Here is a 114,569-nt window from a genome sequence, read left to right as displayed (position 1 = left end):
TTCGCAATGAGGGCTGATGCGATGCCTAGGCGCTGGCGCATGCCCAGCGAGAAGCTACCGATCCTCTGATTTGAAGCGCTGACCAGATCCACCCTCTTCAACACTGATTCAATATCCGCCCGCACTCCCGAAGTGTCCGTGAGCAGGAACAGAAATTGCCGCGCCGTCATGAATGGATAGAAGGTCGGGGAATCGATCAGCGCTCCGAGCTTCTTTCGAGAATGCGGATTGGCGGGTTTACCGAAAAGCCTGATTTCTCCCTTATCCGGCTGAATGAGCCCGCAAATCATACGCAACAGCGTGCTCTTGCCGGCCCCATTGGGTCCCAGCAGGCCATAGACGCCTGCATCCGGCACTTCAAAACTCACCGCATCCAAAGCCTGAAGCCGTCGAGCGCCCCAGCCAAAACCCTTGGAGAGCTGGGATAAGGATATTGCGCTCATCAAGATTCCTCTACTGAAACTCGAAAATCTGGCGGAACACGCCCGGCGCAATAAGAGAGAGCGGATTGACGGTGAGCTGCGGCTTGTCGATCGAACCGGTTACCTTGAATGTAATCCCCAGCAGGCCGCGATCCCGACCATTGCCGAGAAGAGTGCCGATCACGGGAAGTTCTGCGAAGAGACGGTTAAGCCCATAGGCGGGCATGAACGTGCCCGTCATATCGAGATTGCCGACCGCATCGCGGATCATGCCCTGGAATGTTGCGCCAATCTGCTCGCCGCGCACAATGCCGTTTTCTGCCGAGAGCGTCCCATCCCGATAGACGATACGGGCGAAGGCCCGTTGAAACTTTGCGGAGCTGACGTCGATGTCACGCTTGACTGCCGAATTCAGGCTGCGTCCATCCTGACCCGGGGTGGAGACGATGGATTGCAGTCGGTTTTCTTCGACCAGGGCGAAGCTGCGGATATCGATGTTTCCGCTCCAGTTCGAACCGCTTTCATTGTTCAAACGCACGTTGAGCAGGCCGCCGCGCATATGGCCGTAGAGGTTGGCAAACCGCGCCAGCGAGCCTGCGTCGCCACTGGTCAGCGTCAACACGCTTCCCTGCCCGCTGCCAGCAGTCTGCGCCACGACGGCCTGTCGGCTCTCAGTGACACCGGAAAATGCAATGGACTGCAGATCGCCGCCACTGACCGCAATATCTCCTGTCGTATTGAACAGAACCTCATCATTGAAACCAATGATCTTGTCGAGCTTCAGACGTACCCGCGCAGCATCGCTCGCCTTGGCGGCTGCACCAGATCGAGGCTCAGACGCGCCCTGACCTTTCAGTTTGGAGAGAACAGGCCGGATGTCGGCGGCATCACCCGATGCGGAAACCTCAAGCCCGCCTTTTGCACGGCGAATGGAAATCGCAAAACTGTCTGCGGGCGAAAGCTTGACCCTTGAAAACTCCGCGCTGGAGAGAGCACCGTTTTTCAGACTGAGGTCACCGGCAACGCCGAAGCCGTCTCCGGAAATCGCAAGATTGCGGACATTGATATTTCCGTCCTTCGAGGCAACCTCAAGCGAGGCCTTGGCTGGAATTCCACTGCCCTTGGTCCAGCCCAGCCACGGTACTGAGAGCTTCGCCTTGGACAGATCCAGAGTGACCCCCTGTCGATCTGAATCAATGCGTGACAGTTCCAGTTCCACAGGACCGTTGACGATATCGCCAAGCCCCGGCAATAGCTTGTCGCGCTGGTCGTTGTTGAGTGTTGCATTCACCGTCAGCTCGCGCTGGATCTTGGACTGTCCGTTGAACGGTTCAACCATCGAGATTTCGGCCGGAACGCCATCGATCTCCGCCTTGGCATCCAGCCGCGCAGCGTCAGAATCCACCTGCAAATCACCATTGATGGCAGAGACGCTCCGATCGGCAATCTTCTTGGATATCTTCACATCCTGAAGTGCAATCTTGCCCTTGAACTGTGGCGGCGGCGGATGTTGATCGTTGACCAGCCCGAAACGTGCACTGACTGAAGCAACCGCCTTGCCCGAGAAATCCGCAGGCGCAAATTCGGTATTCTTCAACCCGTTGATCGGCTTGAAGGAGGCAACTTCCGCGATCGCGTCCGCATTCCCCGCGATCTGAAGGTCAAGCTCCGCCATGAGCGGTTTCGCATAGGTGGATTGTATCCTGAACGAACCGCCCTGAATATCGACTGACCGGTCGGATCCGAAGTAGGAGGCAGCCTGCCGTACATCAAACTTCAAACGCTCGCCTACGAGGTCAAAGTGTCCGGCTACGTTTCGAACCGGGGGAAGCTCGCCGGGAAGATTCAACCGGTTGTCTGCAATATCGAAGGCGATCCGCAATTCGTTGGCGGCAAGTTCCAATGGTACGTTGGGCCCCTTCATCCGGCCTGCCGGGATGAAGACGGCTATGGAACCGTTGGTTACGGTGCCTCCGAACATGTTGGCCACCACCCAGTCGCGCGCCTTGTGGGCCATCCAGAACGGCCATAGCTGCTTGACGCCCGCGACATCCATACGTGGCAGCTGCGCGCCAAAACTGATCTCCGGCGATTGCGCTCCGAGAAAGCGCATTTGCAGCGAACCCGCCATTTGCCCAAGAGGACTGGATACCTGCATATCGTTGAATTCGAGGCGTCGCTCAGCCGTCAGGAACCGGCCGGCTGCCCGAAGATCGAAGAGAACCGGCGCTTCACCGCCCACCGCACCTTGCGCGCGGCCGCCGCTCACCAGCAGATCCAGACCGAAGCCCGGACGGGTGTCTTGCGCGTTCAACCGGTTCAGATCGACAATCGCGCCTGTGAGTGGAACCACTGTTGGCCCAAATCGCATTTCGGAGGGCAAGATCTCGATCGAATTGCGTGCGAAATTATAGGCAACCCGGACTTCGGCTCCTGTCAGATCCTGCGGCACGCCATCGAAGTAGATCTTGCCGGGAGCATGGTGGATATCGGCTCGAATGGAAGGTTTCGTTTCTGCCGTATCGCGCGATGCGTTCAGCGTGATGTTGATCGACCCCTCCAGACCTTCACGCGGCAGGCCGCCTTCCATGCGTTGCAGGAGAAAGGGCGTCAGGTCCAACCCGGAGATCTGGGCCATCAGCGCCTTGGTGACGCCGTTTTGCGCAGTCGCATTCACCTGCAGATCCGCGCGCCGTCCATCCAGATGCATCAGACCTTTGAGCTGCACCTGCCCCTGGTCATCCAGCGTCAATGTCAGGTCATCGATCAGGAGCGTGGATACGCGACCCTCCCGATCCGGCGGAAACTGAATGTTGATACCGGATATATTGACCGAGCCGGTTCGAGTCCTCTCGATCAGCCCTCGCGCCTCATCAAGACGCTGGAACGCCTGCTCCATGGTGGAAGGCCAACGATCCACGCGCGCCTTGGACAGATCCATCGGGTCGCCAGCCGGTAGCAAGGCTGTATCGAGGTTGATCTTTTCGGCTTCGAGATGCCGGATGGAGACGCGACCACTGACCAGCGCCAGCGGATCTATGGTGAGGCGAATGGCACCCGTATTCGTCAAATGGGCCTTCGTCGCCACCTCGATAATGTCCACTTCGCGTGCTTCGAGTGCCAGGCGGAAATCCGAATCGAAACGGATGACGGTAGAGCCTACGGTCGCCTGATAGCGAGGACCAATCGCTGCATTGAGAGAGGCCTGCGCGCGCGCATTCAAAGCGCTGTCGATGAAGCCACCTTCGATTGCGAAAAAGCCGCTTCCGATTGCCGCAACCACGAGAAGGATGAAGATCACGCAGAGCCTGAAGATCCCCCGCCAGCGCGATACCGGCGGCGGGCAATGCACGATCATTGGATCATGCGCCTGCGCCGAAGGAAGATCATGCAACGGAATCAGATCCTTACGGCGGAAACTGACTTTTTCACCTCGAATTTCCGCCATGTCTCTCCGCGCAGTGAAGGCTCATCAGAATCATGTGATCTGGACCAGACGCGCGCCAGTATATACCGATTGCGGCAAGATTGCTGTGCTCGTTCTCCAAAGAAAGGAATATCATGTCCGAACTTCAACCCGGCAACCCCGCACCGGATTTCAGCCTGCCGCGCGATGGCGGCGGTACCGTCTCGCTTTCCAGCCTGAAGGGCAAGCCCGTTGTCGTGTATTTCTACCCCAAGGACGACACCAGCGGCTGCACGACGGAAGCACTTGATTTCACGGCGCTGATTCCAGATTTCGAAAAGGCTGGTGCAACCGTTATCGGCATCTCCCCGGACTCCGTCACCAAGCACGACAAGTTTATCAAGAAGCATGGCCTGGGCATCATCCTTGCAGCGGACGAGGAGCAGGTGGCCGCCAATTCCTATGGCGTCTGGAAAGAAAAAAGCATGTACGGCAAGACCTACATGGGCATCGAGCGCTCCACCTTCCTGATTGACGCTGACGGCAATCTCGCCCGCATCTGGCCTAAGGTAAAAGTCACAGGCCATGCACAGGAAGTGCTTGAAGCAGTGAAAACCTTGTGACAGAGGTCGGAGCCATGACAAAGGCTCCGGATCTCGAACTTCCTCCTGTGACGACGCTGCGCGGCGGCGCAATTGCCGCCGTCTCCTCGGACGACCTCGACATCAAGACACGCCTCGCGCAGCAGGTGGCGACCCGCTGGTTCGAGCGAAAACTGTCGCTGCGCTCACCGCTTGATCCGCCGGTTCCAGACAGGCCGGGGAGACCTGAAAAGCCGGAGCTCGTGCCGCCGAAAGCGGTCGAAAAGCGTTCGCTGCATACGATGAACGGCCGAATTGCAACGCTGCACGCCATCGCGCATATCGAACTTAATGCGGTTGATCTGGCGTTGGACATCGTTGCCCGCTACGTGAGTGAGCCCGTTCCGCACTCGTTTTTCGATGGCTGGATGCAGGTCGCATTCGAAGAAGCCAAGCACTTCAACTTGGTTCGCGACCGCCTGCGCCAACTGGGTGCTGACTATGGCGACATGCCAGCCCATGACGGTTTGTGGAAAGCCGCCCACTCCACGCGCAATGACCTGACCGCCCGCCTCGCCGTCGTACCGCTCATTCTGGAGGCGCGAGGTCTGGATGTGACACCTTCGCTCCAGGCCAAGATGCGGGAAACGGGCGACCACGAAACGGCGGATATTCTCGACGTCATCTACAATGACGAGAAGGGTCATGTCGCGATTGGCGCGAAATGGTTCCGCTTTCTCTGTGCCCGCGAACGCAAGGATCCGGCTGAAACCTTCAAACGTCTGGTGCGGGAAAATTTCCGCGGACCTCTGAAACCGCCGTTCAATGATCTGGCCAGGGCAGAGGCTGGCCTGACCCCATCGTTCTACCGCTCTCTCAGCCCCATAAGTTCCGCGTAAGCGTGAATAGTTAACTGCCCGTTAACCCTAACAGGATGTAATCGCGACAGTTAGGGGCGAGCGATTCACGGCAGGAGAACGACGTGGCGAAGGGTGACGGACACCGCATCTTTGGCAAGCAGCCGACTGAACACGTTCTCATCCTGGCCTCCGGCGATCGCGTCCGGCATATGACAATCCGTCCCTGGATGACTGCATTCTGTGTTGCTTTCGCAGCCCTGCTCACCACCGCCTATCTGGGCGCCACGACATATCTCGTACTGCGCGATGACCTGATCGGCGCGGCAATGGCGCGTCAGGCACGCATCCAATATGATTACGAAGATCGCATTTCAGCGCTTCGTGCCCAGCTCGATCGCATTACCTCCCGCCAGCTTCTCGATCAGCAGGTTGTCGAACAGAAGGTAGAGCAACTGCTCGAGCAACAGAATGCTCTGTTTTCCCGCCACGGCAAACTCGGCAGCCTGCTCCAGCGCGCGGAGGAATCAGGCATTGCTGTGCCTGAAGCACCAGCTTCCGCTCTCCAGCCAGAACTGAAGGAAAAGCAAACGAGCGTAACGGGCGGTCTGAAGGCAATCGATCGCCTGCTGGCACAGGATGGGAAAGCAGCCTCCGGGGCAAAGCCCGGCGGAGTGGCTCCTCAGTCGGGCAGCATTGCGGATCGCGCAGATCGCGTATTTTCCAAAGTCACGCTCTCGCTGAAGAACATCGAGCAAGAACAGCTTCGCCGGATACGCGGCCTTGCAGACGATGCCTATCGCACCGCAGATGCCATGGCGACAATCATGCGCCGGACTGGCGTGGATGTGCCTGATGCGGCCTCCGGCAAGCAGGCCGGCATGGGCGGCCCCTTCGTCGAACCCCTCGGAATCAACCGGTTCGAAACGTCACTGACCGATCTGGATACCGCCCTCAATCGTCTGGACGCGGTGCGGGAGGCGGCGCAGAAGCTGCCCTTCGGCAATCCGGCACCCGGGCGGGAGATCACGAGCGGCTTCGGTAACCGCATCGATCCGTTTCTCGGAAGACTGGCCCTGCACGCAGGCGTGGATTTTCAGGCCGATACGGGTGCGAGCGTGAAGTCGACCGGCGCAGGCGAAGTCATTGCGGCTGGGATGAGCGGTGGCTATGGCAATATGGTCGAGATCGACCACGGTCAGGGTATCACGACACGCTACGGTCACATGTCCAGCATTCTCGTGTCCGTGGGCGATAAGGTCGAGGCAGGTTCGGTGATCGGACGGGCAGGAAGCACTGGCCGCTCCACGGGCCCGCATGTCCACTATGAAGTTCGCCGAGACGGAGACGCCGTCGATCCAATGCGCTTTCTGAATGCAGGCCTCAAGCTCACCACTTACATGAACTGAGCTTGGATTTTGTCAAAATCGCTCAAAAACACTTGTTAATTTACCATTTACGCTTGGTATCCGGGCAGTTTTCTTGACTTTGTCACACTTTGCGCTTATCTCGCGGCCATCATCGGACGCAAAGCGGTTCCGATTCACCTGAGTTCCTTGCGAACCTGAACGGAAATTGTTTTCTCATTGACCACATTTGCTGATCTCGGCCTGAGCCAGAAAGTCCTCTCTGCTGTAACCGACGCGGGTTACACGATCCCGACGCCTATTCAGGCGGGCGCCATCCCGCATGCTTTGCAGCGCCGTGATATCTGCGGAATTGCGCAGACCGGGACCGGAAAGACAGCCTCCTTCGTGCTGCCGATGTTGACCCTTCTGGAAAAGGGACGCGCCCGTGCCCGCATGCCGCGTACGCTCATTCTGGAGCCGACGCGCGAATTGGCAGCCCAGGTCGCAGAGAATTTCGAGAAATATGGCAAGAACCACAAGCTCAACGTGGCTCTTCTGATTGGTGGCGTCTCGTTCGAAGAGCAGGATCGCAAGCTCGAGCGTGGCGCTGACGTTCTCATCTGTACGCCAGGCCGGTTGCTCGATCATTGCGAGCGCGGCAAACTGCTGATGACCGGCGTCGAAGTCTTCGTCATCGACGAAGCCGACCGCATGCTGGACATGGGCTTCATTCCGGATATCGAGCGGATCGCCAAGATGATCCCGTTCACGCGTCAGACACTGTTCTTCTCGGCCACAATGCCGCCGGAAATCCAGAAACTGGCTGATCGTTTCCTCCAGAATCCGGAACGTATCGAGGTGGCCCCGCCATCCTCTACGGCGAAAACGGTTACCCAGCGTCTGGTTGCATCCCACAACAAGGATTACGAGAAGCGCGCGAAGCTGCGCGACCTCATCCGTGCGCAGGATGATCTGAAGAACGCCATCATCTTCTGCAACCGCAAGAAAGATGTGGCCGATCTCTTCCGTTCGCTGGATCGTCACGGCTTTTCAGTCGGCGCCCTTCACGGGGATATGGACCAGCGGTCCCGCACGACGATGCTCGCGAACTTCAAGGACAACAATATCACGCTGCTGGTCGCTTCGGATGTTGCTGCGCGCGGCCTCGACATTCCTGATGTCGGTCACGTGTTCAACTTCGACGTACCAATCCACGCCGAAGACTATGTCCACCGCATTGGTCGTACGGGCCGCGCCGGTCGCTCAGGCCGCGCCTTTACGCTTGTGACCAAAGCGGACGCAAAATATGTAGACGCCATCGAAAAACTGATCGGTCAGGAAATCGAATGGCACGAAGGTGATCTGTCCGCCCTGCCGGCTCCGATGGAAAGCCATGACAATGATCGCGGCAAAAAGGGCCGTGATCGTGACAAGGACCGGGGTCGCGGAAAACGCGGTTCGGGCTCCAAGACAGAGGCTCGCACTCAGGAAGAGTCTCCGAAGAGCAACGTGGCAGCAACACCTGAAGCAAGGACAGAAAGCGTGAACGCAGAACAGGCCAAGATCGACAATCGCCGCAGCAACCAGGGCCGCAACAGCCGTCCTTACCCGGCGAACGACGATAATCAGAGCCGCCGCCGCAGCCACCACCGTGACCATGACGATGGTCCGACACCGGTTGGCTTTGGCGATGATATCCCGGCATTCATGCTGATCGTCGCAAACGCCAAGGGCTGATCCAGCCCATGACATTACGTCCTGGTGTGGATTTTCCGGGCGTCGGTACAGGACTGGTCATCCGCAATGCGGATGGCCATATTCTTTTGTACAAGCGTCTTCGTGCCCCTGAAGCCGGTTTCTGGAATATTGTCGGCGGCAAGGTCGATCACCTTGAGCATTCGGCTGACGCTGCCCGCCGCGAGGCGGAGGAGGAAACCGGACTCACGATTCATTCCGTCGATTTTCTGTGTCTGTCGGAACAGATCATTCAGGCAGATCGGCAGCATTGGGTATCGGTGATCTACCGGACGGATGATTTCACCGGTGAACCGCGACTGACAGAGCCGGACAAGCTTTCGGAATTCGGTTGGTTTCCTTTGGATGCGTTGCCCGCGCCCCTCTCCGCCTTTACGCAGGACGCAATCCGGTTCTTGAAATGAGCAACCGAACTACGTCTTGGCTGTCCTGAAACCGGCTTCGCAGGCCAGACGCGCCCACTTCGCCATCTCGTCGGGATCATCCAGCGCCTCATCCGGCACTGACCAATAGGGCATGAGAACAGGCTTGCCCTTCTTGCCTTCATAGGTCCATTGGCGCGCTCCGGCAGCGCTGAACAGCGGAGCCGTTTCCGCGTCGGCCTTCAAAAGGATCTCGTCGCGAAGTTCCAGCGCGAAGATAACGCCATCGCGGTAAATTCCCTTGCCACCGAACATCTTTCGAATGGAGATCGGCGAAACCGCCTCGAACATTTCCTCGATCGCCTCGTTATCCATCGCTCTCTATCCCCTTAGAATCCCGCCAGCCCGCTCGACAGCCTCCGGAGTGTCGACATCAAGATGGGCAGACGCACCAAGCTCCACGTCGATGATCGGCAGGCCACAAGTTTCGATGACATGCCGCGCACCCACATCTCCGTCCAGGAGTTCAAGATCGTCGAAGGTCGCTCGTGGCAATATGACCGGATTGCCGCGTTTGCCGGACGCCACAGCGCGAACAATGGCACGCCCCTCAGCCTGAACGAAGGCATCAGCCAGAGCCTTGAGATCGTGGCTCGTGATCCCCGGCATATCCGCTAGCACAACCATCAGACCATCGCACTGTTGACGGGACGCAGAGGAAAGCCCGCACTTGATCGAGCTCGCCATCCCCGTTTCGAATAATTCGTTATGAAGGATTTCGACGTCCAGTCCCTCAAGCGCAGCGCTAACATCGATAGCGCGATAGCCTGTTACTACCGTAACAGGGCCAATATCGGCCTTCACCGCCCGTTCTGCCATCCTTCTGACCAGTGGAACGCCGTCAAATTCCGCCAGCAACTTGTGCCCTGCCCTCGCCATGCGCCGCGCCTGACCGGCCGCAAGCAGCACTACGCCCAGCTGCAGCTTATGCGCATGGCCTGCAAGCTCCCTGGGTTGCGGTCGACTTGGTATTTCCATAAGCAGCCCTCCCACGCCAAGCCCCATCAGGTCGTCCGGCGTCGGCGGCTGTCCTGCCAGTATTCGATCCAGAACCCAGTCAAAGCCATTTTCCTTGGGCGAACGTGCGCATCCCGGCGCGACGATGATGGCTGTATCTGCCTTGTGTCCAAGAACCAGCAAATTACCGGGATCGACCGGTAAGCCGACGTGATCCACTATACCGCCTGCCAGCCGCAATGCGTTCGGAAGCACGTCTTCGGCATCACAGACAGCCGACGCTCCGAACAGAATGATCATGCGCGGTCCGCTGCCGTCGAACTCACGTTCGGCGTCCAAGATGGCACGCGCCACCGCATTCTCTTCATGGACTACCCGACGTTCTGAGACGATGACGCTGCCGGACGGCGCCAGACGTCGTCGCAGAACCTGCACCGTCTTGTCGAGGACCGACGGCTTTACCGACGGCAATTGCGTCTGAATGAGAGCGACGGAATGCGGTTGGAAGGCATGAACGGTGACCGCGTCGGCAAGGGTGAGAATCTCTGCTGCCTGATCCACGAGACGCTTGCTGACACCGAGCGGTATGATTTTGATCGTCGCGACCATATCGCCATCCGAGACCTGGCTGTAGTCCTTCAGGCACGCCAATGTGATTGCCGGATCAACGCGATTGAAACGGTCCACGAGCTGTTTATCAGCGCGGAACAAACCCTTACGGGTCGCGTAGACATTAACCCGTCCGGTCGCCGCTGGAGAGAGCCGCAGGTTCTCCCGTTGCAGAAGACGAGCGAGCTGTTCTGCCGCCTCGTCCTCCGTCAAATCGTCATGATCAAGACGGGCAACGATCACATGCTTCACACCGTGATCGCGAAGCGCCTCGACATCGATGGCTGACAGGCGTCGCCCTTTTTGCAGCTTGCCGGTCGCTACCATCATGCTGTGTGCGAGAATTGCTCCCTGCGCCTCTTCAACCCCAACCGGACCGAATTTCATGCGCTTTGCCCGGAGATAGGACGCCGACGAAAGGCCTGCACGATCTCCGCCATGATGGCGAGTGCAATCTCTTCCGGGCTGGAGGCACCGATATCAAGACCGATCGGCGCACGAATTGATGAAATGTCTTCGTCACTGAGTCCCACCTCCTTCAATCGCTCGATGCGCTTGGCATGGGTCTTGCGACTACCGAGCGCCCCGACATAGAAGCATCGGCTGCGCAAAGCGTCCGCGATTGGATAGTCATCAATTTTCGGATCGTGCGTCACGGCCACAAGCGCTGTATAGGCGTCAAGCCCGCGATCCTTCAGCACGTCCTCCGGCCAGTCGGCGATCAGGTCGACACCTTCGAAACGCTCCGGCGTGGCGAAAGCCGTGCGGGGATCGATGATCGACAGGTCGAAATTCATCATCGGCGCCAGACGCGCCAGAGCCTGTGTGATGTGTACGGCACCGATGGCGACGATACGCGGCGGCGGCAGGTAGACATTCAGGAAAACCTGAGCGCCATCCGCCTCTGCCAGGCCGGATTTCCCCGTTTGCAGAGCTTTACCCACCACATCGCGCAAACCGTCCGGCACCGGCTGACCTTCGGTAAAAACCGCGGTCGAACCTGCGGCAAGATCCGTTACGATGACGACGGCCTGACGGGCCTGCCGCGCAGAATTCACCTGTTTGAGAACTTCGATCTGCATCAGTTGAGCTTCTCCACATAGACGCGGATACGCCCACCACAGGATAGGCCGACGCGCCACGCGGTTTCGTCCGCCACGCCAAATTCCAGCAGCTTTGGCGTTCCCGCCTCAAGCACGTCCAGAGCCTCGGTGATCACCGCCCCCTCGACACAGCCACCGGAAACCGAGCCCTCGAAGTTCCCCTCCGCATCGATGATGAGGTGACTGCCAACGGGACGCGGCGCCGAACCCCAGGTTTCGATGACGGTCGCAATCGCCACATCGCGACCTTCCGCTTTCCAGGTTTCGGCAAGAGTGAGAGGATCAAGGGATGCGGCTGACATGCTGGTGGTTCCTTTCCAGGAAGCGGCGGGGATCATGGTCTCGGTTGAAACCTTGGCCGTTGAGTGCTTCTGCAAGTTCGCTGATCGAGCTTATATTGTGCGCCGCCCTGAATTCGTCCACATGCGGCAACATGGCACGTACGCCTTTGGCCTTTGCCTCGAAGCCGTCGAAGCGCAGCAAAGGGTTGAGCCAGATGAGCCGACGGGTGCTTCGATGCAACCTGTCTACTTGTCTAGACAACTCACCCACATCGTCCCGCTCCAATCCGTCCGTGATCAGCAAGACGACCGCGCCACCGCTCATGACACGCCGGCTCCAATCCTTGTTGAACCGGGCAAGCGCTGGCCCTATCCGCGTCCCCCCTGACCAGTCGGAGACAGAGGCAGTGCAGGCAGCCATAGCCTCATCAGGGTCACGATGCTTCAGGCTCCGGGTTACATTTGTCAGCCGCGTCCCAAACAGGAAGACATGCATCCGCCGCCGACGCTCCATCAATGCGTGACAGAAATGCAGGAAGATGCGGGTATACTGGCTCATGGAGCCGGAAATATCCGCCAGAACGACCAAGGGCGGCTCACGCCACCGCACCGTCTTGAACTTCGGCAGCAGCAGGTCGCCCCCGCTTCGCATGGCATGGCGCAGGGTGGCGCGTGCATCGATCCTGCACGGTTGCCGACTGGGCTGGAACCTTCGTGTCCGCACCGTCTGTAACGGCATGACGAGCCCGGATATGACCTGACGCGCCTGCTTCAACTCGGCGGCATTCATCTGCGCGAAATCCATCTTCCGCAGCACTTCGGAAAACGAAGCGGTGAAACGCGCATCCGTCTCGATCTCTTCGCGGACCTCCTGCTTTGCCGGTCTCTGTCTGTTGGCGGTCAGGGCATCGCTCACTCTCGCGGCGGCGGGCTTCGGTTTTTCATTCTCGCGATGATCCGCAATCTTCGGCGACATCATCTGGATCATTTTTTCCACGAGATCGCGACGGCGCCAGAAGATGCCAAAGGCTTCGTCGAAAACCGGAATATCCTCGCGACGCTTGACGAAGATGGCCGCAAGAATTGCCTTGAACTCCTGCCTTGATCCAAGACCGATTGCCTGCACCGCTTCCACCGCATCCATCGTGGATTGAGGCGAGGTCTTAAGCCCTGCCCGTCGTAAAACGCGAGCAAAATGGGCAATGTTTTCGGCGAGCTTTCCGTCCCCCATCGGTAGCGGAGGCAAGATCGCACCATCGCTGGCATTCGGGCCATTCATTGCTCAACCCGCAGCCAGCAGTTCGGCCTTCACTTCAGACAGAAGCTTTGCTCCTTCACCCTCTTTCATACGCGCGATATCATCCTGGTACTTGAGCAGCGTTCCAAGCGTATCGGCAATCGTTTCGGGATCGAGAGCAATCCGATCGAGTTCCGTCAGGGCTGTCGCCCAGTCGATCGTCTCCGCGATACCTGGGTTTTTGAAGAGATCGATCGTCCTGAGCTTCTGAACATAAGCAACAACCTCACGTGACAACGCCTCCGCCGCATGGGGCAGCTTGCGACGCAGAATGGCAAGTTCCTGCTCAGCGTCCGGATAGTCGACCCAGTGATAGAGGCAGCGCCGCTTCAGGGCGTCATGGATCTCGCGGGTGCGGTTGGTGGTGATGATGACGATTGGCGGCTCGCTAGCCTTGATCGTCCCGAGTTCGGGAATGGTCACCTGAAAATCGGAAAGAACCTCCAGCAAAAACGCTTCGAAGGCTTCGTCGGTTCGGTCGAGTTCGTCGATCAGGAAGACGGGGGCAATCTCGCCCGCCTGCGCCAAAGCCTGCAGCACGGGTCGACGGATCAGATGGCGCTCGGAATAGAGGCTCGATTCGATCCTGTCGCGATCGTCCAGACCCGCCGCTTCCGACAGGCGGATATCGAGCATCTGCGCCGGATAATTCCACTCATAGACCGCAGACGAAACATCGAGACCTTCGTAGCACTGCATACGGATCAGCGGCCGGTTCAACCCTTTCGCCAACGCCTTGGCAATCTCGGTCTTGCCAACACCCGCCTCACCCTCGAGAAAAAGCGGACGCTTCATCCGTAGAGCCAGAAACACGACTGTCCCGAGGCTTCGTCCAGCCAGATAATCCTGCTGCGCCAGAAGGCTGATGGTCTCCTCGATTGAAAAAGGCGTGGCAGTCGCGGTCATATCCGGCATGGTTCCTCCCCATGTTTCAGATGATGCTACAGCGAGTGGAACGCACGGTCCAGATAGATCAACGGAGGGTTGGCAGGTCCAAGATGCAAGCCGACGACGGTGCCGATCATGACGAAATGGGTCGCGATACGGCGCACCTCCACCAGACGGCAATCGAAAGCCGCAAGCGCGTCCGAAAGGACCGGTGCACCTGTGGTAAGCTCCATCCAGTCACCCAGCGCAAATCTCTGGTCGTTCGGCAGGTTCTCGAAACCGGCAAGCGCCCGCGCCAGCGGTTGATGGTGAACGGCAAGCGCATTCAGAACGAAACGCCCGCTCTTCTCGAAAATCTCGTTCTTGGCATTGTCTGCATTAAGACAAGCCAACACTGTTGCGGGACTATCAGAAATCGAGCACGCAGCGGTCGCAGTCACACCACGCCGCACGCCTTCCCACTCAGTCGTGACGGCCTGAACATGACCGGCATATCGCGCCATGCCATCCCGATAGCGTGCAGGATCGATCGCTTCAGCGGCCAGTCTTTCGGAAATATCCACACATCTTCTCCCCGGCCGGTGGCCGTGTGATCTCTCGCATATGGATAACCTGCTTGCAGTTTTCCACGCAATGCCGACACGTGAGTTGAAGTTAATACGCAAAAGTCTTTGACGCGCCTTGGTGAACGGATAAATGTCATTCATGCGCCACTCTTCCTTTATCCGTTCCAGTGCTATCCTGTCTGCGGCTCTTTGCGCGCTTCTTGCGCAACCGGCCTCGGCGGCGGTTATCGGCGTCGTAGCTCCGACGTCTGGACCCTATGCCCGGCTCGGCGAGCAGATCCAGCATGGTGCAAGCGCGGCGGTCGGTGATGGCAACCAGATCGTCGTCGTTCCGGAAACATGCGAGCCCGGCAGCGGCAAACAGGTGGCGGAGCAGCTGAAGACACAGGGCGTCAGCATCGCCATCGGCTTTCTCTGCGTCGAAACACTGACGGATGCGCTGCCTTTGCTGAAAGGAACCGGGATCCCTGCTATCACGGTCTCCGTTCGCTCGCGTATTCTATCGGAAGACGCGCAACGTCAAGGCTGGTCGTTCTTTCGCCTTGCACCTGCGGAAGGCCAGGAAGCCGCAGCCCTGTCGGACGTTATCCTCGGACGGTGGCAGAACCAGCCGATAGCGCTCATCGACGATGGCACGATCTACGCACGTGACCTGATCGCCGCGGTTCGTAGCCGGATCGAAGCTGGAGGCATAAAGCCGGTTTTCGTCGATACCTTCCGGCCCGGTCAGGAACAACAGCTGTCTCTCGTTCGAAGATTGGCCAAGGCCGGTGCAACGCGGGTCATCGTCGGAGGAGATCGCACAGACATTGCCGTGATGGCGAGAGACGCGGAAAAGGACGGCGCGAAACTGACCTTCGTTGGTGGGGATGTGATGCGCGCGGCCAACCGGCCCGTCAGCCTCCCGGAAGGCGTCATGGCCGTAGCACTTCCCGATTTCAGCAAGGAAGTCGATGCGGATGGTGCCGTTTCAATCCTGCGCGTCGCAGGCGTCGATCCCGATGGCTACACCCTGCCCGCCTATGCCGCAGTGCAGGTGGCCGAGCAGGCGCTCAACGCCGCTCAAACCCACGCTCTCTCGCTGACAGATGCACTGCGGCAGGAAACCGTTCAAAGCGCCATCGGCCCGGTTGCTTTCCAGAGCAATGGCGAACTGAAGCAGAACCTGTTCACACTGCAAACCTGGCGCCAGAACGGCTGGTCAATGGAGCAGACGCCGACCGAGTAGCTGCGTCCCTGCTAAATCCGGTAATTGTGCAGGTCTTGCTTGGGTGCTAGAGGCGCGGCATACATTCTTCTGGAGGATCCTGATGTCTGCCCCTGTTCTTATCGCCCCCTCGGTTCTGGCTGCCGATTTTTCCAAACTCGGGCAGGAGGTGCGTGATGTCGTGGCGGCAGGCGCCGACTGGATCCATCTCGATGTCATGGACGGTCACTTCGTACCCAATATTTCTTTCGGTCCGGATGTCATCAAATCGCTGCGCCCGCACACGGACGCCTATTTCGACTGCCATCTGATGATCGCCCCCGCCGACCCCTATCTCGAGGCCTTCGCCAAGGCTGGCTGCGACAGCATTACGGTGCACGCAGAAGCCAGCCCGCACCTGCATCGCTCGTTGCAAACCATTCGGGGCCTCGGCAAGAAGGTCGGCGTCACGCTGAACCCGGCAACTCCCCTGTCCGTGCTGGAAAACGTGCTGGACGACGTGGACCTGATCCTGATCATGAGCGTCAATCCCGGCTTTGGCGGACAGAAATTCATTCCGGCGATGAACGAGAAGATCCGTTCCGCGCGCGCGTTGATCGGCAACCGTCCGATCGACATCCAGGTCGATGGCGGCATTACAGCGGAGACAATCGGCGCAGCCACGAAGGCTGGCGCCAATGTCTTCGTGGCGGGTTCTGCGGTGTTCAAGGGCAATAGCGTCGAGAGCTATTCTGCCAATATTTCCGCCCTTCGGTCAGCTGCTGGAGCATAAGAAAAACATGACGAAGGCTGACGCAAACCGAATGCTGCGCGTCAGCCTCGTCTCATCGGCTGTAACCAATCTCGGCTTCGCGCTCTTGTGGGGCGCCTGCTGTTCTGCCCTCATAGCATGGCAGATGTTTAGCTTGGAGCGCTTTCACGGCTTCCACCTTTCAGACCTCATAGTTCTCTATGGCGTCGGCGCATCATCCGGCTGGCTTGTTGCCGCCGTTGGTCTCTTCGGCGTGCGGCGGCTGTTCTGGAGAAACTGGCTGCTCTACCTGTTGGCGGTCACGCTGCTCGCCACAGCCACTGTCGCGGTGACCTCCGGCCTCTTCGCACTCCAATATCGCAGCTTCTATGCCCAATGGCACGAGCATGCGTTCACCCGGATCTGGATACTTCAGTTCCTGTTCACATCTGCATCTGCCGTGTACCAGTTCCTCGTTATCGGTCTTCGTTACTATTTTCCGCTGGGAATGCCGCTTTTACTTGGCGCAGCAGCCATTCTTGTTCGCTCCGTGCGTTGAGATTACCTGCCGCGTTTGGTAAAGCGGGCCAACTTTGACAGCCGTAAGGAACGAGCTTCGATGATCCCGCGCTATTCCCGGCCAGAGATGGTCGCCATCTGGTCCCCTGAAACCAAGTTTCGCATCTGGTTCGAAATCGAGGCTCACGCCTGTGATGCTCTCGCAGATCTCGGCGTGATTCCGAAGGAATCCGCCCGGACCATCTGGGAAAAAGGTGGCGCTGCGGAATTCGACGTGGCTCGCATCGATGAAATTGAAGCCGTTACCAAGCACGACGTCATCGCCTTCCTGACGCATCTGGCGGAATTCATTGGCCCGGACAGCCGTTTCGTGCATCAAGGCATGACCTCGTCTGACGTTCTGGATACGACGCTGAACATCCAGCTCGTCCGCGCGGCGGATCTTCTGATTGCCGATATGGACCGCGTCCTGGCGGCCTTGAAGACACGCGCCTTCGAGCACAAGGATACTATCCGCATCGGTCGCAGCCACGGCATCCATGCCGAACCGACGACCATGGGCCTTACCTTCGCGCGCTTCTACGCCGAAATGGACCGTAACCGCGCCCGCCTCATCAATGCCCGTGCGGAAATTGCAACCGGCGCCATCTCGGGCGCGGTCGGTACCTTTGCAAACATCGATCCGCGCGTCGAAGAACATGTCTGCGCCAAGCTTGGCCTTGCGCCGGAGCCGGTTTCGACGCAGGTCATCCCGCGCGATCGTCATGCCATGTTCTTCGCCACCCTCGGCGTCATTGCATCGTCGATCGAAAACGTGGCCATCGAAATTCGCCACATGCAGCGCACAGAAGTCCTGGAAGCGGAAGAGTTCTTCTCGCCCGGCCAGAAGGGCTCCTCGGCCATGCCGCACAAGCGCAATCCGGTTCTGACGGAAAATCTCACCGGTCTCGCCCGCCTCGTGCGCATGGCCGTAACCCCTGCCATGGAAAATGTTGCACTGTGGCACGAGCGCGATATCAGCCACTCTTCCGTTGAGCGCGGCATCGGCCCCGATACGACGATCACGCTCGATTTCGCGCTGAACCGTCTTGCAGGCGTCATCGAAAAGCTGGTGATCTATCCGGACAACATGTTGAAGAACCTCAACAAGTTCCGTGGACTGGTTCACTCGCAGCGCGTTCTGCTTGCCCTTACGCAAGCCGGTGTATCGCGTGAGGACTCCTACCGTCTGGTTCAGCGCAATGCGATGAAGGTCTGGGAAAAGGGCGCCGATTTCCTGGAGGAATTGCTGGGCGATGCTGAAGTCCGTGCCGCACTTCCTGAAGAAGCAATCCGCGAGAAGTTTGATCTCGGTTACCACACCAAGCACGTCGACACGATCTTCAAGCGAGTCTTCGGCTAAGTCCGAGCGATTTTTATCGAGAGCATATCAGCCGGGGTCTTTCCCCGGCTGATTTCGTTTTTTCAGATCACTTGCAGGCATAACGCCCTTCGTCCTTGGCACCGGTCGCACCCGACGCAACTGTCACGCTGGGGTAAGGGCAATAGACATACCTGGACCCAGACAGGTGCGCCGCTTCCTTGTTTCCGGGCGTAACACCCGCAGCAATGCTCTCGGGCTTTGTGCCTTGTTCGACCCACGCCACCAGCGGCGAGAAGAAGTCGAAATCATCGTAGGATGGACCACCGGCGCCATGGGGCATGCCGGGAATCCGATAAAGGCGGGCGAAATCTGAGGCCTTGCCGCCGTTGTTCTGGTCGAGCTTCTGATACCAGTTGACCGTGTCGACTACCGAAAACACTGGGTCGGCATTGCCGTGGAAGACAATCAACTTGTGTCCGGCCTCCCTGAATGCCTTGAGGTCCGGATTGTCCGTACCCGGCGGTATCATGAACTGAACTGAGGATTCGGTGAAAGGTGGCTCAGAGGCGAAGATCTTGGGCGCATCCTTGTCGAAGTCGAACTTGAGCAGGAAGTTTTGCAGCTCATCCGGGGTGCCGCCCACCTTGACGGGTGGCGTTGTAAAAATCTGTGCCAGCGAGGACGCACCTTGAACACCGATGATCGGCTTCTTTCCCCAGGCGTCAACGGCGCTTTCCAGCTTCCACCCCCGCCAGTTGCCGGACGCCATGCCGGGATCCCAGGTCCAGGAACTATAGAGATTTTCACCTTTTCTGTTTTTCGGTCCGCCCTGAATTTTCACCAGTGCGGCAACTTGCGCAGCCGTCAGGCATTCCTTGTCGCCTTCCTTGGCGCATTGAAGCGCCTGCGGCTTGAACGTGGTCTCGCAGGCATCTGCATTGGAAACGATACCATCCTTCACGCCGTCCGTCATATCGCACGCAGCCAGAATGCCTTTGGCCAGAAGGTTCATGTCGTCACGGGAAAAGGCCTTGGCAATGTCGGGGTTCAGGCTAGCCCATGTCTGCACGTCCCAGGCATGCTGCACCGCTGCCTTCGGCAGGTTCAACCCCGGATATCCGGCGAGCAGACCGTCGAAGGCGGCAGGCATGCGGGACGCGGCCACCAATGCATGTCGTCCGCCATTGGATGACCCCATGCCGTAGGCAAAGGCCACCGGCTTTCCGTAATATGTCTCGACCGCCGCGCGGGCTAGCGGTTGCAGCTTGGCAACAGCGCCATAGCCATAATCGATGCGGGCCTGCGGATCGAAGCCAAAGGCCGCACCACCGGCAATACCTCGCTCGGCATACGCCTTGCCGTCATGTCCTGCATCGCTGGAAACCACAGCATAGCCGCGAGAGAGTGCCGTCTGTTTCTTGTCTCCGCCCATGACAGGGCCGAGGGCTGGAACCACGGTTCCATCATTGCCGCCGTTGAACTGATGAACGAAACGTCCGTTCCAGGTGTCTGGCAGTCGCAGCTCGAAACGGATCGCATAGCTCTTGCCGTCGACACCTGTTCGCTGCCCGGTCAAGCCGCGAACGATGCAATGCGCAACCGGCATCTCGTCTGTAGCGGGTGTTGCAACGGCCTCCGTTACGTTAAGCCCTGCCACAAAGCTCTCCCCCTTCGGCAGGTCCGCACAAGTCAAAGCATAGGCGGCATCAGTTGCGGCAAAAACTGTCAGGCAGGACGCACTCATGAAAATGACTGACTTCATACTTTCCTCCTCGAAGTGTGAGCTTCATTCCCGAAGTGAGGCTAACATAACAATTTCATTCGCAACAGTAATAACTGAAAACAAAAATCGTCTCTGATCCGGGCTTGACGCATTCGCTCGTCAGTCGCAATTAAGGGGCCATGAAAGCATCAGACGCAGATATTCTCATCGTTCCTGGCTACACGAATTCCGGGCCCGAACATTGGCAAACCCGATGGCAGAGCCGGTTGCAAACGGCGCGGCGTGTGGAGCAGGCCGAATGGTCGAAGCCCGTTCGCGAGGACTGGGTTGCTCGCATCGTTGAGGAAGTGAATTCAGCAACGCGTCCGGTCGTGATCGTAGCCCATTCGCTGGGCGTTCCGACGGCCATTCATGCGATCCCTCATTTCCGCAAGAAGGTCGCAGGCGCCTTTCTCGTTGCGCCGCCCGATGTCACCAATCCGGAGATTCGACCGAAGCATCTGATGACATTCGGGCCCTATCCGCGGGATCCTCTGCCGTTCCCATCGCTCACGATTGCAAGCCGTAACGATCCGTTCGGCAGCTACGATCATGCAGACGACATCAGCAATGCCTGGGGTTCGCTGCTGATTGATGCTGGCGAGTCGGGCCATATCAATGCGGAGTCGGGTCACGGTCCGTGGCCGGAAGGGACGATGGTTTTTGCCAAGTTTCTGGCAAATCTCAAGCCGTGACGAATGCCGCGCTCGGGCCTTTCGCATTCACAACCACGGATATGCGTTACGTTAAGAGATGCTTAACACGCACTTGCTAGCGTTGATAAAAGCATCAACGCTAGGGTTGGCTGCGGATGAAACCTGAGACGATGGCCGTTTCTCCTAAACAGGGGGAACTGGCTGCATATATCACCTGCATCGATACTCTTCCTCTGCCAACAGCTGTTGTTGAGCCTGGAGTCGGTCGCTTTGTTCACGCGAACCAGGCTTTCAAACAGCAGTGGGTGGCCCGCAGTGTCTCGGATCTGACATCCCTCATCCATAGCGACGATCTGGTCAGTGTTTCAGCACTTCTTTCGGAGAGACCGGCAGATACGTCACCCGAAACCACGCGCTCGACACTGATACGCGTTCCGATGATCGACGGCAGCACTCGATGGGCGAAAGCCTTCGTCAGCCCGTTTCGACTTGATCTGGCGCCGAATGCAACCCTGCTCATGGTGCAACTTGTCGACTTTACGGACGACAAGCTGATGGTGGATGATCTCGTCGCACGAGAAACGCGTTGGAACAGCGCACTGGTCAGCTCGGAATCCGGCGTCTGGGACCACGATTATCGCGCAGGCCGCAAGTATTATTCGCCAATCTGGCGGTGGATCCGCGGAATGTCGCCTGCCGATCCCCTGCCCGCCTCCAAGGAAGCCTGGCTCAATCTGGTTCACCCGGACGACCGCTCCTTCACGCTTCATGCCATGGAGCGACAGGAGGCCGGAGATCCGGCTTTCCAGGTCTTTGAATACCGCGAGCGTCACAAGGACGGCCATTGGGTATGGATCGAATGTCGTGGCGCCTGCATTGATCGTGACGAAAATGGACGCGCCATGCGCGTCGTCGGCACAGACAATGACATTACACCCCGGAAGGATGCAGAACACCGTGCCGCCAAAATCGCGCGCCGCCTCGAGATGGCGCTCGCCATCTCCGGCGTCGGCGTCTTCGAAGCGGATTTGACGGCCGGCGAGGTGGACTGGGATGTCCGCATGTACGAAATTTTCGGGGTTCCCAAAGGCGAAAAAATCCGCCTTGGTGTAACGTGGGAGAGCTTTCTCCGTCCGGACGATCGGGAACGCGTGCTGGCCAATGTCAGCGCGCATCACGGGCGCGAAGGATGCTTCTGGGATCGCTATCATGTCACTCTTGCCGGCGGCGAAGAGCGCATCATCAAAAGCTGCAGCATGACGTTTACTGACGTTGACGGTCATCTGAAGCTGGTTGGCGCGAATTGGGACGTGACGAATGACGTTTTGCTGCAACAGGAACTGGAAAGAGCAAAAAGCCTCGCCGAGGCGCGCAATGCAGAACTGGAAGCAACCCGCGATCAGATCGAGCACAATGCGCTTCACGATTACCTGACAGGCCTGCCGAACCGTCGCTATCTGGATCTGGCGCTGGATCAGTTGTCGAAAAGCTGCAGCCTGAAAAATCGCAGTCTTGGTCTGCTGCATATCGATCTTGATGGCTTCAAGCAGATCAATGACGGATTCGGCCATAGTGTGGGTGATGCCGTCCTTTCCCACGTTGCCGAACAGTTGCGGCAGATTGCTGGGGCGAGAAACTTCGTAGCGCGCGCGGGCGGCGATGAGTTCGTGGTGCTCGTGCCCTTCGCTGGAACGCCCGACAGGCTTTCCATTCTGGCAAACAGGATCGTTGTGGCGATGAGCAGGCCCTTCCGATATGGCGACACGCTTTGCCACTTCGGCGCGAGTATTGGCGTGGCCTACGCATCCGGCTCATCCATTAACGGTCATCAGATTTTGCTGGATGCGGACACGGCACTCTACGAGGCCAAGCACAGCGGCAAGGGGCGCCATGCAGTCTTCGACGCGGCGGCATGTCGCTGACACAGAATCGGGGGCCGAGGCAACGTTCCCGCTGCCTCGGAAAGGCTTGTCAGGTGCGCATCTCTTCAAGGATTTCGATCAAGAGTGCATGCATGCGCGATGTGATTTCGTCTTCATTCAAAACGACGTTGGCAGCAGTAAAGTCTTGCCGCAATCTGTCGATAAGCTGAACATCAGTGGGATGCTCGACACCCCATTCAGCAAGATTGGTTGCATAGCCCAAAGGATCCTGCGCCCCCATGGTTTCTGCCGCCCAAAGGCCGATCAGCTTGTTTCGTCGCGCTTCCGCGCGGAAAAGCCAAGTCTGTTCCTGGGTGTATTTCATTTCGAGCGCTTGCGCGCGGTCACGCATCGTAATCATCAACATCCCCTGTTTCAGCCCTTCGTTCAGAAGCGAATTATTGAAGGCCGATAGAATGATGCACACCAATATTTGCGGAAGCGTGTAACGGCACGGTGAATAAATGCTTCCAATTGACAATCAACAGACCGGTTCTCCATCCACGCGCATTGTGAAACGAGACAATTTCCGTTATGGGACCGCTCAATCCTATTCCACAGCGCAGCGCAATGCGCACGAACAACGAGACAAGATGTCATGAACCGTCGCCGCCGTATTTACGAAGGCAAGGCCAAGATCCTTTATGAAGGTCCCGAACCGGGCACGCTGATTCAGTTCTTCAAGGACGATGCCACCGCCTTCAACAAGAAGAAGCATGAGGTGATCGATGGCAAGGGTGTGCTCAACAACCGAATTTCCGAGTATATCTTCACCCATCTGAACAAGATTGGCATCCCTACTCATTTCATTCGCCGCCTCAACATGCGTGAGCAGCTGATCCGCGAAGTGGAAATCATTCCGCTGGAGATCGTTGTACGCAATGTCGCGGCCGGATCATTGTCGGAGCGTTTGGGTATCGAGGAAGGCACTGTTCTCCCCCGTTCGATTATCGAATTCTACTACAAGTCCGATGCCCTTGCCGATCCAATGGTTTCCGAAGAGCACATCACTGCTTTCGGATGGGCGAATCCTGCGGAACTCGACGACATCATGGCGCTCGCCATTCGCGTCAACGACTTCCTGTCCGGTCTCTTCCTCGGTGTTGGCATCCAGCTGATCGATTTCAAGATCGAATGCGGACGCCTGTTCGAAGGCGACATGATGCGCATCATTCTGGCCGATGAAATCTCGCCAGACAGCTGCCGCCTCTGGGATATCGAGACCAGGGAAAAAATGGACAAGGATCGCTTCCGCCGGGATCTGGGCGGCCTTCTGGAGGCCTATTCCGAAGTTGCGCGCCGTCTCGGAATCATCAACGAAAACGAGCCGATCCGCGGAACGGGTCCGGTTCTCGTACAGTAAGCCGTCAGGGAGCAAGCAGTGATCAAGGCACGTGTTACCGTCACTTTGAGGAACGGTGTTCTGGACCCACAGGGCAAGGCCATTGAAGGCGCGCTGGGCAGCCTCGGTTTCGAAGGTGTCCATCAGGTTCGGCAGGGCAAGGTTTTCGATCTCGAGGTCGAAACCGGCGATCGTGCGAAGGCCGAAGAAGAAATCAAGGCCATGTGCGAAAAGCTTTTGGCCAACACTGTGATCGAGAACTATTCGATTAGTCTTGCTTAAACCATTTTTCGGGCAGCTCATCCCTGCCCGAAGTCCCCATTGTGCGAGTCCCTGCAGGGCTCGAACATAATGCGTATTGAGTAGACTGCCTTCTTTGCAAAATTCTGTTGAGGTCAAGCCCATGAAATCCGCCGTCGTTCAATTGCCCGGTCTGAACCGCGACCGTGACATGATTGCAGCTCTCACGCGCATTTCCGGTCAGGCGCCAGTCACCGTTTGGCAGACCGAAACGGATATCCCGGATGTGGATCTGATCGTCATCCCCGGCGGCTTCTCCTACGGCGACTATCTGCGCTGCGGTGCAATCGCCGCCCGGATGCCTGTCATGGACGCTATCCGCCGCAAGGCCGAGGCTGGCGTGAAGGTGCTTGGGGTCTGCAATGGTTTTCAGATCCTGGTGGAAGCAGGCATGCTTCCCGGCGCGCTGATGCGGAATGTCTCGCTGAAGTTCGTCTGCAAGGAAATCAAGCTTGAGGTCGTGAACGCCGATACGGATTTCACCCGCGCTTACGAGACGGGCCAAATCATCCGCTGCCCGGTAGCTCACCATGATGGCAACTATTTCGTGGAAAGCGAAACGCTCAAGTCGCTCGAAGACAACAACCAGATCGTCTTCCGCTATGCCGAAGGCACCAACCCTAACGGTTCGCTGTCGGATATCGCTGGCGTGGTGAACAAGCAGGGCAATGTGCTTGGCATGATGCCGCACCCGGAAAATCTCATCGAAGCCGCCCACGGCGGTAATGATGGACGCGGCATCTTCGCCTCGGCTCTCGAAGTCGTTGCGGCTGCCTGACCAACCGCCAGAAATATCGAGAAGACATATGCACAAGTTGACGACCGGCCTCGTGACAATTCTGGCAGCAACAGCGGTCACGGCCTGTCAGTCCGATCGTCAACAGCCTCAGCCCCAGAACCGGGCTGCGCTGCCCACCATGGAAAGGGTAGCGCTCGCGGCCAATTCCTGCTGGTTCAAATCGGGTGACGCGGCGTTCAAGGATTATCGTCTCGCGCCAGAACTGAATTCCTTCTCCGGCCGTCCTCGTATTCTGGCGGTGCCGCGCCACAGTCCCGAATCAAGACCCCTTCTCGTCGTCCAGGCGGAGGGGAATCCCGCTCGGCTGGACGCATTTGGCCCGCTTGCCGATGGCCCCCAGGGCGCCCGCATCAAGCAGGATGTGGTGCGCTGGGCAAACGGCGGCAAAAACTGCTGAACCGCCCGCCCTGTTGTGGCAAAAATGTGATCTTCGAAAACAATCGCCCGAGCGGGACTCCGGTTCGTTCAAGGTTGCTTGCCGCTATAGTTAACTAACGCCTAATCTACCTCCAGAGATTCGCTGCCTTACCGAAGGCGGCCACGGGGGCGGTAGATCTATGACGCACAAGCTGGTTTCGAGCCTGATCGGAACAACTGCCATTCTGCTTGCACTGTGTTCGCCGGTGATGGCGGCAGACACCGCAATCGCCCCTGGAGCCGGCCCCATCTTCGACGAAGCCCGCTTCGGAGCCTATGGCGCAATCGATAATACATACAGCAACGATGAAAAGGGGTTCTTCGTCACCGGCATGCTGTTTTTCGATCCGTGGGATCATGACAATGCACAAGGATGGCAGAAGCTCGCCCGCCCCCGTGTCCATGTCGGTGCTGACATCAGTACCGCTGGCGAAACCAACCAGGCCTATGCCGGTTTTTCCTGGACCTTCGACCTGAACGAACGCTTCTTTCTTGAGGCCGGTTTCGGCGGGAGCGTGAATGATGGCAAGCTCCGATTTGATGGGGGACGCGGCCCCTATCTTGGCTGCCATGCGCTGTTTCACGAATACATGGCGGCAGGCGTCAACGTAAACGATAACTGGCGCGTCATCGCCCAGGTCGAGCACTCGTCCCATGCCGGGCTTTGCGGCGATTGGAACAGCGGCCTCACGCGCGCAGGCGTGCTCGTCGGCTACAAGTTCTGAAGCATGCCGTAGCTAAAAGTGCGCAGCGGTTTTGCGAAAACGACATGCGTTGAAACAAAGAGACAAAGCGCCAGGAGCGAATCTGAAAGATCGCGAAACGCTTTCGCCCGCAAACCGGTCGCTGAACCACACATCCTAAGGGCCACCCACAGCCCTGCGCATTCGAAGTGAATCATATGGGCGTGGCAGGAAATTTCCTGTCGCGCCCATGCTTCTTCTAGGATAAAGAGACGCCAGCCCGGACCGCCTGTAGGGAAGACGATGACTATTCCGAACCAGATCGCCATTACACCAGAACTTGTTGCTGCCCACGGACTGAAGCCTGATGAATATCAGCGCATTCTTGACTTGATCGGCCGCGAACCGACCTTCACCGAACTCGGCATCTTTTCTGCAATGTGGAATGAACATTGCTCATACAAGTCTTCCAAGCGCTGGCTGCGCACGCTGCCGACCAAGGGCCCGCGCGTCATTCAGGGCCCTGGCGAAAACGCTGGCGTGGTGGACATCGATGACGGTGACTGCGTTGTCTTCAAGATGGAAAGCCATAACCATCCGTCCTACATTGAGCCCTACCAGGGCGCGGCAACCGGCGTCGGTGGCATTCTCCGCGACGTCTTCACCATGGGTGCGCGTCCGGTAGCAGCCATGAACGCCTTGCGTTTCGGCGCACCGGATCATCCAAAGACACGCCATCTCGTTTCGGGTGTCGTATCCGGCGTCGGCGGTTACGGTAACTCCTTCGGCGTTCCCACTGTCGGTGGCGAAGTCGAGTTCGACCCGCGTTATAACGGCAATATTCTCGTCAATGCCTTTGCCGCTGGCCTCGCAAAGAGTGATGCCATTTTCTATTCGAAGGCTGAAGGTGTCGGCCTCCCTGTCGTCTATCTTGGCGCTAAGACGGGCCGCGATGGCGTCGGCGGTGCAACCATGGCATCGGCGGAATTCGACGAATCCATCGAGGAGAAGCGTCCCACCGTGCAGGTCGGTGATCCCTTCACCGAAAAATGCCTGCTGGAAGCCTGCCTGGAACTCATGGCAACCGGCGCCGTGATCGCGATCCAGGACATGGGCGCGGCTGGCCTCACCTGCTCTGCTGTCGAAATGGGCGCCAAGGGCGACCTCGGCATCGAACTCGATCTCGACAAGGTCCCGGTTCGCGAAGAGCGCATGACCGCCTATGAGATGATGCTGTCGGAAAGCCAGGAGCGTATGCTCATGGTTCTGCGTCCCGAGAAGGAAGAGGTGGCCAAGGCCATCTTCGTCAAGTGGGGACTGGATTTCGCGATCGTCGGCAAGACGACCGATGACCTGCGCTTCCGTATCCTTCATCAGGGCGAGGAAGTAGCAAATCTTCCCATCAAGGAACTCGGTGACGAAGCACCGGAATACGACCGCCCGTGGCAGCCTTCTGCTGCGCGGCCTGCCCTGCCCGCGGAAAACGTTGCCGCTCCAGGCGATTATAATGATGCGCTGCTCAAGCTTGTCGGTTCGCCGAACCAGTCCAGCCGACGCTGGGTCTATGAGCAGTATGACACCCTGATCCAGGGCAATTCCTTGCAGCTGCCCGGCGGCGATGCAGGTGTCGTGCGCGTGGAAGGCCATGCAAGCAAGGCGCTTGCGTTTTCGTCGGACGTCACGCCCCGCTATGTCGAGGCTGACCCGGTCGAAGGCGGCAAGCAGGCTGTTGCGGAATGCTGGCGCAACATTACCGCAACCGGTGCCGAGCCTCTGGCTGCAACAGACAACCTGAACTTCGGCAATCCGGAAAAGCCAGAGATCATGGGCCAATTGGTTGGCGCAATTCAGGGTATCGGTGAAGCCTGCCGCGCGCTGGACTTCCCGATCGTCTCCGGCAACGTCTCGCTGTATAACGAGACCAACGGCGTCGCGATCCTGCCGACACCCACCATTGCGGGCGTTGGCCTTTTGCCAGACTGGTCGAAAATGGCGCGGATCGGAACAGCCAAGGACGGCGATGTTGTGATCATGATCGGCGTCGATGGTTCCCATCTGGGATCGTCAATCTACCTCCGTGATATCCTGGGTTCGTCGGAAGGGCCAGCTCCGCAGGTCGATCTGAAGGCTGAGCGTCGCCACGGCGATTTTGTCCGCGGGCTCATCCGCAACGATCAGGTCACGGCCTGCCACGATATCTCCTCCGGCGGATTGTTGCTCGCGCTGGCAGAAATGGCGATGGCCTCCGGAAAGGGTGCGAAGCTTTCGCTTGGTGAATGCAAGGGGCTGCCTCATGCACTGCTCTTTGGCGAAGACCAGGCCCGCTATGTCATCGCTGTACCGGCCGATCTGGCGAACTTCGTCTGCGCAAGCGCAGAGTCGGCGGGCGTTCCTTTCCGTACCCTTGGAAATGTCGGTGGCAACACCCTTGAGGTTGACACCCTGGTACGGGTTGAGGTTGCGCAGCTTGTTGAGGCACACGAAGGCTGGTTCCCCACCTTTATGGCGTGACAGGCATCAAGACGCTTTGAGAATCCGCGGAAATTTGGCACTCTGGTCGAAAACAACCATACCTAACAAGGAAGGAACGACCAGATGCCGATGCGTCCCGGTGAAATTGAAGACATGATCAAGGCAGGGATTCCGGGTGCCAAAGTCACAATCCGGGATCTGGCAGGCGACGGGGACCATTACGCAGCCGAGGTTGTTGCAGAAGCATTTCGAGGCAAAAGCCGGGTCCAGCAGCATCAAATGGTCTATGAGGCCTTGAGGGGCAATATGGGCGGCGTTTTGCACGCGCTGGCCTTGCAAACATCAGCTCCAGACTGATCTTCACCCGGACTTCGTCGATAGAACCATCACACGAAATCATAGATGCAATCGCATTTACCGACTGGAATTCAGCGGATTTCGTGATAATAAGCTAACCATAATATCTGGACCTTGACTCCAGATAAGAAAAGGAAATCGATCATGAGCGGTATTCATGAGCTGATCGACAGCGAAGTGAAGAGCAACGATGTCGTGCTTTTCATGAAGGGAACACCTCAGTTCCCGCAATGTGGTTTCTCTGGCCAGGTCGTACAGATTCTCGATTACCTCGGCGTGGATTACAAAGGCGTCAACGTTCTTGCCGACGCAGAAATCCGCCAGGGTATCAAGGACTATTCAAACTGGCCGACCATTCCCCAGCTCTACATCAAGGGCGAATTCGTAGGCGGCTGCGATATTGTGCGCGAGATGTTCCAGTCTGGCGAACTGCAGACCCATTTCCAGGATCAGGGCATCGCCGTACGCGGCGCGGCCTAAACGGGCCTCAACCAGCTCTGCTGGCTAACTTCAAGTTTGAGGCGCCGCTGTTTTGCGGCGCCTTTTCATTTTCGGGATTTTTTCGTGAAACCTGCGACCAACACAGCTCCTGCACGCCTTCAGGGCATGGGCAAGGCGGAGTTCATTGGCATGATGGCAATGCTGATGGCATTGAACGCCTTGGCCATCGACATCATGCTTCCTGCTCTTCAGGAAATCGGTGCCGACCTCAAGGTCGAAGACGTGAATGAGCGGCAGTTCATCGTGTCCTCCTACCTCTTCGGCTTCGGTTTTGCCCAGTTGGTCTACGGACCAATTTCCGATCGCTTCGGACGACGTGCACCGATGATCTTCGGTCTTGCGGTCTATATTATCTGCTCGCTAATGATCGTGATCGTCCCCTCATTCGGCATGCTCCTGCTCCTGCGGTTCATTCAGGGTGCCGGAGCGGCCTCGACTCGCGTCATCACTGTCTCTATCGTCCGTGACGTGTTCGGTGGTCGTGCCATGGCCGAGGTCATGTCACTCATCATGATGGTCTTCATGATTGTACCCATCATCGCACCGGGCACGGGACAGGTCATCATGCTGGGCGGCAACTGGCATATGATCTTCCTTTTCATCGCCATCATGGCCGCCGCGATCATGGCGTGGATGATGATGCGCCTACCGGAAACACTGGCGAAAGAGGACATCCGTCCACTGACGCTCAATTCGATCCTCGGCGGATTCCGCATCGTTCTGACGAACCGCGTCGCGCTGTGCTACACGATCTCTGCGACATTCATCTTCGGGGCGCTTTTCGGGTTCATCAATTCAGCGCAGCAGATCTATGTCGGGATATACGGGTTGGGACCATGGTTTCCAGTCGCCTTCGCAGCGGTGGCAGCCTTCATGTCTCTGGCTTCATTCATCAACGCCCGGCTCGTGGGTCGTTTCGGAATGCGCAAGCTGTCACACGGCTCTCTTCTCGGGTTCATTCTGGTGACGTTCGTCTGGCTGACAGTTCAACTGCTCAGCACGGAACCGATGCCATTCCTGCTGTTCCTGGGTTTCTTCGCGCTGGCCATGTTCCAGTTCGGCTGGATCGGAGCAAACTTCAACTCACTGGCCATGGAACCACTCGGACATGTCGCCGGAACAGCATCGTCTGTCCTCGGCTTCATGAGCACGATCGGAGGTGCCGCCATCGGCGCAGTGATCGGACAAGCGTTTAACGGAACAGCCCTTCCCATGGTCGCGGGCTTCTTCAGCGTTTCGATCATTGGATTGATCTTTGTGCTGATCGCGGAGAAGGGGAAGCTCTTCCAGCAGCACAATCCACGCGTTTGATCCAAGCGACCCCGATGCGTCTGCCTCGGGGTCGATCTCGACGGCTTTGTCAGCCAATGATTTCGCGGCGCAGGATCTCCCAGCTGTCCTTGCTGGTTGCCGCAAGCAGACCGCCCGTAAATTCCGACGGTCTGTAGGGCGAGCCATCGAATTTTGCGACATGCCCTCCCGCTTCCTGCACGATCAGTGAACCGGCCACATGATCCCACGGCATCAGCTTATTGTAGATCACAAAGTCAACATGGCCGCTTGCGATCGTTCTGTACTCCTGCGCGGAGCACCGGTAACTGGCAAAGAAGCGGACCTTCGCAAGGTTGGTGAGGACGCGTAAACGCTCCTCATCAAAGAAATAGGCGCCCGATGCCATCCCATACATCTGGTCAAGCGGCTTGGCCTCTGCGACGGCAAGACGCGCTGACTGCCCATCCGGCCTGCGAGCGAAAGCACCGCCTCCCTTCTCGGCCATGACCCAGTCATCACTCATCGGATCATAAATGATCCCGGCCACGGCCTCACCTTTGTAGACAACCGACGCCATGACGCCGAACGCCGGAATGCCGCTGGCGAAATTGAAAGTGCCATCTACCGGATCGACGATGACCGCGAGTTCTGCATCCTTCAGCTTCCCCAATAGATCCGGGTCTGACGCAACAGTTTCCTCGCCAATAAAAAGCGCCTGCGGTGCCAGACGCTCGACCTCCGCCTTGATGAAGCGCTCTGCCTGTTCATCAGCCTCGGTCACCAGATCCGAAGGCTCCGATTTCCGACGCACGTCATGGGCCTCCAGGCGCCGGAAACGAGGCACGATTTCGCTTTTTGCGGCCTGTCTCAGAACATCCGCAAGTACAATAACATCAACGGGCATGAATGACCTCAACTCTTGGGGGAAGGCGTCAGACCCGCAAAGTCGAACAGGTTCGGGTCCAGCAAATGGGAAGGATTGACATGGGAAAGCGCCCGCAGCATCCGGTCCTTGCGACCGGGCATCTGCAGTTCCATGGTCGATAGCATCTGCTTCATGGCATTGCGCTGTAGCCCATCCTGGGAACCGCAGAGATCACACGGAATAATGGGAAACTGCATCAGCGCTGCAAACTTGGCCAGATCTTCTTCCGCGCAGTAGGCAAGCGGCCGTAACACGAACAGATCGCCCTCGTCATTCAACAGCTTCGCCGGCATCGCCGCCAGGCGTCCGCCGTGAAAGAGGTTCATGAAGAAGGTTTCGAGAATATCATCCCGGTGATGACCCAGAACCAGCGCGTCGCAGCTCTCCTCGCGGGCAATACGATACAGATTGCCGCGCCGCAGCCTGGAACAGAGCGAGCAATAGGTTGCGCCCTCTGGCACCTTTTCCTTCACGACGGAATAGGTATCGCGATACTCGATCCGATGCGGGACGTTGATACCCTTGAGATAATCCGGCAGGACATGCTTTGGAAAATTCGGCTGACCTTGGTCGAGGTTGCAGGCGATGAGATCGACCGGCAGCAAGCCGCGCCATTTGAGATCCATCAGCAGCGCCAGCAATGAATAGGAATCCTTGCCGCCTGAAAGGCCGATCAGCCACCGCTTCTGCGAGCCAAGCATATTGAAATCTTCAATCGCCTGACGGACCTGCCGCAGAAGCCGCTTTCTCAGCTTGTTAAACGCTGTTGTCTGTGGAGCATGCGCATAGAGATCGTTGGGAAAAGAATTCTCAACGTCAGCCGCGTCGTCCATATCTTCAATCGGCGCTGCCAGCGTCACGCTTTTCTCCATCCGAATGAACCCGGTCTCGCAAGAAAAGAAACCGGGCTCTCTTATTCGCGTCTCAGCCTGCGATCGCCGCGGCAACGGCCTCGATCGCCGCCTCGGCTTGACTTCCGTCAGGACCACCGGCCTGCGCCATGTCAGCACGACCACCGCCGCCCTTTCCGCCAAGACTTGCCGAGGCAACACGGACGAGATCGACGGCACTGAGGCGAGCCGTCAGATCTTCGGTCACACCGACAACCGCGCTCGCCTTACCATCATCACTGACAGCAATCAGCAGCACGACCCCGGAACCGAGAGAAGACTTGGCGTCGTCGACAAGACCCTTAAGGTCCTTTGCATCGACGCCGGTTACGGCCCTACCAATGTACTTGACGCCGTTGACGTCACGAGCCTCTGGTGCAGCTGCGCCTTGAGATCCACCCATGGCAAGTTTCCGGCGCGCATCCGCAAGCTCCTTCTCGAGCTTCTTGCGTTCATCCATCAAGGCTTCGACACGGGAATAGACATCGGTTGGCTGCACCTTCAGCAGCCCCGCCAGAGCCTTCACGCGCTCATCCTGCTCAGCAAGATAGGCCCGAGCGCCTTCACCAGTAACAGCCTCGACGCGACGCACGCCCGAACCGACCGCGCTTTCGCCCAGCACACGCACCAGACCGATATCGCCCGTAGCGGAAACATGGGTGCCACCGCAAAGTTCGATGGAATACGGCTTACCGGCCTTGCTACCCTCAATGCCGGTGCCCATAGACACGACACGAACCTCATCGCCGTACTTCTCGCCGAAAAGCGCCATGGCGCCTTCGGCAATGGCATCATCCACACTCATCAAGCGCGTTGTGACCGGCGCGTTCTGCAAGATGATGGCATTGGCCATGTCTTCGACCTTCTGCAGTTCCTCCGCAGACATCGGCTTTGGATGAGAGACGTCGAAGCGAAGGCGCTCCGGCGCGACCAAAGAGCCCTTCTGAGCGACGTGCGTGCCGAGAACTTCACGCAGCGCCTCATGCAGCAGGTGCGTTGCGGAATGGTTGGCACGCAGCCTCGACCGGCGAGTATGATCGACCGTCAAGACAACTGCATCTCCGACCTTCAGACCGCCTTCGGCAATGGTGGCCGAGTGAACGAACAGCCCTTCACCCTTCTTCTGCGTGTCGGAAACAATCACCTTGGCATGATCCGTCGAGATCATACCGGTATCGCCCATCTGACCACCCGATTCGCCATAGAACGGTGTCTGGTTGACAACGATCTGGATCTTGTCGCCGGCAACCGCCTTGTCGATTGCCACACCGTCACGAACGATCGCCAGAACAACGCCTTCCGCAGCCTCTGTGTCATAGCCCAGGAATTCGGTGGCGCCGAATTTCTCCTTGAGTTCAAACCAGACACCTTCCGTCGCTTTTTCGCCGGAACCCGCCCAGTTTGCGCGCGCCTCAGCCTTCTGGCGCTGCATCGCATCGTTGAAGCCCGTCAGGTCGACGCCGATCCCGCGTGCACGCAGAGCATCCTGCGTCAGATCGAGCGGGAAACCATAGGTATCGTAGAGCTTGAAGGCGGTTTCGCCATCAAGCGAGTCACCCTTGTGCAAGGTCTCGGTCGCATCCGACAGAAGCGAAAGGCCGCGGGCCAGCGTGGTGCGGAACTTCGATTCTTCCAGCTTCAGCGTCTCGGAAATCAGCGCTTCGGCCCGATTGAGTTCCGGATAGGCGCGCCCCATCTCACCGACCAGAGCCGGAAGAAGCTTGTACATCAGGGGCTCGCGCGCGCCGAGCAATTGCATGTGGCGCATGCCGCGACGCATGATGCGACGCAAAACATAACCGCGACCTTCGTTTGAAGGCAGAACACCGTCGGCAATCAGGAACGCCGAAGAGCGCAGGTGATCGGCAATGACCCGGAAGCTTGCGGCCTGATCACCCTCAGCCTTGGCGCCTACAACATCTTCCGTCGCGGAGATCAGGGTCTTGAAGAGATCGGTTTCGAACACGCTCTGCACGCCCTGCAGGATGCAGGCCATGCGCTCGAGACCGAGACCGGTATCAATCGACGGACGTGGTAGAGGTGTACGCTCACCCGGCGCCGTCTGCTCGAACTGCATGAAGACGAGGTTCCAGAATTCGAGGAAGCGGTCGCCATCTTCTTCCGGAGAACCCGGAGGGCCGCCCCAGACATGTTCACCCTGATCGATGAAGATTTCAGAGCAGGGACCGCACGGGCCGGTGTCACCCATCTGCCAGAAATTGTCGGAGGTCGGGATGCGAATAATCTTGTCATCCGAGAAACCGGCGATCTTCTTCCAAAGCGATGCTGCCTCGTCATCATCCGCATAAACGGTTACCAGCAGGCGATCCTTCGGAAGGTCGAAACCCTTAGTCACCAGGTTCCATGCAAGTTCGATTGCCCGTTCCTTGAAGTAGTCGCCGAACGAGAAATTGCCGAGCATTTCGAAGAAGGTCAGATGGCGCGCCGTATAGCCGACATTGTCGAGGTCGTTATGCTTGCCGCCGGCGCGCACGACCTTCTGGGAAGTCGAAGCTGTCGTGTACGGTCTCGTCTCAAGTCCGGTGAATACGTTCTTGAACTGCACCATGCCGGCATTGGTGAACATGAGGGTGGGGTCGTTGCGCGGCACCAGCGGGCTCGACGAAACAATTTCGTGACCGTTCTTCCGGAAATAGTCGAGGAAGGTCGACCGGATCTCATTCACGCCACTCATGCAAAACCCTTCTATACCGCCAACCGCGGTCCCCATCTTTCAAAGCTTTTGGCTTTTAACGTTCTCGCTGAATACTGTCCAGCTTAACAAGAAAATGGCCACGCGGTTTACACCACGCAGCCATTCCAATGATCATGCAATCACTGCAAACGATGCATCAGGCATCCGGATCGCCATCGTCAGCATTGCTGTCCGGCCCACCATTCTGCAGGAAGCGATCTGCTATCAGACCGGCGTTCTGGCGAAGGGCGGTTTCGATCTCGCGCGCCAGTTCCGGATTTTCGCGAAGGAACGTCTTGGCGTTCTCACGTCCCTGCCCCAGCCGCTGGCTGTTGTAAGAGAACCAGGCGCCCGACTTTTCGACGATACCCGCCTTCACACCCAGGTCAACAAGTTCACCAGTCTTGGACACGCCTTCGCCGTACATGATGTCGAACTCAACCTGCTTGAAGGGAGGCGCCATCTTGTTCTTGACAACCTTCACACGGGTCTGGTTGCCGACAACCTCTTCACGCTCCTTGACCGCGCCGATACGGCGGATATCGAGACGAACCGAAGCATAGAACTTTAGCGCATTGCCGCCTGTCGTGGTTTCGGGCGAACCGAACATGACGCCGATCTTCATGCGGATCTGGTTGATGAAGATGACCATGCAATTCGAACGGGAAATCGAAGCAGTCAGCTTGCGCAGAGCCTGGCTCATCAGGCGCGCCTGAAGGCCCGGAAGGCTATCACCCATCTCGCCTTCGATTTCTGCACGAGGCGTCAAGGCAGCAACCGAATCGACCACGAGAACATCAACCGCACCGGAGCGAACCAGCGTATCGGTGATCTCCAGCGCCTGTTCGCCCGTGTCAGGCTGCGAGATCAGGAGGTTCTGGAGATCGACACCCAGCTTACGGGCATAGACCGGATCGAGAGCGTGCTCGGCGTCAACGAAAGCACACACGCCACCCTTCTTCTGGGCTTCAGCGATCGTCTGAAGGGCGAGCGTCGTCTTACCAGAGCTTTCCGGTCCATAGATTTCGATGATACGCCCCTTCGGCAGACCACCAATACCAAGCGCGATATCGAGACTGAGCGAACCCGTCGACACAGTCTCGATTTCGACGACACTTTCGTTCGCGCCAAGCTTCATGATCGAACCCTTACCAAAGGATCGTTCGATCTGAGAAAGTGCTGCCTCCAACGCCTTACTTTTATCCACTGACTTTTCCTCTACGAGCCGCAACGAATTCTGAGCCATGATTCACCTCTGGGTTAAGCAGCAGGGCTCGCAACGAACCAGCCGATGAATCATTTGTACCTATTTTGTTCTCATTTGGCAAGCCCCAGCTAAGAGCCTGACAACAATGGAAAAACGCGATCTTGTTCACTCTGCGTTCGCCACTAATTTAGCGTACGCCGTTTGTTCCCAACCACCTTTTGTTCTCAATCGTTCCGGTCGAGCATTTCCCGCACGGCGACAGCCAGTTGCTTCAGCGAGAAGGGCTTCGGCAGGAAACCAAACTTCGCATCGGCCGGAAGGTTCTTGGCGAACGCATCTTCCGCGTAGCCGGAAACAAAGATGAACTTGAGATCGGGATAGGATTTCCGCAATTCCCGCAACAGGCTCGGCCCATCCATCTCCGGCATGACGACGTCTGAAACGACGATATCGACCTTGCCCTCAAGCTCTTCCATTATTTCAAGTGCTTCGGTTCCCGAGCCAGCTTCGTGGACCGTATACCCTCTGGTCTCGAGCATGCGCTTGCCGCCCCGCCGTACCGCCTCCTCATCCTCCACCAAAAGGACGACGGCAGAGTTACCGGTGAGATCGACGTTCTCGTTGCTGGCAGCGGATACGGCCTGTTCAGATACAGCGGCGGACGGCGGCGCTTCCGCTGCTGCCCCACTGGCAGAACCGGTCGCCCCCGGAACGACTGGCTGAACTTCTGGAATGTGGCGGGGAAGGAAGACGCGGAAAGTCGTACCGACACCGACTTCTGATTCCGGATAGATGTATCCGCCCGATTGCTTGACGATTCCATAGACCATGGAAAGGCCGAGACCGGTTCCCTTGCCGACTTCCTTGGTCGTGAAGAAGGGTTCGAAGATCTTGTCCATGATTTCCGGCGGAATGCCGGTGCCATTGTCGGACACTTCAACCAGAACGAAGTCCTCGTTCGGGAGCCTTGCATTGGCGAAGCCGCCAACTTCGTCCCACGAGACATTCCTCGTCCTGATACGAATCTGGCCGCCACTCGGCATGGCGTCGCGCGCGTTAACACACAGGTTGATCAGCACCTGTTCGAACTGCGACAGGTCAGTCCGCACCGGCCAGAGATCGCGGCCATATTGCACGTCGAGCTTCACATTGGTGCCGGAAATCAGGCGATCCACAAGCATGCGCAGGTCGCCGACCACATCGGTCAGGTTCAGAACGGCCGGACGCATGGTCTGCTTGCGCGAGAATGCCAGCAACTGGCGAACCAGCACGGCCGCACGATTTGCATTCCGCTTGATCTCCATGAGATCCGCAAAACTCGCATCGGACGGACGCGCCTGCAGCAAGAGATGATCCGACGATAGGAGAATGGCCGTCAGGACATTGTTGAAATCATGCGCAATGCCGCCGGCGAGGGTGCCGACAGCATTCATCTTCTGCGTCTGCGCCATCTGCGTCTCGAGCGCTTTCTGCTCGGTCGTTTCTACAGCATAGATGATTGCAACCTCTTCCGGTGCCTCATCGCTCTCGTCGATCACCGCGTTGACGTAGAAACGCACGTGACGCGCTTCGTCACCTGGATGGCGGCAATCAATCGGCGCGATATCGCCCTGGCGATCCTTCGCAGCCGCCAGCGCACGCATCAGGTCGGCGCGCGCGCCTTCATGGATGATGACATCAAGCGTTACGCCTCGGTCAACATCATCGCGCGAGACCACGCCCGCAAACAGCCGCAGGAATGGTGCATTGATACGCAGGATCTTGCCGTCGCCCCCGATCGACGCGATAGCCATCGGCGTATTGTTGAAGAAGCGTGTAAAACGCATCGCCGAGGCAGAGCCGTCGGCACCCTCTCCGCGTGGCCGGTCGAGAACAATGGTCCGGCTCTCGCCCGGAGCACCGTCTCGCATGGAAGATACACTGTGCACCAGCCTGACGGGCAAGCTCTGCCCGTTCGCGCGTCGAAGGTCGAGATCGAGCGTCTCTGTCCGCGTCTGGCCGGCACCCGGCTGCACAGACTGGATAAGCGCCATCCCCTCGCCCGCAACAATGTCGGTGATGTTCATCGAACCGGGTGCAAACTTGGTCAGGTCGAGAGCCAGCCATTCCGCAAGCGTCGCATTCAGGTAGAAGATCTCGCCTTTTTTGCCCGCAGAGAAGAAGCCCGCAGGGGCGTGATCCAGATAATCGATGGCATTCTGGAGTTCGCGGAAAAACCGCTCCTGATCGTCCCGTTCAGCGGTAATGTCGGAAAGCTGCCAAACGTCGAAAGGCTGCTTCTGGTTGGCGGACTTTAGAATACGGGCTTTCAGCCGATACCAGTGCGCACCCGATCCGCTGCCCGAACTGCGTCCGAGCGGTTTCAGCAGGCGAAACTCCTCATGGCTCTCCCGCCCCTCGCGTAGCGCCGCCGTCAATCTGTAAAGCGCCTCGGTCGCTTCCTTGTTCTTTGAAAGCAGCGCCTCGAGGGATTGAGCATTGGCAGCCTTGGTTGCGCCGGTCAGCCGGCCATAGGCCGCGTTGGCATAGAGAATTCGGCCTCGCTCATCGGTCACCAGAATGCCGTCGGGATGACTGGCCAGGTAGGTGCCCGCGAATTCGTCCGAACGGCTCTGCGGCATGACCTCCACAAGACCGATGATCGACGAAACGATAAAGAAGATGCCGACCATAGCGAGGATGCCAAGGACGCCAAGGACGAACTCGTTGTTCATGGCCTCCTTGAACAGGACGAACGCAATCGAAACGCCCACGAGAATCAGCGCAAGCACAAGCAGCCGCAAAACGGTTCCGCTGCGTCTGCCGCGATCCACCAGCGGCGCATCCATGCTGCCTGTCGGCTGCGATTTCGTCATCACACCTCGCACTCTCGAAGCCGAGCCCAGACCCGCGCCAAGCGCGAACGTGGAATCGATCCAACAACTTCCATAGCAATTTGGCGAGGCCGCAAAAAGCGCCGCAGCAAAGAAACCCGTTGAGAAAGCAGTCTACGGCATTGTCTCGCTTCTGATTCCGGCCATATCTCGCACTGCAGGATGGCCGAAGCGGTGCTACGCATGGCTACTTGATCCATATCTTGCCGCTTGCTCAGGCCTGCTGGTAGGGTGAGCTTCCTGCCGTACGGGTCGAGATTGCTGAAACAGTTGGAGTAGAAGACAACCATGGTGGATGAATTCATGACTGCCTACGGGAGCCGCCTGGTCATCGCCGTCCTTGGCGTCGGCATTGGCCTCATGCTTTTGATCGGCATTCTTTATCTCATCCGCCGTCGCAGCGGACCCTCTCCCTTTCTGCGTGGCGGAAAGAACCGTCAGCCACGCCTCCAGGTGTTGGACGCGGCGGCAGTCGACGCCCGTCGTCGTATCGTTTTGATCCGGCGTGACAACGTGGAACATCTCGTCATGATCGGCGGTCCAACGGATGTCGTTATCGAAAGCGGCATTGGTGCGCCGCGGGATGGCGAAACGCTTGCCTACTCAACGGCGACCGCTCTGCCATCCGCAGCAAGTTCAGATGTTCGGCTCGAAGCTCCCGCTCCACAGCCTCAAATCGCCGCCGCCAAACCTGACGTTAATGTCGCGCCCACTGCACCGACAGCTTCAATTCAGCCCAAGAGCCCACCTGCCGAGGCGCAGGCGCCTTCCACGCCATCGCAACGGGCCCAACCGGCCAAATCCTTTGAGCCGGTGGTGGAGGCGGCAAAGCGTCCGCAGGCAGGGCAGAAGAAGCCTACCGTCATCGAGCCAGTCGTGATGGAGCCAGTTCCCACCGTTCAGACAGTGACAGAGCCGGTCCGTCCGACAAATGGCGCAACCGAAGTATCAAAGGCACCGGATATTGGTGCTGCCAGCGATGCGCTGGACGCAGCGCGCCGGCGCGTCTTCCAACCGACCGTGGACCGCAGCCCCGTACCTGCGCCTGCGAAAACAGAACCGGCGGTCCTTGATCCCGCTTCAGCAGATAAGCCGGTTCAAGCCGATCCTCCGGTTTCCCCTCCTCCCCAGCCGGTTGCCAAAGAACCGGACATGGAGGCAGCAAAGCCACGTTCTCTTGGCAGCGAATTCGATCGCATCCTTGAGGAAGAAATGGCCAACAACCTGTCAGCGCAAAAGAGCGACCCGGCGAAAGATAGCTTCACGCCCATGCTGCCGCGCAGGGATCCGGCAAATCCGCGGGTTACCGGCGCCACGGCGGAGCCAATGCTTCAAAACGAGATTGCGCGGATTTTCGGTGAAATGTCCGTGACGCGCGATGGGAAGTGAGTAGATCAGAAGATCTATGGCCGAAATAAAAAAGGCACGCTTGTTGGCGTGCCTGGAAAGTTTGAAGTCGGATCGGGTCGAGCGCGATTATTCGTCGCGATAAACCTTTTCCCGTCGCTCGTGGCGCTCCTGCGCCTCGATCGAAAGCGTCGCTATCGGCCGAGCATCCAGACGCTTCAGCCCGATTGGTTCGCCGGTTTCTTCACAATAGCCGTAGGTACCGTCTTCAATGCGCTGGAGCGCTGCATCGATCTTGGAGATCAGCTTTCTCTGTCGATCGCGAGCACGCAGCTCAATGGCTCTATCGGTTTCGGAAGATGCCCGGTCGGCAAGATCGGGATGATTGGCGCTTTCTTCAGCTAGATGGTCGAGGGTTTCGCGCGCTTCCCTCAATATGTCATTTTTCCAGGCTATGAGCTTTGCTCGGAAGTATGCCCGCTGATTGGCATTCATGAACTCTTCGTCTTCCGAGAGGACGTAGCTGCTAAGGTCGATCTTCTCACTCAACGCAATTCTCCTGGAGAACAGCTCTCACGCGGCGTCCTATACTCCAACACACCAGACTTGCACAAGCCTTGTGAGCCTTATCAATACATTTTTAAATCTGTCATAAATTTCGGCTAAACGACTATATTTTATGCGCTTTTAGTCAGAGTCATGTAGACCCGCCTCCTCAACCCTGATCTGTAGCTGATATGTTATCCGCTAAAGATAGTGGTGTTGACGGCCATAACGCGATCTTGTTACTTCCCTTTGAGCCTCCTTATCTTACGAATGTTTTATGGAAAAACCGAACCCGCCCCCTTTCGAAATCTACCTGATGCGGCATGCCCATTCCGGTTGGCCGAAGCCCGGAGAGCGCGACTTCGACCGCACGTTGGATGAGCGTGGCATAGCGGAGGCAAATGCCGTTGCTCGCATGGCCGCCAGTAGCGGGTTCAGGCCGGATCTGCTTCTATGTTCGTCAGCACATCGCTGCCGCGGCACGGCCGCCTCCGTCATCGAAGCCATCGATGAGGATATGCCAGTTCAATATCTGGACGAACTCTACAATTCGCACGTCGAGACCTATCTGGCGATCATAAGGGCGCAGACGGTCACTCGATTGATGATCATCGGCCACAATCCTTCGATTGAGGTTCTGCTGGAAACGATGATTGGTTCCGACCTGACGGCATCGACTGTCCCGGCGGGTTTCCCGACCGCTGGCTTTGCTGCACTTGGTCATGATCATGGCAACGGCCCCACCCGCGGGCCCTGGCAGTTGAAGGCGTTTCTCTCCCCGTAGATCCGCTTCTTGCCCACGGTACGGGAAATAGCCGTTCAATGCGCCGTTGGCACATGATGAGAATCTGAATCCTCTCCCTTTTTCGCGTTGGCCCAATCTCTATATGGAGGGAAGCGAAATGGACGGATCTTACATTGTCTCCATCACTGACGACATTCCGGGATGATGCGCTGATTGCGCTGGACAGCCTGGGCGATAAAGTGACCAATCTGCTGAACCCGACCGTCAGGCTGGGTGTCACCGGCCTTTCACGCGCGGGCAAGACGGTTTTCATCTCATCGCTTGTGCACAATCTCCTTCACGGTGGTCGCCTGCCGCTTTTCGAGGCAGTCCGGTCAGGGCGCGTCTCATCGGTTCGCCTTGAACCTCAGCCGGATGATGCGATCCCGCGTTTTCAATATGAGGATCACGTCCAGGCGCTCGTGCGAGATCGCATTTGGCCGGACTCGACCCGCGCCATTTCCGAACTACGGCTGACGATCCAGTATGAGAGCGCAAGCGGCTGGAACCGGATGTTTTCAGCCGGAAAGCTGTCCATCGACATCGTTGATTATCCGGGCGAGTGGCTGCTCGATCTGCCGCTCCTGGGTCAGGATTATCGGACATTTAGCGAAAACACGACCAGACTGGCCAGATCCGGGGTGCGCCGAGAACTTTCCGCGGAATGGCTGGATTTGGCCGCGACGCTTGATCCGAATGGGCCGGCGGACGAAATGACAGCAAAGCGTCTCGCGGAGCGTTTTGCAGCCTACCTGCGTGCCTGCAAATCGGACGAAAGATCGCTGTCAACACTGCCACCGGGACGCTTCCTGATGCCCGGCGATCTGGATGGCTCGCCTGCCCTCACCTTTGCCCCGCTGCCCGACATTGGCGACCAGCGACTCGAAAAAGGTAGCCTTGGCGCGATGATGGAGCGGCGGTTCGAGGCCTATAAGTCGGTCGTTGTTCGACCCTTCTTTCGCGAGCATTTTGCACGGCTTGATCGTCAGATTGTGCTGATCGATGCCTTGCAGGCTCTGAACCGTGGACCGGAAGCTGTGCAGGATCTGGAACGGGCCCTGCAGGATGTTCTCGCCTGTTTCCGACCCGGCAGCAATTCCATTCTCTCCAGCCTGATGGGCAGACGGATCGACAAGGTTCTGATTGCCGCGACCAAGGCCGATCACCTGCATCACGAAAGCCATGACCGGCTGGAAGCGATCACGCGCCGTATCGTCGATCGCGCCATCGAGCGCATAGGAATGGCGGGGGCTGGCATAGAGGTCATGGCCATGGCCTCCGTAAGGGCGACGCGTGAAGCCGTCGTGCGGCAGAATGGACAGGATCTTCCGGTTATCACGGGCACCCCCATGCAAGGCGAGACGATCGGCGGCGAGACATTCGATGGAAACCGGAAAACAGCAATATTTCCCGGTGACTTACCGGAAAGATCGGATTCACTTTTTCAAGCTTCCGATTCAATATCTCAGGAAAGTCGCCTACCGCATTTGAACATCGTGCGTTTTCGCCCGCCCAACCTGGAGGAAAGCGGCTCAGGCGCAACGCTGTCCATCCCGCACATCCGCCTTGATCGGGCGCTCCAGTTTCTGATCGGAGATCGTCTGGCATGACGACGGATAAACAAACACCACCGCCCTTCTCCCCAAGAAGACCAGAGGCGTTTTCTCTGGAAACCGGGAATACCGCTGCCGCGCCGCGCAAGCCGCAAGCCTTCGATGAAGGTTTCACCGTTGTGCCGGACGAGCAGGATGTGTTTCTACAGGCGTCTGAACTGGGCGCAGCGGCAGAGCTTGAAGCGCGTCCACGCAAACGTCGCTTCTCTTTTGGAAAGCTGGCGGCGGCGGGGATAGGCGCTTTCCTGTCCATGGCCTTCTGGCTTTGGGCTGATCAGATCGTTAGAGATTTGTTCGCGCGGTCAGATTGGCTTGGCTACGCGGCCGTCTCGCTCCTCGCTTTGTCAGCACTGGCCCTGGTCGTTGTGGTCGGTCGAGAAGTACTGGGCCTGATGCGCATTGGTGCGATCCAGCACATCAAGAATGAAGCTCAGTCAATTTTACCGAAAGATTCGCCGCGTCAGGCCAGATCGCTTGTCACGCGGCTTGAAACCATTATTTCCCATCGCGCGGAAACCGCACGGGGGCGTGCCGCCATTGCAGCGACGAAGGACGACATCATTGATGCCCCGCAGCTGATTGAACTGGCCGAAAGCGAACTTCTGGCACCTTTGGATGCCCGTGCCCGGACGATGATCCTTGCGGCCTCCAAACGAACCTCGGTCGTCACCGCGGTCAGCCCCCGCGCGATTGTCGATCTCGCCTATGTCTTGTTCGAAGTCACGCGGCTCGTTCGCGCCATGGCTGAGCTCTATGGTGGCCGGCCGGGGACGCTGGGCTTGATCCGTCTTTTGCGGGATGTCGTGGCACACTTGGCCGTAACCGGTTCCATCGCCGTTGGCGACAGCCTTGCGCAGCAGGTCCTTGGACATGGCTTGGCGGCGAAGCTTTCCACGCGCCTCGGCGAGGGTGTGATAAACGGGCTCCTGACAGCCCGGATCGGCATAGCGGCCATGGATCTTTGCCGTCCACTGCCGTTCAAGGCCTTGAAAAGACCAGGTATCGGCGACTTCATGTCGGACATCCTGTCGACGACGAAATCGCCTTCCTGATCAGTCCCCTTCCTGATCAGTGCAAAGGCGGACAATGTCAAAAAAGAAACCGCTCATTAACCATCCCGACGTATGGTTAAGACAGTTCAGGACGCTGCTCGCCCAAGGAAAGTCAAATGGTCTCGCGCTTCTTTTCGCCCAAAGGCGGGCTTTTTCTCATTGCAGGCATCGCGCTCGTTGCCTCGCATTCCGTCGCAGATGCAGGGTCTCGCGATAAGGCCTTCTTCCAGACTGCATCTGGCGTCTGGTCAGGTCCGGGCGAGATCGTTGCAGGCAAGTACAAGGGTACCAAATTCACCTGCAACCTGACTGGCGAACCCAACAAGGATGGCGATGCCGGTATCAAGCTGGATGGCACCTGCCGGGTAGGCGTGTTCAAGCAGCCAATGTCCGCCGTCATCAAGCAGGCGGGCGGCTCCTACAAGGGACAGTTCCTTGATGGCGCTGCTGGCAAGGGCCTTGATATTGTGTCAGGCGCAGTGAATGGCGACAAGATCGTCGTTGGTATCAACCGTGCAAAGCTGAATGGCGCCATGATCGCCCGCATGCAGGATGACAATGCGATGAACATCACGATCTCGGTCAAGGTCGAGGACGAGATGGTTCCTGTCATTGGGCTGGCCCTGAAGCGCGATACGGACCAGATGGCCGTCGGCGCCATTGCGGCAAACGAGTAGTCACTGGTGGCTTAGCCACCAGTTGCCGTCTCGGCTTTCGATCTCGATGCCTGCTTTGTCGGCCTGGTTCAACCAGGCCGAAACCGTTTTTCCAGACACGATGTGGTGAGGCAGCAGATCTGCAAGCGGCATCAGAACAAAGGCGCGCTGCGTCATGCGCGGATGCGGGACTTCCAGCCCCTCCACATCGATGACGGCATCGCCATAGGTCAGCACATCGATATCGATGGTACGCGGACCCCACCGCTCGATGCGAACCCGCTTCATGCTTTTCTCGATTGCAAGGCAAAGATCCAACAACGCGAGCGGCTCAAGGCTCGTTCTCAGCACCGCACAGGAGTTGAAGAAATCGGCCTGATCCGTTTTTCCCCATGGTGGTGTTCGATAGAGACGGGACACACCTGTCAGGGAGCAATCCGGATGCTGGCCGAAAGCATGAAGCGCCTCTGACATGGCTTTGATTGGATCGCCGAGGTTGCCGCCAAGGCCGATGCTTGCCTGCACCATTCGGGAATCAGGGCCGGTGCTCAACGCGCACCTCGACAAAATCCAGAATTCCGGGGATCGGCACGCTCGGCTTGCGAACGGTGATGGCCGCGCGGCGTATCATCGGAAATCGCGCACAGAGTGCCAGTGCCACATCCTGCGCCAAGGCCTCGATCAAAGCGCGCCGCGTTCCTGTTACGACCTCCTCGATCACCGCAAAGGCATGGCCATAATGCATGGTGGCGTCCAGATCGTCCTCGGTCAACGCAGCGTTCGCCGGCACGTCCAGCTCGGCATCCACGAAAAAGCGCTGTCCAAGAACGGCTTCTTCCGCCATCGCACCATGCCTCGCAAAGAAAGCGCAGTTCTTGAGGGTGATCGTGTAGATGTTCAATTGTCCGTCTCCGTATCGGCGCCGCGCGCCTGCAGCACGGCATCCGCCATGCGTAGTGCATCGCGATTGACGGCAACATTATGAACCCGGAACAGGGAAGCCCCCGCCAGTCTCAGCATTGTCGTAGTCGCCGCTGTTCCAACGTCCCGCTGATCGGCCTGATCTCGGCCCGTCGTGAACCCGATGAAGCGCTTGCGGGACGTCCCAACAAGAAGCGGCATATCGAGACTGGTCAGCTCTTCGAAGCGCGCCATGAGCGAAAAATCCTCGTCCCGGTCCTTGGCAAAACCGAAACCTGGATCAAGAATGATGCGGTCTCGGTCAATACCGCCCTTGGCAGCAACATCCATTTGCCGGGAGAAGAAGAAGCGCTGATCGTCGATGACGTCGGCAAGTTTTTCGGCTTCGCGACCGCGCCCGGTATGCATCATGATGAGCCCTGCGCCGGTCTCGGCAACCACCGTTGTCATGGCAGGGTCATGGCGCAGACCATACACGTCATTCACGATATGAGCACCCGCTTCCAGCGCAAGCATTGCGGTCTCGGCCCGGTAAGTATCTACCGAGATCAGGCAATCCGTGCTGTTCGCCAGCGCTTCAATAACCGGGAGAATGCGGCGTTGCTCTTCCAGCGGCGTCACCGGCTCTGCACCTGGCCGGGTCGACTCGCCGCCGATGTCCAGAATGACCGCACCCTCCTCAACCGCCTTGAGCGCATGGGCTACGGCTACATCGACATTCATGTGGCGACCGCCATCCGAAAAGGAATCGGGCGTCACGTTGATGATCGCCATCAGATGTCCTGTCGGACCCAATGGCAGTGTCCGGTCTCTTCCCACTGTCCATAGTCTGTTGCCGGGAGATATCACGTTTGCCTCAATAGCCTTGGGTAACGAAAATTTTCGCGCTCGCGCTGTTGCGATGGCGACGGCTATGCCCCAAGCTTCCGCCAACTGCAATCTCAATAAGGCACAGAATGTTGGTCGCCCGCCGCATCAGTAGCGTTTTCGGCGCAATGCTCGTCGTTCTGCTTGTTCCACTGCTCGCTGGCGCAAGTCCGCGCATCACGAAGACCTATTCCTATTTCTCGATCAGCGGGCGAACGGCAGACGATCTGGACGATCAGCTCCAGAAGCACGGCCCACTGACCCGCTCGACGGGTTTCAGACACCCCGGCGCCACGCAGATCAAGTTTGGCGGTGAAGTGACATATCTCGAAACAGATCGGAACTGCTCGATCGGCGACGTGAACGTCACGCTGAAGACCCATATTACCCTGCCCCGCTGGGTCAATCGCAGACAAGCGACAGACACGCTTGGCCTGATCTGGGATACGCTCTCGGCCGATATCAAGCGACATGAGGAACGGCATGCCGAAATTGCGCGTGGCTATGCGAGAAAACTGGAGAACAGTTTGCAGTCTCTTGGTTCCCGCAAGACATGCAAGGAACTCGAAAGCGAAGTCGGTCGCCTGACCAAGAGCATGATCGAGGATCATGATCGCGATCAGCTCCAGTTCGACATCATCGAGTCGAAGAACTTCGATTCTCGCATGATGCGGCTGCTGAAGAACCGTTCAGCATCCGCGAATTGAAATTCAGGCATCCAATCAGCCCAATTACAACCCTGCCCTGCCAGCAACTGTATACAAACGAATCAGCATCGAAACTTGCGTCAAGCTTGCGTGACATGCCGTGATTGATCGGTGAAAACTTCCAATAGAGTTTGCGTCAGTTAACGGCTACATTAAGCCTCACTGAAAGAGACGAACACGAGACGTCTTTGGAAGTTATGGTCCCGTTGCCGCATGCGAGGCGGCGCATGCGGCAACGCCCACAACACTGAATGCCACCCGGGACATGCACCGTCTTTGGGTGATCCAGACTTCCCGGCAATGACGCGTTGGCTCGATGATGACTGCGTCAACTTTGCCCGAGGACGCTCCGATCACGGAGCCCTTGAATGAGCTTCCGGTGCGCGGAGCACATCTCCGCAGTGAGCACTAAACCTGCGCAGTTCGCTGCACCCTTGTTTTACGTGCCTGACCCCTGCGGCACATGACGTGTCATTGTTTCCCGAGTTCGCGAATGACCCTGTTCTCCCGGCGTATCCGGATACCGAAGGTGACTCCTCCCTCGCCTTATGGTGATACGCCCGCCTTGGCCTCGCCTGCAAAATCCGCGGCGAGGCATTTTTTTGCGCGCTTACACCAGACAGAAAAGCTGATCTCGATCAGCCTTGACGCTCCGGAACAGACACGACCAGCCCATCAAGCTCCGGCGTGACTTTGATCTGACAGGAAAGGCGGGAATTAGGCCGGACATCGGCCGCAAAATCCAGCATGTCTTCTTCCATTGGAGCTGGTCCGCCAACCGCGGCGGTCCAGGCATCGTCGACATAGACATGACAGGTGGCACAGGCGCAGGCACCGCCGCATTCGGCATCGATGCCCGGAACCGAATTGCGGACAGCGTTTTCCATGACAGTCGAACCTGGCTGCGCGTCCAGTTCAAAGCGAGTTCCGTCAAAGGCAACGATGGTAATTTTTGTCATGGCTGTTTCCCGAATGCAAAAAGAGGCGGCGATGTCTTCCGACAATTCTCCGCCTCAGTCAACGAGATCTGGGCTTAATCAATCGAGCCTTGATCGAAGGCTTTCAGATCAGCGCATCAATTTCAAAATGAAGTTCTCGGCCTCAACGACTGCGGCGCTGATGGAAGCAAGATGCCCTGCATCGGATGGATTGGCTTCCAGCGCCTCGGCATGCTTGACAACTCGAAACGCACCGACAGCGGACGCTGCGCTTTTCAACCGATGAGCAACATCGGAAAGTGCCTTGCCTTCGGCAACCGCCATGTCATGGAGGGCGGCGCGCGCCTGCCGCGCGAACAGGTTCAGTATTTCGTCTTCCAGCGCCTTGTCGCCCATGGTCTGTACGGCAAGATGCACCAGATCAATTGGACTTCCCGAGCTCATGCGACCGTGCTTTTCCAGCGAAGGAGCTTCGAATGCGATGCTTGCCGATGCCATGTCCCGATACCTCTTTTGCCTTGGCCTCTACGATCAGCCTACATCAAGAAGGAACAGGATGGAGTTCGGTTTAATTTCGGCACAGCAGCGACGCTATTTCTTTGCTTATGGTTAATTTGCGCTAAGCGCTACCAAATTAACGGGAATCGATCCGTGATCCGGTTTAAAAACTGTTAACAACAACCCGCTGTTGATCCACACTGGGGAGGCTGAATTGTCTAACACGCGGTAATGTGCCACTACAGTACGCTTACAGCAGGTGTGAACATGACGCTCTCAACTGCTAAATTATTGGACCAAGCCTTTCTTAAGTCCTGTTTGCAAGGAAGGTACGGAGCGAAGTGAATAGGCGGCTTTTGCACGGTTTTCTGCGCAGAGCCGTTGGCTTGATTGATGGTTTCGCGAGCGGCACAACGGCGTATACCGCAATCGGCCGGACGAGTATGTAACGAGGCGTAACCTGCATGGCAAAGAATCCGCACAGCGAGTCGATGGACGAGACCGCATTCCAGGCACTGGAAGATGCGCTGAAAATCGACTTCAACGATGAGCCGGAGCCCAAGGCAGCGCCGCGTCGAAAGTCATCATCATCTGCCCAGGAGGCGCCGGTGCCAGAAACACCGCAGCAGCGTTCATCAGCATCGCAGCAGAAGACCTCCGGAGGCGGATCGGGCCAGTTTCAGGAGAACCTCAAAGGCGGCTCCGAGCCGGTGGCACCAAAGTCGCCCGCATTCGCGCCGGCAAATGATAGTGGTCGGCGTACGACCTCTGCCATCATGCGATCGCTTGAGAGCGGCTCGATGCGTTCGGCGCTCCGCAACGCGGCAATCATTTCGGTCCTCTGGGCCGTTGGAGGTCTGGGCCTCGCACAACTCCTCTTCGGCAGCGCTCTTTGGGATGTAGGCTCCACGGCAGACGTTGTATCGCGTCCCGGCATTCTGGCCGTGATTGTCGGCATCATTGTGCCGATCATGCTGTTCTTCGCCTTCGCGATCATGATGGCGCGCGCACAGGATCTGCGAAACGCCGCCCGCTCGATGGCGGAAGTCGCACTCAGGCTTGCCGAACCCGAGACGATTGCATCCGAACGCATCATGTCGGTCGGTCAGGCCGTCCGGCGCGAAGTCTCTGCCATGAACGAAGGCATCGAGCGGACCATTGCCCGTGCCACGGAACTGGAAACGCTTGTCCACTCGGAAGTCAGCGCGCTGGAGCGTAGCTATGCCGACAACGAGCTTCGCGTACGCGGTCTCGTGCATGAACTGGGCTCGGAGCGCGACGCGATCGTCAATCACGCTGAACGCATCCGCTCGTCCATCGTCGGCGCCCATGATCAGTTGAAGGAAGACCTGTCGCTGGCAACGGAGGAAATCGCCGTTCGCCTTGCGACCTCCGGCGAAGCCTTCGCGTCGATGATCGACACCCGCGCGGCGACGCTCATGGAGCGTTCAAACGCAGCAGGAGAAGCTTTGAGCACGCTTCTGGCCGCCAAGACGGAAAGTCTCGTCAAGGCGCTGGGAGCGTCCGGCTCCAGCCTGGCGAATGAATTCGACAGCCGCCTTGAAAACCTGAATTCCACGCTTGCCTCTCGTGGCCGTGAAATCCTGCGGGATTTTGAAACCCGTGCCTCGACGCTCGACGCGAGCACGGAAAAGCTCAATGCCGCGCTTGCCGAGCGCACCCGCCTGCTCAACGAGACGCTGGTTACCCGTACCCGCGAGATCAGCGAGAGCCTGACAGGCGGCGAGCGCCAGATTACCGGCTCCCTGAATACCGTCCTCAAGTCTCTGAACCAGTCGCTGGAAGACAAGGGCGCAAGCTTCCGCCAGAGCCTCCAGACCGCGGCAGATGACGCCATCATGGATCTCGACCTGCGAACAGGTCTCTTCGAGGATCGGCTGCAGGCTTCCATTGGCCAGCTGAGCACCACGTTCGATGACGGACTGGAGCATTTCACCTCAGCCTTCGACAAGCGTTCCGGCACGCTCGCCTCAAAGCTCACCGAGAGTCTCGCCCGCATCAGCGAAACGGTAAACGGCGGATCCGACTCCATCGAGGGCATTCTTTCGACCAGTATCGAGCGCCTTGGATCAACCCTGACCGATCATTCGCTTTCGATCGCGACGACGCTGAGCACCAGCCAGGAGGTTCTGGAGAGCTCGCTCGAGCGCGGCTCCAGCCAGTTGGGCGATGTGCTCGATAACCGGACCCGCAAGCTGACTGCTGAGCTGGAAGAACGTAACCGTGTTCTGAATGAAGGAATTGAAACACGCGGTCGCGTCCTGATCGACGATCTTCAGACACGCGGTCGCGCCGTGACGGAGAGCTTTAGCCAGACCGCAGGCCAATTGTCGGACGGTCTCGAGATCAGGACCGCCATCCTGACGGAAATGCTCGATTCGCGCCGCACGGCGCTGGTGGATACCTTCGACAGCAGGGCCGCGGCTCTGACATCAGAACTTGATCAACGCCAGACAACGATTGATACCGCCCTCGCCCAGAACAACCAGCGCCTCGAACAGACACTGAACTCGCATCAGCAGGCGCTCCTCGGCGGCCTTGAAGAGAGAACGCGCGGTCTGTCGGAGACGTTGGAAAGCCGAAGCGCCGCTCTGATCGAGGACCTCGATGACCGAAACCTGCAAATGGCGAGCGCTCTTGCGGCACATAGTGCCGTCATTACGGACAATGTCGCCAATGCGCACGAGCGGATGCAGACCGTTCTGAACGAACGCGGCGAAGCGCTCACCTCCGCACTTCAGGAAAGCGAAGCGCGCTTCCAGAGCACGATCACCACTCGCACCACGGCTCTCGAAGCTGCTGTGTTGAATGCACCGGACCGCATGGCCAATGTTCTGGACGAGCGCATCAGCGGAATGTCGCGCGTCCTGAGCGAGGGTCAAAGCCGCATCGAAACCAACCTGTCCCGCAGCATGGGCGAACTGGGCGAATTGGTGACCGGCGTGAGCGACCGGATCGCAGACACGTTAGACGACAAGGCCATGGCCCTGACGACCAGCCTCTCCGTTGGCGAGGATCGCCTGACACAAGCGATTGAGATGCATACGGAATCGGCATCGCGGGTTCTGTCGCAGGCTCATCAGAAGATCGAGGGCGACCTCGGTCAGCGCGTGAATGAACTCGGCACTCTGGTCGGCGAAGTTGGTGATCGCATTGCGGATTCCATGGGCGAGCATGCGCTTGCCCTGACCACCAGCCTGTCGCTCAGCGAAGATCGCATCACCGGCGCTATTGACGAGCGCACGGATGCCGCCGAGCGCAAATTGGTGCAGGCGCAGGAAAAACTGGAAGCCGGTGTCGGTCGCCGAATCGGCGAACTCAGCGAAATGGTCGAGGGTGTCACCGGACGCATTACCGAAGCGCTTGACGATCGGGCCATGACGCTGACGACGGGTCTCGCTCTCGGCGAGGATCGGTTTGCCCAGGCACTTGAAGATCACGCCAACAATGCCGAAGGCCGCATTCTGTCTGCCCATCGGCGAATTGAAGAGAACCTTGGCAGCCGTCTTGACCAGATTGGCGGTCTTGTCGCTGGCGCGTCGGAACGGATTGCAGAAACACTGGACGACCGCACGCTCGCTCTGTCGACCGGGCTGGCACTCGGCGAAGATCGGCTCACCCAGGCGCTCGAAGATCACGCCAACAATGCCGAAGGCCGGATTCTGTCTGCGCATCGGCGAATTGAAGAGAATCTCGGCAGCCGTCTTGACCAGATCGGCGGGCTTGTCGCTGGCGCGTCGGAACGTATCGCAGAAACACTGGACGACCGCACGCTCGCTCTGTCGACCGGGCTGACACTCGGCGAAGATCGGCTCGCACAGGTTCTGGATGAGCATGTGGAGACTGCGGAGCGCAGACTGGCAACAGCGCGGGATCGGATTGAAACAGGCCTGGGGCAACAGGTCGAGCAGCTGGCAAACACGGTTTCTGGTGCAAGCGAGCGTATCGCAGATGTCCTGGACGATCGTACTCTGGCGCTCGGCACCTCCCTTTCGCTGGCCGAGGATCGTCTGGGCTCGGTCCTGGATACCCAGTCTGAGCGCATGGCTCGCACCCTGTCGGACGGTCATCGCCAGCTGGATTCGGATCTGGAACGCCGTGTCGATCAGCTGTCCGGCACTCTCGGAAACGCCAGCGAGCAGATCACCTCTGTTCTGGACGACCGCGCCACGGCCTTCGCGACTGCACTTTCGACGGGTGAGGAGCGGCTTGGCAACCTTCTCCACAGCGGAACCGAGCGCGTATCCCGCACCTTGACCGAAGGCCACCAGCAGATTGAGAGCGAACTCGGTCGCCGCGTCGAGGAACTCGGTTCCATCGTCAGTGGCGCTGGCGAGCGGATCGGCGAATCGCTTGATGACCGCGCACTCTCTCTGAGCACCACGTTTGCGCTGAATGAAGATCGTCTTTCGATGCTGTTCGAGGAAAAGGCAGCATCGCTGATGTCGACGGCCGAGCAGGCCGATGCGCGTATCGAACAGAGCTTCTCCTCGCGGGCGGAAGCCATCCGTTCTGCCTACGAAGACAACCAGCAGCGGCTTGACCAAACGCTTGCCAGCCGCCATGACCAGATTGCCCGGACGCTTTATACCGGCGCGGAAGCCATTGATCGGACCGTCGGCACAGCTGCCGAGCGGATCGACAACGCGCTGGCCTCCAGCACCTCAAGCATCGAACGTAGCCTGGATACCGGCATTGCACGTGTCACCGACGTGATCGGCAGTGGCCAGGCGCAGATCTCGACGGTTGTCGATTCCGCCGCGGAGAACTTCGCCAAGGCATTCGATACCGGCCATGATCGTTTGCGCGACACGCTGCAGAACAGCGAAAGCGCGATACACTCTACGCTGGACAATGCGCAAACGCGCCTCAGCGATCTGATGACCGATCAGTCGATGTCGATCGGCGCTACGGTCGCCACAAGCGTTGGCATGCTCGAAATGTCGTTCGAGAACCAGGCTGACCAGCTTCGAAGCCAGATCGAGGCCGCAGGTTCCAGCCTTGATGAGCGGCTCCGCAATACGGCTGGCACCATCACGCAACGTCTCAGTTCTGCGGCGACCGAGATTGAGAGTTCAGCAGAGACCCTGTCGGCGCGGGTCCAGCAGACGGTGACTGGCGTTGAATCGTCCCTCGCCCAGACAGGCGACCGCATAGAAACCACCTTCGGCGGTGTTGAGCAGCGTATCCGTGGCCATATCGATGATGTGACCGGACTGGTCGAGCTGGCAGGACAGGATCTGTCGCAGCGTCTGGCCGAACGCACGAGCGAGATCGAGCGCGTCAGCACCGAGAGCGTCAACCGTCTGAGTGAAACCGTCACGAAGGGCGTTTCCGATTTCGAGCGAATTGCAGGCGATGCGTCGAACCGTCTCGACAGCACCTTCGCGACAGGCACGTCCCGTGTCGACGAGCGTCTTTCGACGATGGACCGCGCTATCGGCATCGGTCTCGAGAATGTCAGCAAGACGATCGAAGGCCGCGCCGCATCGCTGGCGACAAGCCTGCGCGATGCAATTGGAACGGCTGCGCGCGAATTCGATGCAGAAGCGCTCCAGGCTTCCGAGGCCTTGACCAAGGCTGGCGCTCAGTTTTCCGAACAGCTTGGCTCGAAGAACGAGGAATTCGCGCGTGCGCTGGAAGAGCGCTCGAATGAAATCGCCGGTCGCATCGGTGAAACGCAAAACCGCCTTGCGGGTCAAGCTGCTGCCGTCGCACAGGCGTTCTCTGAAGCTGGCAACTCGATCATGCATAAGGTTGCCGAAGCCGGATCTCTCGTTGAAAAGCAGGTCGGCACCATCAATGAATCGCTTGATGCGGCCCAGCAGCAGTTGGATCAACGGGGCGAAACCATTCGCGGCAAGCTTAGCCAGACGGTTGCTTCCATCGAGGGCACATTGCAGTCTGTCGATCAGACGATGGTCAACCGTGGGGCCGAACTGCGTGCCACACTCAACCAGACCGCGGATGACATCAACACTGCGATCGAGGCCGTCGACAAGGCTCTGGAAGCGCGTGGCGAAGCGATCCGGGCGAACCTTGATAACCGCACCCGCGACCTGAACTCCATGCTGGCGTCTCGCTCGGCAGAGCTCTCGCGTCTCATCGAGGAGCAGGCTCGTCCGCTTGTGAACCAGTATGCGGAAACCGGCCGTTCGGCCGCGGAACGTCTTGTTGCCGCCGCGGAAGAAGGCGCAAGCCGCGTCTCCGCAGCTGCGGAAGGCAGCAGCGTTCGGGTCCGTCAGGAAAGCGCGTCGATCGTCGAAGCCATCACGGCACGCACGAATGAAACGCTGGCCGCGATCACCGAACGCACACAGATGGCGGCAGGCACCGTCCGCAACCTCGAAAGCGGTTTGCTGCGGAATGTCGAAGATCTCGTCAGCCGTCTGGAAGCCAGCAATACTGGCATTTCCTCGCTGATCGATCAGGCCGCTCGCGAGATCGGCGTTACGGTCGATCAGGCCTCGGCACGCCTGGCGGCTGCCGATCAGAAACTCGACGCTGCGGCAGCCCGCTTCACCGAAAGCTCATCCAACGCTGCCGATATGGTCGCAAGCTCCAGCCGTCTGCTCGACAACAACGTCGATCGGCTCACCCACATCTCTGGCCACACACTTGGTCAGGTTGGCAGCATCGTCGGTCGTTTCGACGAATACACGCGCGTGCTCGATCAGGCTTCGGAGCTTCTGTCTGCCGCCCAGTCGAACCTGTCCAGCACCCTGACCGAACGTCAGGATGCATTGCGCGCCCTCTCCTCCGGCCTTGTTCAGCGCTCGGAAGAGATCGAAACGAACATGCGCAACATTTCCACTATCGTGGAAGGTGCCCTGCAGCGTGTCGAAGAACGTTCCGCAGAGGTTGGCGGCACCATCCGCCAGAACCTCCAGTCGTCGTTCACCGATATCAGCCGCAACCTCGATGCAGCCCAGCGAGAAGCCGCCCAGACGGCAGAGGGCATGCGCAACGTCCTGATGAGTGCCAGCGAACAGGCAACCCAGGCCATCGAAGGAACCCTGTCGGAAGCCGAGAAGCGTTCGCGCCTGCTGGCAGATCGTATGCGCGGTGGAATCGCCGGTTCGCTGGCGGATGTCGAGAAGGTGTTGGCAGACGCGGCGGACAAGTCCGATGCGACCGCGGAGCATATGCGCGACAGCCTGCGCCGGTCCGTGGAAGAGGCCGTACAGCGTTTTGCCGGTGCGACCGATGAAATCCGCCGTGCCTCGTCGGATATTCGCCGCGAGCTCGATGATACGCGCAGCGAACTGAAGCGCGGCGCGTTCGATCTTCCTGAAGAAGCAAAGGAAAGCGCTGCTGCCATGCGCCGTGCGGTCTCCGAGCAGATCAAGGCGTTGCAGGATATTTCGGCGCTGGTTGGGCGCTCCAGCCAGTCGCTTGAAGTCTCGCGGCCAACGACCCCGTCTGCCCGTGTCACGACGACGGCACCTGCCCCTGCTCTTGCCCCGGCGCCTGCACCCATGCCCGCCCCACCGCGCGCTCAGGTAGCTCGTCCGGAAGCGCAGCCGCAGCAACGTATCGAAGCACAACCGCAACCTCAGCCCCAGCCAGAGCGGATGACACAACGTGCGCCGGCTGCACCTCAACAGCCCACACCGCGTTATGACGACTTCGGCGGCGGGCTGCGCGGGAGCCTGCCCATGGATCGTCCGGCACCGCCACAGGCCCCGGTTCAACCTCAGTCCCCATCGGCTTCGGCTCCGCGGCGTCCTGAATCTGCTGCGCAGGCAACGCAGACCGGTGGCTGGATCAGCGACCTCCTGCGCGGCGCGTCGCGTGACGATGATGGTCACGAGGAACGCCCGGTCCAACGTACCCATGCGCGCCCGGCAGAGCAGCCGGTACGCAATGGCGATAGCCGCAATCCCCGTCATATGGTTGAATCGCTGAATTCACTGTCCGTCGATATCGCCCGCGCTATCGACCATGATGCATCCGTCGACCTGTGGCGTCGTTACCAGCGTGGCGAACGCGATGTCTTCACCCGTCGGCTTTACACACTGAAGGGGCAGCAGACGTTCGATGAGATCCAGCGCAAGTATCAGCGGGAACCGGAATTCCGTGTCGCAGTAGACCGCTATATCGCCGACTTCGAAAAGCTTCTTTCCGATGTTGCCCGCACCGACCGTGATCGTACCGTGACGCAGAGCTACCTGACCTCCGATACCGGCAAGGTCTATACAATGCTTGCTCACGCGGCAGGACGCTTCAACAGCTGATCGCGAAAGAGACCGGACCGTAAATGCACAACAGCCGCCCCATGAGGCGGCTGTTGTCGTTTCAGGATTGGTTGGTAAGGCCAAACCCAGTGGTCCGGGTTTCCCGCTACCTGCCTTCAGTGCAGGGAAGCACTCGCCGCAAGCCGTTCGTCCTTGTCGTGCAGGGCAAAGCGGTCGATCATGTCGGCACTGGCTTCATTGAACCCAAGAACCTGCACGTCGTGACCGGCCTGGCGAAACTTCAACACCACCTTGTCCAGCGCGCCAATGGCAGTGATATCCCACAGATGGGCCTTCGTGAGATCGATCGTAATCCGCTTGGTGGCGTCGGAAAAATCGAAGGAATGGATAAAGGCTTCCGCCGAGGCAAAGAAGACCTGCCCTTCGACCGAATAGGTCACGCTATCATCGTCAGCCTTCATTTGGCGCGTGACCTTGAAAAGCCGTGCTACCTTGCCGGCAAAGAAGATGCCCGACAGCAGCACGCCGACGATCACGCCCTTTGCCAGATCATGGGTTGCGACAACAGTGATGACCGTCGCCAGCATGACCACGGAGGACGGCAGCGGATGGCGTCGCAGATCAAGGATTGATCTCCAGGAAAAAGTGCCAATCGAAACCATGATCATGACGGAGACAAGCGCTGCCATGGGAATGATCTTGACCAGATCGTTGAGCACCACGATCAGGAACAGCAGAAAGGCGCCCGCGACGAATGTCGAGAGGCGCCCCCGGCCCCCGGAAGTCACGTTGATGACGGACTGGCCGATCATGGCGCAGCAACCCATGCCGCCAATAAGCGCCGAGGCAATGTTCCCGGCGCCCTGTCCGACGCATTCCTGGCTCTTGTTGCTGGGTGTGTCTGTCATGTCGTCGACGATCTGTGCCGTCAGTAGGGATTCAAGAAGACCGACCGCAGCGAGCGTCACCGAATAGGGAAAGATGATCTGGAGCGTCTCAAAGGTTAGCGGAACCTGCGGGAGGGTTAGAAACGGGATCGTCGATGGGAGTTCGCCGAGGTCCCCGACGGTGCGCAAATCCATGCCGAACCACCACGCGACGCCAGTCAGGACAGCGATCGCCACAAGCGGCGATGGTATGGCTTTTGTGACGTAAGGAAAGAGATAGATGATGGCGAGACCGGCTGCGATCATTGCATAGGTGAGGTTGGGAACGCCAACAAGCTCCGGCAACTGCGCCATGAAGATCAGGATGGCCAGTGCATTGACGAAGCCGGTGATGACGGACCGGGAGACAAACCGCATCACGCGGCCGAGCCGCAGCCAGCCGGCTGCAATCTGAAGGATGCCCATCAGGATGGTGGCGGCGAAGAGATATTGCAGCCCGTGCTCCTTGACGAGCGAAATCATCACGACGGCAGTTGCTGCGGTCGCAGCGGAAATCATGCCCGGTCGACCTCCAACAAAAGCTGCAACGCAGGCAATTGCAAAGGAGGCATACAAGCCGACCTTGGGATCGACACCCGCGATGACTGAAAAGCCGATCGCTTCAGGAATAAGCGCAAGGGCGACGACGATGCCGGAGAGGATGTCGCCACGAATGTTGGAGAACCACTCCTGACGGTAGTTTGAAAGTGTTTGCATAGAGATTTTTTCACAGTTGATGCAACGGGCCGAGAGACGCTCGGTCCTTGAAAACGAAAATAGGTTGCGTTGCTGTGTTGTCTGGCGGATCGGCGGCCAGAAGAGCCACCCGGGTTTTCACCGGGTCCTTGTGGATAAAGCTAGATAGCCCACACAATCAGATTTTGCAAACGCGCAGCGTACGCGGCCCCTGCCGGATATGGCGCATCAAAAAAAGGGAGGCGCTGCCGGCACCTCCCTGAAAAATCCTTGATCTTTGAAAACTCAGATCGAGCGAAGCGTCCAGTCCACGATATCGGCTCCCACCTTTGCGAAGGCTCGATTGATAGCGCCAATGAACTTTGCATTGTCTTCGCCGGAAACCGGTACAGAAGCCCGGAAGACATTCTGTGCTCGCACCGATCCGTTGCGATCGTTGAGAATCTTGACGGAGATCTCAACCTTCGCAGTCCGTGGGCCGGACGTATCGATCTCAAACGAGCGAATATCCGCGACCACCTGATAATCGATGGCAAGGCCCTGCCCCGGTTTGCCGACACCCGCCAGCTTGCCCGAATTTTCAAATGCCTGGACGAGCTTGGACTGCACCATCTTCGGCAGCCTGTCACCCCACTGTGAATTCGCCAGATACTGGATTTCAGAAGGCGAAACGCGCACCACCACCTGCTCGCTATCCAGCGATTTCAGTGCGGTCGGCTCTGGAACCAGGATCTGCTTGCTCTTGGCAGAAGGTCCTTGCGCCATCGGCGTGATCGACAGATCGAACGTGTCATTGTTCGCCTTGCTACCGCAGCCAACAAGTAGCAGGGCCATGACCGGAAGGGCAAAGAGCGCCTTGGGAATAGAAATTGCCGGAACCATCTGCACCTCGGTTTTATCAAATCTTCGCATCAGCGCCGCGTCCTGCCATCATATTCCTTCACCGTTTCCCCGCCAAAGATCAGGCGCTGCGGGTTCTGGTCGAAGTTGGTGATCGTCTCGTTGAGATTCTGAACAGCCTTGCGGGTATCGCCAATCAAGGTTTGAACATCGCGCAGGCCGGTATTGGAGAAGCGGGCAAGGTTGTCCGCAATCGGCCCGATCCGGGAATTCAGATTGTCGGCGGTGGCCCGAATGGATTGCAGGGTTTTCTGCGCTTCGGCGAACAGACCCTTGGATTCATCGCCGCTGACCATCGTATCCACCTTGGCCAGAATGCCGTCGACACGCGTGGACGCCTGGTTCAGCTTCTGCGCCAACTGCGTGAAATCTTCGATCGCCTTGTTGATCTCATCGCGGCGGTCAGCCACTCCATCCACAACCTCGCGTGCGGAAGATAGTGCGCTGCGCGCATCCGCTGTCGCAGAGGTAATGTTGTCGACTGCGGTATTGACCTTTTTCGGATCGACCGCCGCCAGCAATTGATCGGCTCGCTTCAGCACCGACTGCGCCTCTTCGCTTGCCTTGTTGAACCCGGCAGCCGCATCACGCACTTCCAGCATGATACCGTCGATCTTGTCGGACGATTTGGCAATGTTGCCCGTCACGGTTTCAGCGTTTGTCAGGATATTGTTGATCTTGTCCGGATTAACGGCCTTTACCAGACCTTCAGCCGCTGCCAGCGTCGAATCCAGACGTTCCGAAACACGGTTGAACGTGCCGGAAAGCGCGGAAAGGCTACGCAGGAAGTCGTCAATTGCATCCGAATTCGCGCTTAGGGCGCCGGTAAAGGCTTCAGCGTGCTGGATCGTCCGGGTCAGCGGACCGCGCGCATCCGTTACGAAACCTTGAATCTGGCCAATTGCATCATCCGCACGCTGCAGAATCTTGTCTGCGGTCGCCAGAAGGTTGGTCACGCTCGATTGATCCGCGATCAGCACCGCTGGCCGGCCCGTATCCTGCGCCTTCTGCAACAGGTTGTCCTCGCCGGTCTTGCCGCCTGACAATTCGATATAGGCAGCACCTGTCAGGCCCTGCACTTCCAGAACCGCCTTCGTCGAAGGGTATACCGGAGCACTGGTCTGGACCTCTGTGAACGCGATCGAATAGCGCGGATCATCCGGGTCGATATTCAGGCTGCGAACGGAACCAACGGGAATGCCGTTGAAGCGTACCGCAGAGCCGACCGACAGACCGTTTGCGGAACCGGGAATGCGAATGGCAAGCTCGGCCATGGGCCCGCTGCGGCCATACTGCGCCATCCAGTAGACGAAGCCGAATGCGGCAGCGACCACCAGCAGCGTGAAGAAGCCGACAAGGGCGTAGTTTGCTTTAGTTTCCATGGGCGTTACTTTCCTGGCACCGCATTCGCATCGCCGTAATCCGTTGTAACGGACCGGGCGCGCTTTCCGCGGAAATAAGACTGAACCCACGCATCGTCGCAGGCCAGCATGTCGTCCAACGTCCCTTCCACAAGCACTCGCTTCTGGCCCAGAACCGCAATGCGGTCGCAGACAGAAAACAGGCTGTCTAGGTCGTGGGTCACCATATAAACCGTCAGCCCCAGCGTATCACGCAATCGGGCAATCAGCATGTCGAACTCGGCGGCACCGATGGGGTCAAGACCAGAGGTTGGCTCATCGAGGAAGACGAGGTCCGGATCGAGCGCAAGAGCGCGAGCAAGCGCCGCACGCTTGATCATGCCGCCCGAAAGCTCTGAAGGATATTTGTCAGCCGCATCCGCCGCGAGGCCCACCATGTCGATCTTGAGATAGGCCAGCTCATCCATGAGCGATTGCGGCAGATCGAGATATTCCCGCATCGGCAGTTGGATGTTCTCCTTCACGGTGAGCGAGGAGAAAAGAGCGCCATGCTGGAACAGCACGCCCATGCGCATATCCAGCGCCATGCGGGTCTTCACATCGGCCTTTTCGTAATCGACACCGAGGATATGGATCGATCCCGAACTGTGCGGAACCAACCGCAAAACCGTGCGCATGAGAACGGATTTGCCCGTACCGGACGCGCCGACAAAGCCCAGGATTTCCCCGCGATAAACGTCGAGATCAAGGTGATCCAGCACGGTCTTGGTGCCGAAGCTGACGGTCAGATCCCGCACGGACAGGATCACCCGGTCATCATCCGGGTGTTTCTCTTCAGCCGTGGTATCGTCCTGAACTGCCATGCTCATCCTAGAAGTCGATTGCGGAATAGAAGATTGCAAAAAGGGCATCCATAAGGATGACCACGAAGATGGATTTCACCACCGAGGCCGTAACATGTGTGCCGAGCGATTCGGCACTGCCACCTACCTTCATCCCTTCGACAGCCGAAACGATGCCAATGGCAAGCGCCATGAACGGCGCCTTGATCATGCCAGATGCGACGGACGAATAATCCACCGCCTCATGCAGCCGTGACAGGAAGGTCTGGAAGGTGATCCCGGAGTAAATGAAGGTCACGATGGCCGCACCGTACAGGGCCGCGAAATTGGCGATGATCGTCAACAAAGGCAGCGCAATCGTCAGCGCAACGAGACGCGGAAAGACCAGAACCCCGACAGGATTGAGACCGATTACCGTCAGGGCGTCGATCTCCTCGCGCATCTTCATGGAGCCGATTTCGGCGGTGATGGCGCTGCCAGACCGGCCCGCAATCATGATGGCGGTCAACAGAACGCCGATTTCGCGCAACTGCAGAATGCCGACCAGATCCACGACGAAGAGTTCAGCGCCAAAATAGCGGAGCTGGAAGGCGCCTTGCTGGGCAATGATGGCGCCGATCAGAAAGGACATCAGGACGATGATAGGTACAGCCCGCACACCCATACGGTCGATGTGCGTCACCACAGATGCCGGGGAAACGCCAGCGCCGCGACCACCCTTGAGCTGCGCGCCGCCGACGGCTGAGCCGAGGATGTGCAGCCCCGCCAGCGCGTCCTGCCCCAAGCTCCAGACGGCCTTGCCTGCTGGCTCAAATATGCGCTGGAACAATGTGCGTTGATCTTTATCGGAAGACGGTCTTTTCAGCCCGTCCTCCGGCAGGACGTCAACCAGATCGGACAGCGTCTTGCTTGCGCCGATCAGTTCCACATCGCGTCCTTCGGCCTGCTTGCCGTTGATCAGACGACGAATCAGCCAGGCGCCGGACGTATCGACAGCGTCGATACCGGATGCATCGATTTCGAGTTTCCCCTGGCCTTGCTTCTGCTCGGCGGCCATGAGGTCGTTCAGGACCTGGCTGATGCCACGGTTGCGCCAGTCTCCAGCCAGAACGAAGCGCTCAACACTCTCAGCCGTAGAGGTCATCTCAAGGGTTGCGGCCTGTTCATCGGCCGACTTCGGCTTTGCCTGCATGTAGGGGTGCTCGATACGCTTTCGAAAATTGAATAGAACCTGTCGGCAATATATCCGCCAGCCTGTGAAATGCCATGGCATCCGATCCCGAAATCACCCTTCAGTAACCCTAAAGCCACAGAACAATTTCAGGTTAGGCCATCAATAGTCTGCAACTTCGACCATCATCCATCTAATGTCGCCACCCTTGACGTGAAACGGTCCATGTAATCAACAAGCCGAAAGCTGCCACCGCAGACATGACGTAGTAGGAATTCTGCCCGAGCGAATGATAGATCAAGCCTGACAGGAAGGTAGATGCAGCCAGGAAGGCGCCATTGTAGAAGAAGAACGTGCCTTGAATGGAGGATTCCTGACTTTCGTGCACTACCTCGACGATCTTCTGCTGCATTCCGAAATGAAGAAACGCGAAACTCAGCGCATGGCTGCACTGTAGCAGGACAGAGGCTTCAAAGCTCAAGGGGGTTGCAAACAGCGACCAGCGAATCACGGCGGCCACTGACCCGATCAGGATGAGACTGACCGCTGAAACATGCCGGACAATCCGTCCCGCGCAGAAAAAGAACAGAATCTCGGCAATGACGCCGGATGCCCAAAGAATGCCGATCTCCTGACCGCTGAAGCCTATGCCCTGCCAGTAAATTCCAGAGAAGGCGTAATACATTCCATGTGTGGACTGCACGATCGTACAGCCTATCATGAGCAGGTTGAGACTTGAACGAAACGGCAAGCGGGCCACCTGCCGCATACCGGTCGGATCAGCCGTCGGCGCTCTCATCGCTCTTCCCAGGCGCGGCGCCATCAGGGCAGCACACAGTGTCAGGAGATAGGTCAGCGCTGTCGCTTCCGGAACAATCCGGCTGGAGAGATGCGAGATCGCCCAACCGGCGATCAGGGTCGAAACCACAAAACCGATCGATCCCCAGACACGAATGGTACCGTAACGATATCCCCAGCGGCGAACGCCCATAACGGTAATCGATTCGAGAACCGGCATGAACGGAGCAAAAGCTGCGCCCTGCAGGCTGAAGATGATGAGAACCGTCCAGAAGCCACCGGCCCAGATCAGAAGCACGGCGGTCACCAGGGAAAACACCGCAGAAACGATGAGGACCAGAACACGCTCCGACATACGGTCTGCGAGGGCGCCCGCAAGGGGCGCGGAGACAAGCCGAAGGATGATCGGAACTGTCAAAATGACGCCGATCTCGAATTCGTTCAGGGATAGCGACTTCAGCCACGCCGGAAAGAAAGGTAGCAGGATACCGTTCACGCTCATCGCTGCCGCATAGGCAAAGGCGCAACGCATGGCAAAGCCCGAAGGTGCGGAAGGAACGGCAGTCTCGGCCACAGCGGGCTCCGGCGATTCTCGAATTCAGAGATCGCCTCTCTTAAAGAAATTTCGGATGTTTGACAGCCCCGGCTGCAGTGGTTTGGGCAGCCAGACCGGCAATTCTGATAAAGCCTCGGCAATGTTGCGCAACGGCAATAGAAGCTGCGCAGGCACGGGCAGCATGCAGGCCTGTTTATGGGTCCTGCCCTATGCTGCCTGCATGTCCTCACGCTGGTCCTTAGGCATGGGCAGCGCCTTGATATCGGCGGTCACGGCAATCTTTTGCCAGGAGATCAGCTCGAGTGTGCCATCCATATGCTCCGCAATGGCCGTGCAGCTCTCCACCCAATCGCCCGTATTGATGTAGCGAATGTCGCCGATATCCTCCATCGTGGCGTGATGAATGTGACCGCAGATGACGCCGTCCACGTTGTTGCGGCGCGCCTCCTCGGCAACGACGTTCTGGAACTCGCCGATGAAATTGACGGCCTGCTTTACCTGCAGCTTGGCCCAGGCGGAAAACGACCAATAAGGCAGATGCAGCTTGCGGCGAATGGCCGCCAGAACCACGTTGATTGCGATAGCCGCATCATAGGCCCAATCGCCCAGATAGGCGAGCAGTCGGATGTTGCGCACCACGACATCGAACTCGTCGCCATGAAGAACCAGATACTTCTTGCCGTCCGCCGCTTCGTGGATCATGCGCTCGGCCACCTCGATGCCGCCGAAGTGAACGCCGGGGAAGGAGCGGAGAAACTCATCGTGATTGCCGGGAATGTAGACAATACGCGTTCCCTTGCGCGCTTTGCGCAAGAGCTTCTGGACGACATCGTTGCAGCCCTGCGGCCAGTACCAGTTACGCTTCAGGCGCCAGCCATCAACAATATCGCCGACAAGAACCAGCGTTTCCGCTTCATGGTACCGCAGGAAGTCGAGAAGAAAGTCGGTCCGCGCCGCCTTCGATCCCAGGTGGATATCCGAGATGAAAAGCGTTCTGAAGTGTCTGGTTTCCGTCGTCACAGTCACGAGATCTTCCTTTCGTCGCACCGCCCCCATGACATTCAGAAATCAGAGTCATTTATCAGGAAGATGACAGGTGACCGGGATAACGGATTTTGCAGTCTCTCAACTGCCGTGAGATGTGCCCTTGAGTAAGTGATACCCAAGAATTCAGTACTGTTCCCAGGCACGGATTGTTGTAAGAGACCACGAAGCACATGATGAAACGGAAGGAGCTGGCGATGGAGCAGCAGGGCAAGGATCAATCGGCGAAAGCAGCCCCACAGGCGGATCTTGATGAACAGGCATTGTTCTTCCACCGCTATCCGCGCCCCGGAAAGCTTGAAATCCAGCCGACAAAGCCTCTGGGCAACCAGCGCGATCTGGCTCTCGCCTATTCGCCGGGCGTTGCCGCTCCGTGCCTTGCGATTCGCGACAATCCGGAAGCCGCTGCCGACTACACTGCCCGCGCCAATCTGGTAGCGGTCGTTTCCAACGGGACCGCTGTTCTTGGCCTCGGCAATATTGGTCCCCTCGCCTCCAAGCCAGTGATGGAAGGCAAGGCCGTCCTCTTCAAGAAATTTGCTGCCATCGATGTTTTCGATATCGAGATCGCTGCCGAAACGGTCGACAGCATGGTCTCCACGATTGCCGCTCTGGAGCCCACCTTCGGCGGCATCAACCTTGAAGACATCAAGGCGCCGGAATGTTTCGAGGTGGAGCGCCAGCTTCGCGAAAAGATGAATATTCCGGTGTTCCATGATGACCAGCATGGTACGGCCATCATCGTCGCCGCAGCTATCCTCAACGGTCTGGAACTGGCCGGAAAGAACATCGAGAACGTCAAGATCGTCACTTCGGGCGCTGGCGCCGCTGCCCTGGCCTGCCTGAACTTGCTGGTATCGCTGGGCGCGAAACGCGAAAACATATGGGTCCATGACATCGAAGGTCTGGTCTATGATGGCCGCAACGTTCTGATGGACCCGTGGAAGGAAATCTACGCCCAGAAGAGCGACAAGCGTCTGCTGGCCGAAAGCATCGGCGGTGCGGACGTTTTCCTCGGCCTCTCCGCCGCGGGTGTCCTGAAGCCGGAACTGCTGGAGCAGATGGCCGAAAAGCCGCTCATCATGGCTCTGGCAAACCCGACCCCGGAAATCATGCCGGAACTTGCGCGCGCTGCCCGTCCGGACGCGATGATCTGTACTGGTCGTTCCGATTTCCCGAACCAGGTCAACAACGTCCTCTGCTTCCCCTACATCTTCCGCGGTGCGCTGGATTGCGGTGCAACGACCATCAACGAAGAAATGAAGATGGCGGCGGTCAAGGCGATTGCCGGTCTGGCACGCGAAGAAATTTCCGATGTCGCCGCACGCGCCTATGCTGATGAGACGCCGGTATTCGGACCAAACTACCTTATCCCCTCGCCCTTCGACCCGCGCCTGATCCTGCGCATTGCGCCGGCAGTGGCAAAGGCTGCGGCAGAGAGCGGCGTCGCGGCCCGCCCGATCGCTGACTTCGATCACTACCTGGATCAGTTGAGCCGTTTTGTCTGGCGCTCCGGCTTCGTCATGAAGCCGATCTTCACCAGTGCGCGCGCTGCAGAAAAGAAGCGCGTGATCTTCTCCGAAGGCGAGGACGAGCGCGTGCTGCGTGCGGCGCAGGTGCTGCTTGAAGAAAAGACCGGCGTACCGGTTCTCATCGGTCGCCCATCGGTCATCGAGGCACGTCTGCAGCGTTTCGGCATTCGCATCAGGCCAAACGTAGACTTCGAGGTGGTCAACCCCGAGGATGATCCGCGCTACCGCGACTATGTCGATGAATATCTCTCGCTTGTCGGTCGTGCTGGCATCAACCCGGAAACGGCCCGCACCATTGTGCGTACGAACAACACCGTAATCGGCGCGCTTGCCGTCAAGCGTAGCGATGCGGATGCCCTGATCTGCGGCGTCGAAGGCGGCTTTGACCGTCACCTGCGTGATGTCAGCCAGATCATCGGCAAGCGGAAGGGCGTCTGCGCCTTCTCCAGCTTGAGCCTTCTGATCACGCAGAAGGGCCCGGTCTTCTTCACGGATACCTTCGTGAACGACAACCCGACGCATGAGGAGATTGCCGAGATCACCATTCTGGCGGCTCAGGAAATCCGCCGCTTCGGCATCGTGCCAAAGGCAGCCCTGCTGTCGCATTCCAACTTCGGCAGCCGTGATTCAGAAAGCGCACGCAAGATGCGCGCAGCACTGGAGATCATCCGCCAGCGTGCTCCCGACCTCGAAGTCGATGGTGAGATGCAGGCAGGTTCTGCCCTGTCGGAAAGTTTGCGCAAGCGCGCCATGCCCAACAGCGACCTTTCGGGCGAAGCGAATCTTCTCGTGTTTCCGAACCTCGATTCGTCGAACATCTCGCTGGGCCTTGTTCGCACCATGATGGACGCCCTGCATGTGGGGCCAATCCTTCTGGGTGCGGCCCAGCCGGCGCATATCCTGTCCACCTCGGTCACGTCCCGCGGTGTCGTCAACATGGCGGCGCTGGCAGTCGTGGAGGCATCCCATACGGATTTCGCCGCGATCTCTTAAGCCTCACACAGGCCGTTTATGATAATTTAAACCCGGAGGCCGGAAACTGCCTCCGGGTTTTCGTTTGTGTCGAAGCAGGGAAGCATCGTTCATGCCTCATCGCCAGCTATTCGCGGCTATTGTCCTGTGTCTGCCAGCAGTCGCATCTGCAGCGGATAATGCGGCACGTTGCGTGGCTCTCGGCAAGGAACTGTCAGGTGCGACGACTGTCATTGGCAGCACGCAGACGGCCAATTCCCACGCAAAGGCTTTGAGCGACATCACCGCAGCATCCCGCGAAATTCGCGGCGAAATGCAGCGACTTCGTTGCGGCACCGGCAGCATCGTCACCTTCGGGCGAAACGACCCCTGTCGGGATCTGGAGCAGCAACTTGCCGATACGGAGCGAGACAGGCAGGCCGTCCTTGCCTCTCGTACGGCACAGGGAAAGCTGGTGAATTCTCTCGGCAGGGATCCAGAGGTCATCCGCAAGGAAATGCTGCAGCTCAAATGCGGCGAGATCGACTATGCCAACGTGCCGGCCTCGATCAATCCCGATGCTCCGGGCGCAGCCTCATCGTCCATTCAGCGGACGGATACGCAGAAACCGGGTTCCTCGGTCATCACGCTTGGCAAAATGCGCCCCTCCACGCCAAAGGATCTCTCTCCGGTCCCGCCGGTCAGGGAATGGAAACCGGATCAGCCGGTTCGCACGGTTGGCCCGCAATTCTATCCGGACAGTCAGGACGCGGAGTTGAACCGGCCCGGCATAGAGCCGACTCAGTAATAAGCGGCCTAGACGTTACGACCTCTCTCGCCAGCGCTCCTCGCAAATGAGCTGGTCGAGATCGAGCCTTTGCCGCCAGCCTTTCACCGCCAGTTCTGGCTCCTGATAGAGTTCGCGCACGTAACCCAGGCAAAGCCATGCCACGATCTGGATCCGCTCAGGAATTCCGAGCAGCGCGCGAACATCGTCATCCTGGAAAATGCTGACCCAGCCAACACCTACCCCTTCGGCTCGTGCGGCAAGCCAGAGGTTCTGAACGGCGCAGACGGTGGAATAGACGTCCATGCGCGGATTATGGGTACGCCCCAGCACCACCGGCCCGGCGCGGTCCGGGTCGCAGGTCACGATAATGGACAGCGGCGCCTTGCGTATGCCCTCAAGCTTGAGGCTCCGATAGAGATCTCGCTTCTCGTCGGCGAACATCGCCTCTGCTTCTGCATTCGCCTTGCTGAAGGCCTTCCAGGCTGCTTGCTTCGTTTCCTCTGACCGCACCAGGATGAAGCTCCAGGGCTGCATGAAACCGACGGAGGGCGCGGCATGGGCAGCTTTCAGCAAGCGACGGACCAGATCATCCGGCAGAGGATCACTCAAGAATTGGTCGCGCACGTCCCGGCGCGTGTGAATGGCTCGGTATACGGCCTCCCGGGCGTCGGCTGCAAAGGCTTCACCATCGACCATACAGTCTCGCACGCCGACATACCTCTCAATTTCACATCGATGGCCGGAACAAACGGGAAGCCTTTCAGCCTGAAGACGCAGCCAGCGTCGACGGACAGAGAGAAAGACGAGATCAAGCTCCGCCCTACCTCACCGATCGCGAAAACGGTTGGTGATGGGATAGCGGCGATCCCGGCCAAAATTCTTCTTCGTGATCTTTACGCCGGGCGCAGACTGACGACGCTTGTATTCCGCCAGATAGAGAAGATGTTCCACGCGATGTACGGTTGCAATGTCATGGCCGCGTGCCACGATCTGGTCGACCCCCATTTCGCCCTCGACAAGGCATTCGAGAATGTCGTCGAGCACGGGGTAAGGCGGCAGCGAATCCTGGTCCGTCTGGTTGGGGCGCAGCTCTGCCGAGGGTGCCTTGGACAGAATATTGGCGGGAATGACTTCGCCACCCGGACCGAGCGCCCCTTGCGGCACATTCTGATTGCGCCAGGCTGCCAGCGCATAGACCTGCATCTTGTACAGGTCCTTGATAGGGTTGAAGCCGCCGTTCATATCGCCGTAAAGCGTCGCATAGCCAACCGACATTTCGGACTTGTTGCCGGTTGTCACCACCATGGCCCCGAACTTGTTCGAAATCGCCATCAGAATGGTGCCACGCGTCCTGCTTTGCAGATTCTCTTCCGTGATACCTTCCTCGGTCCCCTCGAACATTTCCGAAAGCGCCGACAGAAAGCCTTCAACCGGCTCAGAGATCGGCACGATATCGTAATGCGCACCAAGCGCCTTCGCGCATTCTGCCGCATCCTTGAAGCTTTCTTCGGATGTGTAGCGGTAAGGCAGCATGACTGTGCGCACCCGGTCGCTTCCGAGTGCATCCACGGCAATCGCAGCGCAGACGGCAGAATCGATGCCGCCGGACATGCCGAGGACGACAGATTTGAACCCGTTCTTGTTCACGTAATCGCGGAAGCCCAGAAGGCAGGCGCGATAGTCCGCCTCTTCCCGCTCAGGAATGGTGACAACGGGTCCATTATTGCAACGCCATCCATCGTCGGAACGAACCCAATCCGTCGTCTCCAGTCCGGTTTCGAATTCTGCCATCTGGAAAGCAAGCGTCTTGTCAGCATTCAGACCGAAGCTCGCACCATCGAAAACCAGTTCGTCCTGACCGCCCAGCTGGTTGACGAAAATCAGCGGCAAACCGCTCTCGATAACCTGCTTCAGCGCCACTTGATGGCGAACTTCCACCTTGCCGCGATAATAGGGCGAGCCATTCGGCACGATGAGGATCTCGGCACCGCTTTCCGCCAGTGTTTCGCACACACCAAGATCGTTCCAGATCTCTTCGCAGATCGGAACACCGATGCGCACACCGCGGAAATTCACCGGTCCCGGCATCTCGCCTTCAACGAACACGCGCTTCTCGTCGAACTCGCCATAGTTCGGCAGATCGATCTTGTCGCGCAGCGCCAGAATCCGACCGTTATCGACGATGGCAACGGAATTGTGGCGTCCCTTGTCGCTCTGGCGCGGAAGGCCGATCACGAAGCCCGGTCCACCATCCTTGCTGTCCTCGACCAGGTCTTCCAGCGCCTTCCAGCATGCTTTCAAGAAAGCAGGCTTCAGCACCAGATCCTCCGGGGGGTAGCCGCTCAGAAAGAGTTCGGTGAAGACCACGATATGCGCCCCGCTCTTGGCGGCATCGCGCCTGGCCTGGCGGGCGAGAGCAAGGTTTCCCGCGACGTCACCGACTGTCGGATTCAGTTGAGCGAGCGCGATATGGAAAGTCGAAGCGATATCCTGAGTCATGCCCCTGATTTAGCGTGCAGGACAAAGCTCCGCAACGCGCATGAGACAAATTTCGTCGGTAAACTTCAGCCGAAGCGGATGCGGCCGATGTCAGAAAGTTGAGCAACTTTCTCCCAAAATTCTGCGTGCAAAGCTTTGCAATCCCTCAACCATTAATGAATTGGTAAGAACACAACTATAACCTGAGCTACATCAGCAAGCAGTAATAAACCTTGGGTGAAAGTGCCCTTCCACTTTGATCCAAGACATGAGGCTTTGCCAGCACAGCCTCACAAAGAGAAAGGCCGGTTCCCCCCACCGGCCTTTCCTTTTTTCAAGCTTTCCTGAGAGACAGGATCAGGCGTTAACCGCCAAACGCTTTTCCTCACGTCCCGACTTCATGCGCTCTGCCAGCAGGAATGCCAGTTCAAGCGCCTGATCGGCGTTGAGGCGCGGATCGCAATGCGTGTGGTAGCGATCCTGAAGATCGCCAGCCGATACGGCACGCGCGCCGCCAGTGCATTCGGTCACGTCCTTGCCGGTCATCTCGATGTGGATACCACCCGGATGCGAGCCTTCCGAACGATGGATCTGGAAGAAGCTTTCCACTTCTGACAAGACGCGGTCAAACGGACGTGTCTTGTAGTTGTTCAACGTGATTGTGTTGCCGTGCATTGGATCACAGGACCAGACCACCTTGCGGCCTTCCCGCTCGACGGCGCGAATGAGGCGCGGCAGATGCTCGGCAACCTTGTCGTAGCCGAAACGGCAGATGAGCGTCAGACGGCCTGCTTCATTGGTCGGGTTCAGGATATCGATCAACTGAAGCAAACCATCGGCAGTCATGGATGGACCACACTTCAAACCGATCGGATTTTTGATGCCGCGGCAGAACTCGACATGAGCGTGATCGGGCTGACGCGTACGGTCACCGATCCAGATCATGTGGCCGGACGTGGCATACCAGTCGCCGGACGTCGAATCGACGCGCGTCAATGCCTCTTCGTAGCCCAGCAGCAGCGCCTCGTGGCTGGTGAAGAAATCCGTTTCACGCAGCGCAGGATTGTTTTCCGACGTAATGCCGACGGCCTTCATGAAGTCCATCGTTTCGGAGATGCGATCCGCCAGCTTCTTGTAGCGCTCACCCTGCGGGCTATCCTTGACGAAACCCAGCATCCACTGATGAACGTTTTCGAGGTTCGCATAACCACCCATGGCAAAGGCACGCAAAAGGTTCAGCGTGGCTGCCGACTGGCGATAGGCCTTGAGCTGACGCTCAGGCGCGGGAATGCGCGCCTCCGGCGTGAACTCGATGCCATTGATGATATCGCCGCGGTAGGACGGAAGCTCAATGTCGCCCTGCTTCTCGAAGTTCGAGGAGCGCGGCTTTGCGAACTGGCCAGCAATACGACCAACCTTGACCACTGGCTGCTGCGCGCCAAAAGTCAGAACGACAGCCATCTGCAGGAAGGCGCGGAAGAAGTCGCGAATATTGTCTGCGCCATGCTCCAGGAAGCTTTCCGCGCAATCGCCGCCCTGCAACAGGAAGCCATTGCCTTCGGCAACATTGGCGAGAGACTTCTTGAGACGACGCGCCTCACCTGCAAAGACGAGTGGCGGGAACGTGGAAAGCTGGGCTTCCGTCGCCTTCAGCGCGTCCGCATCCGGATAATCCGGAACCTGCTGGATCGGTTTTTGCCGCCATGTGCTTGGTGTCCAGGTTTCTGCCATTGTCTTTCGTCCGTTTTGATTACGCAGTGCCTCATCGCACCTCGTTTGAAGTTGGCGGCTTATAAACCTTTGAGGCAGCCTTGCATAGAGCGGAAAGGCGCATGTCTGGCCTGTATCGGGACCAATAAGAGACCACCTCATGCACAGCAGAGACCGAACCAGGCAATGCCTGCCAACGCTGCCTACTTCATCGTTCCAAAATATAAGTCAGCTCCGATGTAAATTAAATCTAATATAAGTTAAGCTATGTTAAACCAATCTCGTTTCGAAGATAGCAATACATAGTACTATATGGATAGACAAAGCTAATATTTTCGCCGCCGAGACGATTTAATGAAAAAATTTCGACTAAACAACTACAGGGCGATCAAGTCGGACCAGCAAGGAAACTTCGGTGTCATGACTGCCCTCCTCATTGTACCGCTCATCGCTGCGGCCGGTCTGGCTGTCGATTTTGGCATGGCCGTGGATGAGCGAACCGCGCTGATGAATGCCGCCGATGCGGCGGCGGTAGGAGCCCTGTCGGAAAAATCGACATCCGTGGCGCAAGCCATGACCATGCCCGCGAACGGCGAAATCCAGTTAGGCAACGATGATGCCAGACGGCTTTTCCTGGCGCAGTTGCCACAGACACTTCGCGACCGTCTCAAATCCGTCAGCGTGAGTATAAAGCGTGAGAATTCGGAACTGACTTCCAATGTCAGCTTCACGGCAGCAATACCCACAGCCTTCATGGGCGTCATTGGCAAGGAGAGCATCGGGGTAAGCGGCGCGGCCAAGGCGACATACCAGACCAACGCCTTCATCGATTTCTTCATGCTGCTGGACAATACCCCTTCCATGGGTCTGGGCGCGACGAATGCGGATATCGCTAAGTTGGAAGCAAACTTCGGTTGCGCTTTTGCCTGTCACGCGACCGGAAAAGCCGAGGACAACACCTTACAGGCTGCCCGTAACCTGAGCGTAAAGCTGCGTATTGATGTTGTGCGTGATGCAACGAAGAAGCTCACGGAAGACGTCGACCTATACAAACTGGTAAACAATCAATACCGCATGGCGGTTTATTCATTTGGCACAAACGCGGATAATCTCGGACTGAAGGAAATTGCCAAATTGACATCCAACATGGACGATGTCGATAAAGCCGTAACCAATCTTGATTTGATGTCCACGGTAAAGAACAACTATAACGACAATACACTGACAGACTTTGCCAGCACTTTCGCGAGCATCAAGCCGGTGGTCGGCACAGTTGGCACGGGCAACAGTACGACTGATCGGCAAAAGGTAGTCTTTCTTGTTTCAGATGGCATGACCGATGCAGAAAAGGCGGTCTGCTCCGGCAGCCAGAAGGATGACCGCTGCATGGAACCTATAGATCCAGCTGCATGCAAGGACCTGAAAGACAAAGGCATCAAGGTCGCCGTCGTCTACACCACCTACATTCCATTGCCGGACGACAAATTTTGGGTGAACAGAATCAAGCCCTTTGATTCGCGTCTGCGCCCGAGCATGGAAGCTTGCGCAACACCCGGTTACTTTATTGAAGCATCTCCGAACGAAGACATCGGCAAAGCCATGCAGACCCTGTTCCGCAAGCTGATGAACTCCCCTCGCCTGACAACCTAAGTGCCATATTGGGAATATCGAAGCGCGAGCCCTGGCTCGCGCTTCCTAAAAATCAAGCAAAGCGAACGCATCAACCGTTGATGCGCTCTCCACCCTTCACGCGGTAGCTCGGCTTGTACATGGTCACAAGCTCTTCGGCAGCGGTCGGATGAACCGCCATGGTGCGGTCGAAGTCGTCCTTGGTCACGCCGGCTTTGAGCGAAATGCCCAGCAGCTGCGCCATTTCACCCGCGTCGTGCCCCAGGATATGCGCTCCGACCACCTTCCGATCTGCCGCATTGACCACGAGCTTCATGATCATCTTTTCGGCGCGTCCGGAAAGTGTTGCTTTCATCGGACGGAACTCCGCGCGATACACTTCGATTTCGTCGAAGCGTTTGCACGCCTCTTCTTCGGAAAGCCCGACCGTGCCGATTTCCGGCTGGGAAAACACGGCGGTCGCGATCAGATCATGGTCCGGTGCGGTCGGATTGTTCTTGAACTCGGTCTCGATGAAGCACATCGCTTCGTGAATGGCGACTGGAGTGAGCTGTACCCGATCCGTCACATCACCCAGCGCGAAGATATGCGGCACATTCGTGCGTGAATAGGCATCCACGACAATGGCGCCCCGCGCATCAATTTCGACACCTGCGTTTTCAAGACCGAGGCCAGCAGTGTTCGGATCACGGCCGAGTGCGAGCATGATCTGATCGGCAGAAACGCTGGCGCCCGCCTTGGTGCGCGCTGTCAGCCCGCCCGCCGGAGATTTCGTGACCTCTTCGATGACGTCTGTCAGCATGATACGGATGCCCTTGTCGACCATCGCCTTATGAAGGCCCTCACGCATGTCGCGATCGAAGCGGGACAGGATTTCCTTTCCGCGATAGATCAACGTCGTGTCAACACCAAGCCCATGGAAGATGTTGGCGAATTCGACAGCGATATAGCCACCGCCCGCGATCAGGATGGATTTCGGCAGCTCCTCCAGATGGAAGGCTTCGTTGGAGGTGATGCAGAATTCGGAGCCCGGCAGCGATGCGTGCGGGTTTGCCGTGCCGCCGGTTGCAATCACGATGCGTTCTGCCGTCACGGTCGTGTCCGTCTTGACGAGACGGATCGTATGGGCATCCACAAGTTCTGCACGCGTATCCAGAATTTCAGCCCCGGCATTTTCGAGCCCGCGACGATAAAGCCCTTCAAGGCGGGCAATTTCCTTGTCCTTGGCTTCAATGAGCGCTTGCCAGTTGAAGCTGCTTTCACCGACAGTCCAGCCATATCCGGCCGCATCTTCGAAGTGCTCATGATATTGGGAAGCATAGACGAATAGTTTCTTCGGCACGCAGCCGCGGATGACACATGTGCCGCCGAAACGGTATTCTTCCGCAATCGCCACCTTCTTGCCCATCGAGGCCGCAAGCCGTCCGGATCTTACACCACCTGACCCGCCGCCGATAACAAAGAGGTCGTAATCATAGCTGGTCATGTGAGGCTCCTGTGGATTGTCCGGCGAATGGGATTGGCACTTCATATAGTGTGCGATGGCACACAAGGAAAAGCCCGGCAGAACCGGGCTCATCTTATAAACATCTGGAAGCGGTAGATCAGGGCTTCGGAGCGTTGCCCGTTGCGTCTGCCGTCGGAGCCTTCACCTTGTTGGCATCCATCACGGTGCGCAGCTTGGCGGTGCTGTTGGCAGTCAGATCACGCGAAATGCCATTCGCCCAGATTTCTGCGGCGCGCATCGTTTCGCGCTGCACGAGCGGGAGCGTCTGAAGATATTTCTTGCCAACTGGCGAGGAGTAGAAAGAAGCGATCTGCTTCAGCTCATCAACCGTGAAGGACTTCGCGAAGGTCACCGCGACTTCTTTTTCCAGGTCGGCACGACGCGGAGCCAAAGCCAAGGCCTCCGCCTCGACAGTCTTTGAAATCTGCGTCTGGAAGTTCGGCGAAGCAACCGTGTATTCGTTCTTCAGGCGCTCGGCGAGATTCGGAAGAATGGCATCGAAACGATCCGTGGCATTCAGGGCTGCAATCGCATCCCGTGCCGCCTTCAGATGATCGGCAGGAATTTCCTGGGCGCTGACGGGGGCGCTCAGCGCTACACCGGAAAGAAGAATGGCGAGCGCGGCGGTACGGCCGAAAACCGCTTGTCTGATCATGTGTCAATGCTCCTGTCTTATTTCGCCTGCATCGTTCGCGCACCCGCCGGTCCGGCAATGATCGCAAACGATGCCATATTGATGAACAGCCCGTGCTCTACGACGCCGGGTATTGAATTCAGCTGGGTAGCCAATGCCTCTGCATCAGGAATACGGCCAAAAAAAGCATCGAGAATCAGGTGGCCGCCATCGGTCGTGAAGGCGCCATCGTCCGACTTTCTCAGCTTCAGATCGCCCGAAAGCCCAAGCTTGGAAGCCAGTTTCTCGATCGCAATGCGCGTTGTGGCGAGTCCAAACGGATTGACCTCGATCGGCAATGGAAATTTGCCGAGAGTTTCCACGACCTTGCTTTCATCCGCAATGACAATCATCCGGCTCGACGCAGACGCGACGATCTTTTCGCGCAACAAGGCGCCGCCGCCGCCCTTGACCAGACGCAGCGCGCCGTCGACTTCGTCGGCACCGTCAATGGTCAGATCCAGCTCGGGAAGTTCATCCAGGGATTTGAGTGGAACTCCAAGCTCCAGGCAGAGGCGCGCGGTTCGCTCCGATGTTGGTACACCCTGAACCCGCAGGCCGCCCGACACCTTTTCCGCAAGCAGTCGAACAAATTCTTCCGCCGTCGATCCGGTGCCGATTCCAAGACGCATCCCGTCTTCAACATGCTGGAGCGCAGCCTCGGCTGCCTTGATTTTCATTTCCCGGGCGTCCATCCGCCGCAAGCTCCCATCTGTTTCGTTGTGTGCTGTTTACACGGCCAGCCTGATAAACAAAAGTCCCAGTTTCTGCTTCTTGGAGACTATTCGAAGACCAGAATACAAAGGCACACTCTCTCCTCTCCATTTGCAATTCTTGCTCACGATCCATAATCTCGCGCCACCCATGGACTTGGCGACACCCCCATTCTCTGCTTCGGAAGGTTTGATTTTGACTGCTACCCTTGTTGTTTTCGATCTCGACGGCACGATGATCGACACTGCGCCCGATCTGATCGAAAGCCTCAACCACACCATCGCAGCACGCGATCTGGAACCTGTCAGTTTCGATGATCTGACGCATCTGGTCGGACAAGGAGCACGGGTCATGATCCGGCGTGCATTTGACCTGCGCGGATATCCGCTGTCGGATCAGGAAGTCGACCCGCTGTTTGATCGCTTCATCGATCACTACAAGGCGCATATGCCAGGACTAAGCAGGCCTTTCGCCGGTCTTGAGGCAAGCCTGGACCGATTGGAACGTGATGGCTGCCGCGTTGCTGTCTGCACGAACAAGGCAGAACAGCTGGCAGTGCCCCTTCTGCGGAAGCTGGGCCTCGCGGACCGAATGGCAGTCATCACTGGGGGAGATACCTTCGCGTTCCGCAAACCGGATGGGCGGCATCTGCTCGAAACGATCAGACTGGCAGGCGGCGATCCTGCCAAAAGCATACTGGTCGGCGACAGCGTCAACGACATCCAGGCGGCCCACAATGCCTCGGTCGCATCGCTTGGCGTAACATTCGGCTATTCCGATGTGCCGATCGCCGATCTGAACCCCACACGCATCATCAGCCATTTCGACGAACTGACCGTCGAGTTGGTGCAGGAAACGCTCGCCGCAAGCCATCGCGCCCCGTTCCCGGTCACTGCCTGAACGGAAAAGGCCAGCCCTATGAAGGCTGGCCCCTATGCTTACATCAGCATTCGGAAATCAGGCGCCGCGCGCCTTGCTTGTGATTTCGAAGGCCTTTTCAACAGCAACATCACGCTTGTAGATATCATCGAAATACTCGATGTGACCGTCCTTGTTCGGCCATGCGGTGAAATAAGCCACGTAGACCGGGAACTTCTGCGGAACCTGTATAGCCTGGTTCTTGCCCTGAGCGATCTTGCCGGCCAGGTCCTGTTCGGTAATGCCCAGCACGGCGGCAGCCATCTTGCGGGGCTCCGCCAAACGCACACACCCGTGGCTCAACGCGCGCATGTCACGCTGGAAGAAGCTCTTCTGCGGCGTGTCATGCATATAGATGGCGTGGGCGTTCGGGAACAGGATCTTCAACTCGCCCAGAGCATTGTCGCTCGATGGCGGCTGGCGCACGGAAATCGCCTGCGTGGATCCGCGCCAGTCGACGGCAGTGGATGAGACCGCCTTGCCAGACACTTCCACCTGGTAGCCCATGCGGTCGAGATAGCTTGGATCCTGCCGAAGCTTCGGCAACATCTCATTGATGATGATCGACTGCGGGACGCCCCAATACGGATTGAGCTCGACCGTCTGGATTTCGTCCTGGAAGAAGAAGGTCTGATGGCTCGGCGAACCCACCACCACGCGCATGGAGAACTGCTCCTGCCCGTTCTGGTGATAGTAAACCCGGAATGCTGGCTGGTTGATGAAGACATAGCGGCTGCCGAGATCGTCCGGCAACCATTTGCTCTGCTCCATCGCTACGATCAGCTTCTCGATCTTGTCGTCGGAGGTATGGCCGGTCATGGCGCGCACTGTCGCCGGACCGATGACACCATCGGCCTTCAGGCCGATTTCCTTCTGGAAGCTCTTGACGACCTCCACCAGCTCCGGCGCGTAGGTCGGCGTATTCTGGTATGACGCAAAGACAGCGGAATGCTGCGTCTTCAAGGCATCAGAACCCTTGTGCTGGATAGCAGCAATCACCTTGGCCAGATCAGCATTGCTTTCACCCGGCTTCAGCTTCAGTGTTTCAGGCACCTGCACCGCTTGCGCTTCATTCCCGGCAGCGGCGCGCACCTTGGCAAGCTCCGCCTTCAGCGCCAGGAATTGCGCGCTCTTCGGCGCCATGCCGTCCAGATAGACGCTTGCATCTGCAGCACTCTGCAGCCCTGGCAGAATGGAGGAAAGGTTGACGTCGCGTCGCTTCAGGTCGTGATATTCCGAGATCCGGTTCGGGTCGATCCGGCCACGTGCCATATCCTGCGCAAACAGCACAGCCTTGGCAGACAGCGCCAGCTCGAACTGCATCAGTTCCTTCTGATGCTCATCTGGAGCCTGAGCGACAGCAGGCTTGACCGCCGTGGCAGCAGGACTCTCCGCAGCGGGAGTGGGTACGGAAGAAGCATCGGCCGATACAGGCGTAACCGCCGGTGCTTCAACAGGCTTCTGGGCATCGGACACGCTGGATGTCACGAAAGTCGGCACCGGAATGCGATAATCAGCCGGGTTCAGACCGTAATCGCCAGCCTTTTCCATCAGCGCTATTACCGCACGGGCGCGTTCGCTCACATCTTCCTTGTCTACCCAGAGGAGAGCGGCGTTCTTGGCGTAGAAGGCTTCGACCGCGTTCGCGACATCACTCGGCGCGGAAACCTTTGCCTGCGCAAGGAAACGGCTGGCATCCGTGGCCGACGCAGTCGCGAAACCAGCGGTCTTCACGGCGCGGAAGGCGTCTGCCTTGTAGGTGAAATATTTCGGGGCCGAAACTTTCGGCAGTGGCTCCGGATCGCTGAGATCAATCGCACGCTGGCTGATGGGTGGCTGCACACTCGTCGGCACGCGACCTTCAACCTGCTCCTGAACGCTTTGGCGCTTCTCGCCGCGCAGCATGTCCATAAGGGTCAAGGCGTTGGCCGTACCTGCGCCGATGGCAGAGGAAGCAATGCCGGAAAGCAGGGCGATTGCGAGAGAAGTCTTTGTGTATGCGTGCGGCAACGTCATCCCCGTCACGTTGAGGGCCTTGAATCAGCGGGCCTTGTGAGCCTTTGCGCCTGAATAGCTGGTCGTGAGCGCTGTGAAAAGTAAACGAAAAGCGATGCCTGACCGGTGAAAGAGCGCTGATCCTGCTCGCGATCGTTGCCGGAACTTTAAGAAATCATTGGTTAATTTTTTACTGATAACTTGCTTGAAGAGGCATCAAGACGGTTCACAGGCGCTTGATCGGGCTCAATATAAATCCTTGGCGTGTCATTAAAAACACGCGACCAACCCTCAATTTAGCCTCTCCTCATCAACCTTCGCAGTGCTTGCAGTCGCAAAACAAACGTATAGTAATGCCCGCGCCCGACCTTGCATCGGAAACCGACACCGCATAGGTGCAGCCGAGCAAACCAGTTTACGTCCGTGTCACGCAGAGGCTTTAAGATGACTACGCGCACCGAAACCGATACATTTGGCCCGATTGAAGTTGCCAGCGACCGCTATTGGGGCGCTCAGGCGCAACGCTCGCTTGGAAACTTCAAGATCGGTTGGGAAAAGCAACCCCTCTCCGTCATCCGTGCGCTTGGTATCGTCAAGCAGGCTGCGGCGCGCGCCAACATGGCCCTCGGCGGCCTGGATGCGAAGATCGGCGAAACCATCATCGCCGCCGCGCAGGAAGTCATCGACGGCAAGCTGAATGATCACTTCCCGCTTGTCGTCTGGCAGACCGGCTCCGGCACGCAGTCGAACATGAATGCCAACGAGGTTATCTCGAACCGGGCAATCGAAATGCTCGGCGGCGTCATGGGCTCCAAGAAGCCTGTTCACCCGAACGATCATGTCAACATGAGCCAGTCGTCGAACGACACCTATCCGACGGCCATGCACATCGCCTGCGCAGAACAGATCGTTCGCCATCTCATTCCAAGCCTCAAGCACCTGCATGCGGCGCTGGATGCGAAGTCGAAAGCCTTCGCGCATATCATCAAGATCGGCCGCACGCACACGCAGGACGCAACGCCCCTGACGCTGGGTCAGGAGTTTGGCGGTTACACCGCGCAGGTGGCTTCCGCCATCAAGCGGATCGAAGTCTCCCTGTCGGGCCTCTATGAACTGGCGCAGGGCGGCACAGCCGTAGGCACGGGTCTCAATGCGCCGGTCGGCTTTGCCGAAAAGGTTGCCGAAGAGATCGCCGCGATTACCGGCCTGCCCTTCGTCACCGCGCCGAACAAGTTCGAGGCACTGGCGGCGCATGATGCCATGGTCTTCGCTCACGGCGCCATCAATGCCGCAGCCGCTGCTCTGTTCAAGATCGCAAATGACATCCGCTTCCTCGGCTCCGGCCCCCGTGCCGGCCTCGGTGAACTGGCCCTGCCGGAAAACGAGCCGGGCTCGTCCATCATGCCGGGCAAGGTCAACCCGACCCAGTCGGAAGCCTTGACGCAGGTCTGCGCGCATATCTTCGGCAATCAAGCGGCCATCACCTTCGCTGGCAGCCAGGGCCATTTCGAACTCAACGTGTTCAACCCCATGATGGCCTACAACTTCCTGCAGTCCGTCCAGCTTCTGGCAGATGCAGCGGTTTCCTTCACGGATAACTGCGTTGTCGGCATCGAGGCGCGCGAAGACAACATCAAGCGCGGCGTCGAAAACTCGCTGATGCTGGTCACGGCTCTGAACGGCAAGCTGGGCTATGATGCCTGCGCCAAGATCGCCAAGACCGCGCACAAGAACGGCACGACCCTGCGTGAAGAGGCAGTCGGCGGCGGATACCTCACGAACGAGGAATTCGACCAGTATGTCCGCCCTGAAAACATGATCGGACCAAAGTAAGAAGCTGTTCCCTGACGCATGTGACTGGATAGAATTTCTATTCTTCCCTTGCGTCAGGGATCTGCAGCATAAGGGTTGCGCTCATCACTGGACGAACAACCGCGCTGACACTTGACTATAATCAAGCCCGACTTCGCGGCCTCTCTGTAATTGTTTAATTGCAATGGTATTTTAGCGCGCTAGGCGCTCCGACATTAATGCTTTTCCAATAAATTGCGAATAACCATTACCATCAGTCTCAAATCGATGACCGGAGCAGAGCAATGACGACGGCAGCTGCGCAGAAGGCGCAAGCCGCCGATGTGGCCGGACAGATCATACACGCCATGCGTGTAATGAATGTCTCTCCCATCCCGCGGAACTACCAGCTCTTCTACGAGGCCTACATAGGCACGAACCCGGCGTTGACCCGGGAACTCTCGCTGCTGGGGAACCGGCCTCGCCAGGAAGAACTCGACGAGCTTGCCGCAACATTCATTGGAACCGGTCAGGCTTCGATGATGGAGAAAGCCCACGGCAGGCTGGTGGAAGAGCTCGATGCGCTGCTCAGCCTCTTGCGCCGGGAACAGACCTCGCTCGAAAGCTACAATCGTCTGCTGGATGAAACTGCCACGACCATCAACGCGAAGAACAATTTCTCCGCAGACCTGCTGCGCAACGCCATATCTCTCCTGAGCAAGGCGACCGGCGACACCCTTGCACAGGGTGAGAAAACGGTTGAAGGCGTGGTTCAACGCAGCCAGGAAGTGGATCAGGTTCGTAAGGAACTGGACGAGTACAAGCGCATTGCGAACACGGATTCGCTGACCCGTCTCTCGAACCGCCGCGCCTTCGACGAGAAGCTGGCGACGCTTTACGACGATAGCATGCAATTGCCCGTCACGGCGCTCGTGCTGGCCGATATCGACCATTTCAAGAAATTCAACGATGCCTACGGCCATCCGGTGGGTGACAAGATCCTTGCATCCGTTGCTGCCGTCCTCAGATCAAGCGTCCGCAAGGATGTTTTCGTAGCCCGAACCGGCGGCGAGGAATTTGCTCTGATCATCGAGGGCAATACGACCGAAGAAGTGATGGCCATCTGCGAGCGTCTGCGCAAGGCGCTCGAAACAAGGCCATTCCGCAATTCACGCACGGGCATGGATTATGGACCGATCACGATTTCGATCGGCGTTGCCATGGCATCGCAGGCCGATGACGCCGGTGATCTCTACGTCAAATCCGATACGGCTCTGTATTGCGCCAAGAATGCCGGCCGCAACCGCCTGATGCTCTTCGAGGACGGCATGCGCAAGGACTATGGCGGCAAGAGCTGGCTGATCTACAAGAAGTAATCCGGCATAGATCGCCTGCGCCGTAAGCGACCATCACCACATGGTCGCTTTTGCGCGTTCAGGCCATTCCCTGTCATAGGTCTGTTGATCGAAATCCGCCTTCGCTCCCTTCAGCATCTGCCCGGGAGTTGGCAGTGTCTGCGGGTCGGCAAATCTGTCCGGGTTCCAAAGCTCGGCACGCATGACTGCACGCGCGCACTGGAAATACACCTCCACGATGGTAACAATGGTGACACTGCGCGGATGATACCCATCCATCTCAAAGCTCTGCAGCAGTTCAGGCTCGATGGAAACCACAGCCCGACCGTTGATGCGCATCACGCTGGTGGATCCCGGAATGAGAAACATCAGCGCAACACGCGGGTCGCGAACTATATTCTCAAGCGAGTCGACACGATTATTGCCTCTCCAGTCCGGAAGCAGGATCGTTCGATTGTCCTGAATGCGGACAACGCCGCCTAGGTCTCCGCGCGGAGAGCAGTCCAATCCTTCCGGTGCGACAGTTGCCAGCGCGACGAAAGGTGATGCCTCGATCATCTGGCGATATTCCGGCGTCAGCGCCTGTGTCACTTTGACGAGAGACGCTTCGCTCGGGTTCTTGTAGATGTCCCGCAATTGCTCGACGGATGTGATGACGGTCATGTGTTCCTCCCGTTGCATCACTGGAGTAAATCACGCGATCCAGGGCTGCAAGCGCGTTCTTGTGCTCTACTCGCCGCGCAGCTCTCCCACTTCATCCGCCTCATGGGGTATGCGCCCCAGCCGCCTGTACTCCCAGATCGCAACCGCAAGCAGAATGCAAACCGCAAGCGCAGCAGTCCAGAGAGTTACCCACCCCTGTGTCACGAGAAGAAGCGCAAGGAGAGCGGCAATACCGGCAATATGTGACCAGGGCAGATAACCGGTCGTCACGCGCTTGACCCACAGGTTCCCGGCCAGAAATACCATCGGGCCGCCACATATCACCAAGGCTCTGGCCAATCCTCCGGTTTCGACCGGATGCGCAATCAGGTGTTCGGCGGCAACGGCACAAAGGATGATACCGGCCACGACCGGGATATGAGCATAAGTGAAGACATGGAGCGCGACCTCACCCGGCTCGTCCGACTCCTCGATCTCCTGCGATGCCTTTTCGTGACCGAAGTGAAAATAGATCCACCACATGAGGCCGGTCGCCAGAAATGAACCTGCGAGAATGACAACGATCAGCGGAGATATGTCCTGATCCGAGAAACTGCGACCCGTTGCCAGGATCGACTCGCCAAGACAGATCATGACGAACAATCCGCAACGCTCGGCCATATGCTCGCCGGATATGTCCCAGTCTTCGGTTGTAGAGCGACCATAGCCGGGCACCACGAACCTGAGCTCGGGGGCTAGAAATTCCAGTAGCAGGGCGCCATACCAGATGATCAATCGCGCATGCGGATCGCTCAGCGCACCCCAGATCCAAAGAATGGCGGACAGTGCAAACCAGAGGGAAACCCGCACGAAGTTGCGGCGGACATTTTCCATGACGCCGTTGAAGGCATAGATTGCAAACAGTGAACGGCCCAGCTGCATGGCGACATAGGTCGCAGCAAACATCAGGCCCCGTTCCTCGAAAGCCTTGGGAATGGCCGAAGACATCAGCAGGCCGAGAAACATGAGGCCGAACAGCAGCGCCCGAACGGGCATGCGCTCCGGATCCAGCCTGTTCGTCACCCAGGCCGTATGAATCCAGACCCACCAGAGGGCAAGGGCGAAAACGCCGCCTTCTGTCAGTCCCGCCAGCGTAAAGTCTTCCACGATGAAATGGGAAAGCTGGATGAGTGCGAAGACGAAGACGAGGTCGAAGAAAAGTTCGGGAAACCCGACCGTGCGTTCACGCTGGTCGCCATCCTTGACCCAATGGTCGTCGGCTTTGGTGTCGGTGTGCGCCATGAAACGTAAGCATTCTATGAGAGGCCGGGAAACGCACGAGGCCGTGCGCCCGTCAAATCACTGGCGGCTTAAAAGTTCCATCAATATCGATCTGTCTACGTTCAAGTTAGCGCATGTCGCGCAAAAGTGTGCAGCGGTTTTGCGATAACGACGTGCGACAAAACAGAGAGTTAAAGCGTCAGGAGCGAATCTGAAAGATCGCGATACGCTTTAGCGCGCGATGCCGGGTGTGTCCCTGTTCATCCCCTTCGCGGCAAGCTCCCGTTCGTATTCCGCGAACAGATCCTGTCCCTTTTCACCCAGTTCTCGCAGGTATTTCCAGGTAAAGATGCCGCTGTCGTGGCCATCATCGAACGCGATCCGGATCGCATAATTACCGGCAGCAACAACGTTTCGAATGCCCACCAATCGCTTGCCCGGCACCGTTACCTTCTGCCCCGGTCCATGCCCCTGCACCTCCGCTGAGGGGGATAGAACCCGCATCATTTCTGCAGGTACGGCAAAAGCAGCTCCGTCGTCAAAGCTGATTGTCAGGCTGCGCTTGTCGGCTGCCACCTTGATTTCGGTGGGCCAGGAAGAGGCGCTTGCATCACTCATATCGTCTATTCCGCATCTTCTATGCTTGCTGGCCCGGATGTGGTGACCATTCAAGCATCTTCTGTCAAAACCATTTCCATCCGCCTTGACGCATGTCGCAGCAAGTCCCATCTTCCGCGAAGGAGGACACGCGCCTTGAACAGTCTGGTCAATCCCAACGATACCCATACGCCATTGCGCACGAATGCGCATCCAATGATTGACCCATTCGGTCGCATGGTGAGTTATCTCCGTGTGTCCGTGACGGATCGGTGCGATTTCCGCTGCACCTATTGCATGGCGGAAAACATGACTTTCCTTCCGAAGAAAGATCTTCTGACGCTGGAGGAGTTGGACCGACTCTGTTCCGCCTTCATCGGCAAGGGCGTCCGCAAACTGCGCCTGACAGGCGGCGAACCGCTTGTGCGCAAGAACATCATGTACCTCGTCAGGGCGCTCGGTCGTCACATAGAAACCGGTGCGCTGGAGGAACTGACCCTGACGACAAACGGCTCGCAGCTAACGCGTTATGCCGAAGAGCTTTACGATTGCGGCGTCAGGCGCATCAACGTCTCCGTCGACACGCTGGATCCGGACAAGTTCAAGGCCGTCACACGCTGGGGTGACCTTCAGAAGGTTCTTGAAGGCATTGAAGCCGCCCGCAAGGCGGGCCTGAAGATAAAGCTCAACGCAGTGGCTCTGAAAGGTTTTAACGAGCACGAGATCCCGTCAATGCTGCGATTTGCGCATGAACGCGGCATGGATCTGACGGTCATCGAAACCATGCCGATGGGCGAGATCGAAGAGGATCGGACGGATCAATATCTGCCGCTCTCCCAGGTGCGAGCCTCGCTCGAGGAACAGTTCACCCTCTCGGATATCCCGTTCAAAACGGGCGGTCCGGCACGATATGTCACTGTTCAGGAAACGGGCGGCAAGCTTGGGTTCATCACTCCCATGACCCATAATTTCTGCGAAAGCTGCAACCGCGTCCGGCTCACCTGCACAGGAACGCTCTACATGTGTCTTGGCCAGAACGATGCGGCCGATCTCCGCACCGCTTTGCGGGCATCCACGGATGACGCATATCTCTCGGCGGCCATCGACGAGGCGATCTCACGCAAGCCGAAAGGCCACGACTTCATCATCGACCGGAACAACCGCCCTGCCGTCAGCCGGCATATGAGCGTCACAGGCGGTTGATGCCTCAAGAGGCCCGTCTGACAGCCACCTGTGCCGGTTGCTGAATGACGAAGCCTGAAATCCGCTCATAGAGTGCGCGGGCTTCTTCCGAGAGGGATTGGGCGGCAGCACTTGCCTCTTCCACTGTTGCAGCATTTCGCTGTGTCGTCTGATCCAGAACATTCACCGCTGAACTGATCTCTGCGATACCGGTCGCCTGTTCGCGAGAGGCCTGGGAGATTGCCACGACGTTGACATCGACGTCCTTGACCTGTCGGACGATTTCGTCGAGCGCAGACCCTGTCTGGTTCACGAGTGAAACGCCCTCGGCAACCGCTGCACCGGACGAGGAAATCAGTCCCTTGATATCCTTGGCCGCGCTCGCAGATCGCTGTGCAAGTTCGCGAACCTCCTGGGCGACGACGGCAAATCCCTTCCCGGCTTCCCCGGCACGTGCGGCCTCGACGCCCGCGTTCAGGGCAAGAAGGTTCGTCTGGAAGGCGATGGAATCGATCACGCCGATGATATTGCTGATTTCACGGGAAGACGCTTCGATCTTTGCCATGGCCGCAGTCGCATTTTCGACAATGGCGCCCGATCTCTCTGCACCCCGGCGCGTCTCCTCCACCAGGCGCTGCGCTTCTGCGGCACGATGGGAAGCGTCTCTAACGGTGGTCGTCAGCTGATCCAGCGCGGCAGCCGTTTCCTCCAAAGACGCTGACTGCGTTTCGGCGCTGCGCGCAATATCGTTCGAGACCGAATTGATTGTCTGCACGTTTCCGGTCAGGCCCTGAGCCGACGCTTTGATGCCTGACACCGTCTCACCGAGCGTCTGGAACGCCAGATTGAGATCAAGCCGAACCTGCTCCAGCGCCGGGTCCAGTCTGTCGTCAATCTGCGCGGTCAGATCCCCGTGGGCGAGCCTGCCGATAGCCGCGCCGATCCGTTCAACGGCACTCATGCGCGCCGTAATATCCGTCGCGACCTTGATGACCTTGTAGACCACGCCCTTCGAATTGAAGACGGGCGTGTAGGCAGCCTGAATCCATACCTTCCGTCCGCCTTTGCCGAAACGCACGAAATTGTCGGCGACAAATTCCCCCCGTCTCAGCCGCTCCCAAAACGCGGTATAATCGGCACTGCGCACATAGTCTGGATCGCAGAACATGGAGTGATGCTGACCGACGATCTCGCTGAGTTGATACCCCATCGCACCGAGAAAGTTCTCGTTCGCCTTCACCACTCTGCCGTCGCGTTCGAATTCGATGATCGCCTGGCTCTGGTCAATCGCAATCAGACGATTCTCGTCATCCTGAGCGGCAAGCTTGCTGGCTGTAATGTCACTCGCAATCTTCAGGATCCGCACGACCCTGCCATTTTGCATGACGGGATTATAGGACGCCTCGATCCAGAGATCGTTCCCCGCCTTCGTCTGGCGAAGGAATTGGCCGTGCTGAAATTTACCTGCGGAAAGGTCGGCCCAGAACCTGCGGTATTCTTCCGAAGAACGGAGAGCCTCGGTACAGAAGAGCCGGTGATGCTGGCCAATGATCTCGCCGATCTCATACCCCAACGCCTTGCAGAAATTCTCATTGGCATGGAGGATCCTGCCCGACGGATCAAACCAGATCATCGCCTGAGAGCGAGAGATCGCCGCCATCTCATTGGCAAGGCGGGATGCACTGAACAGGTGACGAATGGCCATGTGTTTAAAATCCGAGCGAGTAACAACTTGCGGATTACAACTCATCAGCATTTAATTAATTGCTAAATATCAAGGACCACTTCCACTGGTTGAGAATTTGTGTTGTGACGGCATCCAAGTTTAGCGGATGCGTTGCCAGGATGCCCGAAGTCAGTTTTCAGACCCGCAGTTGCGCCCGATGTACGCTGTGCTGCCGCCTTCCGGATATCGATGAACTCGACAAGCCGGCCAACGTCAATTGCGTCCACTGCGTCGAAGGCTTCGGCTGTCGTACCTATGAAAAGCGGCCCCAAACCTGCCGGCAATTCCAGTGCGACTGGTTGACTGATCCGGCTCTGGATGACGCGTGGAACCCGCTCGACTGTTACATGATTGTCTATCGTCAGGGGGCCCAGAGAACTGTCCTTGTCGATCCGAGCCTTGGCAAAGCCTGGCAACAGGGTCACTACGCCTCAATGCTCAAGGACCTCGCACGCCAAAGCGAGGCTGAAGGCGGATACCTCATCCTGTTTGCGGGGGATGAAGTTCGCCGTATTCGCCCAATCTGAGCGAAACGCAGGTGCCCGAAATTCGGCGCAAGCTAAAGGGCCGCACGATGAAGCGCGACCCTTCGAATGTTTGCACGAGGCGATGCTGATCAGGCAGCCCAGCCACGCCGCGCTTGGCCGCCACCGGCATCTCCAACGCGGAAGTGCTCGATCTTTTCGGCAAGCGCCACCGCACGGCCTCTCAGTCCGTGGATTTCGGCATTGTTTTCCTCCACCATCGCAGCGTTGCGCTGTGTGATGAGCTCGACCTCGCCAAGCGCCTGGCTCACCTCGCCGATACCCACCGACTGCTCGCGCGTCGCTGACGAAATATCGGCCACCAGCTTCTGGACGGTGCTGACATGGGAGATGATCTGGCTCAGAGCCTCACCGGTCTGTTCCACCAGTTGAACGCCGTTGGATACCTGATGCGCACTCTGGGAAATGAGCCCCTTGATCTCCTTGGCAGCATTCGCGCAGCGTTGCGCCAGTTCGCGCACTTCCTGTGCCACCACCGCGAAGCCGCGGCCTGCCTCGCCTGCACGCGCCGCTTCGACGCCTGCGTTCAATGCGAGAAGGTTCGTCTGGAACGCGATCTCGTCGATAACACCGATGATCGTGCTGATCTTTTCGGAAGACCGGCTGATTTCACCCATGGCAGTGATGGCGTTGGTTACGACCTGACCGGACTGCACCGCGAAGGCTTCCGTCTGGTTGACTGATTCCGACGTGCGCTGAGCGCTACCTGCCGTCGATTTGACGATATCGCTGAGCTGTCTCAGGGCACGCGTGGACTGTTCCAGTGCCGCCGCCTGCTGTTCGGTGCGCCGTGCCAGGTCATCCGCAGAACTGGAGAGGTTGCTGGAACCGCTGTTGATGTCGGCTGCGACCGATCGAACGTCTGCGAGTGTTGCTGAAAGCGTGCGGACAGCCACGTTATAGGTACGGGCCATATCGACGAAATCGGCTGGCAGGTTTTCGTTCATCTCGACCTGCAAGTTGCCTTCAGCAAGTTGATGCAGAACGTCGGAGAGGGCCGAAAGCGCCATACGTTGCTCGTTCGAGACCTTGGCACGCTCTGCGGCGCGACGTTCGGCTTCAGCAGTCGTGGCGTCACGCGCAGCAGAGGCTTCCTGCTCGAGCCGGATGTTTTCCAGCGCCGCATCGCGGAAGACGGTGACGGAACGAACCATGTCGCCGATTTCATCGCCGCGTTCACGTCCCTCGATACGGACCTCCAGATCGCCGCTTGCGAGACGGGTCATGATTTCGGTAACGCGGCGCAGCGGCGCCCGCAGCGTTTCAACCAGCATCAGAGCGCCGATGATGGCCAGCAGGGTGCCGATGACCGTTGCGGCGATCGAAAGGTTGGCGGAGCGTTCGCTATCCTGCTTGCCAGCCTCCTGAGCCTGGGCCACGAAATTCTTGAGGCCAGCCATGCCGTCCAGCAACTGCTTCTCGGTCGTCACGCGTGCGGCTTTCCACTGCCCCGCCAGCTCCAGCATCGTCGCGGATTGCTTTTCGACAGTGTCGAGAATCGGTGTAACTTGAGAGGCGAAGTCCCGCATCGTCGGGTTCTTCTTGCCAAGGTCGGAAACCTTTTCGCTGGCTGCACGAAGTGCACGGATGTCGGACAGAAGTTCCTCGCGGGCACTGTTTGTCAAAGCCACCCGCAAACGTTCAGTATGCAGCTGCAGCATGTCGTTCAGGCGCAACGATTCGGTCAACTGCTCGACCAGAGCACGGTTGATCTGCAGATCGTCTTCCAGTGTCGCGAACCGGTCCGCTGCCGTATTCGTGTTCTGGTTCGCCGTCATCAGATAGGTATCGCGAACCGGCTGGAGAGCAGCCATCGCATCACGAATGGCGCTCGCCTTGTCGGCAGCAGGCTGGTCGCTCTTGGCAATCGTCTCGATAGCGGTCAGCTTGTCCTTCAGCGTCGAGAGCGAACTCAATGCCTTCGTGGTGGCCTTTGCCTCAAGCTTCGGCAAATCCTTTCGAAGAACGCCGATATAGGTCACCGCGGCACGCGGCAGAGCCTCGTCATTTGTGATGTTCTTCACCGCATCGAACAGGCTATCCATGCGGGCCGCTGTTGTCCTCAGCGCATAGGCATCGAAAAGCGCGCCCTTCGCAAACTTCTCCTTGCTTTCGCCTTCCTTCCGCACGGTCTCGAACTGCGCGCTGACAGCACCGGCAAGCGCGCGGATTTCGTCCACGCTGGCCTCCATGGTCTGTTCGGTGCGGGTCGTCTTGCGCTCGATTTCCCAAAGCCCGGCAGTAGACTGCTTGAGCGCCGGCGCGGTCTGCTGGACAACAGAAAGACGCTGCCGATCCTCAGGCGTAACCACCAGCCCTTCCAGAATGGAGATTCCCTTCTCCTGCTCGGCAATCGCATCGTTCAATGCCTTGAGGCTTGCGCTACTTGGCTGAGCAAGAAACCCGAGAAGGGAAGCCTGCAGTCGCTCGAAATCGCCAATGTTCTCGATGGTGGCGCGTGTCACGGTCATGTGCCCGTTGAGCATGCGCGCGGTGTAGAAACCAGCGAGCCCCACGCCTGCGATCAACAGGATAAGGGGAACGACAAACAGCAAAACCTTCGTGACGATACGGCGGCTTTGTAACAAACGATCCAGGAACGACATTGCACCTCCTCGTGCAACTTCGGCGCGTCCATTCATGGGCGGCGGTACACGGCCATCCCTCATCATGCGGGAGCTTGAAACGAAGCTTTGCCAACTAGCTATTGAGCAATCGTTAATTCAGAACTCTACCAATTGACATGGATTTACAATCGAAAATTGAAACCTATGCCATCGAATTCGATCTAGAAGTATAAACTGCAGTAAATAATAATATGAGGACAATCAATTCAGATGAATTTCGAAATATGCAACATTAATTCAACAATTTATTTTTAAAACTGTTCCCATGTCATGTTTTTGACCGACATTACAAGCAATTTGGATTTCCGGGATGAGACAATGCGCGCAAACCATGGCCCTTGTCTCGGAACGCAAGACCGTTCTTCTGACGCGCGTTTTCCACCGTACAAGGGGTCCCGAAGATGGCTTGATCAACACGGATACTCTAAAGGCTTGCTTTTCCACTCATCCCCGCCAAGTGTTGAAGCGTCTGCCGGAACAGCGCGCCAATCCTGGCATGCTGTTCGATGAAATCGTCTTTTCATAACCAAACAACTGGTGCGTGCCGCTGTGATCGACTACAGCGAAATCGCTAATATATGCCTGAGGGAATCGAGAATGCCGTTATCATCGAATTCGCGTGGCGCCCTGATGATGACGATTGCCATGGGAGCCTTCACCACCAATGATGCGCTCATCAAATCGATCACGCATGACCTGAACATTGCGCAGATCATCTTTCTGCGCGGCATCGCGACAGCCATCATTCTCGCCGTCATGGCCTGGTCCTACGGAATCCTCGGGCAGTTCCGATTGATGTTCAATAAGGCCGTCATCCTCAGATCCGGCTTCGAGATCGGCGCGACCATTACCTATATCAGTGCCCTTTCGCACATCGATCTGTCTGTGGCCGCTACAATATTGCTCTCTCTGCCGCTTGCCGTGACCTTCGGAGCCTGGGCCTTCTTCAAGGAACCGGTCGGATGGAGGCGCTGGCTGGCCATCATCGTCGGCTTCGTCGGTGTCATCATCATCCTGAAGCCGAGCCCGGAAGCTTTCGTGCCCGCATCTCTGTTGGCGGTCACCACGGTCTTCTTCACAGCCGGCCGCGACCTGACCACGCGGCGGATCAACTCAGCCATCCCGACCCTGCTCGTCTCGCTTTTTGCCGGCCTGACCAACACGGTCTTCGGCGCGGTTCTCATTGTTCCCATGGGCGGCTGGATGCCCGTGAGCGGTCACTCCGTGCTCATCATCGTCGTGGCCGCCTGTTTCATTATTGCGGGCTATCTGTCGATCATCAGTGCCATGCGAACGGGAGACATCTCCTTCATCGCGCCGTTTCGCTACACGAGCCTCATCTTCTCGCTGAGCCTTGGCTATTATCTGTTTCAGGAGCGACCGGACGGCTACATGACACTGGGCGCCAGTCTCATTGTTGCATCGGGTCTTTATGCCTTCTACCGTGAGAAACAGCGCACACGGGAAACGCCCGCTGCCAAGAGTACGCAGACACCCAATTGAGAACGCAAATGCCCCTGCCTTCCGCGCCTGCCGTCGCCGTCATCCTCGCCGGGGGTCTTTCCCGCCGGATGGGTCGAGACAAGGCCGAAGTCTTGCTGGCGGGAACCAGACTGGTGGATCGCGTGGCCGCCCGGTTGCGCCACCAGAACCTGTCCGTATTCCTCAACGCGTCGGATGATCTCGGAACGTCGCTCCCCCTTGTTCCGGATACGCTACAGGGTCATCGGGGGCCGCTCGCCGGAATTCTTGCCGCCATGCGCCACGGCGCAAGCCGGTCCGATCCCACGAGCCATGTGCTGACGGTGCCGATCGATAGCCCCTTCATACCGCTGGATATTGCGGCCAGATTGAGCGCGGCTGCGACATCCGATGGAAGCATCGTGATCGCCGTGTCGCAAGGCGCTCTCCATCCGGTCGTCGGCTTTTGGCCGATCCGTTTGGCCGATGAATTGCAGGCGTTTCTCGAAGGTCCGGAAAATCCGCGCGTCAAGACGTTTCTGTCCCGCCACGATACCCGGACTGTCGAGTTTGCCGACATCGAAACGCCCGTTGGTCCGTTCGACCCCTTCTTCAACGTCAATACGCCGGAGGACCTGCAATTGGCCCATCGCTACGTGGAGTTTGTGGGATGACCCCGAAGCTGTTTGGTATTGCTGGCTGGAAAAACTCCGGCAAGACGGGCCTCGCCGTACGCGTGGTGGAGGAGCTGACGCGCCGCGGTTTTCGCGTCTCGACCGTCAAGCACGCGCATCATGATTTCGATATCGATAAGGTCGGCGCAGACAGCTACCGTCATCGGCAGGCAGGCGCGCACGAGGTCGCCCTCGTCTCCGGCACGCGGTATGCAATCATGCACGAATTGCGTGGTGCCGATGAACCAAGCTTCGAGGAAATCATCTCCCGCCTCGCTCCGTGCGATATCCTCATCATCGAGGGCTACAAGCGCGAACCGATCCCGAAAATCGAGGCACGCCGCCTTGAGGCAGCCAAGCGCGAACCGCTGGCACCCAGTGATCCATTCATCTTAGGCATTGCTGCGGATCATGCTGTCGAAGGAACCGCCCTGCCCGTCTTCGATCTCGATGATACCAATGCGATTGTCGATTTCGTCATCGAGACGACAGGCCTGAACGCCTGATGCGAAAAGACCGCCGGGACGATCTGGCCCGGCGGTCTCTGCATCATTCGGATACCGTTTAGCGGTTCTGTGCGACCGGCTTCACCAGCGCAGTGATACGACGGATCGTCACGCGGCGGTTCTGCTGCTCTGGTCCCTGTGTCGCGACCTTGAGGTAACGCTCGCCATAGCCCTGCGTCACCATGTTTTCCGGCGGAATACCAAAGGCATCCGTCAGAACTCGCGCAACCGATTCGGCTCGGCGGTCGGAAAGCACAAGATTGCTCTCGTCAGAGCCGACAGCATCCGTATGGCCTTCGATCAGGAAGGTCTCGGATGGATCGCGATCCAGAACCTTCTTGATGGCGTCCGCCACCTTCCGCAGGCTGGATGCCTGGTTCATCGGAATGTCGGCACTGCCCGTGGCAAAAGTGACTGTATCGAGATCGATACGACGAACCTTGTCGCGGATACGGGCCGAGTAACGCACTTCATCGACGGAGTAGACCCGCTCCACCCGTTCGACAGGCGGCTGTTCGAGGAAGCGATAGTAGTCGCGATCCGGATCGCTGGTCGTATCGATGATATACTGGTTGACCGGAATCGTCAGGCGCATCGGGGGCAATTCCGCACCCGGATCACGCCAGCGGTAGTCGCGATCGGCCCGTTCATCGGCAAGCTCCGGCGCATAGAACAGGATGATTTCGCGGCCATCGCGTCCGACGCGAGAACGCTGGACCACATCGCCATAGCGATTTCGGATCGTCACGATCTGCACGCCGCCATCACGCTCGTAGATCTCACGGGTGCGTCCACCCGGCAGACGGTCATATTCGGGACGATAGCCGTCGCTGATGAAACGCTCACTATCGTCATGGCGAACGAAGGTCCGGTTATCGAACTGAATGATCACGCGGCCATCATCGGCACGGCGCACGTCATCCCAGCCACGTGGGTCTTCGAAGCGCGGGCGCTCGCGCAATCTCTCACCCTGAACGCGCGAGAAGGACTCGATGCGAACAGGTGCTGCCTGTTGCCCACCCGGCGCGGCTGCCTGGGCAGCGGCATCGGATGTCGGCGGTGGTGGCGGCGGAGCTGTCGGTGCTGGTGCAGGCGCCTGCGCCTGACCTGGCGCCGGAGGCATACCGGGACGCTGACCATCTCGACGCTGCCCATCTTGACGCTGACCCGGAGCAGCCGGTGCTCCGGGCTGGCCCGGTGCTGCGGCAGCGGCAGGCGCTTCCTTGGCACTATCAAGCACAGCGGCACCATTCTGGACAGGCAGGACCACTGGTCCCTGAGCCTGCGCGGGATTGTTGGCAATGGCCTTTGCCCGCTCGATTTCCTGCGGCGTGGTCGGTGACGCAGTCACAGGAGGCTGACCTGCTGCCTGGCCTGCTGCTTGACCGGGAGCCGGCGCAACGGCTGGAGCGTCGGAACGCTGACCCGGCGCTACCGGCGGCTGACCGGGCGCAGGTGCAGCCGGCGGCTGGGCAGCAGGCGGTGCTACTGGCGGTGCTGCCGGGGGTGCTGCTGGAGGAGCAGGTGGAACGGATGGCTGCGTGCCGGCAGCGGGCGGTGCTGCAGGACGCTCGGCAGGTGCCGGTCTCCCGGGCTCGCCCTGAGGCGCCTGACCCTGAGGCGATTGACCCTGGGGCGCTTGACCTTGAGGCGCTACACCGGGGCGTGTTTCAGGTCGCGCATCGTTGCGCGGACGTTCACCCGCTGGACGTTCACCCGCTGGACGTTCACCTGCCGGGCGCTCTCCCGCAGGACGCTCGGCACTTGGACGCTCGGCACTTGGGCGCTGCGCAGGTTCAGACGGTGGTGCCGCGCGCTGCGCTGGCTCGGCAGGCGGCGCGGGACGTTCGGCAGGTGCCGGCTCTGCAGCTTTCGGCTCCCGACGTGGCGGATTATCGCCCTGCGGCTTCGGCTCTCTCTGGGGCTCTGGCTTGGCTTCCGGTTTGGGCTGTTCGGTTCTTGGCTGCTCTGCCTTGGGCTGTTCTGCCTTGGGTTCGGGCGCTGCACGGGCAGGTGCTTCCGCTGGCGGCTCGGCTCGCTTGGGTCGCGGCTGCTCGCCCTGCGGTTCAGCACGTTGAGGTTCACCACGCGGGCGACCCTGCGGCTCAGCTTGCGGTTCAGCGGCGGGACGCTCCGGGCGGGCGCCACCCTGCGCGCCGCGCGGCTGCTCGGGCTCTCCACGCGGGCCTCCACCCTGCGCCTCTGGCGGCGGGCGACGCTTCTTCTGCTCTTCCTCGCCTGCTGCACCTTCCGGTCCCGGCGGCGGAGCCTGAACGTGAATGATGTCGGACTGGATGCCCTGTGCAGGCACCTGAATGCCCGGCATCGCGGCATGCACGCTGGGTGCCAGAAGGCTGATGGAAATCAATGGCATCGCCACACTGGCGAGGAGTCTTGTACGCTTGGGCATGATTGCTCCCTAACTGCGTTATCAGTCGGTCGTCCCGAAGCATCGGCCCGAAAATCAGCGATTTTCGGCAAGAACGATGCGTAGATGCAAATGCAAGGGTGTCATACCGACGATGGTAGGACACCCTTGCCGATACCCTTCTTTTTCAGGGGATTCGGCTCGCACCAACGGGAAGGTCAGTACTTTGTTCCAGAGGGAAATTGGCGCCGCGCCGCCTGAACCGGCGATGAATCGCTTTGGCAGCAGCCATTCATATTGAGTGCTAAGACATTGAATACAAACAATAATAAGCGTGATTTAGCGTCTTGACCTTAAGCTTCGGTTAAGGCTCCAATGGTCCAATCTTCTTGGCAAACCGCAAATTGCCGCAGAAGAGATCGACGTTACGGAGCCACGGAATGACGCCTGAAATGGAACTGATGCTGAAGGGCTACGGCATGACAACGGCCCAGATCCTCTATCGCATGCCCGACCACAAGAACCTGCTGCAGACCTATATCTGGCAGCATTACGATCTCGCCCCGGACTTCCCGGAAATGAAGACCTTTCTCAAATTCTGGCAGGAGAAGCTGGACGGGCCATTGCACTCGGTGCGCTATGTCCACCGAAAACTCATCGCGGCCAATGAATGGCGTGCTCTGAAGGGCGAATTCATCATCCACTGAGAACACGAAATGTCGGCAAATGCCGCCTGCGCTTGCCTTCCGGCGACCTTCAGCTTAAAGCCGCCTCTCTAGAGACGAAGTTTTGACGAGAGGCAGCCATGAGCAAGATCGACGAAGAAGCGCTGGCGGAAGCCTACAACCGTGCGCTTGCGCTGGAAAAGTCGGGCGAGATCGATGCAGCCGTTGCTGCCTACCAGCAGGTGCTGGAAATCGATCCGGACGATCATGGCGGCGCAGCTGTCCGCATCGCGGCCATGGGCCGTGGCGAAACGCCCCCCAAGGCCCCGGATGCCTATGTCGAGACGCTGTTCGATCAGCACGCCGAGAGCTTCGAGGATATCCTTGTCGAACAGCTTGGCTATGCGGTCCCCGTTCTGGTGCGCCAGCGCCTTCAGGATCTGAAGCTCGGACCATTCAAGCGCATGCTGGATCTCGGTTGCGGCACCGGCCTTACCGGCGGCACCCTGCGCGACATGGTGGACGATATCACCGGCATCGACATCTCCGAAAACATGGTTGAGATCGCCCACGAGAAGGATCTCTACGAGACGCTTTACGTCGCGGAAGTCGAGGACTTTCTCGAAGACAACGACGATGAAGCCTTTGATCTCGTTACGGCAACCGACGTCCTTCCCTATCTGGGTGCGCTGGAGCCACTTTTCTTCGGCGCGGCGGAAAACATGGTGGAAGGCGGCATTTTCGTCTTCTCGTCGGAAACATTGCCGGAAGAGGTTTTCGCAGGCCGCTCCTACATGGTCGGCCCGCATCAGCGCTTTGCCCACGCTGAAGCCTATGTGCGCGAGCGCCTTGCCGCCACCGGTTTCGAACTGATCGAGATATCCGAAATCAATGTGCGCATGCAGGATGGCAACCCTACCCCCGGACATCTGGTGATTGCCCGCCTGAAGGGCTGAACAACGCGATCCGGCCATTCCAATTTGTTTGGAACCGCTCTAGATTGAACAAACGCCGGGGCTCGCATTGGGCCTCGACGTTGCTTGGCGGTCTTTGCCTGCTGCCTGTCCCATAGACTCCCCGATCTGGAACGGAACTTATGCTGTATTTCCTTCTCAAGGCCCTGCACGTCGCATCGGACATCATCTGGGTCGGCGGCATGCTGATCAACGCCTTCGTCATCTCCATGGTGCCCGCCCCCATCCGCGGTGGCGTCATCACGGCCCTCCGCCGGTATGATCGCATCGTCACCACCGGCGCGCTTGCGGGCGTCTGGGTCTTCGGCCTCATTCTGGCAATCGGCTATATTGGCTTTTCCGGCGGCTGGCTTCACCTGAAGCTACTGATCGTCGTCATGCTGTCCGCCCTGCATGGCATGCAGAGCGCCTGGTTGCGCCGAATGGAAGCCAACCCGCTTCTGGATCCGCCTGCTTTCGTGCGCGCGGGCATGCCTATCGTGCTTGTTTCCACCATCGTCATCGTCCTTTTGGCGATCGTGAAACCCTTCTGATCGTTGCTGTTCAACGATCCTTCAGGATCGCGGCCAGCAATTTGCCTTCCAGTTCCGCCAGTCCAGCATCCCCGTGCTTGCGCGGATGCTGCTGCGGAATGGCAAGGTCGAGCGAGATCCTGCCCTCGTCCAGCACGATCACCCGGTCGGCCAGATGCACCGCCTCACTCACATCGTGGGTAACGAGAACGGCAGTGAAACCCAGTTCCCGCCAGACACGGGCGATCAGGGTCTGCATGCTGATGCGCGTGAGAGCATCCAGCGCGCCGAGCGGTTCATCCAGCACCAGAAGGCCGGGCCTGCTGACCAGCGCCCTTGCAAGAGCAACGCGCTGCCTCTGACCGCCCGATAGCTGGGAAGGCCATTCCTCCGCCTTGTTGCGCAGGTGCACTTCCCACAAGGCGGCAAGCACCTTTTTCCGCGCCTCGTCCTTGTCGACACCCTCGCCCAGACCAACCGCCACGTTTTTGGCAACGTCGAACCAGGGTAGCAGTCGAGGCTCCTGAAACACGATGCGCGCGTCGGCCTTGGCGGGATTCCCGCCCTCGTCGCGAAATGCAATCTCGCCGCCAGTGTGCTGGTCGAGACCGACCAGCAGCCTTAGAAGCGTGCTCTTGCCACAGCCGCTTTTCCCGACAATGGCCACGAATTGCCCAGCCTCGATATCGAGATCGATACCACGAAGAACCTGATTGTCGCCAAAGCGTTTTTCAACGCCACGCAGATGGAGAGATACCGCCTGCGTTGTCGTGGATGCAACATCGGGACGAGGGCCATGCGTGCTGCTAGAAGAAGCTAATGTTGCCGGACGTTCATGAATATGGAGAGACATCGCTGATCCTCACTTCTGATAGGCTGCATTCCAGGAAAGCGTCCAGCCTTCCAGGCGGCGTGCAATCACATCGGCAAGCTTGCCAAGCAGCGCGTAGATCACAAGCGCCAGCACGACGACGTCGGTCATCATGAACTCGCGGGCGTTGTTGGCCATGTAGCCGAGACCGGAAGATGCTGCGATGGACTCAGACACGATCAGCGTCAGCCACATGATGCCGAGCGCATAGCGTAGACCGACGAAGATGGAGGGAAGCGCACCGGGGAAGATGACCTTGCGGAACAGAGACCAACGGCTCATGCCGTAAATCCGGCCCATCTCCAACAGATCCCGGTCCACGTTGCGCACACCGTGATAGGTATTGAGATAGATCGGGAACAGCACACCCAGTGAGGTCAAGAACAGCTTTGCCTCCTCGCCAATCCCGAACCACAGAATGACCAGCGGAATAAGCGCGAGATGCGGAATGGCACGAACCATTTGCAGCGTAGTATCGGTCAGCTGCTCGGAAAGATTCGACACACCGTTGATGATGCCCAGAAGAAAGCCGATCGTGCCGCCGACCAGAAGACCCGCCAGCGCGCGTCCGGCGCTGACGAGGATATTATGCCCGAGGTCACCGCTCGCGGCTTCGCTCCAGAAGGCTTGGCTAACCGCAACCGGTGACGGCATGATCCGGTCGGATATGAACCCGGTTGAGGACCCGAACTGCCATAGTGCAATCAGGGTCACAGGCACGACAAGCGGAAGAACATGCGCGCGGCCAAGTCTTGGGAAGGAAGGGATGCGTTTGTTCGTCTGCTTCAGCGTGCGGCTGAACGTGAGATCGGCAAGTGCCATGAGAGTCTCCTCAAACCGGGTTCAATTCAGCAGAAGCAGCTCAGGAAGCTGCCACTGCTCGCAGTGTCTGGTGCCCACCACCGGAAAAGACCGTGCGTTGGGAAAACTCGCTACCGAAGCCTGTGCGCTGCGGAAGCGTGGTAATTCCCAATTCCGGGAACAGAAGCTCGGCCACCCGGTACGCCTCTTCCAGATGCGGATAGCCGGACCCAATCACCGTCTCGATGCCGATCTCCTGATACTCGCGCAGCCGTGCTGCCACGGTCTTCGGTGAGCCAACCAGCGCCGTGCCTGCACCGGATCGCACGAGCCCGATACCCGCCCAGAGGTTCGGGGAAACCTCAAGCTTGTCGCGACGGCCGCCGTGAAGAGCCGCCATGCGCTGCTGTCCAACGGAATCAGAGGCCGTGGCAAAATGCGCCTGTGCCTTGGCGATTGTTTCGTCGTCGAGCTTGGAGATCAGCCTGTCGGCCGCTTCCCACGCCTCCTCGTCCGTCTCACGAACGATGAAGTGCAGGCGAATGCCGAATGAAACGTCCCTGCCCTTTGCCGCGGCGGATTTGCGAACCCGCGCCACCTTCTCCGCCACCTGTTCCGGCGGTTCGCCCCAGGTCAGATATTTGTCTGCACGCCCGGTGGAGAATTCTATCCCCGCATCGGAAGAGCCGCCGAAATACAGCGGTGGGCGCGGCTGCTGGATCGAAGGGAAGCCAAGGCGGGCTTCCTTGGCCTTGATGTGCTTGCCATCAAGGTCCGCCTTGCCGGTCGCCAGCAGATCTTCGAACACCTGGAAGAACTCTTCCGCATGGTCGTATCGCTCGTCATGCGGCAGGAAGATCCCGTCACCAGCCAGTTCGGCAGGCGCACCGCCCACAACGATGTTCAGCAGAAGACGCCCTTCCGTGATGCGGTCCAGCGTCGATGCAAGGCGCGCATAATAGGCTGGCGATGCCGTGCCTGGGCGAATGGCCACCAGAAACTTCAGGCGTTCCGTGAACGGTGCCAGCGAGGCCGCTGTTACGAAGCTCTCTTCGCAGGATACGCCGGTCGGCAACAGCACGCCGCTGTAACCGAGACGATCCACCGCAACCGCGATCTCTCGCAGATACCGATTGTCCGGCGCCCGGTTCAGATCACTGGCTCCGATATAGCTGCCGTCGCCGCTGGTCGGAATGAACCACAGAAAATCGATGGGTTTTTGCGTAATAGACATTGTGTCACTCCCTTTCGTGGGTTCAGCTTGCCTTCGGGCGCCAGACGACGTCCGTGATCGTCAGCTTCTTCGGAATGATCTTGAGTTCGAAAAACTCGTCCGCGAGCGCCTGCTGGTAGGCGATCGCCTGATCCGAGATCGTGCCAACGTCCCCGAGGTTGAAGCCTGTGCGCTGAAGCGTCTTGCGGGTAATGTCTTCCGGCACGCCGGTGATGGCAGAGAGCGCCGGAACCGTCTTGTCCAGGTTGGCCTGCGCCCGCTTGCCCACCTGCGCCAACTCGTCGAAGATCTCGAGAATGAGCCCACCGTTTTCCTTGGCGAAATCGCCGTTGGCGAGGAAGTAACTCCAGCTGTCGACAATGCCCTGCGCCGTCGTCAGCACGCGCGTCTGCGGATCAGCTTCAGCAACCGCCGTGTAGGGATCCCAGATCGACCAGGCATCGATGCTGCCATTCTTGAATGCCGCTGCAGCATCCGGTGGCGCAAGGTCGACCAGCGTCACGTCCGTCAGGGAAAGCCCACCCTTGCGCAGAACCTTCACCGCGACATTGTGTGCGCTGGAGCCGCGCTTGAACGCCAGCTTCTTGCCCTTCAGATCGGCAATCGTCTTGATCGGCGAATCCGCCTTGACCAGAATTGCCGAGCCTTCGGAGCTGCCCTTGTACGTTCCTGCATAGACCAGGTTACCACGCGCAGCCTGTGCAAACAGCGGTGGCACATCGCCCGTTGGCCCGAAGTCCAGCGCGCCAGCACCCAGCGCCTCCAGCAGCGGCGGCCCGGATGAAAACTCGGACCAGGTGATTGTCACACCCTTGGCCGCAAAACGCTTCTCCAGCGCACCTTCTGCCTTCGCAAGCGCCAGAACGCCGCCCTTCTGCCAACCAATTCTGATGGTCGTGGTCGCGGCTCGTGTGATGCCGGGCAGCGTTAGTGTGGAAGCGACAACAGCGCCACCGAATAGAGCCAGCGTCTGCCGGCGTGAAAAATCAGTCATGTCCCCATCTCCAGATTTTCAACCGGCGTCCGAGCGTCCGGTGGTTCAGCGATGAGGTAAGGCTCCCATAGACGACCAATAGCATCGACATAAGAAAATCTCTTTTCAGCGATGCAAACGATAATTTCTTCCAATTCTATGGACTATTATAATTATCCACTTCCGGCGTGTTGGATTTCGCGTGCTTCCGTGGGATGAAAAACTGGTCTAATGAAAGCCAGCACTCAAAGAGGAATGGGTAATGGCAAAGGTAGCTTTCATCGGTCTCGGCGTTATGGGCTTTCCAATGGCGGGACACCTGAAGGAAAAAGGCGGACACGAGGTGTCTGTGTACAACCGCACAACCGCCAAGGCTGAGGCCTGGGTGTCGAAGTTTGGCGGTCGTTTGGGTAAGACACCGGCAGAAGCTGCCGAAGGTGCCGATTTCGTTTTCACCTGCGTCGGCAATGATGATGATCTTCGCTCGGTTACCATTGGACCGGACGGTGTTCTTGCCGCCATGAAGCCGGGCGCCATTCTGATCGACAACACCACCGCTTCTGCAGAAGTGGCGCGGGAACTGGCGCAGGCGGCCTCGGCCAAGGGCTGTGGCTTCATCGATGCCCCGGTGTCCGGCGGCCAGGCAGGCGCGGAAAACGGCGTCCTAACCGTCATGTGCGGTGGCGATCAGGCGACCTTCGATACAGCGAAGCCAGTCATCGATGCCTATGCCCGCATGGTCGGCCTCATGGGTCCGGTCGGCGCAGGCCAACTGGCCAAGATGATGAACCAGATCTGCATTGCCGGTCTCGTTCAGGGCCTTTCAGAGGCTGTTCACTTCGGCAAGAAGGCAGGCATGGATATCGAAAAGGTGGTTGAAGTCATCTCGAAGGGCGCGGCCGGCTCCTGGCAGATGGAAAATCGCCACAAGACGATGAACGCAGGAAAATACGACTTCGGCTTTGCTGTCGACTGGATGCGCAAGGATCTCGACATTGTTCTGACCGAGGCCAAGCGCAACGGCGCAACCCTGCCCGTGACGGCTCTTGTAGACCAGTTCTACGCCGAGGTTCAGAAAATGGGCGGCAACCGTTGGGACACGTCATCCCTGCTGGCACGGCTCGAGAAGTAGGAAAATTGCAGCCTCGGGCCAATCCGGTACGAGGCTGCCTCCTACATCGGCAGCGGCCAGACGACAACAAAAGGCGCTAGTCCGAAGATGACGCCAAGCACCAGTAGAAATGTATTCCGTCCTGAGGTGTGATTGAACGCAGGCTCGGATTCCACCCGCAGCTTCATCACCTGCAGGATGTTGCGCACGATGCTGGTCTCATCCGCATTCGGATGTTCGAAAATCTCTGCCAGCTCAGTCTCCGCATTGGGAAACGGGTCGCGAAGCAAGTGTGCCGAACTGGATGCAAGCTTTCGCAAGGCGCGTGTGGCCAGCATGGCAGATGCGACGAGGCAACCAATAGCCAGAAGTGCAAACCCGATCCGTATCAGGCTGCCGGGGTCGCTTCCCAACTCGGCACCCAGACGGATCGCTGCTGCATAAAGTGTTACCAGACCGGCGACAGCACTCAGCGACAGACCGAAATTTAGCCGGTAGTGGTTCATCACCAGGTGACGTGAACCTTCCAGGTGCTCCAGGTGGATTTTCACGAGCAGTTCGACCGCCAGTTTCCTGGCCTCGAACCGGATGCGCCGCTCTTCGATCTGGGACGTCTCCATCAATCCTCAACTTGATCCGAGGAACCACCTGTCGAAACGGTAGACGGCCGTGCGGATAGCTCGACTGCCGCTTACTCTTCGCCGGAACGCTGGTTGTCGAGCATCATGTAATCCAGCGGCAATTCCGTCGTGTACTTGATCTGCTCCATCGCAAACACCGAGGACACATCGCGGATCTCGATCTTGGAGATCATCCGCTTGTAGAATGCATCATAGGCGGCGATATCCGGCACGACGACGCGCAGAAGGTAATCCACATCGCCGCTCATACGGTAGAACTCCACCACTTCCGGGAATTCCGAGATGACTTCCGAGAAACGCTTCAGCCATTCCATGGAGTGACTGTTGGTGCGGATGGAGACGAAAACGGTCACTTTGGTGTTGACCTTGGCCGGATCGAGCAGCGCTACGCGACGCCGAATAACGCCATCCTCTTCCATCTTCTGGATGCGGCGCCAGCAAGGCGTGGTGGAAAGACCGACCTTCTTGGCAAGATCGGCCACGGCAAGTGTCGAGTCTTCCTGCAAAATGCGCAGAATCTTGCGGTCAAGACGATCCATATTCGCTCCTTCAGAGATTATTTTTCTTCATAGCCTGAAATTTGGAGCAAGTAACCGAAAATCGTTTCAACGAATAAGGCTGTCCACACTCTGTCGCAAAATGGGAAGCAGGTCTGCCTCGAACCACGGATTACGCTTCAACCAGCCGCTGTTGCGCCAGCTTGGATGCGGCAACGGCAGGATGCGCACACCATCATTGACCATGAAACTTCGTCGCCAGTTGAACACCGTGTCTGTCATGCTTTGCTTGCCTGCGTGGTTCAGATGCCAGCCTTGCGCATACCCACCGATTGCGAGAACAAGTTCGATCTGCGGCATCGCATCAATCACGGCACGACGCCACAGGGGCGCGCATTCCCGGCGCGGCGGCAGGTCATGCCCCTTGGCATCGTAGCCGGGAAAGCAAAAACCCATCGGCGCGATCGCAAACTTCGCCGGATCGTAAAACTCCTCGCGCGTCACATCCAACCATTGGCGCAGCCTGTCGCCGGATGCATCGTTGAACGGTATGCCGCTTTCATGAACGCGAAGCCCAGGCGCCTGCCCCGCAATCAAAATCCTGGCTGTAGAGGACATGACGACAACGGGCCGGGGTTCATGCGGCAGCCGGTCCTCAATGCCTTTGGCAGGAACATCCCGGCAGATCCGGCAGGCAGAAATCGCCGTCTGCAAGATTTCGATACGCTGCTCATCACCCGTCAAAGCCATTGCAGAGACAGTACTCCTTTCAAACCATCAAGAATATTGGAGAAATCGACGCCCTGATGTTCAAGCTTCCGCTCTCTCCGCCACTGTGACGGACGCTGAAACCGTCCGGCCCAGATGCCGCGCTTTTCGTTTTCGGCTTTCAGCTGTTCACGCTGATAGGTCAGCAACCCCGCTGAAAGCGCAAACCCTGTACGAACCATCTGGACGTTCAGATTTGTATTCTGCCGATAACATATGACGAGCGGGCGGTCGTAACGGTCCACCTCCGTACCGCGACACTCGACATCACCGTCCTTGACGAGGTCCACCAGTTGCTCCCGCGCAGCCTTTCCGCAAGGCCAGGGCCGGTCATCCACGGTGCGGCACGTTTGGTCCAGCTCCGGCGCATCAATGCCCGACAACCGCAAACGAGTCCCCATCTGCGCAAGCGTATCGCCATCGATGACATGGAAGGGGCCACGGAAAACCTTCTGCTCGCCCCCGCCCTGCAGCATGTTGGCCACAAATAGAAGTCCCAGAATGAAACAAGCAGTCAGGATCCAGTCCTGCGCCCTTCGGTAACGTCGATGCCTTCTATATGCACTCATTCAAATTCGATCTTAGAGCGGAATTCGACCTGATTGGATCAATTCTGTTGGCCCAAACCGGTTGTTCCACGAGGAGAAGGGCGCGTGGCGTAGCCTTAAGCTACGCCCAAGCCCTTCGACAAAGTGGACGGCCGGTTTCGGCCAACCCGCTGGGCAGCATGTATTTTCGCCATTACCTTCGGCTTTCGCCTCGGGCGTATGTCCCGATATGCCCATCGGCAAAATCCTTGATCCTGACGAAAATCCATTGCTGCAGAATGATTCAATCAGGTTGAACTCCGCTCTAATTGCAAACGGAAGGCTGCCGAAGATGGCAAACAAAACCTTTCCGTCAGGATCTTCTTAAGATTTAGACCCTACCATTCCCAAAACGCGTATTCGATTGAAAATTGGCCATGAGTAGCGGCGTCAGCACATCCACCGACAAGATCATCGTGGACAAATCGCGGCACCACCGTAACAAAGCGGTGTCGAAGGCGGTTCGCGCCACGCGTGAGCGCTTGCAGTCCAGCGCCAATGGCAGCCACGCCTTCGATCACGATGCGCTTGCCTTGCATGTCAATAACATGCTGCAAAGTGCGCTCATCCTGCCCTTCTTCATCGTCCTCGTCGCAGCAGTCGGCACCTATATCACCAGCGATTCCTCCCTGTTGCCTTGGGCGCTGTTCACGCTTGCGGCGCACTCGCTGAACCTCCTGCTTGCGCGTCGCGCTTCGAAGACTGAACTGACGGCGCTCAATACCCAACGCTGGCAGCGCATGTTCATCTTCGGCCAGTTCCTGATGGGCGCCTGCTGGGCAACCTTTGCCTTTAGCGAATGCGCAGTCTGCGGCGGCGATGGCTATTACTTCTACAAGGGCGCGGTGCTGCTGATCGCGATATCCATCACAGCCATGAGCAATGTCCTGTTGCGCATGGCGGTCATCGTTGCCTTCCTGTTGCCGATGATCAGCCTTGGCCTCATCGCCCTCGACAGCCGCAACGTCTTCGATGTCGGGCTTCTCGGTCTATGCGCCACGGCCGTTCTGTTTTTCCACTACATCTCGAACCGCTTCTATCGCTCCAACCTGACGCTGATGTCCTACCAGTCGGAAAAGGACGATCTGATTGCCGAACTCGAGGTTGCCAAGTCGGTTTCGGATGAAGCCCGCCGTCGCGCGGAAGAGGCCAATCTGGCCAAGTCGCGTTTCCTCGCATCCATGTCGCACGAACTGCGCACCCCCTTGAACGCTATTCTCGGCTTCTCGGAGGTCATGAGTTCGGAAGTGCTGGGACCGATGGGAAATGGCACTTACCGGGAATATGCCGGTGATATCCACCGCTCAGGCCAGCATCTGCTCAACCTCATCAACGAGATTCTCGATCTGTCGCGCATCGAGGCGGGTCGTTATGAATTGAACGAGGAAGCGCTTTCACTGCTGGAGATCGCCGAGGATTGCATCGGCATGGTGCAGTTGCGCGCACGCGCCAAGAACATCAGCATCCATCAGCAGTTCGAGCCAAACCTGCCGCAGGTCTGGGCCGATGAGAAATCAATGCGGCAGGTCCTGCTCAACCTGCTGTCAAACGCGGTAAAGTTTACCAGCCAGGGTGGCGAGGTCACGGTAAAAGTCGGCTGGACCGCCGGTGGCGGTCAGTATGTCGCCATCAAGGACAATGGACCGGGCATCGCGGAAGATGAAATTCCGGTCGTGCTGTCGGCGTTTGGTCAGGGCTCCATCGCGATCAAGAGCGCAGAGCAAGGCACCGGCCTCGGGCTTCCTATCGTGCAGGCGATCCTGGCAAAGCACGACGGTCAGTTCATCCTGCGCTCGAAATTGCGTGAGGGCACCGAAGTCATTGCAATCCTTCCCGCCACTCGCGTTCTGCAAAGTCTGCCCGCCGTAGCAGCGACGCGCGCGGTGGAACCGCGCCGCAAAAGCTTCGCCTGACCCCTTCCCTCGAAGCGCCAGGCAGCGCATAATGGCACCATGACAACGCTGTTCGACATCGCCGTTGAGACCGCCCGCCAGCTTCCGCCCGAGAAGCAGGATGATATTGCACGTCTGGTTTTGCAGATGGCAAGCGAGGACCAGTCCGTCTATCGCCTCAGCGAGGAAGAGTTGGCAGAGGTCCACGCTGGCCTACAAGAGGCCGATCAGGACGAACTCGTGGACGAAGCCCAGGCACGGAAGTTGCTGAACAGATTCAAGTGATGAAAATTCGCCTTACCAAGCGTTCTGCTCAGCAAATCGAAACGATACTTGAATTCATCCGCGACAGTTCTCCGACAGGCGCATCGAATGTCGCAGCCCGGCTTGATGCGGTACTGACCCTGCTTAAAGAGCAACCAGGCGCCGGCAGGCAAACGGATATCCCAACCGTTCGTCGGTTGGCTATTACGCCTTATCCATATGTCCTGTTCTACCGCCTCACTGAGAGCGAAGTCGTCATTCTCCGCGTTCTCCATACCAGCCGCCGAAAAGCGGCTGGCTGAAGCTGCAAAATTAATGGTGATGCGGAGTCGGTGTTCCCGCCGTGCTGACGCCTGCCTGTGCAAACGTCGCCATGCCGGAATGGCAAGCGGCAGCTGCCTTCACAATGCCTGCGGCAAGCGCTGCGCCCGTGCCTTCGCCAAGCCGCATGCCCAGCGCCAGAAGCGGCGTCTTGCCAAGTCGTTCGATGGCGCGCAGGTGGCCGGGCTCGCCGGACACATGGCCGATGAGGCAGTGGTCCAGGGCGGTCGGGTTCGCTGCCTTCAGAATGGAGGCGGCAGCCGTTGCCACATAACCGTCGATCAGGACCGGGATCTTCTCCACGCGCGCCGCGAGAATGGCACCCGCCATGGCCGCCACTTCGCGTCCGCCCAGTCGGCGCAGCACTTCCAGCGGGTCGGACAAGTGATCGCGGTGGAAAGCAACTGCCTGCTTGACTGCCGCGATCTTGCGGGCCAGCACCTCGCCCTCCGACCCTGTTCCGGGACCAACCCAGTCCTCAGCTTCTCCGCCGTAAAGCGCGAGATTGATGGCCGCCGCGATGGTCGTGTTACCAATGCCCATCTCGCCGATGCACAGAAGATCGGTGCCACCGGCAATCGCCTCCATGCCGAATGCCATGGTCGCAGCACAATCCCGTTCGGAAAGAGCCGCCTCGCAGGTAATATCCCCCGTCGGGTAGTCCAGCGCCAGATCGAAAATCTTCAGGCCCAGATCATTGGCCGCACAGATCTGGTTGATGGCCGCGCCGCCAGCAGCGAAATTCTCAACCATCTGCTGCGTGACCGATGGCGGATAGGGTGTGATGCCATGACGGGCGACACCGTGATTACCGGCGAAGATCGCGACCAGCGGACGTGTCACGGCAGGGGCGCGTCCCGTCCAGGCGGCCAGCCAGAAGGCGATTTCTTCCAGGCGTCCCAGCGATCCCTTGGGCTTGGTCAACTGCGCATCGCGTTCACGCGCAGCCACCAGCGCACGGGTGTCCGGGCCGGGAAGCTCGCGCAACAGCGTGCGAAAATCATCGAATGGCAGGCCGCTCATGCTCATCGGATCAATCTTCCTTGTCGTTAAGTCCAGTTCGCCCTTTGAGTTAGGCGATGGAATCTGATTTGCTGCGTCCTCCTTAATGAGAGCAGCCCGGAGGAACAACTGCAAAACGTGCCTGAATTCATAACCGATCTGGCGCGCTCCGTCGCATTCCTGTCGCGGCTGCCCGTTCCCGCACGCTTTTTCGAGGGGCATGATGGCTCCGTGGCCCGCGCCTGTCGTGCCTTCCCGACTGCTGGCGCGCTCATCGCCCTGCCCTCCGCGCTGCTCATCTGGCTGATGGAAGGTAGTCCCGAAGCGTCTCTGCTTGCTGCATTTCTGGCGCTCGCGCTTGCCGCTTTGCTCACGGGCGGCCTGCATGAGGATGGTCTGGCCGATAGTGCCGATGGCCTGTTCGGTGGCCGCGACAAGGAGCACGCGCTCACCATCATGAAGGACAGCCGCATCGGCAGCTTCGGCGTCATAGGCCTCATCGCAAGCTTCGGTATTCGTGCGGCGGCGCTTTCGGCCCTTATCTCCACCCATGGCGGCACACTCGCCGCTTCTGCACTGATATCGGCGGCCGCAATCTCGCGTGCGCTCATGGTCTGGCACTGGGCCCATCTTCCCCCTGCGCGCGTCAACGGCACAGCGGTTGCCATGGGCCAGCCCCAATCCTCCGCCGTGCGCGTCGCGGTTTTCTCCGCTCTCGGGTTCGCGCTTTTGCTCATCGTTGCGGGCGCCTCCCTGGGCTCGGTCATTGCCATGCTCATGTGCGCGGCAGGCGCCGCTTTCCTGTTCATCCGCTACGTGCGGGAGAAGATCGGCGGCCATACGGGAGATACCATCGGCGCGACCCAGCAGATCACGGAAATGGCATGTCTCGCCGCTCTTGTGATCAGTCTGTAGAGAGCCAATATAATGGCCATGGTGACGCCCTGTATCCTTGTTTGTGCTCTCGATCCGCAATCCGGCATCTGCGTCGGCTGTGGGCGCACGGGCGATGAGATAGGAAGCTGGACCAGCATGACGGAGGCGCAGAGGATCGCGCTGATGCAACTCCTCCCTGCGCGCCTGAAAACGCTTGGCCCCGTCGATCCTCCGCAACAGGAGAACGCCCAGCCATGCTGATGATCGTGCTCGCCATTCTCGGTGCCGGTCTTGCGCTGTTGATCTTCAACAACGATGCGGGCCAGACCTTTGGCTTCGCCAATGATGATTTCGCCCATCTCGTTCAATTGTCGGCCATTGCCATCCTGCTGTCGGCTGGCGTTCTGGCGGGACGAAGAGGCAAGGCATCCGAGGTGCTCCGCAACATCGTCATCTGGCTGGTTGTCGCGCTCGTTCTGGTCGCTGGCTACGTCTACCGGGATGATTTCCGCAGCATCGGCGCACGCGTGACCGCTGGGCTGATCCCCGGTAGCCCGATGGTGATGACGACGAGTGAAGGCGGCTCGGAAGTGGTTCTCTACCGCGCCCGCAACGGCCATTTCCAGGCGCAGGTCAGCGTCGATGGCAAGACGATCCCCATGCTCGTTGATACGGGTGCGAGTTCCATCGTCCTGTCATGGCGCGATGCGCAGGCAATCGGCCTTGACCCCTCGAAGCTCGATTTCACAACCCCCGTGATGACCGCAAATGGTCGAGCCATGGCAGCCCCCGTCCGTCTGGATAATGTCGGCATTGGGCCAATCGCCCGGCAAAACCTGCGAGCGCTGGTGGCGGAACAGGGCCGCTTGGAGCAAAGCCTTCTGGGCATGAGTTTCCTCTCCACCCTCGGCTCACTTCAGATGCAGACAGATCAGCTCCGCTTGCGCGACTGAATATCGTTGGCCGTGAGTTATTTCCGCAGCCGGTAACCCGTCCGGAAGATCCAGAACAGCAGGCTGAGACAGATCGTCAGGAACACCGCAATCATCACGAGGCTGATCACCGGGTTCACATCAGCAATGCCGTAGAAGCTCCAGCGGAAGCCCGAGACCAGATAAAGCACCGGATTGAAGTGGCTGACCGTCTGCCAGAAAGGCGGCAGCATGTCGATGGAATAGAAGCTGCCACCGAGGAAGGTCAGCGGCGGCACCACCAGCATGGGCACAAGGTTCAACTGTTCAAAGTTGTCCGCCCAGATACCGATAATGAAGCCAGCCATCGAGAAGGTTATTGCCGTCAGCACCATGAAGACGAGCATCATGACGGGATGCTGGATCGACAGGTCCACGAAGAACGAGGCCGTAGCGAGGATGATTAGACCGATAATGATTCCCTTGCTGGCCGCGGCGCCGACGTAGCCGATCACCACTTCCGTCATGGACACGGGCGCTGACAGGATCTCGTAGATCGTGCCAGTAAATTTCGGGAAATAGATGCCGATCGCGCCATTGCTGATGCACTGGCCAAGGAGTGTGAGCATGATCAGTCCCGGCGTTATGAATGCCCCGTAGGACACGCCGTTGACTTCCTGGATGCGGGTACCGATGGCCGTTCCGAACACGATGAAATACAGCGAGGTGGTGATCACTGGCGAAATCACGCTTTGCAGCAGGGTCCGCTTCATTCGGGCCATCTCGAAAAGGTAGATGGATTTGATCGCTTCCCAGTTCATGCGCGATCTCCCACGAGCGAAACGAAGATATCTTCAAGCGAACTCTGGTGGGTGGAAATATCGCTGATCATCAGGCCTTCGCTTTCCATAGCTGCCAGAACCGCGCCAATGCGTGCCTCGCCAGCGCCGTTTCCATACTCGTGAATGACGGCTCGCCCATCCTCCGAAAGATTAAGTTGCAGAGCCTCAAGCGAGGGCGGCAGAGCGGAAAGCGGTGACTTCAGTTCAAGCCGCAGCTGTTTTCGCCCCAGCTTCTGCATCAGCGCACGCTTTTCTTCCACCAGCAGAAGCTCGCCGCCGCTGATGACGCCAATCCGGTCCGCCATCTCTTCAGCCTCTTCGATGTAATGCGTGGTCAGGATCACCGTCACGCCGCCCTCCCGCAGGCGGTCAATCGCCGCCCACATGCCGCGTCGCAGCTCCACATCTACGCCGGCCGTCGGTTCATCCAGAAACAGAATGCGCGGCTCATGAGCCAGCGCCTTGGCAATCAGCACGCGACGCTTCATGCCGCCGGAAAGCTCGCGCAGCTTGTTGTCACGCTTGTCCCAGAGCGAGAGATCCTTGAGAATCTGTTCGATAAGCTTGGGGTTGGCTTTTTCGCCATGCAGACCACGCGAAAAGCTGACTGTATTCCAGACGGTCTCGAACTGATCCGTCGTCAACTCCTGCGGCACGAGGCCGATGAGCTTGCGTGTCTGCCGGAAGTCGCGAACCACATCATGGCCCCCCACCATCACGGTTCCGCCCGTGGGCATGGAAATCCCGCAGATGATGGAAATCATCGTTGTCTTGCCCGCACCGTTCGGGCCGAGCAGCGCGAGAATTTCACCTTCCTCGATGTCGAGGTTGACGCCCTTCAGCGCCGAAAATCCGTTGGCATAGGTCTTCTGAAGATTTCGAATGGAAACAATCGCGGGCATCGCGGACCTTCGCGTAAATTATGGAGGGTAGAAACATGGCAGGCGGAATCTGCAACGATCCCGCAGCGTATATAGGCAACCACCTCCGAAAAGGGAGGTCAAATATTCGGAGATCAGAAGGAAGGCGGCAACGCCAGATGGGCAATCATCTCGCCATCCTCATCCAACCCTTGCTCGACAAAGCCTGCACTGAGATAAAGCTGGCGCGCAGCCAGGTTCTCCGGTTCGTAACAGATGGAAATCTTTAAGACATGCGGCTCGCGGCGAATCTCGGCGATGACTGCGGACAGAGCAGCCCGCCCGAAACCCCTACCCTGCTGCCGTTCATCGATGATGAAGCGGTAGAGTTGCGCAACATCGTCAGCACTGGTCGCGTCATACATCAGAAAACCGACAGGCTCACCATCGTGCAGAATGGCGCGCGGTCTTGCGTCCTCGTCAGTCTC

Annotated in this window: 103 protein-coding genes, 1 pseudogene and 1 other annotated feature (2 of these 105 only partly in view); of the genes and pseudogenes, 50 read left to right on the top strand and 54 right to left on the bottom strand. The window is 58.4% G+C overall.

Annotation, left to right across the window (positions count from 1 at the left end; genetic code table 11):
* On the bottom strand, nt 1–368 hold the start of the coding sequence (locus G6N80_RS17830) for an ABC transporter ATP-binding protein (RefSeq protein WP_246251512.1). It extends 457 nt beyond the left edge of the window; 368 of the gene's 825 nt are visible here — the first part of the coding sequence; the start codon lies at nt 366–368; its stop codon lies beyond the left edge, outside the window.
* Between the two features lie 85 nt (nt 369–453).
* A complete protein-coding gene (locus G6N80_RS17825; protein WP_165135752.1) occupies nt 454–3,870 on the bottom strand; it encodes a YhdP family protein in 3,417 nt (1,138 codons plus the stop codon).
* Nucleotides 3,871–3,983: 113 nt separating this feature from the next.
* Here G6N80_RS17825 and bcp point away from each other — a divergent pair, with 113 nt between their 5' ends.
* The 5 genes from bcp (at nt 3,984) to G6N80_RS17800 (ending at nt 8,774) form a co-directional block, all read left to right on the top strand.
* Nucleotides 3,984–4,451: a thioredoxin-dependent thiol peroxidase gene (bcp, locus tag G6N80_RS17820; protein ID WP_165135749.1), complete on the top strand. Its 468-nt coding sequence runs from the start codon at nt 3,984–3,986 to the stop codon at nt 4,449–4,451.
* A gap of 14 nt (nt 4,452–4,465) precedes the next feature.
* The gene (locus G6N80_RS17815) at nt 4,466–5,308 is read left to right on the top strand and encodes a ferritin-like domain-containing protein (RefSeq protein ID WP_165135746.1); all 843 of its coding nucleotides are present in this window, start codon (nt 4,466–4,468) and stop codon (nt 5,306–5,308) included.
* An 83-nt stretch (nt 5,309–5,391) separates the two neighbouring features.
* Nucleotides 5,392–6,675: a M23 family metallopeptidase gene (locus tag G6N80_RS17810; protein ID WP_062554334.1), complete on the top strand. Its 1,284-nt coding sequence runs from the start codon at nt 5,392–5,394 to the stop codon at nt 6,673–6,675.
* Between the two features lie 177 nt (nt 6,676–6,852).
* Nucleotides 6,853–8,352, top strand: coding sequence for a DEAD/DEAH box helicase (locus G6N80_RS17805; protein ID WP_062554333.1), 1,500 nt, complete (start codon nt 6,853–6,855; stop codon nt 8,350–8,352).
* A gap of 8 nt (nt 8,353–8,360) precedes the next feature.
* Nucleotides 8,361–8,774 carry an NUDIX domain-containing protein gene (locus tag G6N80_RS17800; protein ID WP_165135743.1) on the top strand — a complete coding sequence of 138 codons (414 nt, stop codon included), beginning with the start codon at nt 8,361–8,363 and terminating at the stop codon, nt 8,772–8,774.
* 9 nt (nt 8,775–8,783) lie between these two features.
* Here G6N80_RS17800 and G6N80_RS17795 read toward each other — a convergent pair whose 3' ends face one another.
* Genes G6N80_RS17795 through G6N80_RS17765 form a run of 7 tightly spaced genes read right to left on the bottom strand, consistent with a single transcriptional unit; the run spans nt 8,784 to nt 14,430 of the window.
* Nucleotides 8,784–9,107 (bottom strand): TfoX/Sxy family protein, encoded by a 324-nt coding sequence (locus G6N80_RS17795; RefSeq protein ID WP_165135740.1) that lies wholly within the window; start codon nt 9,105–9,107, stop codon nt 8,784–8,786.
* 6 nt (nt 9,108–9,113) lie between these two features.
* A complete protein-coding gene (locus G6N80_RS17790) occupies nt 9,114–10,745 on the bottom strand; it encodes an NTP transferase domain-containing protein (RefSeq protein WP_165135737.1) in 1,632 nt (543 codons plus the stop codon).
* Nucleotides 10,742–11,440 (bottom strand): XdhC family protein, encoded by a 699-nt coding sequence (locus tag G6N80_RS17785; protein WP_165135734.1) that lies wholly within the window; start codon nt 11,438–11,440, stop codon nt 10,742–10,744. The genes G6N80_RS17790 and G6N80_RS17785 overlap by 4 nt, the downstream gene beginning before the upstream one ends.
* The gene (locus G6N80_RS17780; protein ID WP_062554328.1) at nt 11,440–11,763 is read right to left on the bottom strand and encodes an XdhC family protein; all 324 of its coding nucleotides are present in this window, start codon (nt 11,761–11,763) and stop codon (nt 11,440–11,442) included. Before G6N80_RS17780 ends, G6N80_RS17785 begins: the two co-directional genes overlap by 1 nt.
* Entirely contained in the window at nt 11,744–13,021 is a 1,278-nt protein-coding gene (locus tag G6N80_RS17775; protein ID WP_165135731.1) for a vWA domain-containing protein, read from the bottom strand. The genes G6N80_RS17780 and G6N80_RS17775 overlap by 20 nt, the downstream gene beginning before the upstream one ends.
* Before the next feature lie 3 nt (nt 13,022–13,024).
* Nucleotides 13,025–13,954 carry an AAA family ATPase gene (locus G6N80_RS17770; protein WP_062554326.1) on the bottom strand — a complete coding sequence of 310 codons (930 nt, stop codon included), beginning with the start codon at nt 13,952–13,954 and terminating at the stop codon, nt 13,025–13,027.
* A 26-nt stretch (nt 13,955–13,980) separates the two neighbouring features.
* Entirely contained in the window at nt 13,981–14,430 is a 450-nt protein-coding gene (locus G6N80_RS17765) for a flavin reductase family protein (protein ID WP_156379178.1), read from the bottom strand.
* Between the two features lie 202 nt (nt 14,431–14,632).
* Between G6N80_RS17765 and G6N80_RS17760 the strand changes: the two genes are divergently transcribed.
* The 4 genes from G6N80_RS17760 (at nt 14,633) to purB (ending at nt 18,351) form a co-directional block, all read left to right on the top strand.
* Nucleotides 14,633–15,721 (top strand): branched-chain amino acid ABC transporter substrate-binding protein, encoded by a 1,089-nt coding sequence (locus G6N80_RS17760; protein ID WP_165135728.1) that lies wholly within the window; start codon nt 14,633–14,635, stop codon nt 15,719–15,721.
* Between the two features lie 82 nt (nt 15,722–15,803).
* On the top strand, nt 15,804–16,472 hold the full coding sequence (gene rpe / locus G6N80_RS17755) for a ribulose-phosphate 3-epimerase (RefSeq protein WP_062554324.1): 669 nt from the start codon (nt 15,804–15,806) through the stop codon (nt 16,470–16,472).
* A 7-nt stretch (nt 16,473–16,479) separates the two neighbouring features.
* Nucleotides 16,480–16,989 (top strand): hypothetical protein, encoded by a 510-nt coding sequence (locus G6N80_RS17750; RefSeq protein ID WP_062554323.1) that lies wholly within the window; start codon nt 16,480–16,482, stop codon nt 16,987–16,989.
* Nucleotides 16,990–17,049: 60 nt separating this feature from the next.
* The gene (purB, locus tag G6N80_RS17745; RefSeq protein ID WP_165135725.1) at nt 17,050–18,351 is read left to right on the top strand and encodes an adenylosuccinate lyase; all 1,302 of its coding nucleotides are present in this window, start codon (nt 17,050–17,052) and stop codon (nt 18,349–18,351) included.
* Between the two features lie 67 nt (nt 18,352–18,418).
* Here the strand turns inward: purB and G6N80_RS17740 are convergent, their stop codons facing one another.
* On the bottom strand, nt 18,419–20,074 hold the full coding sequence (locus G6N80_RS17740) for a tannase/feruloyl esterase family alpha/beta hydrolase (RefSeq protein ID WP_165135722.1): 1,656 nt from the start codon (nt 20,072–20,074) through the stop codon (nt 18,419–18,421).
* 140 nt (nt 20,075–20,214) lie between these two features.
* On the opposite strand from G6N80_RS17740, the gene G6N80_RS17735 reads away from it, so the two are divergent.
* Nucleotides 20,215–20,769, top strand: a complete 555-nt coding sequence (locus G6N80_RS17735; protein ID WP_165135719.1) for an RBBP9/YdeN family alpha/beta hydrolase — start codon at nt 20,215–20,217, stop codon at nt 20,767–20,769.
* Nucleotides 20,770–20,885: 116 nt separating this feature from the next.
* Nucleotides 20,886–22,652 (top strand): sensor domain-containing protein, encoded by a 1,767-nt coding sequence (locus G6N80_RS17730; protein WP_165135716.1) that lies wholly within the window; start codon nt 20,886–20,888, stop codon nt 22,650–22,652.
* 49 nt (nt 22,653–22,701) lie between these two features.
* Here G6N80_RS17730 and G6N80_RS17725 read toward each other — a convergent pair whose 3' ends face one another.
* Nucleotides 22,702–23,013: a DUF1476 domain-containing protein gene (locus G6N80_RS17725; RefSeq protein WP_162249569.1), complete on the bottom strand. Its 312-nt coding sequence runs from the start codon at nt 23,011–23,013 to the stop codon at nt 22,702–22,704.
* A gap of 237 nt (nt 23,014–23,250) precedes the next feature.
* Between G6N80_RS17725 and purC the strand changes: the two genes are divergently transcribed.
* The 9 genes from purC (at nt 23,251) to G6N80_RS17680 (ending at nt 30,834) form a co-directional block, all read left to right on the top strand.
* The gene (purC, locus tag G6N80_RS17720; protein ID WP_062554317.1) at nt 23,251–24,015 is read left to right on the top strand and encodes a phosphoribosylaminoimidazolesuccinocarboxamide synthase; all 765 of its coding nucleotides are present in this window, start codon (nt 23,251–23,253) and stop codon (nt 24,013–24,015) included.
* 18 nt (nt 24,016–24,033) lie between these two features.
* Nucleotides 24,034–24,276 (top strand): phosphoribosylformylglycinamidine synthase subunit PurS, encoded by a 243-nt coding sequence (gene purS / locus G6N80_RS17715; protein WP_165135713.1) that lies wholly within the window; start codon nt 24,034–24,036, stop codon nt 24,274–24,276.
* 121 nt (nt 24,277–24,397) lie between these two features.
* Nucleotides 24,398–25,072 carry a phosphoribosylformylglycinamidine synthase subunit PurQ gene (purQ, locus tag G6N80_RS17710; protein WP_165135710.1) on the top strand — a complete coding sequence of 225 codons (675 nt, stop codon included), beginning with the start codon at nt 24,398–24,400 and terminating at the stop codon, nt 25,070–25,072.
* 28 nt (nt 25,073–25,100) lie between these two features.
* The gene (locus G6N80_RS17705) at nt 25,101–25,490 is read left to right on the top strand and encodes a hypothetical protein (protein ID WP_165135707.1); all 390 of its coding nucleotides are present in this window, start codon (nt 25,101–25,103) and stop codon (nt 25,488–25,490) included.
* 160 nt (nt 25,491–25,650) lie between these two features.
* The gene (locus G6N80_RS17700; protein ID WP_165135704.1) at nt 25,651–26,235 is read left to right on the top strand and encodes an acyloxyacyl hydrolase; all 585 of its coding nucleotides are present in this window, start codon (nt 25,651–25,653) and stop codon (nt 26,233–26,235) included.
* Between the two features lie 261 nt (nt 26,236–26,496).
* Nucleotides 26,497–28,704 (top strand): phosphoribosylformylglycinamidine synthase subunit PurL, encoded by a 2,208-nt coding sequence (gene purL / locus G6N80_RS17695; RefSeq protein ID WP_165135701.1) that lies wholly within the window; start codon nt 26,497–26,499, stop codon nt 28,702–28,704.
* 84 nt (nt 28,705–28,788) lie between these two features.
* Nucleotides 28,789–29,022 (top strand): BolA/IbaG family iron-sulfur metabolism protein, encoded by a 234-nt coding sequence (locus tag G6N80_RS17690; protein ID WP_062554311.1) that lies wholly within the window; start codon nt 28,789–28,791, stop codon nt 29,020–29,022.
* Nucleotides 29,023–29,166: 144 nt separating this feature from the next.
* Nucleotides 29,167–29,502 (top strand): Grx4 family monothiol glutaredoxin, encoded by a 336-nt coding sequence (grxD, locus tag G6N80_RS17685; protein WP_062554310.1) that lies wholly within the window; start codon nt 29,167–29,169, stop codon nt 29,500–29,502.
* Nucleotides 29,503–29,628: 126 nt separating this feature from the next.
* Nucleotides 29,629–30,834, top strand: a complete 1,206-nt coding sequence (locus G6N80_RS17680; RefSeq protein WP_062554783.1) for a multidrug effflux MFS transporter — start codon at nt 29,629–29,631, stop codon at nt 30,832–30,834.
* Between the two features lie 49 nt (nt 30,835–30,883).
* Here the strand turns inward: G6N80_RS17680 and G6N80_RS17675 are convergent, their stop codons facing one another.
* The 5 genes from G6N80_RS17675 to cckA all read right to left on the bottom strand — a co-directional run bounded on the left by G6N80_RS17675 (nt 30,884) and on the right by cckA (nt 39,367).
* Nucleotides 30,884–31,699 (bottom strand): inositol monophosphatase family protein, encoded by an 816-nt coding sequence (locus G6N80_RS17675; protein ID WP_062554309.1) that lies wholly within the window; start codon nt 31,697–31,699, stop codon nt 30,884–30,886.
* A gap of 8 nt (nt 31,700–31,707) precedes the next feature.
* The gene (gene ttcA / locus G6N80_RS17670; protein WP_210300715.1) at nt 31,708–32,592 is read right to left on the bottom strand and encodes a tRNA 2-thiocytidine(32) synthetase TtcA; all 885 of its coding nucleotides are present in this window, start codon (nt 32,590–32,592) and stop codon (nt 31,708–31,710) included.
* Nucleotides 32,593–32,644: 52 nt separating this feature from the next.
* Nucleotides 32,645–35,305: an alanine--tRNA ligase gene (gene alaS / locus G6N80_RS17665; RefSeq protein WP_165135698.1), complete on the bottom strand. Its 2,661-nt coding sequence runs from the start codon at nt 35,303–35,305 to the stop codon at nt 32,645–32,647.
* Nucleotides 35,306–35,462: 157 nt separating this feature from the next.
* Entirely contained in the window at nt 35,463–36,551 is a 1,089-nt protein-coding gene (recA, locus tag G6N80_RS17660) for a recombinase RecA (protein WP_062554308.1), read from the bottom strand.
* A gap of 185 nt (nt 36,552–36,736) precedes the next feature.
* Nucleotides 36,737–39,367, bottom strand: coding sequence for a cell cycle histidine kinase CckA (gene cckA / locus G6N80_RS17655; protein ID WP_165135695.1), 2,631 nt, complete (start codon nt 39,365–39,367; stop codon nt 36,737–36,739).
* Nucleotides 39,368–39,688: 321 nt separating this feature from the next.
* On the opposite strand from cckA, the gene G6N80_RS17650 reads away from it, so the two are divergent.
* Nucleotides 39,689–40,774: a flagellar biosynthetic protein FliO gene (locus G6N80_RS17650; protein ID WP_246251432.1), complete on the top strand. Its 1,086-nt coding sequence runs from the start codon at nt 39,689–39,691 to the stop codon at nt 40,772–40,774.
* An 87-nt stretch (nt 40,775–40,861) separates the two neighbouring features.
* Here the strand turns inward: G6N80_RS17650 and dksA are convergent, their stop codons facing one another.
* A complete protein-coding gene (gene dksA, locus G6N80_RS17645) occupies nt 40,862–41,281 on the bottom strand; it encodes an RNA polymerase-binding protein DksA (protein WP_062554305.1) in 420 nt (139 codons plus the stop codon).
* Nucleotides 41,282–41,555: 274 nt separating this feature from the next.
* On the opposite strand from dksA, the gene G6N80_RS17640 reads away from it, so the two are divergent.
* From G6N80_RS17640 to G6N80_RS17625, 4 genes are all read left to right on the top strand, one after another.
* On the top strand, nt 41,556–42,062 hold the full coding sequence (locus G6N80_RS17640; RefSeq protein ID WP_165135689.1) for a SixA phosphatase family protein: 507 nt from the start codon (nt 41,556–41,558) through the stop codon (nt 42,060–42,062).
* Nucleotides 42,063–42,196: 134 nt separating this feature from the next.
* Nucleotides 42,197–43,672 carry a YcjX family GTP-binding protein gene (locus tag G6N80_RS17635; RefSeq protein ID WP_165135686.1) on the top strand — a complete coding sequence of 492 codons (1,476 nt, stop codon included), beginning with the start codon at nt 42,197–42,199 and terminating at the stop codon, nt 43,670–43,672.
* Nucleotides 43,669–44,727 carry a YcjF family protein gene (locus G6N80_RS17630; protein WP_062554302.1) on the top strand — a complete coding sequence of 353 codons (1,059 nt, stop codon included), beginning with the start codon at nt 43,669–43,671 and terminating at the stop codon, nt 44,725–44,727. Before G6N80_RS17635 ends, G6N80_RS17630 begins: the two co-directional genes overlap by 4 nt.
* Before the next feature lie 116 nt (nt 44,728–44,843).
* Nucleotides 44,844–45,404: a hypothetical protein gene (locus G6N80_RS17625; protein WP_165135683.1), complete on the top strand. Its 561-nt coding sequence runs from the start codon at nt 44,844–44,846 to the stop codon at nt 45,402–45,404.
* Here the strand turns inward: G6N80_RS17625 and folK are convergent, their stop codons facing one another.
* The 3 genes from folK to folP are packed head-to-tail and all read right to left on the bottom strand — an operon-like array spanning nt 45,405 to nt 47,078.
* Nucleotides 45,405–45,911 carry a 2-amino-4-hydroxy-6-hydroxymethyldihydropteridine diphosphokinase gene (gene folK, locus G6N80_RS17620; protein ID WP_165135680.1) on the bottom strand — a complete coding sequence of 169 codons (507 nt, stop codon included), beginning with the start codon at nt 45,909–45,911 and terminating at the stop codon, nt 45,405–45,407.
* Nucleotides 45,912–45,918: 7 nt separating this feature from the next.
* The gene (folB, locus tag G6N80_RS17615) at nt 45,919–46,284 is read right to left on the bottom strand and encodes a dihydroneopterin aldolase (RefSeq protein WP_165135677.1); all 366 of its coding nucleotides are present in this window, start codon (nt 46,282–46,284) and stop codon (nt 45,919–45,921) included.
* Nucleotides 46,281–47,078: a dihydropteroate synthase gene (folP, locus tag G6N80_RS17610; protein ID WP_165135674.1), complete on the bottom strand. Its 798-nt coding sequence runs from the start codon at nt 47,076–47,078 to the stop codon at nt 46,281–46,283. Before folP ends, folB begins: the two co-directional genes overlap by 4 nt.
* A 182-nt stretch (nt 47,079–47,260) precedes the next feature.
* On the opposite strand from folP, the gene G6N80_RS17605 reads away from it, so the two are divergent.
* Nucleotides 47,261–47,878: a DUF922 domain-containing Zn-dependent protease gene (locus G6N80_RS17605; RefSeq protein WP_165135671.1), complete on the top strand. Its 618-nt coding sequence runs from the start codon at nt 47,261–47,263 to the stop codon at nt 47,876–47,878.
* Between the two features lie 638 nt (nt 47,879–48,516).
* Here G6N80_RS17605 and G6N80_RS17600 read toward each other — a convergent pair.
* Both G6N80_RS17600 and G6N80_RS17595 read right to left on the bottom strand, forming a co-directional pair.
* Nucleotides 48,517–48,837 carry a 2Fe-2S iron-sulfur cluster-binding protein gene (locus tag G6N80_RS17600; protein WP_062554778.1) on the bottom strand — a complete coding sequence of 107 codons (321 nt, stop codon included), beginning with the start codon at nt 48,835–48,837 and terminating at the stop codon, nt 48,517–48,519.
* Between the two features lie 108 nt (nt 48,838–48,945).
* Nucleotides 48,946–49,314, bottom strand: a complete 369-nt coding sequence (locus tag G6N80_RS17595; protein ID WP_062554298.1) for an Hpt domain-containing protein — start codon at nt 49,312–49,314, stop codon at nt 48,946–48,948.
* A 464-nt stretch (nt 49,315–49,778) separates the two neighbouring features.
* Between G6N80_RS17595 and G6N80_RS17590 the strand changes: the two genes are divergently transcribed.
* A complete protein-coding gene (locus tag G6N80_RS17590) occupies nt 49,779–57,572 on the top strand; it encodes an apolipoprotein A-IV repeat region-like domain-containing protein (protein WP_165135668.1) in 7,794 nt (2,597 codons plus the stop codon).
* 116 nt (nt 57,573–57,688) lie between these two features.
* Here the strand turns inward: G6N80_RS17590 and G6N80_RS17585 are convergent, their stop codons facing one another.
* The 7 genes from G6N80_RS17585 to G6N80_RS17555 all read right to left on the bottom strand — a co-directional run bounded on the left by G6N80_RS17585 (nt 57,689) and on the right by G6N80_RS17555 (nt 65,809).
* Nucleotides 57,689–59,176, bottom strand: coding sequence for a SulP family inorganic anion transporter (locus tag G6N80_RS17585; RefSeq protein ID WP_165135665.1), 1,488 nt, complete (start codon nt 59,174–59,176; stop codon nt 57,689–57,691).
* Nucleotides 59,177–59,251: 75 nt separating this feature from the next.
* Nucleotides 59,252–59,307 (bottom strand) — a sequence feature (sul1 is cis-regulatory element that is thought to sense ions involved in sulfur or methionine metabolism; They are found in Alphaproteobacteria).
* A 133-nt stretch (nt 59,308–59,440) separates the two neighbouring features.
* Nucleotides 59,441–60,037 carry an ABC-type transport auxiliary lipoprotein family protein gene (locus G6N80_RS17580; RefSeq protein ID WP_062554777.1) on the bottom strand — a complete coding sequence of 199 codons (597 nt, stop codon included), beginning with the start codon at nt 60,035–60,037 and terminating at the stop codon, nt 59,441–59,443.
* Nucleotides 60,038–60,066: 29 nt separating this feature from the next.
* Nucleotides 60,067–61,437, bottom strand: a complete 1,371-nt coding sequence (locus G6N80_RS17575) for an MCE family protein (RefSeq protein WP_062554295.1) — start codon at nt 61,435–61,437, stop codon at nt 60,067–60,069.
* A 5-nt stretch (nt 61,438–61,442) separates the two neighbouring features.
* Nucleotides 61,443–62,279 carry an ABC transporter ATP-binding protein gene (locus G6N80_RS17570; RefSeq protein ID WP_183898005.1) on the bottom strand — a complete coding sequence of 279 codons (837 nt, stop codon included), beginning with the start codon at nt 62,277–62,279 and terminating at the stop codon, nt 61,443–61,445.
* Between the two features lie 7 nt (nt 62,280–62,286).
* Nucleotides 62,287–63,450 carry an ABC transporter permease gene (locus G6N80_RS17565; protein ID WP_062554293.1) on the bottom strand — a complete coding sequence of 388 codons (1,164 nt, stop codon included), beginning with the start codon at nt 63,448–63,450 and terminating at the stop codon, nt 62,287–62,289.
* A gap of 172 nt (nt 63,451–63,622) precedes the next feature.
* Nucleotides 63,623–64,801 (bottom strand): MFS transporter, encoded by a 1,179-nt coding sequence (locus tag G6N80_RS17560; RefSeq protein WP_165135662.1) that lies wholly within the window; start codon nt 64,799–64,801, stop codon nt 63,623–63,625.
* Nucleotides 64,802–64,990: 189 nt separating this feature from the next.
* Nucleotides 64,991–65,809, bottom strand: coding sequence for a UDP-2,3-diacylglucosamine diphosphatase (locus G6N80_RS17555; RefSeq protein WP_425503894.1), 819 nt, complete (start codon nt 65,807–65,809; stop codon nt 64,991–64,993).
* Nucleotides 65,810–66,024: 215 nt separating this feature from the next.
* Between G6N80_RS17555 and G6N80_RS17550 the strand changes: the two genes are divergently transcribed.
* Both G6N80_RS17550 and G6N80_RS17545 read left to right on the top strand, forming a co-directional pair.
* Entirely contained in the window at nt 66,025–68,352 is a 2,328-nt protein-coding gene (locus tag G6N80_RS17550; RefSeq protein WP_165137161.1) for an NADP-dependent malic enzyme, read from the top strand.
* A 91-nt stretch (nt 68,353–68,443) separates the two neighbouring features.
* On the top strand, nt 68,444–69,118 hold the full coding sequence (locus G6N80_RS17545; RefSeq protein ID WP_062554290.1) for a hypothetical protein: 675 nt from the start codon (nt 68,444–68,446) through the stop codon (nt 69,116–69,118).
* Nucleotides 69,119–69,133: 15 nt separating this feature from the next.
* Here the strand turns inward: G6N80_RS17545 and bluB are convergent, their stop codons facing one another.
* The 3 genes from bluB to G6N80_RS17530 form a co-directional block, all read right to left on the bottom strand.
* Entirely contained in the window at nt 69,134–69,796 is a 663-nt protein-coding gene (bluB, locus tag G6N80_RS17540) for a 5,6-dimethylbenzimidazole synthase (RefSeq protein ID WP_165137158.1), read from the bottom strand.
* A gap of 129 nt (nt 69,797–69,925) precedes the next feature.
* On the bottom strand, nt 69,926–71,599 hold the full coding sequence (locus tag G6N80_RS17535; RefSeq protein ID WP_165135656.1) for an NAD+ synthase: 1,674 nt from the start codon (nt 71,597–71,599) through the stop codon (nt 69,926–69,928).
* Between the two features lie 336 nt (nt 71,600–71,935).
* Nucleotides 71,936–73,309 carry a class II 3-deoxy-7-phosphoheptulonate synthase gene (locus G6N80_RS17530; protein WP_062554287.1) on the bottom strand — a complete coding sequence of 458 codons (1,374 nt, stop codon included), beginning with the start codon at nt 73,307–73,309 and terminating at the stop codon, nt 71,936–71,938.
* A 333-nt stretch (nt 73,310–73,642) separates the two neighbouring features.
* Between G6N80_RS17530 and G6N80_RS23585 the strand changes: the two are divergent.
* Nucleotides 73,643–73,768: pseudogene (locus tag G6N80_RS23585) on the top strand (TadE/TadG family type IV pilus assembly protein); the annotation flags it as partial.
* A complete protein-coding gene (locus G6N80_RS17525) occupies nt 73,769–74,938 on the top strand; it encodes a 3'-5' exonuclease family protein (protein WP_246251431.1) in 1,170 nt (389 codons plus the stop codon).
* Nucleotides 74,939–75,008: 70 nt separating this feature from the next.
* On the opposite strand, the gene gor is transcribed toward G6N80_RS17525, so the two are convergent.
* From gor to rpiA, 3 genes are all read right to left on the bottom strand, one after another.
* A complete protein-coding gene (gor, locus tag G6N80_RS17520; RefSeq protein WP_062554285.1) occupies nt 75,009–76,403 on the bottom strand; it encodes a glutathione-disulfide reductase in 1,395 nt (464 codons plus the stop codon).
* A 118-nt stretch (nt 76,404–76,521) separates the two neighbouring features.
* Entirely contained in the window at nt 76,522–77,079 is a 558-nt protein-coding gene (locus tag G6N80_RS17515) for a DUF2059 domain-containing protein (protein WP_062554284.1), read from the bottom strand.
* A gap of 17 nt (nt 77,080–77,096) precedes the next feature.
* The gene (gene rpiA, locus G6N80_RS17510) at nt 77,097–77,792 is read right to left on the bottom strand and encodes a ribose-5-phosphate isomerase RpiA (RefSeq protein WP_062554283.1); all 696 of its coding nucleotides are present in this window, start codon (nt 77,790–77,792) and stop codon (nt 77,097–77,099) included.
* Between the two features lie 253 nt (nt 77,793–78,045).
* Here rpiA and G6N80_RS17505 point away from each other — a divergent pair, with 253 nt between their 5' ends.
* Complete coding sequence (locus G6N80_RS17505) at nt 78,046–78,711, top strand: HAD family hydrolase (RefSeq protein ID WP_246251509.1); 666 nt, start codon at nt 78,046–78,048, stop codon at nt 78,709–78,711.
* A gap of 57 nt (nt 78,712–78,768) precedes the next feature.
* Here the strand turns inward: G6N80_RS17505 and G6N80_RS17500 are convergent, their stop codons facing one another.
* Nucleotides 78,769–80,745 carry a L,D-transpeptidase family protein gene (locus G6N80_RS17500; protein WP_165135647.1) on the bottom strand — a complete coding sequence of 659 codons (1,977 nt, stop codon included), beginning with the start codon at nt 80,743–80,745 and terminating at the stop codon, nt 78,769–78,771.
* Nucleotides 80,746–81,168: 423 nt separating this feature from the next.
* Here G6N80_RS17500 and fumC point away from each other — a divergent pair, with 423 nt between their 5' ends.
* On the top strand, nt 81,169–82,557 hold the full coding sequence (gene fumC / locus G6N80_RS17495; RefSeq protein WP_062554281.1) for a class II fumarate hydratase: 1,389 nt from the start codon (nt 81,169–81,171) through the stop codon (nt 82,555–82,557).
* A gap of 263 nt (nt 82,558–82,820) precedes the next feature.
* Nucleotides 82,821–83,891 (top strand): GGDEF domain-containing protein, encoded by a 1,071-nt coding sequence (locus G6N80_RS17490; protein WP_062554280.1) that lies wholly within the window; start codon nt 82,821–82,823, stop codon nt 83,889–83,891.
* 33 nt (nt 83,892–83,924) lie between these two features.
* Here G6N80_RS17490 and G6N80_RS17485 read toward each other — a convergent pair whose 3' ends face one another.
* The 3 genes from G6N80_RS17485 to G6N80_RS17475 form a co-directional block, all read right to left on the bottom strand.
* The gene (locus G6N80_RS17485; RefSeq protein ID WP_062554279.1) at nt 83,925–84,533 is read right to left on the bottom strand and encodes a pyridoxamine 5'-phosphate oxidase family protein; all 609 of its coding nucleotides are present in this window, start codon (nt 84,531–84,533) and stop codon (nt 83,925–83,927) included.
* 66 nt (nt 84,534–84,599) lie between these two features.
* On the bottom strand, nt 84,600–85,814 hold the full coding sequence (locus G6N80_RS17480) for a low temperature requirement protein A (protein ID WP_165135644.1): 1,215 nt from the start codon (nt 85,812–85,814) through the stop codon (nt 84,600–84,602).
* Between the two features lie 210 nt (nt 85,815–86,024).
* On the bottom strand, nt 86,025–86,411 hold the full coding sequence (locus G6N80_RS17475) for a gamma-butyrobetaine hydroxylase family protein (RefSeq protein ID WP_062554277.1): 387 nt from the start codon (nt 86,409–86,411) through the stop codon (nt 86,025–86,027).
* A gap of 195 nt (nt 86,412–86,606) precedes the next feature.
* Here G6N80_RS17475 and moaA point away from each other — a divergent pair, with 195 nt between their 5' ends.
* On the top strand, nt 86,607–87,593 hold the full coding sequence (gene moaA, locus G6N80_RS17470) for a GTP 3',8-cyclase MoaA (protein WP_246251508.1): 987 nt from the start codon (nt 86,607–86,609) through the stop codon (nt 87,591–87,593).
* Nucleotides 87,594–87,597: 4 nt separating this feature from the next.
* Here moaA and G6N80_RS17465 read toward each other — a convergent pair whose 3' ends face one another.
* Nucleotides 87,598–89,277 (bottom strand): methyl-accepting chemotaxis protein, encoded by a 1,680-nt coding sequence (locus G6N80_RS17465; protein ID WP_165135638.1) that lies wholly within the window; start codon nt 89,275–89,277, stop codon nt 87,598–87,600.
* A 140-nt stretch (nt 89,278–89,417) separates the two neighbouring features.
* Here G6N80_RS17465 and G6N80_RS17460 point away from each other — a divergent pair, with 140 nt between their 5' ends.
* Nucleotides 89,418–89,825 (top strand): hypothetical protein, encoded by a 408-nt coding sequence (locus tag G6N80_RS17460; protein ID WP_165135635.1) that lies wholly within the window; start codon nt 89,418–89,420, stop codon nt 89,823–89,825.
* An 89-nt stretch (nt 89,826–89,914) separates the two neighbouring features.
* On the opposite strand, the gene G6N80_RS17455 is transcribed toward G6N80_RS17460, so the two are convergent.
* Nucleotides 89,915–92,449 (bottom strand): methyl-accepting chemotaxis protein, encoded by a 2,535-nt coding sequence (locus G6N80_RS17455; RefSeq protein ID WP_062554274.1) that lies wholly within the window; start codon nt 92,447–92,449, stop codon nt 89,915–89,917.
* 331 nt (nt 92,450–92,780) lie between these two features.
* Between G6N80_RS17455 and G6N80_RS17450 the strand changes: the two genes are divergently transcribed.
* The 4 genes from G6N80_RS17450 to mobB all read left to right on the top strand — a co-directional run bounded on the left by G6N80_RS17450 (nt 92,781) and on the right by mobB (nt 95,111).
* Nucleotides 92,781–92,996, top strand: a complete 216-nt coding sequence (locus G6N80_RS17450; protein WP_165135632.1) for a hypothetical protein — start codon at nt 92,781–92,783, stop codon at nt 92,994–92,996.
* Nucleotides 92,997–93,067: 71 nt separating this feature from the next.
* A complete protein-coding gene (locus G6N80_RS17445; protein ID WP_165135629.1) occupies nt 93,068–93,973 on the top strand; it encodes a DMT family transporter in 906 nt (301 codons plus the stop codon).
* Nucleotides 93,974–93,981: 8 nt separating this feature from the next.
* Nucleotides 93,982–94,605 (top strand): molybdenum cofactor guanylyltransferase MobA, encoded by a 624-nt coding sequence (mobA, locus tag G6N80_RS17440; RefSeq protein WP_165135626.1) that lies wholly within the window; start codon nt 93,982–93,984, stop codon nt 94,603–94,605.
* Nucleotides 94,602–95,111 carry a molybdopterin-guanine dinucleotide biosynthesis protein B gene (gene mobB, locus G6N80_RS17435; protein ID WP_165135623.1) on the top strand — a complete coding sequence of 170 codons (510 nt, stop codon included), beginning with the start codon at nt 94,602–94,604 and terminating at the stop codon, nt 95,109–95,111. Before mobA ends, mobB begins: the two co-directional genes overlap by 4 nt.
* Nucleotides 95,112–95,169: 58 nt before the next feature.
* Here the strand turns inward: mobB and G6N80_RS17430 are convergent, their stop codons facing one another.
* Nucleotides 95,170–97,521: an OmpA family protein gene (locus G6N80_RS17430; protein ID WP_165135620.1), complete on the bottom strand. Its 2,352-nt coding sequence runs from the start codon at nt 97,519–97,521 to the stop codon at nt 95,170–95,172.
* Between the two features lie 398 nt (nt 97,522–97,919).
* Between G6N80_RS17430 and G6N80_RS17425 the strand changes: the two genes are divergently transcribed.
* The 3 genes from G6N80_RS17425 to G6N80_RS17415 all read left to right on the top strand — a co-directional run bounded on the left by G6N80_RS17425 (nt 97,920) and on the right by G6N80_RS17415 (nt 99,651).
* Complete coding sequence (locus tag G6N80_RS17425; protein ID WP_062554268.1) at nt 97,920–98,186, top strand: usg protein; 267 nt, start codon at nt 97,920–97,922, stop codon at nt 98,184–98,186.
* 98 nt (nt 98,187–98,284) lie between these two features.
* Nucleotides 98,285–99,100 (top strand): class I SAM-dependent methyltransferase, encoded by an 816-nt coding sequence (locus G6N80_RS17420; RefSeq protein WP_062554267.1) that lies wholly within the window; start codon nt 98,285–98,287, stop codon nt 99,098–99,100.
* 140 nt (nt 99,101–99,240) lie between these two features.
* Nucleotides 99,241–99,651: a CopD family protein gene (locus tag G6N80_RS17415; RefSeq protein WP_062554266.1), complete on the top strand. Its 411-nt coding sequence runs from the start codon at nt 99,241–99,243 to the stop codon at nt 99,649–99,651.
* A gap of 10 nt (nt 99,652–99,661) precedes the next feature.
* Here G6N80_RS17415 and G6N80_RS17410 read toward each other — a convergent pair whose 3' ends face one another.
* Genes G6N80_RS17410 through G6N80_RS17395 form a run of 4 tightly spaced genes read right to left on the bottom strand, consistent with a single transcriptional unit; the run spans nt 99,662 to nt 103,530 of the window.
* Nucleotides 99,662–100,483 (bottom strand): ABC transporter ATP-binding protein, encoded by an 822-nt coding sequence (locus tag G6N80_RS17410; RefSeq protein WP_165135617.1) that lies wholly within the window; start codon nt 100,481–100,483, stop codon nt 99,662–99,664.
* 9 nt (nt 100,484–100,492) lie between these two features.
* On the bottom strand, nt 100,493–101,323 hold the full coding sequence (locus tag G6N80_RS17405; protein ID WP_165135614.1) for an ABC transporter permease subunit: 831 nt from the start codon (nt 101,321–101,323) through the stop codon (nt 100,493–100,495).
* A gap of 40 nt (nt 101,324–101,363) precedes the next feature.
* Complete coding sequence (gene ssuD / locus G6N80_RS17400) at nt 101,364–102,536, bottom strand: FMNH2-dependent alkanesulfonate monooxygenase (protein WP_165135611.1); 1,173 nt, start codon at nt 102,534–102,536, stop codon at nt 101,364–101,366.
* Between the two features lie 22 nt (nt 102,537–102,558).
* Complete coding sequence (locus tag G6N80_RS17395) at nt 102,559–103,530, bottom strand: aliphatic sulfonate ABC transporter substrate-binding protein (protein WP_165135608.1); 972 nt, start codon at nt 103,528–103,530, stop codon at nt 102,559–102,561.
* A gap of 241 nt (nt 103,531–103,771) precedes the next feature.
* Here G6N80_RS17395 and G6N80_RS17390 point away from each other — a divergent pair, with 241 nt between their 5' ends.
* Nucleotides 103,772–104,641: an NAD(P)-dependent oxidoreductase gene (locus G6N80_RS17390; protein WP_062554262.1), complete on the top strand. Its 870-nt coding sequence runs from the start codon at nt 103,772–103,774 to the stop codon at nt 104,639–104,641.
* 41 nt (nt 104,642–104,682) lie between these two features.
* Here G6N80_RS17390 and G6N80_RS17385 read toward each other — a convergent pair whose 3' ends face one another.
* From G6N80_RS17385 to G6N80_RS17370, 4 genes are all read right to left on the bottom strand, one after another.
* Entirely contained in the window at nt 104,683–105,240 is a 558-nt protein-coding gene (locus G6N80_RS17385) for a hypothetical protein (RefSeq protein ID WP_165135605.1), read from the bottom strand.
* A 71-nt stretch (nt 105,241–105,311) separates the two neighbouring features.
* Nucleotides 105,312–105,800 carry an Lrp/AsnC family transcriptional regulator gene (locus G6N80_RS17380; protein WP_062554260.1) on the bottom strand — a complete coding sequence of 163 codons (489 nt, stop codon included), beginning with the start codon at nt 105,798–105,800 and terminating at the stop codon, nt 105,312–105,314.
* Between the two features lie 66 nt (nt 105,801–105,866).
* Nucleotides 105,867–106,508: a uracil-DNA glycosylase family protein gene (locus tag G6N80_RS17375; RefSeq protein WP_165135602.1), complete on the bottom strand. Its 642-nt coding sequence runs from the start codon at nt 106,506–106,508 to the stop codon at nt 105,867–105,869.
* Complete coding sequence (locus G6N80_RS17370) at nt 106,499–107,095, bottom strand: thermonuclease family protein (protein WP_165135599.1); 597 nt, start codon at nt 107,093–107,095, stop codon at nt 106,499–106,501. Before G6N80_RS17370 ends, G6N80_RS17375 begins: the two co-directional genes overlap by 10 nt.
* 395 nt (nt 107,096–107,490) lie before the next feature.
* On the opposite strand from G6N80_RS17370, the gene G6N80_RS17365 reads away from it, so the two are divergent.
* The 3 genes from G6N80_RS17365 to G6N80_RS17355 are packed head-to-tail and all read left to right on the top strand — an operon-like array spanning nt 107,491 to nt 109,571.
* Nucleotides 107,491–109,026 carry a sensor histidine kinase gene (locus G6N80_RS17365; RefSeq protein WP_062554257.1) on the top strand — a complete coding sequence of 512 codons (1,536 nt, stop codon included), beginning with the start codon at nt 107,491–107,493 and terminating at the stop codon, nt 109,024–109,026.
* A 39-nt stretch (nt 109,027–109,065) separates the two neighbouring features.
* A complete protein-coding gene (locus G6N80_RS17360; RefSeq protein ID WP_062554256.1) occupies nt 109,066–109,290 on the top strand; it encodes a hypothetical protein in 225 nt (74 codons plus the stop codon).
* Nucleotides 109,290–109,571, top strand: coding sequence for a type II toxin-antitoxin system RelE/ParE family toxin (locus tag G6N80_RS17355; protein WP_062554255.1), 282 nt, complete (start codon nt 109,290–109,292; stop codon nt 109,569–109,571). The genes G6N80_RS17360 and G6N80_RS17355 overlap by 1 nt, the downstream gene beginning before the upstream one ends.
* 10 nt (nt 109,572–109,581) lie before the next feature.
* Here G6N80_RS17355 and cobT read toward each other — a convergent pair whose 3' ends face one another.
* Entirely contained in the window at nt 109,582–110,619 is a 1,038-nt protein-coding gene (gene cobT / locus G6N80_RS17350) for a nicotinate-nucleotide--dimethylbenzimidazole phosphoribosyltransferase (RefSeq protein WP_062554254.1), read from the bottom strand.
* A gap of 102 nt (nt 110,620–110,721) precedes the next feature.
* Between cobT and G6N80_RS17345 the strand changes: the two genes are divergently transcribed.
* From G6N80_RS17345 to G6N80_RS17335, 3 genes are read left to right on the top strand one after another with little or no spacing between them, the layout of a single operon-like run.
* Complete coding sequence (locus tag G6N80_RS17345) at nt 110,722–111,507, top strand: adenosylcobinamide-GDP ribazoletransferase (RefSeq protein ID WP_062554253.1); 786 nt, start codon at nt 110,722–110,724, stop codon at nt 111,505–111,507.
* A gap of 12 nt (nt 111,508–111,519) precedes the next feature.
* Nucleotides 111,520–111,729 (top strand): DUF1289 domain-containing protein, encoded by a 210-nt coding sequence (locus G6N80_RS17340; RefSeq protein ID WP_312223346.1) that lies wholly within the window; start codon nt 111,520–111,522, stop codon nt 111,727–111,729.
* Complete coding sequence (locus G6N80_RS17335; RefSeq protein WP_062554252.1) at nt 111,723–112,421, top strand: TIGR02281 family clan AA aspartic protease; 699 nt, start codon at nt 111,723–111,725, stop codon at nt 112,419–112,421. Before G6N80_RS17340 ends, G6N80_RS17335 begins: the two co-directional genes overlap by 7 nt.
* Before the next feature lie 17 nt (nt 112,422–112,438).
* Here the strand turns inward: G6N80_RS17335 and G6N80_RS17330 are convergent, their stop codons facing one another.
* The 3 genes from G6N80_RS17330 to G6N80_RS17320 all read right to left on the bottom strand — a co-directional run.
* Nucleotides 112,439–113,200 carry an ABC transporter permease gene (locus G6N80_RS17330; RefSeq protein ID WP_062554251.1) on the bottom strand — a complete coding sequence of 254 codons (762 nt, stop codon included), beginning with the start codon at nt 113,198–113,200 and terminating at the stop codon, nt 112,439–112,441.
* Nucleotides 113,197–114,123 (bottom strand): ABC transporter ATP-binding protein, encoded by a 927-nt coding sequence (locus tag G6N80_RS17325; RefSeq protein WP_062554250.1) that lies wholly within the window; start codon nt 114,121–114,123, stop codon nt 113,197–113,199. Before G6N80_RS17325 ends, G6N80_RS17330 begins: the two co-directional genes overlap by 4 nt.
* Nucleotides 114,124–114,236: 113 nt before the next feature.
* A protein-coding gene (locus tag G6N80_RS17320) for a GNAT family N-acetyltransferase (RefSeq protein WP_246251430.1) crosses the window boundary here: on the bottom strand, nt 114,237–114,569 show its 3' portion. Its footprint extends 132 nt past the window's final position; only the last 333 of its 465 coding nucleotides appear in the window; its start codon lies off the right edge, out of view — the gene reads right to left on this strand; it ends in the stop codon at nt 114,237–114,239.

The organism is Rhizobium rhizoryzae (assembly GCF_011046895.1).
In the GTDB taxonomy this organism is placed as follows: Bacteria; Pseudomonadota; Alphaproteobacteria; order Rhizobiales; family Rhizobiaceae; genus Neorhizobium; species Neorhizobium rhizoryzae.
Note: the sequence above shows the minus strand (reverse complement) of the source record. Positions and strands in the feature narration are given on the sequence as shown.

What these genes read in the sequence shown, in the direction of transcription:
- G6N80_RS17595 (WP_062554298.1), bottom strand. Translation starts at nt 49,314, where the DNA reads ATGGCATCGGCAAGCATCGCATTCGAAGCTCCTTCGCTGGAAAAGCAC.
- G6N80_RS17335 (WP_062554252.1), top strand. Translation starts at nt 111,723, where the DNA reads ATGCTGATGATCGTGCTCGCCATTCTCGGTGCCGGTCTTGCGCTGTTG.
- alaS (WP_165135698.1), bottom strand. Translation starts at nt 35,305, where the DNA reads ATGAGTGGCGTGAATGAGATCCGGTCGACCTTCCTCGACTATTTCCGG.
- G6N80_RS17680 (WP_062554783.1), top strand. Translation starts at nt 29,629, where the DNA reads ATGGGCAAGGCGGAGTTCATTGGCATGATGGCAATGCTGATGGCATTG.
- G6N80_RS17625 (WP_165135683.1), top strand. Translation starts at nt 44,844, where the DNA reads ATGGTCTCGCGCTTCTTTTCGCCCAAAGGCGGGCTTTTTCTCATTGCA.
- G6N80_RS17405 (WP_165135614.1), bottom strand. Translation starts at nt 101,323, where the DNA reads ATGGCACTTGCCGATCTCACGTTCAGCCGCACGCTGAAGCAGACGAAC.
- G6N80_RS17415 (WP_062554266.1), top strand. Translation starts at nt 99,241, where the DNA reads ATGCTGTATTTCCTTCTCAAGGCCCTGCACGTCGCATCGGACATCATC.
- ttcA (WP_210300715.1), bottom strand. Translation starts at nt 32,592, where the DNA reads ATGGAGAAAAGCGTGACGCTGGCAGCGCCGATTGAAGATATGGACGAC.
- G6N80_RS17330 (WP_062554251.1), bottom strand. Translation starts at nt 113,200, where the DNA reads ATGAACTGGGAAGCGATCAAATCCATCTACCTTTTCGAGATGGCCCGA.
- G6N80_RS17575 (WP_062554295.1), bottom strand. Translation starts at nt 61,437, where the DNA reads ATGGAAACTAAAGCAAACTACGCCCTTGTCGGCTTCTTCACGCTGCTG.
- G6N80_RS17385 (WP_165135605.1), bottom strand. Translation starts at nt 105,240, where the DNA reads ATGGAGACGTCCCAGATCGAAGAGCGGCGCATCCGGTTCGAGGCCAGG.
- G6N80_RS17675 (WP_062554309.1), bottom strand. Translation starts at nt 31,699, where the DNA reads ATGCCCGTTGATGTTATTGTACTTGCGGATGTTCTGAGACAGGCCGCA.
- G6N80_RS17565 (WP_062554293.1), bottom strand. Translation starts at nt 63,450, where the DNA reads ATGCAGGCAAAGCCGAAGTCGGCCGATGAACAGGCCGCAACCCTTGAG.
- G6N80_RS17485 (WP_062554279.1), bottom strand. Translation starts at nt 84,533, where the DNA reads ATGACCGTCATCACATCCGTCGAGCAATTGCGGGACATCTACAAGAAC.
- G6N80_RS17380 (WP_062554260.1), bottom strand. Translation starts at nt 105,800, where the DNA reads ATGGATCGTCTTGACCGCAAGATTCTGCGCATTTTGCAGGAAGACTCG.
- G6N80_RS17825 (WP_165135752.1), bottom strand. Translation starts at nt 3,870, where the DNA reads ATGGCGGAAATTCGAGGTGAAAAAGTCAGTTTCCGCCGTAAGGATCTG.
- G6N80_RS17705 (WP_165135707.1), top strand. Translation starts at nt 25,101, where the DNA reads ATGCACAAGTTGACGACCGGCCTCGTGACAATTCTGGCAGCAACAGCG.
- grxD (WP_062554310.1), top strand. Translation starts at nt 29,167, where the DNA reads ATGAGCGGTATTCATGAGCTGATCGACAGCGAAGTGAAGAGCAACGAT.
- G6N80_RS17465 (WP_165135638.1), bottom strand. Translation starts at nt 89,277, where the DNA reads ATGGCCATTCGTCACCTGTTCAGTGCATCCCGCCTTGCCAATGAGATG.
- G6N80_RS17725 (WP_162249569.1), bottom strand. Translation starts at nt 23,013, where the DNA reads ATGATTACGATGCGTGACCGCGCGCAAGCGCTCGAAATGAAATACACC.
- G6N80_RS17780 (WP_062554328.1), bottom strand. Translation starts at nt 11,763, where the DNA reads ATGTCAGCCGCATCCCTTGATCCTCTCACTCTTGCCGAAACCTGGAAA.
- G6N80_RS17460 (WP_165135635.1), top strand. Translation starts at nt 89,418, where the DNA reads ATGCCCGAAGTCAGTTTTCAGACCCGCAGTTGCGCCCGATGTACGCTG.
- G6N80_RS17365 (WP_062554257.1), top strand. Translation starts at nt 107,491, where the DNA reads ATGAGTAGCGGCGTCAGCACATCCACCGACAAGATCATCGTGGACAAA.
- fumC (WP_062554281.1), top strand. Translation starts at nt 81,169, where the DNA reads ATGACTACGCGCACCGAAACCGATACATTTGGCCCGATTGAAGTTGCC.
- G6N80_RS17795 (WP_165135740.1), bottom strand. Translation starts at nt 9,107, where the DNA reads ATGGATAACGAGGCGATCGAGGAAATGTTCGAGGCGGTTTCGCCGATC.
- G6N80_RS17570 (WP_183898005.1), bottom strand. Translation starts at nt 62,279, where the DNA reads ATGGCAGTTCAGGACGATACCACGGCTGAAGAGAAACACCCGGATGAT.
- G6N80_RS17535 (WP_165135656.1), bottom strand. Translation starts at nt 71,599, where the DNA reads ATGACTCAGGATATCGCTTCGACTTTCCATATCGCGCTCGCTCAACTG.
- G6N80_RS17355 (WP_062554255.1), top strand. Translation starts at nt 109,290, where the DNA reads ATGAAAATTCGCCTTACCAAGCGTTCTGCTCAGCAAATCGAAACGATA.
- G6N80_RS17640 (WP_165135689.1), top strand. Translation starts at nt 41,556, where the DNA reads ATGGAAAAACCGAACCCGCCCCCTTTCGAAATCTACCTGATGCGGCAT.
- G6N80_RS17450 (WP_165135632.1), top strand. Translation starts at nt 92,781, where the DNA reads ATGAGACAATGCGCGCAAACCATGGCCCTTGTCTCGGAACGCAAGACC.
- G6N80_RS17545 (WP_062554290.1), top strand. Translation starts at nt 68,444, where the DNA reads ATGCCTCATCGCCAGCTATTCGCGGCTATTGTCCTGTGTCTGCCAGCA.
- G6N80_RS17630 (WP_062554302.1), top strand. Translation starts at nt 43,669, where the DNA reads ATGACGACGGATAAACAAACACCACCGCCCTTCTCCCCAAGAAGACCA.
- G6N80_RS17750 (WP_062554323.1), top strand. Translation starts at nt 16,480, where the DNA reads ATGACGAAGGCTGACGCAAACCGAATGCTGCGCGTCAGCCTCGTCTCA.
- mobA (WP_165135626.1), top strand. Translation starts at nt 93,982, where the DNA reads ATGCCCCTGCCTTCCGCGCCTGCCGTCGCCGTCATCCTCGCCGGGGGT.
- cobT (WP_062554254.1), bottom strand. Translation starts at nt 110,619, where the DNA reads ATGAGCATGAGCGGCCTGCCATTCGATGATTTTCGCACGCTGTTGCGC.
- G6N80_RS17590 (WP_165135668.1), top strand. Translation starts at nt 49,779, where the DNA reads ATGGCAAAGAATCCGCACAGCGAGTCGATGGACGAGACCGCATTCCAG.
- G6N80_RS17375 (WP_165135602.1), bottom strand. Translation starts at nt 106,508, where the DNA reads ATGGCTTTGACGGGTGATGAGCAGCGTATCGAAATCTTGCAGACGGCG.
- G6N80_RS17515 (WP_062554284.1), bottom strand. Translation starts at nt 77,079, where the DNA reads ATGATCAGACAAGCGGTTTTCGGCCGTACCGCCGCGCTCGCCATTCTT.
- G6N80_RS17490 (WP_062554280.1), top strand. Translation starts at nt 82,821, where the DNA reads ATGACGACGGCAGCTGCGCAGAAGGCGCAAGCCGCCGATGTGGCCGGA.
- G6N80_RS17500 (WP_165135647.1), bottom strand. Translation starts at nt 80,745, where the DNA reads ATGACGTTGCCGCACGCATACACAAAGACTTCTCTCGCAATCGCCCTG.
- G6N80_RS17605 (WP_165135671.1), top strand. Translation starts at nt 47,261, where the DNA reads ATGTTGGTCGCCCGCCGCATCAGTAGCGTTTTCGGCGCAATGCTCGTC.
- G6N80_RS17730 (WP_165135716.1), top strand. Translation starts at nt 20,886, where the DNA reads ATGAAACCTGAGACGATGGCCGTTTCTCCTAAACAGGGGGAACTGGCT.
- purC (WP_062554317.1), top strand. Translation starts at nt 23,251, where the DNA reads ATGAACCGTCGCCGCCGTATTTACGAAGGCAAGGCCAAGATCCTTTAT.
- G6N80_RS17700 (WP_165135704.1), top strand. Translation starts at nt 25,651, where the DNA reads ATGACGCACAAGCTGGTTTCGAGCCTGATCGGAACAACTGCCATTCTG.
- rpe (WP_062554324.1), top strand. Translation starts at nt 15,804, where the DNA reads ATGTCTGCCCCTGTTCTTATCGCCCCCTCGGTTCTGGCTGCCGATTTT.
- G6N80_RS17390 (WP_062554262.1), top strand. Translation starts at nt 103,772, where the DNA reads ATGGCAAAGGTAGCTTTCATCGGTCTCGGCGTTATGGGCTTTCCAATG.
- purL (WP_165135701.1), top strand. Translation starts at nt 26,497, where the DNA reads ATGACTATTCCGAACCAGATCGCCATTACACCAGAACTTGTTGCTGCC.
- mobB (WP_165135623.1), top strand. Translation starts at nt 94,602, where the DNA reads ATGACCCCGAAGCTGTTTGGTATTGCTGGCTGGAAAAACTCCGGCAAG.
- G6N80_RS17785 (WP_165135734.1), bottom strand. Translation starts at nt 11,440, where the DNA reads ATGCAGATCGAAGTTCTCAAACAGGTGAATTCTGCGCGGCAGGCCCGT.
- G6N80_RS17370 (WP_165135599.1), bottom strand. Translation starts at nt 107,095, where the DNA reads ATGAGTGCATATAGAAGGCATCGACGTTACCGAAGGGCGCAGGACTGG.
- G6N80_RS17360 (WP_062554256.1), top strand. Translation starts at nt 109,066, where the DNA reads ATGACAACGCTGTTCGACATCGCCGTTGAGACCGCCCGCCAGCTTCCG.
- G6N80_RS17775 (WP_165135731.1), bottom strand. Translation starts at nt 13,021, where the DNA reads ATGAATGGCCCGAATGCCAGCGATGGTGCGATCTTGCCTCCGCTACCG.
- G6N80_RS17800 (WP_165135743.1), top strand. Translation starts at nt 8,361, where the DNA reads ATGACATTACGTCCTGGTGTGGATTTTCCGGGCGTCGGTACAGGACTG.
- G6N80_RS17430 (WP_165135620.1), bottom strand. Translation starts at nt 97,521, where the DNA reads ATGCCCAAGCGTACAAGACTCCTCGCCAGTGTGGCGATGCCATTGATT.
- G6N80_RS17650 (WP_246251432.1), top strand. Translation starts at nt 39,689, where the DNA reads ATGACTGCCTACGGGAGCCGCCTGGTCATCGCCGTCCTTGGCGTCGGC.
- G6N80_RS17740 (WP_165135722.1), bottom strand. Translation starts at nt 20,074, where the DNA reads ATGAAGTCAGTCATTTTCATGAGTGCGTCCTGCCTGACAGTTTTTGCC.
- bcp (WP_165135749.1), top strand. Translation starts at nt 3,984, where the DNA reads ATGTCCGAACTTCAACCCGGCAACCCCGCACCGGATTTCAGCCTGCCG.
- rpiA (WP_062554283.1), bottom strand. Translation starts at nt 77,792, where the DNA reads ATGGACGCCCGGGAAATGAAAATCAAGGCAGCCGAGGCTGCGCTCCAG.
- G6N80_RS17770 (WP_062554326.1), bottom strand. Translation starts at nt 13,954, where the DNA reads ATGCCGGATATGACCGCGACTGCCACGCCTTTTTCAATCGAGGAGACC.
- G6N80_RS17410 (WP_165135617.1), bottom strand. Translation starts at nt 100,483, where the DNA reads ATGTCTCTCCATATTCATGAACGTCCGGCAACATTAGCTTCTTCTAGC.
- cckA (WP_165135695.1), bottom strand. Translation starts at nt 39,367, where the DNA reads ATGACGAAATCGCAGCCGACAGGCAGCATGGATGCGCCGCTGGTGGAT.
- G6N80_RS17815 (WP_165135746.1), top strand. Translation starts at nt 4,466, where the DNA reads ATGACAAAGGCTCCGGATCTCGAACTTCCTCCTGTGACGACGCTGCGC.
- recA (WP_062554308.1), bottom strand. Translation starts at nt 36,551, where the DNA reads ATGGCTCAGAATTCGTTGCGGCTCGTAGAGGAAAAGTCAGTGGATAAA.
- G6N80_RS17425 (WP_062554268.1), top strand. Translation starts at nt 97,920, where the DNA reads ATGACGCCTGAAATGGAACTGATGCTGAAGGGCTACGGCATGACAACG.
- G6N80_RS17455 (WP_062554274.1), bottom strand. Translation starts at nt 92,449, where the DNA reads ATGTCGTTCCTGGATCGTTTGTTACAAAGCCGCCGTATCGTCACGAAG.
- ssuD (WP_165135611.1), bottom strand. Translation starts at nt 102,536, where the DNA reads ATGTCTATTACGCAAAAACCCATCGATTTTCTGTGGTTCATTCCGACC.
- purQ (WP_165135710.1), top strand. Translation starts at nt 24,398, where the DNA reads ATGAAATCCGCCGTCGTTCAATTGCCCGGTCTGAACCGCGACCGTGAC.
- G6N80_RS17585 (WP_165135665.1), bottom strand. Translation starts at nt 59,176, where the DNA reads ATGCAAACACTTTCAAACTACCGTCAGGAGTGGTTCTCCAACATTCGT.
- G6N80_RS17790 (WP_165135737.1), bottom strand. Translation starts at nt 10,745, where the DNA reads ATGAAATTCGGTCCGGTTGGGGTTGAAGAGGCGCAGGGAGCAATTCTC.
- G6N80_RS17325 (WP_062554250.1), bottom strand. Translation starts at nt 114,123, where the DNA reads ATGCCCGCGATTGTTTCCATTCGAAATCTTCAGAAGACCTATGCCAAC.
- G6N80_RS17480 (WP_165135644.1), bottom strand. Translation starts at nt 85,814, where the DNA reads ATGGCGCACACCGACACCAAAGCCGACGACCATTGGGTCAAGGATGGC.
- moaA (WP_246251508.1), top strand. Translation starts at nt 86,607, where the DNA reads ATGATTGACCCATTCGGTCGCATGGTGAGTTATCTCCGTGTGTCCGTG.
- G6N80_RS17530 (WP_062554287.1), bottom strand. Translation starts at nt 73,309, where the DNA reads ATGGCAGAAACCTGGACACCAAGCACATGGCGGCAAAAACCGATCCAG.
- G6N80_RS17550 (WP_165137161.1), top strand. Translation starts at nt 66,025, where the DNA reads ATGGAGCAGCAGGGCAAGGATCAATCGGCGAAAGCAGCCCCACAGGCG.
- G6N80_RS17525 (WP_246251431.1), top strand. Translation starts at nt 73,769, where the DNA reads ATGGCCGTGGATGAGCGAACCGCGCTGATGAATGCCGCCGATGCGGCG.
- G6N80_RS17690 (WP_062554311.1), top strand. Translation starts at nt 28,789, where the DNA reads ATGCCGATGCGTCCCGGTGAAATTGAAGACATGATCAAGGCAGGGATT.
- G6N80_RS17600 (WP_062554778.1), bottom strand. Translation starts at nt 48,837, where the DNA reads ATGACAAAAATTACCATCGTTGCCTTTGACGGAACTCGCTTTGAACTG.
- G6N80_RS17505 (WP_246251509.1), top strand. Translation starts at nt 78,046, where the DNA reads ATGATCGACACTGCGCCCGATCTGATCGAAAGCCTCAACCACACCATC.
- G6N80_RS17395 (WP_165135608.1), bottom strand. Translation starts at nt 103,530, where the DNA reads ATGACTGATTTTTCACGCCGGCAGACGCTGGCTCTATTCGGTGGCGCT.
- folP (WP_165135674.1), bottom strand. Translation starts at nt 47,078, where the DNA reads ATGGCGATCATCAACGTGACGCCCGATTCCTTTTCGGATGGCGGTCGC.
- bluB (WP_165137158.1), bottom strand. Translation starts at nt 69,796, where the DNA reads ATGGTCGATGGTGAAGCCTTTGCAGCCGACGCCCGGGAGGCCGTATAC.
- purB (WP_165135725.1), top strand. Translation starts at nt 17,050, where the DNA reads ATGATCCCGCGCTATTCCCGGCCAGAGATGGTCGCCATCTGGTCCCCT.
- G6N80_RS17475 (WP_062554277.1), bottom strand. Translation starts at nt 86,411, where the DNA reads ATGAGTGATGCAAGCGCCTCTTCCTGGCCCACCGAAATCAAGGTGGCA.
- G6N80_RS17735 (WP_165135719.1), top strand. Translation starts at nt 20,215, where the DNA reads ATGAAAGCATCAGACGCAGATATTCTCATCGTTCCTGGCTACACGAAT.
- G6N80_RS17765 (WP_156379178.1), bottom strand. Translation starts at nt 14,430, where the DNA reads ATGGCGCGATATGCCGGTCATGTTCAGGCCGTCACGACTGAGTGGGAA.
- G6N80_RS17760 (WP_165135728.1), top strand. Translation starts at nt 14,633, where the DNA reads ATGCGCCACTCTTCCTTTATCCGTTCCAGTGCTATCCTGTCTGCGGCT.
- G6N80_RS17420 (WP_062554267.1), top strand. Translation starts at nt 98,285, where the DNA reads ATGAGCAAGATCGACGAAGAAGCGCTGGCGGAAGCCTACAACCGTGCG.
- G6N80_RS17580 (WP_062554777.1), bottom strand. Translation starts at nt 60,037, where the DNA reads ATGGTTCCGGCAATTTCTATTCCCAAGGCGCTCTTTGCCCTTCCGGTC.
- G6N80_RS17340 (WP_312223346.1), top strand. Translation starts at nt 111,520, where the DNA reads ATGGCCATGGTGACGCCCTGTATCCTTGTTTGTGCTCTCGATCCGCAA.
- gor (WP_062554285.1), bottom strand. Translation starts at nt 76,403, where the DNA reads ATGACCAGCTATGATTACGACCTCTTTGTTATCGGCGGCGGGTCAGGT.
- folK (WP_165135680.1), bottom strand. Translation starts at nt 45,911, where the DNA reads ATGGTGCAGGCAAGCATCGGCCTTGGCGGCAACCTCGGCGATCCAATC.
- G6N80_RS17445 (WP_165135629.1), top strand. Translation starts at nt 93,068, where the DNA reads ATGCCGTTATCATCGAATTCGCGTGGCGCCCTGATGATGACGATTGCC.